Annotated in this window: 110 protein-coding genes and 7 pseudogenes (2 of these 117 cut by a window edge); 56 read left to right on the top strand and 61 right to left on the bottom strand. The window is 64.4% G+C overall.

Annotated elements, in window-relative coordinates:
• The 4 genes from ACZ9C1_RS05650 to ACZ9C1_RS05635 form a co-directional block, all read right to left on the bottom strand.
• Positions 1–48: the beginning of a glycine betaine ABC transporter substrate-binding protein gene (locus ACZ9C1_RS05650; protein ID WP_277504126.1), read on the bottom strand. 756 nt of this gene lie to the left of the window's left edge; the window shows 48 of its 804 coding nt (coding positions 1–48); the start codon lies at positions 46–48; its stop codon lies off the left edge, out of view.
• Between the two features lie 113 nt (positions 49–161).
• Positions 162–488 (bottom strand): putative quinol monooxygenase, encoded by a 327-nt coding sequence (locus ACZ9C1_RS05645; RefSeq protein ID WP_110703443.1) that lies wholly within the window; start codon positions 486–488, stop codon positions 162–164.
• Between the two features lie 209 nt (positions 489–697).
• On the bottom strand, positions 698–1,870 hold the full coding sequence (locus ACZ9C1_RS05640) for an L-dopachrome tautomerase-related protein (RefSeq protein ID WP_277504124.1): 1,173 nt from the start codon (positions 1,868–1,870) through the stop codon (positions 698–700).
• 54 nt (positions 1,871–1,924) lie between these two features.
• Positions 1,925–2,932 carry a zinc-binding alcohol dehydrogenase family protein gene (locus ACZ9C1_RS05635; RefSeq protein ID WP_476253711.1) on the bottom strand — a complete coding sequence of 336 codons (1,008 nt, stop codon included), beginning with the start codon at positions 2,930–2,932 and terminating at the stop codon, positions 1,925–1,927.
• Positions 2,933–3,038: 106 nt separating this feature from the next.
• Here ACZ9C1_RS05635 and ACZ9C1_RS05630 point away from each other — a divergent pair, with 106 nt between their 5' ends.
• Positions 3,039–3,929 (top strand): LysR family transcriptional regulator, encoded by an 891-nt coding sequence (locus tag ACZ9C1_RS05630; protein WP_110703451.1) that lies wholly within the window; start codon positions 3,039–3,041, stop codon positions 3,927–3,929.
• 64 nt (positions 3,930–3,993) lie between these two features.
• Here the strand turns inward: ACZ9C1_RS05630 and ACZ9C1_RS05625 are convergent, their stop codons facing one another.
• The 3 genes from ACZ9C1_RS05625 to ACZ9C1_RS05615 all read right to left on the bottom strand — a co-directional run bounded on the left by ACZ9C1_RS05625 (position 3,994) and on the right by ACZ9C1_RS05615 (position 6,371).
• Positions 3,994–4,470: an Atu1372/SO_1960 family protein gene (locus tag ACZ9C1_RS05625; RefSeq protein WP_258601039.1), complete on the bottom strand. Its 477-nt coding sequence runs from the start codon at positions 4,468–4,470 to the stop codon at positions 3,994–3,996.
• 118 nt (positions 4,471–4,588) lie between these two features.
• Entirely contained in the window at positions 4,589–5,065 is a 477-nt protein-coding gene (locus ACZ9C1_RS05620) for a VOC family protein (RefSeq protein WP_214501679.1), read from the bottom strand.
• Between the two features lie 208 nt (positions 5,066–5,273).
• A complete protein-coding gene (locus ACZ9C1_RS05615; RefSeq protein ID WP_476253710.1) occupies positions 5,274–6,371 on the bottom strand; it encodes an alkene reductase in 1,098 nt (365 codons plus the stop codon).
• 176 nt (positions 6,372–6,547) lie between these two features.
• Here ACZ9C1_RS05615 and ACZ9C1_RS05610 point away from each other — a divergent pair, with 176 nt between their 5' ends.
• Positions 6,548–7,468, top strand: a complete 921-nt coding sequence (locus tag ACZ9C1_RS05610) for a LysR family transcriptional regulator (RefSeq protein WP_277504120.1) — start codon at positions 6,548–6,550, stop codon at positions 7,466–7,468.
• 481 nt (positions 7,469–7,949) lie between these two features.
• Here the strand turns inward: ACZ9C1_RS05610 and ACZ9C1_RS05605 are convergent, their stop codons facing one another.
• The 6 genes from ACZ9C1_RS05605 to ACZ9C1_RS05580 all read right to left on the bottom strand — a co-directional run bounded on the left by ACZ9C1_RS05605 (position 7,950) and on the right by ACZ9C1_RS05580 (position 14,068).
• Positions 7,950–8,501 (bottom strand): YdeI/OmpD-associated family protein, encoded by a 552-nt coding sequence (locus ACZ9C1_RS05605; protein ID WP_476253709.1) that lies wholly within the window; start codon positions 8,499–8,501, stop codon positions 7,950–7,952.
• 22 nt (positions 8,502–8,523) lie between these two features.
• The gene (locus ACZ9C1_RS05600; RefSeq protein ID WP_476253708.1) at positions 8,524–9,657 is read right to left on the bottom strand and encodes a pyridoxal-phosphate-dependent aminotransferase family protein; all 1,134 of its coding nucleotides are present in this window, start codon (positions 9,655–9,657) and stop codon (positions 8,524–8,526) included.
• 148 nt (positions 9,658–9,805) lie between these two features.
• Positions 9,806–11,329, bottom strand: a complete 1,524-nt coding sequence (hutH, locus tag ACZ9C1_RS05595) for a histidine ammonia-lyase (protein ID WP_277504116.1) — start codon at positions 11,327–11,329, stop codon at positions 9,806–9,808.
• A 12-nt stretch (positions 11,330–11,341) separates the two neighbouring features.
• Positions 11,342–12,175: a quaternary amine ABC transporter ATP-binding protein gene (locus ACZ9C1_RS05590; protein WP_102681981.1), complete on the bottom strand. Its 834-nt coding sequence runs from the start codon at positions 12,173–12,175 to the stop codon at positions 11,342–11,344.
• Positions 12,172–13,023, bottom strand: a complete 852-nt coding sequence (locus ACZ9C1_RS05585; protein WP_258701588.1) for an ABC transporter permease — start codon at positions 13,021–13,023, stop codon at positions 12,172–12,174. The genes ACZ9C1_RS05590 and ACZ9C1_RS05585 overlap by 4 nt, the downstream gene beginning before the upstream one ends.
• Positions 13,024–13,099: 76 nt before the next feature.
• Positions 13,100–14,068 carry an ABC transporter substrate-binding protein gene (locus tag ACZ9C1_RS05580; RefSeq protein ID WP_476253707.1) on the bottom strand — a complete coding sequence of 323 codons (969 nt, stop codon included), beginning with the start codon at positions 14,066–14,068 and terminating at the stop codon, positions 13,100–13,102.
• 102 nt (positions 14,069–14,170) lie between these two features.
• Between ACZ9C1_RS05580 and ACZ9C1_RS05575 the strand changes: the two genes are divergently transcribed.
• Positions 14,171–15,106, top strand: coding sequence for a LysR family transcriptional regulator (locus ACZ9C1_RS05575; protein WP_258701590.1), 936 nt, complete (start codon positions 14,171–14,173; stop codon positions 15,104–15,106).
• A gap of 24 nt (positions 15,107–15,130) precedes the next feature.
• On the opposite strand, the gene ACZ9C1_RS05570 is transcribed toward ACZ9C1_RS05575, so the two are convergent.
• From ACZ9C1_RS05570 to ACZ9C1_RS05550, 5 genes are all read right to left on the bottom strand, one after another.
• Positions 15,131–15,451, bottom strand: coding sequence for a hypothetical protein (locus tag ACZ9C1_RS05570; RefSeq protein WP_476253706.1), 321 nt, complete (start codon positions 15,449–15,451; stop codon positions 15,131–15,133).
• A gap of 104 nt (positions 15,452–15,555) precedes the next feature.
• Complete coding sequence (locus tag ACZ9C1_RS05565; protein ID WP_102682061.1) at positions 15,556–15,801, bottom strand: DUF3630 family protein; 246 nt, start codon at positions 15,799–15,801, stop codon at positions 15,556–15,558.
• Between the two features lie 267 nt (positions 15,802–16,068).
• A complete protein-coding gene (locus ACZ9C1_RS05560) occupies positions 16,069–16,818 on the bottom strand; it encodes a hypothetical protein (protein WP_102681977.1) in 750 nt (249 codons plus the stop codon).
• A 112-nt stretch (positions 16,819–16,930) separates the two neighbouring features.
• Entirely contained in the window at positions 16,931–18,073 is a 1,143-nt protein-coding gene (locus ACZ9C1_RS05555; RefSeq protein WP_457377591.1) for an AAA family ATPase, read from the bottom strand.
• A gap of 1 nt (position 18,074) precedes the next feature.
• A complete protein-coding gene (locus ACZ9C1_RS05550; RefSeq protein WP_457377590.1) occupies positions 18,075–18,947 on the bottom strand; it encodes an RNA ligase family protein in 873 nt (290 codons plus the stop codon).
• Between the two features lie 298 nt (positions 18,948–19,245).
• On the opposite strand from ACZ9C1_RS05550, the gene ACZ9C1_RS05545 reads away from it, so the two are divergent.
• Positions 19,246–19,464, top strand: coding sequence for a hypothetical protein (locus ACZ9C1_RS05545; RefSeq protein WP_050705559.1), 219 nt, complete (start codon positions 19,246–19,248; stop codon positions 19,462–19,464).
• 87 nt (positions 19,465–19,551) lie between these two features.
• Here the strand turns inward: ACZ9C1_RS05545 and ACZ9C1_RS05540 are convergent, their stop codons facing one another.
• Positions 19,552–19,932, bottom strand: coding sequence for a termination factor Rho (locus tag ACZ9C1_RS05540; protein WP_110704365.1), 381 nt, complete (start codon positions 19,930–19,932; stop codon positions 19,552–19,554).
• A gap of 94 nt (positions 19,933–20,026) precedes the next feature.
• Positions 20,027–20,278 (bottom strand): hypothetical protein, encoded by a 252-nt coding sequence (locus ACZ9C1_RS05535; protein WP_277504099.1) that lies wholly within the window; start codon positions 20,276–20,278, stop codon positions 20,027–20,029.
• Positions 20,279–20,573: 295 nt separating this feature from the next.
• On the opposite strand from ACZ9C1_RS05535, the pseudogene ACZ9C1_RS05530 reads away from it, so the two are divergent.
• A pseudogene (locus tag ACZ9C1_RS05530) lies at positions 20,574–20,844 on the top strand (short chain dehydrogenase); the annotation flags it as partial.
• Between the two features lie 243 nt (positions 20,845–21,087).
• Here the strand turns inward: ACZ9C1_RS05530 and ACZ9C1_RS05525 are convergent.
• Complete coding sequence (locus tag ACZ9C1_RS05525; RefSeq protein WP_110704363.1) at positions 21,088–21,309, bottom strand: hypothetical protein; 222 nt, start codon at positions 21,307–21,309, stop codon at positions 21,088–21,090.
• A 262-nt stretch (positions 21,310–21,571) separates the two neighbouring features.
• On the opposite strand from ACZ9C1_RS05525, the gene ACZ9C1_RS05520 reads away from it, so the two are divergent.
• Positions 21,572–22,672 (top strand): mechanosensitive ion channel family protein, encoded by a 1,101-nt coding sequence (locus tag ACZ9C1_RS05520; protein WP_277504098.1) that lies wholly within the window; start codon positions 21,572–21,574, stop codon positions 22,670–22,672.
• Positions 22,673–22,689: 17 nt separating this feature from the next.
• Here ACZ9C1_RS05520 and ACZ9C1_RS05515 read toward each other — a convergent pair whose 3' ends face one another.
• A complete protein-coding gene (locus ACZ9C1_RS05515; RefSeq protein ID WP_476254556.1) occupies positions 22,690–23,214 on the bottom strand; it encodes a cupin domain-containing protein in 525 nt (174 codons plus the stop codon).
• Positions 23,215–23,359: 145 nt separating this feature from the next.
• On the opposite strand from ACZ9C1_RS05515, the gene ACZ9C1_RS05510 reads away from it, so the two are divergent.
• Complete coding sequence (locus tag ACZ9C1_RS05510; RefSeq protein ID WP_277504095.1) at positions 23,360–25,147, top strand: thiamine pyrophosphate-requiring protein; 1,788 nt, start codon at positions 23,360–23,362, stop codon at positions 25,145–25,147.
• A gap of 192 nt (positions 25,148–25,339) precedes the next feature.
• Here ACZ9C1_RS05510 and ACZ9C1_RS05505 read toward each other — a convergent pair whose 3' ends face one another.
• Positions 25,340–25,864 (bottom strand): hypothetical protein, encoded by a 525-nt coding sequence (locus tag ACZ9C1_RS05505; RefSeq protein ID WP_023630687.1) that lies wholly within the window; start codon positions 25,862–25,864, stop codon positions 25,340–25,342.
• A 124-nt stretch (positions 25,865–25,988) separates the two neighbouring features.
• The gene (locus ACZ9C1_RS05500) at positions 25,989–26,870 is read right to left on the bottom strand and encodes a MerR family transcriptional regulator (protein WP_102681969.1); all 882 of its coding nucleotides are present in this window, start codon (positions 26,868–26,870) and stop codon (positions 25,989–25,991) included.
• A gap of 147 nt (positions 26,871–27,017) precedes the next feature.
• On the opposite strand from ACZ9C1_RS05500, the gene ACZ9C1_RS05495 reads away from it, so the two are divergent.
• The 7 genes from ACZ9C1_RS05495 (at position 27,018) to ACZ9C1_RS05465 (ending at position 32,525) form a co-directional block, all read left to right on the top strand.
• Positions 27,018–27,464, top strand: coding sequence for a PAS domain-containing protein (locus ACZ9C1_RS05495; RefSeq protein ID WP_214501687.1), 447 nt, complete (start codon positions 27,018–27,020; stop codon positions 27,462–27,464).
• A gap of 104 nt (positions 27,465–27,568) precedes the next feature.
• The gene (locus tag ACZ9C1_RS05490) at positions 27,569–27,991 is read left to right on the top strand and encodes a nuclear transport factor 2 family protein (protein ID WP_102681967.1); all 423 of its coding nucleotides are present in this window, start codon (positions 27,569–27,571) and stop codon (positions 27,989–27,991) included.
• Positions 27,988–28,740 (top strand): SDR family NAD(P)-dependent oxidoreductase, encoded by a 753-nt coding sequence (locus tag ACZ9C1_RS05485; protein WP_258601063.1) that lies wholly within the window; start codon positions 27,988–27,990, stop codon positions 28,738–28,740. Before ACZ9C1_RS05490 ends, ACZ9C1_RS05485 begins: the two co-directional genes overlap by 4 nt.
• 6 nt (positions 28,741–28,746) lie before the next feature.
• Positions 28,747–29,994 carry an NAD(P)/FAD-dependent oxidoreductase gene (locus ACZ9C1_RS05480; RefSeq protein ID WP_214501688.1) on the top strand — a complete coding sequence of 416 codons (1,248 nt, stop codon included), beginning with the start codon at positions 28,747–28,749 and terminating at the stop codon, positions 29,992–29,994.
• Positions 29,991–30,800, top strand: coding sequence for a DUF1365 domain-containing protein (locus ACZ9C1_RS05475; protein ID WP_277504089.1), 810 nt, complete (start codon positions 29,991–29,993; stop codon positions 30,798–30,800). Before ACZ9C1_RS05480 ends, ACZ9C1_RS05475 begins: the two co-directional genes overlap by 4 nt.
• Complete coding sequence (locus ACZ9C1_RS05470; protein WP_476253705.1) at positions 30,775–32,034, top strand: class I SAM-dependent methyltransferase; 1,260 nt, start codon at positions 30,775–30,777, stop codon at positions 32,032–32,034. Before ACZ9C1_RS05475 ends, ACZ9C1_RS05470 begins: the two co-directional genes overlap by 26 nt.
• Positions 32,035–32,036: 2 nt before the next feature.
• Positions 32,037–32,525, top strand: coding sequence for a DUF2878 domain-containing protein (locus ACZ9C1_RS05465; RefSeq protein ID WP_277504086.1), 489 nt, complete (start codon positions 32,037–32,039; stop codon positions 32,523–32,525).
• Positions 32,526–32,537: 12 nt separating this feature from the next.
• Here the strand turns inward: ACZ9C1_RS05465 and ACZ9C1_RS05460 are convergent.
• The 5 genes and pseudogenes from ACZ9C1_RS05460 to ACZ9C1_RS05440 form a co-directional block, all read right to left on the bottom strand.
• Positions 32,538–32,648, bottom strand: a pseudogene (locus ACZ9C1_RS05460) (DUF2256 domain-containing protein); the annotation flags it as partial.
• Positions 32,645–34,171: a cryptochrome/photolyase family protein gene (locus tag ACZ9C1_RS05455; RefSeq protein WP_476254555.1), complete on the bottom strand. Its 1,527-nt coding sequence runs from the start codon at positions 34,169–34,171 to the stop codon at positions 32,645–32,647. The pseudogene ACZ9C1_RS05460 and the gene ACZ9C1_RS05455, both read right to left, overlap by 4 nt.
• Positions 34,172–34,179: 8 nt before the next feature.
• On the bottom strand, positions 34,180–34,485 hold the full coding sequence (locus ACZ9C1_RS05450) for a DUF6482 family protein (RefSeq protein ID WP_430943739.1): 306 nt from the start codon (positions 34,483–34,485) through the stop codon (positions 34,180–34,182).
• Complete coding sequence (locus tag ACZ9C1_RS05445) at positions 34,482–35,018, bottom strand: DUF3833 domain-containing protein (protein WP_457377587.1); 537 nt, start codon at positions 35,016–35,018, stop codon at positions 34,482–34,484. Before ACZ9C1_RS05445 ends, ACZ9C1_RS05450 begins: the two co-directional genes overlap by 4 nt.
• A 2-nt stretch (positions 35,019–35,020) precedes the next feature.
• Positions 35,021–35,560 carry a chalcone isomerase family protein gene (locus tag ACZ9C1_RS05440; RefSeq protein WP_214501691.1) on the bottom strand — a complete coding sequence of 180 codons (540 nt, stop codon included), beginning with the start codon at positions 35,558–35,560 and terminating at the stop codon, positions 35,021–35,023.
• A gap of 112 nt (positions 35,561–35,672) precedes the next feature.
• Here ACZ9C1_RS05440 and ACZ9C1_RS05435 point away from each other — a divergent pair, with 112 nt between their 5' ends.
• On the top strand, positions 35,673–36,443 hold the full coding sequence (locus tag ACZ9C1_RS05435) for an SDR family NAD(P)-dependent oxidoreductase (RefSeq protein ID WP_457377586.1): 771 nt from the start codon (positions 35,673–35,675) through the stop codon (positions 36,441–36,443).
• Between the two features lie 12 nt (positions 36,444–36,455).
• On the opposite strand, the pseudogene ACZ9C1_RS05430 reads toward ACZ9C1_RS05435, so the two are convergent.
• Positions 36,456–36,718: pseudogene (locus tag ACZ9C1_RS05430) on the bottom strand (putative quinol monooxygenase).
• A 137-nt stretch (positions 36,719–36,855) separates the two neighbouring features.
• Between ACZ9C1_RS05430 and ACZ9C1_RS05425 the strand changes: the two are divergent.
• Complete coding sequence (locus ACZ9C1_RS05425; RefSeq protein ID WP_102681956.1) at positions 36,856–37,293, top strand: GNAT family N-acetyltransferase; 438 nt, start codon at positions 36,856–36,858, stop codon at positions 37,291–37,293.
• 34 nt (positions 37,294–37,327) lie between these two features.
• Here the strand turns inward: ACZ9C1_RS05425 and ACZ9C1_RS05420 are convergent, their stop codons facing one another.
• On the bottom strand, positions 37,328–38,182 hold the full coding sequence (locus tag ACZ9C1_RS05420) for a helix-turn-helix domain-containing protein (protein WP_476253704.1): 855 nt from the start codon (positions 38,180–38,182) through the stop codon (positions 37,328–37,330).
• 156 nt (positions 38,183–38,338) lie between these two features.
• Between ACZ9C1_RS05420 and ACZ9C1_RS05415 the strand changes: the two genes are divergently transcribed.
• Complete coding sequence (locus tag ACZ9C1_RS05415; RefSeq protein WP_457377584.1) at positions 38,339–38,905, top strand: GNAT family N-acetyltransferase; 567 nt, start codon at positions 38,339–38,341, stop codon at positions 38,903–38,905.
• On the opposite strand, the gene ACZ9C1_RS05410 is transcribed toward ACZ9C1_RS05415, so the two are convergent.
• From ACZ9C1_RS05410 to ACZ9C1_RS05395, 4 genes are all read right to left on the bottom strand, one after another.
• Positions 38,902–39,513, bottom strand: a complete 612-nt coding sequence (locus ACZ9C1_RS05410) for a dTMP kinase (RefSeq protein WP_457377583.1) — start codon at positions 39,511–39,513, stop codon at positions 38,902–38,904. The genes ACZ9C1_RS05415 and ACZ9C1_RS05410 overlap by 4 nt on opposite strands.
• Positions 39,514–39,565: 52 nt before the next feature.
• Positions 39,566–39,988: a PA0061/PA0062 family lipoprotein gene (locus tag ACZ9C1_RS05405; RefSeq protein ID WP_277504080.1), complete on the bottom strand. Its 423-nt coding sequence runs from the start codon at positions 39,986–39,988 to the stop codon at positions 39,566–39,568.
• A gap of 175 nt (positions 39,989–40,163) precedes the next feature.
• Positions 40,164–41,063, bottom strand: a complete 900-nt coding sequence (locus ACZ9C1_RS05400; RefSeq protein ID WP_277504079.1) for a proline iminopeptidase-family hydrolase — start codon at positions 41,061–41,063, stop codon at positions 40,164–40,166.
• Between the two features lie 99 nt (positions 41,064–41,162).
• Positions 41,163–41,924, bottom strand: coding sequence for a LuxR family transcriptional regulator (locus ACZ9C1_RS05395; protein ID WP_102681950.1), 762 nt, complete (start codon positions 41,922–41,924; stop codon positions 41,163–41,165).
• A gap of 171 nt (positions 41,925–42,095) precedes the next feature.
• On the opposite strand from ACZ9C1_RS05395, the gene ACZ9C1_RS05390 reads away from it, so the two are divergent.
• From ACZ9C1_RS05390 to ACZ9C1_RS05365, 6 genes are read left to right on the top strand one after another with little or no spacing between them, the layout of a single operon-like run.
• Positions 42,096–42,986: a proline iminopeptidase-family hydrolase gene (locus ACZ9C1_RS05390; RefSeq protein WP_476253703.1), complete on the top strand. Its 891-nt coding sequence runs from the start codon at positions 42,096–42,098 to the stop codon at positions 42,984–42,986.
• Between the two features lie 3 nt (positions 42,987–42,989).
• Positions 42,990–43,937 (top strand): ABC transporter permease, encoded by a 948-nt coding sequence (locus ACZ9C1_RS05385; RefSeq protein WP_111532829.1) that lies wholly within the window; start codon positions 42,990–42,992, stop codon positions 43,935–43,937.
• The gene (locus ACZ9C1_RS05380) at positions 43,934–44,788 is read left to right on the top strand and encodes an ABC transporter permease (protein ID WP_476253702.1); all 855 of its coding nucleotides are present in this window, start codon (positions 43,934–43,936) and stop codon (positions 44,786–44,788) included. Before ACZ9C1_RS05385 ends, ACZ9C1_RS05380 begins: the two co-directional genes overlap by 4 nt.
• Positions 44,785–45,771: an ABC transporter ATP-binding protein gene (locus tag ACZ9C1_RS05375; RefSeq protein ID WP_476253701.1), complete on the top strand. Its 987-nt coding sequence runs from the start codon at positions 44,785–44,787 to the stop codon at positions 45,769–45,771. Before ACZ9C1_RS05380 ends, ACZ9C1_RS05375 begins: the two co-directional genes overlap by 4 nt.
• Positions 45,768–46,742, top strand: a complete 975-nt coding sequence (locus ACZ9C1_RS05370) for an ABC transporter ATP-binding protein (RefSeq protein ID WP_277504072.1) — start codon at positions 45,768–45,770, stop codon at positions 46,740–46,742. Before ACZ9C1_RS05375 ends, ACZ9C1_RS05370 begins: the two co-directional genes overlap by 4 nt.
• Before the next feature lie 34 nt (positions 46,743–46,776).
• Positions 46,777–48,318, top strand: a complete 1,542-nt coding sequence (locus ACZ9C1_RS05365; protein ID WP_102681945.1) for an ABC transporter substrate-binding protein — start codon at positions 46,777–46,779, stop codon at positions 48,316–48,318.
• A 37-nt stretch (positions 48,319–48,355) separates the two neighbouring features.
• Here the strand turns inward: ACZ9C1_RS05365 and ACZ9C1_RS05360 are convergent, their stop codons facing one another.
• The 3 genes from ACZ9C1_RS05360 to mnxG form a co-directional block, all read right to left on the bottom strand.
• Positions 48,356–50,503, bottom strand: a complete 2,148-nt coding sequence (locus ACZ9C1_RS05360) for a hypothetical protein (protein ID WP_476253700.1) — start codon at positions 50,501–50,503, stop codon at positions 48,356–48,358.
• Positions 50,490–51,686 (bottom strand): DUF3142 domain-containing protein, encoded by a 1,197-nt coding sequence (locus tag ACZ9C1_RS05355; protein ID WP_277504069.1) that lies wholly within the window; start codon positions 51,684–51,686, stop codon positions 50,490–50,492. Before ACZ9C1_RS05355 ends, ACZ9C1_RS05360 begins: the two co-directional genes overlap by 14 nt.
• 138 nt (positions 51,687–51,824) lie before the next feature.
• Positions 51,825–57,671, bottom strand: a complete 5,847-nt coding sequence (mnxG, locus tag ACZ9C1_RS05350; protein ID WP_476253699.1) for a manganese-oxidizing multicopper oxidase MnxG — start codon at positions 57,669–57,671, stop codon at positions 51,825–51,827.
• 748 nt (positions 57,672–58,419) lie between these two features.
• Here mnxG and ACZ9C1_RS05345 point away from each other — a divergent pair.
• The 10 genes from ACZ9C1_RS05345 (at position 58,420) to ACZ9C1_RS05300 (ending at position 70,197) form a co-directional block, all read left to right on the top strand.
• Entirely contained in the window at positions 58,420–59,481 is a 1,062-nt protein-coding gene (locus ACZ9C1_RS05345) for a 3-deoxy-7-phosphoheptulonate synthase (RefSeq protein ID WP_476253698.1), read from the top strand.
• A 79-nt stretch (positions 59,482–59,560) separates the two neighbouring features.
• Positions 59,561–59,842 carry a peptidylprolyl isomerase gene (locus ACZ9C1_RS05340; RefSeq protein WP_198754122.1) on the top strand — a complete coding sequence of 94 codons (282 nt, stop codon included), beginning with the start codon at positions 59,561–59,563 and terminating at the stop codon, positions 59,840–59,842.
• A 177-nt stretch (positions 59,843–60,019) separates the two neighbouring features.
• Positions 60,020–61,822 carry an extracellular solute-binding protein gene (locus tag ACZ9C1_RS05335; protein ID WP_476253697.1) on the top strand — a complete coding sequence of 601 codons (1,803 nt, stop codon included), beginning with the start codon at positions 60,020–60,022 and terminating at the stop codon, positions 61,820–61,822.
• The gene (locus tag ACZ9C1_RS05330; protein ID WP_102681940.1) at positions 61,819–62,877 is read left to right on the top strand and encodes a microcin C ABC transporter permease YejB; all 1,059 of its coding nucleotides are present in this window, start codon (positions 61,819–61,821) and stop codon (positions 62,875–62,877) included. Before ACZ9C1_RS05335 ends, ACZ9C1_RS05330 begins: the two co-directional genes overlap by 4 nt.
• On the top strand, positions 62,877–63,893 hold the full coding sequence (locus ACZ9C1_RS05325; RefSeq protein ID WP_476253696.1) for an ABC transporter permease: 1,017 nt from the start codon (positions 62,877–62,879) through the stop codon (positions 63,891–63,893). Before ACZ9C1_RS05330 ends, ACZ9C1_RS05325 begins: the two co-directional genes overlap by 1 nt.
• 112 nt (positions 63,894–64,005) lie before the next feature.
• Positions 64,006–65,394, top strand: a complete 1,389-nt coding sequence (locus ACZ9C1_RS05320; RefSeq protein WP_476253695.1) for a sigma-54 interaction domain-containing protein — start codon at positions 64,006–64,008, stop codon at positions 65,392–65,394.
• A 262-nt stretch (positions 65,395–65,656) separates the two neighbouring features.
• Entirely contained in the window at positions 65,657–67,048 is a 1,392-nt protein-coding gene (locus ACZ9C1_RS05315) for a GntP family permease (RefSeq protein WP_277504061.1), read from the top strand.
• A gap of 11 nt (positions 67,049–67,059) precedes the next feature.
• Positions 67,060–67,830 (top strand): 3-hydroxybutyrate dehydrogenase, encoded by a 771-nt coding sequence (hbdH, locus tag ACZ9C1_RS05310; protein WP_476253694.1) that lies wholly within the window; start codon positions 67,060–67,062, stop codon positions 67,828–67,830.
• A gap of 89 nt (positions 67,831–67,919) precedes the next feature.
• The gene (locus tag ACZ9C1_RS05305) at positions 67,920–69,869 is read left to right on the top strand and encodes an acetoacetate--CoA ligase (protein WP_476253693.1); all 1,950 of its coding nucleotides are present in this window, start codon (positions 67,920–67,922) and stop codon (positions 69,867–69,869) included.
• Between the two features lie 52 nt (positions 69,870–69,921).
• A complete protein-coding gene (locus ACZ9C1_RS05300; RefSeq protein WP_013972552.1) occupies positions 69,922–70,197 on the top strand; it encodes a peptidylprolyl isomerase in 276 nt (91 codons plus the stop codon).
• Here ACZ9C1_RS05300 and ACZ9C1_RS05295 read toward each other — a convergent pair.
• The 3 genes and pseudogenes from ACZ9C1_RS05295 to ACZ9C1_RS05285 form a co-directional block, all read right to left on the bottom strand.
• Positions 70,185–70,625 carry a CZB domain-containing protein gene (locus ACZ9C1_RS05295; protein ID WP_258601199.1) on the bottom strand — a complete coding sequence of 147 codons (441 nt, stop codon included), beginning with the start codon at positions 70,623–70,625 and terminating at the stop codon, positions 70,185–70,187. The two genes, ACZ9C1_RS05300 and ACZ9C1_RS05295, sit on opposite strands and share 13 nt — an antisense overlap.
• A 54-nt stretch (positions 70,626–70,679) precedes the next feature.
• Positions 70,680–70,919, bottom strand: a pseudogene (locus tag ACZ9C1_RS05290) (methyl-accepting chemotaxis protein); the annotation flags it as partial.
• 523 nt (positions 70,920–71,442) lie between these two features.
• Positions 71,443–72,066 carry a LysE family translocator gene (locus tag ACZ9C1_RS05285; RefSeq protein WP_198755070.1) on the bottom strand — a complete coding sequence of 208 codons (624 nt, stop codon included), beginning with the start codon at positions 72,064–72,066 and terminating at the stop codon, positions 71,443–71,445.
• A 135-nt stretch (positions 72,067–72,201) separates the two neighbouring features.
• On the opposite strand from ACZ9C1_RS05285, the gene ACZ9C1_RS05280 reads away from it, so the two are divergent.
• Both ACZ9C1_RS05280 and ACZ9C1_RS05275 read left to right on the top strand, forming a co-directional pair.
• Complete coding sequence (locus tag ACZ9C1_RS05280; protein ID WP_457378739.1) at positions 72,202–73,020, top strand: AraC family transcriptional regulator; 819 nt, start codon at positions 72,202–72,204, stop codon at positions 73,018–73,020.
• A gap of 93 nt (positions 73,021–73,113) precedes the next feature.
• On the top strand, positions 73,114–73,734 hold the full coding sequence (locus tag ACZ9C1_RS05275) for a LysE family translocator (protein ID WP_198755068.1): 621 nt from the start codon (positions 73,114–73,116) through the stop codon (positions 73,732–73,734).
• Here ACZ9C1_RS05275 and ACZ9C1_RS05270 read toward each other — a convergent pair.
• Positions 73,712–74,407: a metallophosphoesterase gene (locus ACZ9C1_RS05270; protein ID WP_198755067.1), complete on the bottom strand. Its 696-nt coding sequence runs from the start codon at positions 74,405–74,407 to the stop codon at positions 73,712–73,714. The two genes, ACZ9C1_RS05275 and ACZ9C1_RS05270, sit on opposite strands and share 23 nt — an antisense overlap.
• Positions 74,408–74,481: 74 nt before the next feature.
• On the opposite strand from ACZ9C1_RS05270, the gene ACZ9C1_RS05265 reads away from it, so the two are divergent.
• A complete protein-coding gene (locus ACZ9C1_RS05265) occupies positions 74,482–74,991 on the top strand; it encodes a DUF3016 domain-containing protein (protein WP_277504040.1) in 510 nt (169 codons plus the stop codon).
• A gap of 3 nt (positions 74,992–74,994) precedes the next feature.
• Here ACZ9C1_RS05265 and ACZ9C1_RS05260 read toward each other — a convergent pair whose 3' ends face one another.
• On the bottom strand, positions 74,995–75,519 hold the full coding sequence (locus tag ACZ9C1_RS05260) for a DUF2867 domain-containing protein (RefSeq protein ID WP_476253692.1): 525 nt from the start codon (positions 75,517–75,519) through the stop codon (positions 74,995–74,997).
• Positions 75,520–75,601: 82 nt separating this feature from the next.
• Between ACZ9C1_RS05260 and ACZ9C1_RS05255 the strand changes: the two genes are divergently transcribed.
• Both ACZ9C1_RS05255 and ACZ9C1_RS05250 read left to right on the top strand, forming a co-directional pair.
• Positions 75,602–76,342: a carbon-nitrogen hydrolase family protein gene (locus tag ACZ9C1_RS05255; protein ID WP_476253691.1), complete on the top strand. Its 741-nt coding sequence runs from the start codon at positions 75,602–75,604 to the stop codon at positions 76,340–76,342.
• The gene (locus tag ACZ9C1_RS05250) at positions 76,339–76,581 is read left to right on the top strand and encodes a hypothetical protein (protein WP_102684267.1); all 243 of its coding nucleotides are present in this window, start codon (positions 76,339–76,341) and stop codon (positions 76,579–76,581) included. The genes ACZ9C1_RS05255 and ACZ9C1_RS05250 overlap by 4 nt, the downstream gene beginning before the upstream one ends.
• Positions 76,582–76,584: 3 nt before the next feature.
• Here the strand turns inward: ACZ9C1_RS05250 and ACZ9C1_RS05245 are convergent, their stop codons facing one another.
• Positions 76,585–77,085: a methylated-DNA--[protein]-cysteine S-methyltransferase gene (locus ACZ9C1_RS05245; protein WP_102684266.1), complete on the bottom strand. Its 501-nt coding sequence runs from the start codon at positions 77,083–77,085 to the stop codon at positions 76,585–76,587.
• 150 nt (positions 77,086–77,235) lie between these two features.
• On the opposite strand from ACZ9C1_RS05245, the gene ACZ9C1_RS05240 reads away from it, so the two are divergent.
• Entirely contained in the window at positions 77,236–77,745 is a 510-nt protein-coding gene (locus ACZ9C1_RS05240; RefSeq protein WP_476253690.1) for a GNAT family N-acetyltransferase, read from the top strand.
• A gap of 441 nt (positions 77,746–78,186) precedes the next feature.
• On the opposite strand, the gene ACZ9C1_RS05235 is transcribed toward ACZ9C1_RS05240, so the two are convergent.
• The 3 genes from ACZ9C1_RS05235 to ACZ9C1_RS05225 all read right to left on the bottom strand — a co-directional run bounded on the left by ACZ9C1_RS05235 (position 78,187) and on the right by ACZ9C1_RS05225 (position 79,725).
• The gene (locus ACZ9C1_RS05235; RefSeq protein ID WP_277504032.1) at positions 78,187–78,534 is read right to left on the bottom strand and encodes a hypothetical protein; all 348 of its coding nucleotides are present in this window, start codon (positions 78,532–78,534) and stop codon (positions 78,187–78,189) included.
• Between the two features lie 122 nt (positions 78,535–78,656).
• Entirely contained in the window at positions 78,657–79,205 is a 549-nt protein-coding gene (locus tag ACZ9C1_RS05230) for a GNAT family N-acetyltransferase (protein WP_457378738.1), read from the bottom strand.
• Positions 79,206–79,347: 142 nt separating this feature from the next.
• Positions 79,348–79,725, bottom strand: a complete 378-nt coding sequence (locus ACZ9C1_RS05225) for a hypothetical protein (RefSeq protein ID WP_102684263.1) — start codon at positions 79,723–79,725, stop codon at positions 79,348–79,350.
• A 689-nt stretch (positions 79,726–80,414) separates the two neighbouring features.
• On the opposite strand from ACZ9C1_RS05225, the gene ACZ9C1_RS05220 reads away from it, so the two are divergent.
• Positions 80,415–80,621, top strand: coding sequence for a DUF6434 domain-containing protein (locus tag ACZ9C1_RS05220; protein WP_102684283.1), 207 nt, complete (start codon positions 80,415–80,417; stop codon positions 80,619–80,621).
• 94 nt (positions 80,622–80,715) lie between these two features.
• Here the strand turns inward: ACZ9C1_RS05220 and ACZ9C1_RS05215 are convergent, their stop codons facing one another.
• The gene (locus ACZ9C1_RS05215; protein WP_102684281.1) at positions 80,716–80,922 is read right to left on the bottom strand and encodes a hypothetical protein; all 207 of its coding nucleotides are present in this window, start codon (positions 80,920–80,922) and stop codon (positions 80,716–80,718) included.
• A 410-nt stretch (positions 80,923–81,332) separates the two neighbouring features.
• Here ACZ9C1_RS05215 and ACZ9C1_RS05210 point away from each other — a divergent pair, with 410 nt between their 5' ends.
• On the top strand, positions 81,333–81,608 hold the full coding sequence (locus tag ACZ9C1_RS05210) for a hypothetical protein (RefSeq protein ID WP_102684262.1): 276 nt from the start codon (positions 81,333–81,335) through the stop codon (positions 81,606–81,608).
• Between the two features lie 87 nt (positions 81,609–81,695).
• On the opposite strand, the pseudogene ACZ9C1_RS05205 reads toward ACZ9C1_RS05210, so the two are convergent.
• Positions 81,696–81,796, bottom strand: a pseudogene (locus tag ACZ9C1_RS05205) (VOC family protein); the annotation flags it as partial.
• Between the two features lie 87 nt (positions 81,797–81,883).
• Positions 81,884–82,351 carry an anti-virulence regulator CigR family protein gene (locus ACZ9C1_RS05200; RefSeq protein ID WP_457378737.1) on the bottom strand — a complete coding sequence of 156 codons (468 nt, stop codon included), beginning with the start codon at positions 82,349–82,351 and terminating at the stop codon, positions 81,884–81,886.
• A 343-nt stretch (positions 82,352–82,694) separates the two neighbouring features.
• Here ACZ9C1_RS05200 and ACZ9C1_RS05195 point away from each other — a divergent pair.
• From ACZ9C1_RS05195 to ACZ9C1_RS05185, 3 genes and pseudogenes are all read left to right on the top strand, one after another.
• Positions 82,695–83,159: pseudogene (locus ACZ9C1_RS05195) on the top strand (site-specific integrase); the annotation flags it as partial.
• A 20-nt stretch (positions 83,160–83,179) separates the two neighbouring features.
• On the top strand, positions 83,180–84,766 hold the full coding sequence (locus ACZ9C1_RS05190) for an ABC-F family ATPase (RefSeq protein WP_046855494.1): 1,587 nt from the start codon (positions 83,180–83,182) through the stop codon (positions 84,764–84,766).
• A 171-nt stretch (positions 84,767–84,937) separates the two neighbouring features.
• On the top strand, positions 84,938–86,104 hold the full coding sequence (locus ACZ9C1_RS05185) for an MFS transporter (RefSeq protein ID WP_277503925.1): 1,167 nt from the start codon (positions 84,938–84,940) through the stop codon (positions 86,102–86,104).
• On the opposite strand, the gene ACZ9C1_RS05180 is transcribed toward ACZ9C1_RS05185, so the two are convergent.
• Positions 86,063–87,112: an alpha/beta hydrolase family protein gene (locus tag ACZ9C1_RS05180; protein ID WP_277503924.1), complete on the bottom strand. Its 1,050-nt coding sequence runs from the start codon at positions 87,110–87,112 to the stop codon at positions 86,063–86,065. The two genes, ACZ9C1_RS05185 and ACZ9C1_RS05180, sit on opposite strands and share 42 nt — an antisense overlap.
• A 148-nt stretch (positions 87,113–87,260) precedes the next feature.
• A complete protein-coding gene (locus tag ACZ9C1_RS05175) occupies positions 87,261–87,872 on the bottom strand; it encodes an FMN-dependent NADH-azoreductase (protein ID WP_046855491.1) in 612 nt (203 codons plus the stop codon).
• Between the two features lie 133 nt (positions 87,873–88,005).
• Between ACZ9C1_RS05175 and ACZ9C1_RS05170 the strand changes: the two genes are divergently transcribed.
• Together ACZ9C1_RS05170 and ACZ9C1_RS05165 are read left to right on the top strand one after the other, a co-directional pair.
• Entirely contained in the window at positions 88,006–88,908 is a 903-nt protein-coding gene (locus ACZ9C1_RS05170) for a LysR substrate-binding domain-containing protein (protein ID WP_277503923.1), read from the top strand.
• A complete protein-coding gene (locus ACZ9C1_RS05165; protein WP_102684256.1) occupies positions 88,901–89,275 on the top strand; it encodes an MmcQ/YjbR family DNA-binding protein in 375 nt (124 codons plus the stop codon). The genes ACZ9C1_RS05170 and ACZ9C1_RS05165 overlap by 8 nt, the downstream gene beginning before the upstream one ends.
• On the opposite strand, the gene ACZ9C1_RS05160 is transcribed toward ACZ9C1_RS05165, so the two are convergent.
• Positions 89,272–89,694, bottom strand: coding sequence for a VOC family protein (locus tag ACZ9C1_RS05160; RefSeq protein ID WP_476253689.1), 423 nt, complete (start codon positions 89,692–89,694; stop codon positions 89,272–89,274). The two genes, ACZ9C1_RS05165 and ACZ9C1_RS05160, sit on opposite strands and share 4 nt — an antisense overlap.
• A 223-nt stretch (positions 89,695–89,917) precedes the next feature.
• Here ACZ9C1_RS05160 and ACZ9C1_RS05155 point away from each other — a divergent pair, with 223 nt between their 5' ends.
• Positions 89,918–94,549, top strand: coding sequence for an NEL-type E3 ubiquitin ligase domain-containing protein (locus ACZ9C1_RS05155; RefSeq protein WP_476253688.1), 4,632 nt, complete (start codon positions 89,918–89,920; stop codon positions 94,547–94,549).
• Positions 94,550–94,551: 2 nt separating this feature from the next.
• Here ACZ9C1_RS05155 and ACZ9C1_RS05150 read toward each other — a convergent pair whose 3' ends face one another.
• A complete protein-coding gene (locus tag ACZ9C1_RS05150; protein WP_457378733.1) occupies positions 94,552–97,056 on the bottom strand; it encodes a UvrD-helicase domain-containing protein in 2,505 nt (834 codons plus the stop codon).
• Between the two features lie 187 nt (positions 97,057–97,243).
• On the opposite strand from ACZ9C1_RS05150, the gene ACZ9C1_RS05145 reads away from it, so the two are divergent.
• The 3 genes from ACZ9C1_RS05145 to ACZ9C1_RS05135 all read left to right on the top strand — a co-directional run bounded on the left by ACZ9C1_RS05145 (position 97,244) and on the right by ACZ9C1_RS05135 (position 99,989).
• The gene (locus ACZ9C1_RS05145; RefSeq protein ID WP_102684252.1) at positions 97,244–97,942 is read left to right on the top strand and encodes a pirin family protein; all 699 of its coding nucleotides are present in this window, start codon (positions 97,244–97,246) and stop codon (positions 97,940–97,942) included.
• Positions 97,943–98,101: 159 nt separating this feature from the next.
• Positions 98,102–98,794 (top strand): hypothetical protein, encoded by a 693-nt coding sequence (locus tag ACZ9C1_RS05140; RefSeq protein ID WP_232968082.1) that lies wholly within the window; start codon positions 98,102–98,104, stop codon positions 98,792–98,794.
• Positions 98,795–99,032: 238 nt separating this feature from the next.
• Positions 99,033–99,989, top strand: a complete 957-nt coding sequence (locus tag ACZ9C1_RS05135; RefSeq protein WP_476253687.1) for an AraC family transcriptional regulator — start codon at positions 99,033–99,035, stop codon at positions 99,987–99,989.
• A gap of 39 nt (positions 99,990–100,028) precedes the next feature.
• Here ACZ9C1_RS05135 and ACZ9C1_RS05130 read toward each other — a convergent pair whose 3' ends face one another.
• A complete protein-coding gene (locus ACZ9C1_RS05130; protein ID WP_102684250.1) occupies positions 100,029–100,490 on the bottom strand; it encodes a sterol desaturase family protein in 462 nt (153 codons plus the stop codon).
• A 73-nt stretch (positions 100,491–100,563) separates the two neighbouring features.
• Between ACZ9C1_RS05130 and ACZ9C1_RS05125 the strand changes: the two genes are divergently transcribed.
• Both ACZ9C1_RS05125 and ACZ9C1_RS05120 read left to right on the top strand, forming a co-directional pair.
• A complete protein-coding gene (locus ACZ9C1_RS05125) occupies positions 100,564–101,334 on the top strand; it encodes a class I SAM-dependent methyltransferase (protein WP_476253686.1) in 771 nt (256 codons plus the stop codon).
• 338 nt (positions 101,335–101,672) lie between these two features.
• Entirely contained in the window at positions 101,673–102,392 is a 720-nt protein-coding gene (locus ACZ9C1_RS05120) for an MgtC/SapB family protein (RefSeq protein ID WP_102684248.1), read from the top strand.
• Positions 102,393–102,691: 299 nt separating this feature from the next.
• Here the strand turns inward: ACZ9C1_RS05120 and dksA are convergent, their stop codons facing one another.
• The 3 genes from dksA to ACZ9C1_RS05105 all read right to left on the bottom strand — a co-directional run bounded on the left by dksA (position 102,692) and on the right by ACZ9C1_RS05105 (position 105,089).
• Entirely contained in the window at positions 102,692–103,099 is a 408-nt protein-coding gene (gene dksA / locus ACZ9C1_RS05115) for an RNA polymerase-binding protein DksA (protein ID WP_102684247.1), read from the bottom strand.
• 89 nt (positions 103,100–103,188) lie between these two features.
• Complete coding sequence (locus ACZ9C1_RS05110) at positions 103,189–104,526, bottom strand: dihydroorotase (RefSeq protein WP_277503912.1); 1,338 nt, start codon at positions 104,524–104,526, stop codon at positions 103,189–103,191.
• A 2-nt stretch (positions 104,527–104,528) separates the two neighbouring features.
• Entirely contained in the window at positions 104,529–105,089 is a 561-nt protein-coding gene (locus tag ACZ9C1_RS05105; RefSeq protein ID WP_102684245.1) for a gamma carbonic anhydrase family protein, read from the bottom strand.
• Positions 105,090–105,222: 133 nt separating this feature from the next.
• Between ACZ9C1_RS05105 and ACZ9C1_RS05100 the strand changes: the two are divergent.
• Positions 105,223–105,739, top strand: a pseudogene (locus ACZ9C1_RS05100) (GNAT family N-acetyltransferase).
• 28 nt (positions 105,740–105,767) lie between these two features.
• On the opposite strand, the gene ppk2 reads toward ACZ9C1_RS05100, so the two are convergent.
• On the bottom strand, positions 105,768–106,577 hold the full coding sequence (ppk2, locus tag ACZ9C1_RS05095; protein WP_476253685.1) for a polyphosphate kinase 2: 810 nt from the start codon (positions 106,575–106,577) through the stop codon (positions 105,768–105,770).
• A gap of 241 nt (positions 106,578–106,818) precedes the next feature.
• Between ppk2 and ACZ9C1_RS05090 the strand changes: the two genes are divergently transcribed.
• The 3 genes from ACZ9C1_RS05090 (at position 106,819) to ACZ9C1_RS05080 (ending at position 108,429) form a co-directional block, all read left to right on the top strand.
• Positions 106,819–107,451: a hypothetical protein gene (locus tag ACZ9C1_RS05090; protein ID WP_277503910.1), complete on the top strand. Its 633-nt coding sequence runs from the start codon at positions 106,819–106,821 to the stop codon at positions 107,449–107,451.
• Between the two features lie 97 nt (positions 107,452–107,548).
• Positions 107,549–107,761, top strand: coding sequence for a DUF2790 domain-containing protein (locus ACZ9C1_RS05085; RefSeq protein WP_094010005.1), 213 nt, complete (start codon positions 107,549–107,551; stop codon positions 107,759–107,761).
• A gap of 86 nt (positions 107,762–107,847) precedes the next feature.
• On the top strand, positions 107,848–108,429 hold the full coding sequence (locus ACZ9C1_RS05080) for a LysE family translocator (protein WP_102684239.1): 582 nt from the start codon (positions 107,848–107,850) through the stop codon (positions 108,427–108,429).
• Between the two features lie 50 nt (positions 108,430–108,479).
• On the opposite strand, the gene ACZ9C1_RS05075 is transcribed toward ACZ9C1_RS05080, so the two are convergent.
• Together ACZ9C1_RS05075 and ACZ9C1_RS05070 are read right to left on the bottom strand one after the other, a co-directional pair.
• Positions 108,480–109,256, bottom strand: coding sequence for a helix-turn-helix domain-containing protein (locus tag ACZ9C1_RS05075; RefSeq protein ID WP_476253684.1), 777 nt, complete (start codon positions 109,254–109,256; stop codon positions 108,480–108,482).
• Between the two features lie 10 nt (positions 109,257–109,266).
• On the bottom strand, positions 109,267–109,615 hold the 3' portion of the coding sequence (locus ACZ9C1_RS05070) for a helix-turn-helix domain-containing protein (RefSeq protein WP_476253683.1). The gene runs 194 nt beyond the window's last position; the window shows 349 of its 543 coding nt (coding positions 195–543); the start codon falls outside the window, past its right edge — the gene reads right to left on this strand; its stop codon occupies positions 109,267–109,269.

Genomic DNA, 109,615 nt, shown 5'->3' with positions numbered 1-109,615 from the left:
TGCTGTGGCATGGTGAAAAGACAAGTCGGTGACGCCGAGCCTTACCATGGTTGCCCCTCTATCTTGTGTGTGCCCACGCGCCAATGCCGCTGGCAGCAAAGCCACAGTGGCCAGGGCCTGGATGAATTGTCTGCGCTTGACCGGTCGCATTGCCCGCACCCTCAGGGATGGGGCGCAACGGCAGATGAAACCGGGTCAAGGAAAATCAGTTGCAAGGGCTCCGCCAACAGCTGGTCGGCTTGCTCGGCAAAACGCTGGAAGTGTGCGGTGGCCAGGTGCGTGTCCAGGGCCTGCTGGTGGTCGAACGCCTCGCGCATGTAGAACGTCCCGGGCTCGTCGCTGCGTTCGAACAGCATGTAGTCGCGGTTGCCGGGCTCCGCTCGGGTTGGCTCGATCAAGGCCAGCAAGGCCGCTTTCAGTGCCGGTGCCTGGCCCTGCCTGGCCTTGAGGATGGCAAGGGAAACAAGGGGGTGATCCTGTCGGTTCATATCGTGCTCCTGGTCGGTTGTCCAAGGCAGGCGCGGTAAGGCCTGCCTCGAGGTGTGTGTCAGTGTCTGCGGGCAGCTCGCCCGGAGTAACCTGGACTGCGCGTCAACACTTTCACGGCTGCAGTGAAAATACCGATCACATCTGTGTCGCCCGTGGCTTGCTGGTACAGCGGTAGAGCAAGTTGGGTTCACTGACGATCAACAAGTGCTCAATGGGTCGGTGCCGGCGCCGCATCGATCTTCAGGCGCATCAAGGCATAGGGTTTCTGCCGCAGGTCCCGCCCGCCTTGGAACAACGCCTGGCGGTGCAGTTGGTTGGCGATGAAGTACAGGTAGCCATCCGGCCCGATCGACAGGGTATCGGGCCAAAGCAGTCGCGGATCATGCACCAACGTCTGCCAGCGCCCGTCCGGCCAGCGCTTGCGGATGGCGTTATGCTCGTAATCGCCGGCATAGACAGCGCCCTCGGCGTCGGCCTCCATCCCATCGGAGGCGCCCTTTTCACCGAGGTCCTCCACGGCTGCGGCAAGCCGTTGCTCGCTGATGGCAGGGTCGCGCAACAAGGCGGTGGACACGGCATACAAGTGTCGGCTCGACAGCGGCGTGAAGTAGAGCGTCTGACCATCGGCTGACAAGGCGATACCATCGGACGCCACCGACAATGGTTTCGATGTGCCGTCCGGCTGGCTCGCCATCAGCGGTGTCCCCTCGACTACCGGAACAAAGCCTGGTGCCACGGAGGTCGAGAGGGCACCACTGAGACGGCGCTCGGCGCGACCGCTGGCGATGTCCATCACGATGATCGCCCCTGGACCGCGCAGCGAGGAGTCGGTCACATAGACCGTGCCTTCGGCGCCATGGCGAAAATCAAAGCGCATGTCATTGACGTAGGTGCTGGGCAACATCACGTTTTCCGGGAACACCAGCCGCTTGACGATTCGATTGCTCGCCAGGTCCACTGCGATCAACTTCGCGCCACCAGGGCGCGGCGCCTGAAACCCCGGTGCCGCAGTGTCCAGCAGCCAGACGCGGCCCCGGCCATCGGCAACTACGCTCTGCACGCTAATCAACCCTTTTGCGGGGTCCTTCGGGTCCTCCTGATTCAACGACAGGTCCGGAAAGGGTCGGACCTCGCCGTCACGAAGCTCGCCGACGGTGAAAGGGACCTTGTCGCCCCAGCGCGGATAGTTGACGAAGATGCGCCCGGCCTCGGTGACGGTGACGCCTGTCGGCATGGCGTCATGGAATGCATGGACCTGTTCGAGCTTGCCGAATGCCCGCTCTGCGGGCGCATGCGCAGATAGCGCATTGGCATCGATAACCTGCGCAGAGGACATACCTGCCGTCAGTGCGGCGCAGAGAAACACGGTTTGTTTAAGCATGCTTGCTCCTGGCGGACCGGATCGGCCGGTCCGCGGTTGTCTGTCAAATAGGTTTCAGAAGCCTTCCAGAACGATCTTGCCGCGCGCCTTGCCACTCTCGACCAACGCATGGGCACGGCGCATGTTGGCAGCATTGATGGCTCCGAAATGCTCGCCCAGAGTGGTGCGCAGGATGCCCTGGTCGATCAGCCCGGCCACGCGCTCAAGCAGCGCGTGCTGGCACACCATGTCGTCGGTCTCGTACAGCGAGCGGGTGAACATCAACTCCCAGTGCAATGACAGCGACTTGCGCTTGAGCGGCATGACATCGAGGGTCTGCGGGTCGTCGATCACACCCAGGCGGCCTTGCGGCCGCAGCACTTCAACCAGTTGCGCGAAGTGCTGATCGGTATGGGTGAGGCTGGCGACATGGCTGACCGACTCGATCCCCAGGGCACGCAGTTGCCCTTGCAGCGGCGCACTGTGGTCGATGACGTGATGGGCGCCCAGTTCGCGCACCCAGTCTGCGGTCTCGGCGCGGGAGGCCGTGCCGATAACCGTCAGGCGGGTCAGTTGCCGGGCCAACTGCACCAGCATCGAACCGACGCCGCCGGCGGCGCCGACGATCAGCAGGGCATCGCCCTCTCCGCCGCCCTCCACGATACCCAGGCGATCGAACAACAATTCCCAGGCGGTGATGGCTGTCAGCGGCAGCGCGGCTGCCTGCGCTGCACCCAGACTGCGTGGTTGATGCCCAACGATACGTTCGTCGACCAGGTGATATTCGCTGTAGCTGCCGGGCCTGGCGATGGAACCTGCGTAGTACACCTGGTCACCTGGCTTGAACAGGGTCACCTGCGGCCCGACTTCACGGACGATCCCGGCCGCGTCCCAGCCAAGTATTTTCGGCTCACGGGTGAAAGTGCCAGAGCGCACCTTGGTGTCGACGGGGTTGACCGACACGGCCTTGACCTCGACCAGAAGGTCCCTTGGCCCAGGGTTCGGCCTGGGCATAAAGATGTCTTGAAGAGACGCTGGGTCTTCAATAGGCAAGCCGTTGTGGATGAAACTGATCGCTTTCATAGGCACTCGCTACTGGATATGGTTTGATTCGTGAATCCAGTCTGGCGTGTCCGGTCCTTGGGAAAAACGGGCCCTGCCCGTGAACACTTTCATTGCAGGAGTGATAATGATCCGTCTCGACGACCTGGGCATCTTCGTTCGCAGCGCCGCGCTGGGCAGTTTTACCGCGGCGGCCCACGAGGCCGATTTGTTGCCCGGCCAGGCGGCCGAGGCGGTCAAGCGCCTGGAGCGTGAGCTGGATGTGCGGCTGTTCGCCCGAACTACGCGCAGCCTGCGCCTGACGGCCGAGGGCGAGCAGTACCTGCCTTCTGCCCTGGCTGCCCTGGAAGCCCTCCGACACGGGCGGGACAACCTGAATCGGGAAAGCGCCCAGTTGAGCGGAACATTGCAGGTGGCCGCGCCCTCCGATCTGGGGCGTAACGTGCTGCTGCCCTGGCTCACGGCGTTTCGTCGCGAACACCCGCAGCTGAACCTGCGCTTCTTTCTCTCCGACCAGATCGCCGATCTGTTCCGTGACCCGGTGGATATCGCCATCCGCTACGGCCTTAACGCCGACGCCAACTATATCGCCCTGCCACTGGCGCCTTGGAACCGCAAGGTGCTAGTGGCCTCGCCCGAGTACCTGGCGCGGCAAGGTGCGGTGCAGGCCCCCGAAGACCTGCGCGAACACCAGTGCCTGCTGTACATGCAGCAAGGCCGGATCTACGACAAGTGGCAACTGGGGGCGCAGACCGTCCAGGTGCGTGGCGCCCTGCTCTGCGACGATGCCGATATCGCCCGGCGCTGGGCCGTGGCCGGCGAAGGGATCACCTACAAATCCTGGCTGGATGTGAGCGACGACGTGCTGGCCGGACGACTCGTCGTACTGTTGCAGGATCACCCCGGGCCGATCATGCCGCTGAGCCTGGTGTGCCCGCACCGCAAGCAGTTGTCGCCTGCGGTGAGGCAGTTGCACGCCTGGTTGTCGTGCCGCTTCGCCGGGCTCGAGCGCGACTGATCAACGGGAACAGGCAACTGGCGAAGAACAGTTTGTTGGCCTGGATCATGATCAGGGCTCCCGTTCACTGGGCATCGATTTCAGCGAACAGGTACACCAGGCAGAAGCCGTCCATGGGCATCACGGGGTTGGACCAGATCATGCGTGTGTGACGGGCTCGCTCGTTGAAGACCTCCACCAACAGGTCCGAAGCCCCATCCAGCGCCTTGGCATGATCGTAGAAGTCCTCGGCCACATTGAGCACGCCTTCGAGCCTGTAAATCTGACGGATCCGGCTCAATTCACCCACCGCATCCTTGAGCTGTGCGATCGCGTTCAACGCCGCCAAGCGGCAGGCCGCATAGCCTTGGCCGAGGTCGAGATCGCGCCCCAGGCGGCCTCGGTACTGCAATTGCCCATCGACCCAGGGAAACTGCCCAGACGTCATCAGCGTATTGCCGACGATGCTCCAGGGTACATAGTTGCCCAGTGCCGGTGCCGGGCTGGGCAAAGTCAGACCGGCAGCTTGCAGGCGTGATTCGGGCGTGTCGAGCATGTTCATGGTGAGGTCCTTGTGCTGTTGTTATTGTCAAGCACGCGCAAGGCGCGCCTGGACGCCATGCCGAGGAAAACTCAAGCAGGAGGCAGGTCGCCGCAGATCCTTGTCGAACCAACGGCGGTCAATCTGGGCTGACGGTGTGAGGCGCTTCAATCTCAAGGTGCGGCATGCTCTGGCCAACAATTCGGCTACCCGGTACGTAGTCGAAGATCATCTCGATGGTTATGCCGTTAGGGTCCTCGAGAAACAGTTGGTGTTCGCCGATTTGTGGTATGACGCGTTCACGAAACGCAATACCCAGGGATTGCAATCGTGCCTGGACTTGCACCAGTCCCTCGCAACGCAGCGACACATGATCGAGCGAACCCGATCCATACCCGCCTGGCTTGTCGCCCAGGTACATCTGAAGTTCCTTTGGGTCGCCCTGGACACTGGCGATGTGCAACAGCGGCTGGTCACCGGCATACATCCAGTAACCCGGGAAAAGAAACCCCGGCCGGGGCCCTGGCACCAGGCCGATCACGTGCTCGAAGAACGCTGCGGTTTCTACCCAGAGCGGGGTGCGGATGGTGAAATGGTCGAGTTTAAGGATGCCCATGAAATCCTCCGGATTGGGGGTAATGCCAATAAGCGAGCCGTTGGAACACGCGGCTCATCGCACCGGTACATCGTGTTGGAGACCGGCATTGCGCGTGTCGAGTCTGGCGTGCTCAGTGCCCGGGATTAATCAGCCCTGCCCATGAACACTTTCATTGCACAAGTGACAATCATCCGGCTCGAAGCACCGGTTATCTTCGTTCGCCACGTCACTGATAGGCGGGATAGTCGCTGTAACCCACTTCGTCACCGCCGAACAGGCGGCTGCCCTCGAACTCGGCCAGCGGCCAGTCATGCTGCAGCCGCGCGGGGAAGTCAGGGTTGGCGACGAAGGGACGGCCGAAGGCAACCAGGTCCACCAGGCCGGCATCGAGCAGCGCCTGGCCGCGCGCCAGGGTATAACGCCCGGCCACGATGATCGCACCGCTGAATTCGCGGCGCAGTTGATGCCGGAAGGGTTGCGGAATCTGCGGTGCGTCGTCCCAATCCGCTTCAGCCAGGTGCAAATAGGCGATACCCAAGGTGTCGAGCGTCTGGGCAGCCTGAAGAATGGTCGGGATCACGTCCGGGCAGTTCATGCCACGGGCGGTGATAAAGGGGGCCAGGCGTACACCGGTACATTGCGCGCCGATCTCCCCGGCGACGGCCCGGGTGACGTCGATCAGGAAACGGATACGGTTCTCGCGGCTGCCGCCATACGCGTCATTGCGCAGGTTCGAGGTGGTGCGCAAAAACTGGTCGATCAGATAGCCGTTGCCGGCGTGGATCTCGACCCCATCGAACCCGGCTTCGCGCGCATGCCGGGCGGCGAGGCGATAATCTTCGATCACCGCCTGGATATCCTCCTGGTTCAAGGCGCGTGGCTCGCTGACATCGACCATCCGCCCTACCCCATCGTCACCGGCCACCCATACCTGCGCATCGGCACGCAGCGCGGAGGGTGCCACCGGCTGGCCATCGTCGTGGAAGCTGGCGTGGGACATCCGTCCTACATGCCACAACTGCAGGAACATGCGCCCACCCTTGGCATGCACGGCATCGGTGACTTGTCGCCAGCCTGCCACTTGCTCGGCGCTGTAGATACCAGGGGTGAAGCTGTAGCCCTTGCCCTGGGGGCTGATCTGCGTCGCCTCGCTGATGATCAGCCCGGCGCTGGCGCGTTGGGCGTAATAATCCGCCATCATCGCATTGGCCACGTCTCCAGGCTGGGTGCTGCGTGAGCGGGTCATCGGCGCCATGACGATGCGGTTGGGCAGCGTGAGGGCGCCGAGTTCGTATGGGGTGAAGAGTTGCTGCGGGCTGGACATGGGAGGCTCCTGGTCAGAGGGGGCTTGGCTGGGGTGCTGGTAGTCATATGTGGTCGAACTTGAAAGCGAGAGACATGGGCGACATTGTCGCGCTCTGTCGGTGTCTGCATGATCATTTATTGGAAATGTGCGATAAATATGGCTTTTGGCACATAACTTTTAAGGAATACTTACAAATGCAAGGGCTGGCTGAGTTGAAAGTGCTGGTCAGAACCGCCGAAGCCGGTAGCCTCTCGGCCGCGGCGCGTGAGCTGGACATCAGCCCTGCGGCAGCCAGCCTCACGCTCAAGCGCCTGGAGTCGCGCCTGGGGGTTCGCCTGTTCGCCCGCTCGACGCGCCAGCAGCGCCTGACTGTGGAGGGTGAGCGCTATCTGGAGGCTGCGCGGCTTGCCCTGGCAGCATTGGACGAAGGAGAACGGGCGATTCGCGGGGGGCAGCAGGGTCTGGCCGGAGTATTGCAACTGGCGGCACCTTCAGACTTCGGCCGCAGTGTGCTGCTGGGTTGGTTGGATGAGTTGCGTGTCTCGCACCCACACCTGCAGATGCATCTGTTGCTCAATGACCGCCCCAATAACCTGTTCGGCGAACCGGTGGATGTCGCCCTGCGGTTCGGCGTCCCGGTCGATTCAACCCTGGTGGCCTTGCCGGTGCTGGAGGCGCATCATCGGGTCGCCTGCGCCAGCCCCGCCTACCTTGCCCGCCAGGGGGAGCCTGCATCACCTCAGGCGCTGGCCGCCCACTCGGCGATCATCTACCAGCGTCATGGGCGCCCCTACGATGTCTGGCGTTTCAGCCGTGGTGACGAGGTCTGCGAGGTCAAGGTCCGCGGCGACTATCGCAGCGATGATGGCGAAGTTGCCAGGCGCTGGGCGCTTGCCGGGCACGGGATCGTGTACAAGGCATGGCTCGATGTCGTCACGGATGTGCGTGCCGGGAGGTTGCGCGTCTTGTTCGCCGGCTGGCAGGGAGAGCCTGCGCCGGTCTACCTGATGTGCCCGCACAGAGCTCAGGTCAGTGAACGGGTCAGGGTCCTTCAGGCCTTTCTACGCGAACGCTGCACGTCGTTGGCCGGGACGCAGGACATCCGCGCCATCTGAATGGTAGGCTGCCTGTCGCTCAAGTCCGAACATTCGAGTAAATACCGCGTTACGCCTACATCAACAAAAACGCGACCTTTCGGTCGCGTTTTTCTGTGCTTTTGCCTTCAATGGAAGGCCAGCAAGGGACTGCCTGCTCTTCACCCAGATGTCCGGTTGGTACGGGGGAATGGACAGTTGCGACGATGGATGAAGGGCTACGCATGTAGGCGGCCTTTGTCCCCAAGAACTCGAATGCATGGCTGGCAACGAACAGGACTTCGTCCACCTCCCCCGGTGTCAGGATAGTTGTCGTGACCCAGGACGTGGTGTAACTGAACAAGCCGAAAGCCCCTTGCGGACGAAAGAGGATGGTTGGTGCTGGCAGAGCTGGCCGACAGCACCAGCGCCGGTGTTAAGGCGTTCTCGCAGCAGGCACCGCAGCCAATACAGTGCGCAGCTACTGTCAGCGCTGTGTGCCCTGCGCATTGACAGCCCAAGGTCAATTTTCTCCCTCGGGCGCCCGAAATGCTTTGCTGTAGTAGCCGGACGAGTCGAAACAGCAAACCTGCTTCTTGCCGGTCGCAAGCATCTCGCAGGCATCACCAATGCGCTTTTCACGTGTCTTGAGTTGTTTCGCTGAAGTAATCCAGTGGATCCAGTCCACCCGCGCGAGGGTCGTCGTAGTGTTCCAAACCTTTTGAGCCTCAGGTGCGGTTGTCAGGGCTTTCTCGAAATCGGCTGGGATATCGGGTTCGGGCTCCTTCTTCACAGGGGCTAGTTCGAGGGTGACGATATCTCCAACAGCCACACCCGCCGCATCGAGTAACTCGCTACTGACCTTCAACCAATGGCTCAACTGCCCATCGGGTTCAAGGGTTGCCCGGAAAGAATGCCCATTGATCGTGCCGTCAACGGACGTCCTTCCCCGCCTAGGAAGCCGCTCACTCGCGTCCCTTGGAAGCACTACGAACGCCCACAACCTGCCATCACCGGGCTTTGCCGGACGAAGAAGCTTGGCTTCGAATCGCGACCTCGCATCCTCTGTTGTCATGGCAGGTTCTCCAACCGTGCGCTCAGTTAACCATCACCTCGTCCAGCGCCTGCTCAAGGGTGCTGACCGTGCGCTCGAGATTGTGCAGCTTGTCGAGCCCGAACAGCCCGATGCGGAAGGTCTGGAAGTCGGCCGGCTCGTCGCATTGCAACGGCACGCCGGCGGCTATCTGCAGGCCGTGGCTGGCAAACTTCTTGCCGCTCTTGATATCGGCATCATCGGTATAGCTCACCACCACGCCAGGGGCCTGAAAGCCTGCTGCGGCCACGCTCTTGATGCCTTTGCGGGTCATCATTGCGCGCACCCGATCACCCAGGGCCTGTTGTTCGTCGCAGACCTTGTCGAAACCGTAGGCCTGTGTCTCTTTCATCACTTCGTTGAATCGCGCCAGGGCGTCGCTGGGCATGGTCGCATGGTAGGCGTGGCCGCCCTGCTCATAGGCCTGCATGATCTGCAGCCACTTCTTCAAGTCGCAGGCGAAGCTGGTGCTTTGCGTCGATTCGATGCGCTCGAGGGCCAACGCGCTGAGCATCACCAGGGCGCAGCAAGGTGAGGCGCTCCAGCCTTTCTGCGGTGCGCTGATCAGCAGGTCGACTGCGCATTTGTCCATATCAACCCAAATCGCGCCTGAGGCGATGCAGTCCAGCACGAACAGGCCACCCACCGCATGCACGGCGTCGCCCACGGCCCGCAGGTACTCATCGGGCAGGATGATCCCTGATGAGGTTTCAACGTGGGGGGCGAAGACAATCTGCGGTTTCTGCGACTCAATGGCCGCCAACACTTCTTCCAGCGGGGCCGGGGCGTAGGCCGCCTGGCGCCCCGTTTCAACCGGCCGGGCTTTGAGCACCGTTGTGGCCGCCGGGATATTGCCCATCTCAAGGATCTGGCTCCAGCGATAACTGAACCAGCCGTTGCGTAGCACCAGGCATTGCTGGCCGGTGGCAAACTGCCGGGCTACCGCTTCCATGCCGAACGTGCCACTGCCCGGGACCACCGCAACCGCCTGGGCGTTGTAGACCTGTTTCAGGGTGGTTGAAATGTTCTTCATCACACCCTGAAACGACTGGGACATGTGGTTGAGCGAGCGGTCCGTGTAGACCACCGAATACTCGACCAGCCCCTCGGGATCGATACCGGGATAAATCTTCGACATGGTGTGGCTCCTTTGGCAGAGATGTCCTTGGCATCGACCCTGCCCTAAGCCATTGCAAATGACAAGATGCATTGAGAGCCCGGCGATAAGCCCCTCAATTACACACCAGCCTTATGACCTTGGCCGCCGCTCCTGCTGCCTGCATCGCTCATAGCAGTTCGGGGAAGGCCACGCCAAGCAGGCCGGGATCTTTCAGGATCGATGCACTGCTGGCGATATCCGGTGCCAGCCAACGGTCCTGGGCATAGGCCGGGACCCGTTCGCGCAACAACCGCCAGGCAATGCTGGTACCGGCGCCAAAGCGCTGCTCCTTGAGGAACTCGAAGGCCTGGGCCGCCAACAGGTACTCGATGGCGAGGATCTGCGTGCAGTTCTCCAGGGCGCGGTGCAGCTTCAGCCCGGCATTGGTGCCCATGCTCAGGTGATCCTCCTGCAAGCCGGAGGTGACGTAGTTGTCGATGACGGCCGGTTGAGCCAGCTGACGGTTTTCGGCACACAGTGAAGCGGCCACATACTGGACGATCATCATCCCCGAGTTCACACCCGGTTGGCTGACCAGGAAGGCCGGCAAACCGCTGACCAACGGGTTGATCAGGCGATCGAGACGACGCTCGGCAATCGCGCCGATCTCGGCCACCGCGATGGCCAGCAGGTCGGCCGCCATGGCCACGGACTGGCCGTGCGGGTTGGCTTGGGAAACCACCCGATACGACTCGGGTGTACCCAGCAACATCGGGTTGTCGGTGGTGGAGTTGAGTTCGGTCTCGATCTGCCGCGCCGCGTGTTCCAGTTGATCGCGCGCGGCGCCATGCACCTGGGGGATCGAGCGAATGCTCAAGGCGTCCTGGGTGCGGATGCCATGGCTGCTGGCAATGATTTCGCTGCCCTCGAGCAGGCGCCGCAAGTTCCTGCCCACGCGCTGCATGCCAGGGTGCGGTTTCATCGCGATGATTTCAGGGTCGAAGGCATCGAGTTGGCCGCGCAGGGCCTCGAAGCTCATGGCGCCGATAACATCCGCCCATTGGCTCAGCCGAGTGGCATCGTCCAAAGACAGGCAGCTAAGGCCGGTCATGCAAGGGGTACCGTTGACCAGGCACAGACCATCCTTGGCACCCAGTTTGATCGGCGCCAGGCCGACCTCGGCCAAGGCTTGCTGCGCCGGCACGATCTGGCCGCGATAGCTGACCTGGCCGACACCCAGCAAGCTGATGCTGATATGGGCCATGTGGGTCAGATACCCCACCGACCCCTGTTTCGGCACCTGCGGGGTGATGTGCTGGTTGAGCAAGGTCAGCAGCGCCTCGACCACCTTGCGCTGAAGGCCGGAGCGGCCCTGGCAGAAGTTGATGATCGCCGCGCACATGATCGCCCGGGTCTGCTCGTCCGACAGCGCGGTACCCACGCCGCAGGCATGGCTGAGCAAGGTGTTGTGCGACAGCTGGCTGAGTTGTTCGTCCTGCAACGAGACATTGCACAAGGCGCCAAGCCCGGTGTTGACGCCATAGGCGCGGTCACCGCTGGAAACGATGCGCTGGACGATCGCCTGGGCGTTCTCGATCCGCGCCCAGGCCGCTGGGTCCAGCTCAAGCTTCGCGCCATGCCGGGCCACAGCCACCACGTCCTGCCAGCGAACGGGCGTGTCGGTGATGATGATCTTTTCGGCAAACGACATACACGCGGTTCCTTATAGCGAAGCTACGCGACGCTGCACGAAACGATCGACGTATTCGTCCGCAGGCTGGTAGAGGATTTCTTTCGGCGTGCCTACCTGGATCAGGCGGCCGTCCTTGAGAATGGCAATGCGGTTGCCGATGCGCACCGCTTCGTCCAGGTCGTGGGTGATGAAAACGATGGTCTTGTGCAGGGTCTTTTGCAGTTCCAGCAACTGGTCCTGCATTTCGGCGCGGATCAGCGGGTCGAGCGCACTGAAGGCTTCGTCCATCAGGATGATGTCGGTGTCGGCAGCCAACGCACGCGCCAGGCCCACACGTTGGCGCATGCCGCCCGACAACTGGTGCGGGTACGATTTTTCGTAACCCTTCAGGCCCACGGTGTTGATCCAGTGCAGGGCACGCTCCGCGCACAGGGCTTTGCTCTCGCCGCGTACTTTCAGGCCGTAGGCGACGTTGTCCAGCACGGTGCGGTGCGGTAACAGGCCGAAGCTCTGGAACACCATGCTGATCTTGCGCCGGCGGAATTCGCGCAGGGCCTGCATGTCGTACTGCAGAATGTCCTCGCCATCGACCAGGATCTGGCCGCTGGTGGGGTCGATCAGGCGGTTGAAGTGACGCACCAGGGTCGACTTGCCCGAGCCCGACAACCCCATGATCACGAAGATCTCGCCGCTGCCGATGGACAACGACAGATCGTTTACCCCAACCACACAACCGGTTTCGGCCAGGACCTGCTCTTTGCTTCTGCTCTGGCGGATCAGTTTCAGGGCATCTTCGGCACGCGCACCGAAGATCTTGAAGACGTTTTTGACTTCGATCTTGTTCATCGTCTGCTTGGCGCTCATTTGCCCACCCCATGCCGTGGCCGGCCATAGGCCTGGGTAATGCGGTCGATCACAACCGCCAGAATCACAATGGCCAGGCCTGCTTCGAGGCCGCGACCCACGTTCAGGGTCTGGATGCCGACCAGGACGTCTTCACCCAGGCCACGGGCACCGATCATCGAGGCGATGACCACCATCGACAGGGCCATCATGGTGGTCTGGTTGATACCGGCCATGATGCTCGGCAACGCCAGTGGCAACTGCACGCCGAACAGTTGTTGCAGGCGATTGGCACCGAACGCATTGATCGCCTCCATGACCTCGCCATCCACCTGGCGAATGCCCAGGTCGGTCAGGCGAATCAGCGGCGGCGCGGCATAGATAACGGTGGCAAAGATCGCCGGCACCTTGCCCAGGCCGAACAGCATCAGTACCGGGATCAGGTACACGAAGCTGGGCATGGTCTGCATGATGTCGAGCAGCGGCATCAACACCGCCCGCAGGCGATCGTTGCGCGCCGACAGGATACCCAGCGGAATGCCGACCAGGACCGAGATCAGCGTGGCCACCAGCATCAGCGCCAGGGTCTGCATCAGCTTGTCCCAGAGCCCGACCGCACCGACCAGGAACAGCAAGCCGACGATTACCACGGTGGGTACGATTCTGCGGGTGGCGTGCCAGGCAATACCGCCGACGATGGCCAGCATCAGCCACCAGGGTGTAGCGCGCAGTAAACCTTCGAGATTGACGATGGCCCACAGCAGGGTGTCGGAAATGTGCCGGAACACGTCACCGTAGTTGGTGACCAGCGCATCGACCCAACCATTGACCCAGTCGGCAATGGAAAACGTGAAGTTCTTGGGAAACATGGAGTTATCTCGAGCAAGTGCGTGAAGCGGACTGCTGTGAGGCATGCCCGGCAGGCGCCGGACTGGCCCACACCCTTCAGAGTGCCGCGTCTACCTTTTTGGCTGCGTCTTCGCTGACCCAGCTGTGCCAGATTTCGGGGTGCTCCTTGAGGAACGCCTTCGCCAGTTCCGCCGACTCGATGCGGTCCCTGGTCATACGCGCCAGGTTCTGGTTCAGCAGATCGATCGGCAGGTTGACCTTTTCCAGCACCGCCACCAGTTCCGGTGCCTGCTCGTGGAAGGTCTTCGACACGCCCACCTTGATGGTCACGGATTTATCCACGCCTGGCTTTTCGTCCAGCTTGACCAGGTCGGCCTGGCCCATCAGCGGGGTTGGCGACCAGTAGTAGAAGAGGATCGGCTCGCCACGCTTGTAGCTCGAGAGCACGGCGGCATCCAGTGCCGGGCCGGTGCCCGGGCGGAAGTTGGTGTAGGTGTTTTCCAGGCCATAGCTCTTGAGCATCTGGCTGTTGTCCAGCTCGCAGGTCCAGCCGGCCGGGCAGTTGTAGAAGCGCCCCTTGTCCGGTTCTTCCGGGTCCTTGAATACCTGGGCGTATTGCCCCAGGTCGGCAATGCTCTTGAGGTTCGGTGCCTTGGCTTCGAGTTTGCGCTTGGCATCGCCTTCGATCACATAACGCGGCACATACCAGCCTTCGACCGCGCCAACCACCGGCGAGCCGACACCGACGACCTTGCCGGCGGCCTGCGCCTTGTTCCAGACCTCGCTGCGCCCTACCCACTCCTCGGCGAACACCTGGATATCGTTGCTGCTCAGGGCGTTCTCCATGGAGATGGAGTTACCCGGCAGGCTGTCGGTGTCACAGCCATAGCCATTTTTCAGCACGAACTGCATCACCTCGGTGAGCAGCATCCCGCTTTCCCAGTTCAAACCGGCGAACTTCACCGGCTTGCCAGACTCGCACCAACCGGCGGCCTGGCTGGCGCCAGCGCACGCCAGGAGCCCTAGAGAAAGTGTCGTGGACAGCAGAGCTTTTGTAATTGTCATTGTGACGCTCCCAAACAAGATGATCACTGCGCAGGAGAAATATTTCACAACGATAAAAGAGGATAAAATAATAAGTCCTGATGCATCACCACGGAAAAAGCTATGAAGTTCACACTCAGGCAGCTTCGCTACGCGCTCGCAGCGGCCAAGCACGGAAACCTGACCACTGCCGCCATGGAGCTTCATGTTTCACAGCCTTCCATCTCGGCGGCCATCACCGAACTGGAGGAAGTACTGGGGCAATCCATCTTCATACGCCAGCGTGGCCTCGGCATATCGCTGACCCCCTTCGGTCGTACCGTCATGGTGCAAGCGCGTCGCGTGCTGGCAGAGGCCCAGACCTTTGCCGAGATCAATGCCAATGCAGACGAGTGTGTCGGGGAACTGGTGGTGGGATGTTTCGAAGATCTGGCGCCCTATTGCCTGCCACAGATTGTGCGACGGATGCAGCAGTCCTGCCCAAGGGTCACGGTCGATATGCGCGATGGGAGCTTCGATTATGTGGGCAAGCGGCTCAGTGAGGGCGCGATAGAGCTGGCCATCACCTATGACCTGGGTTTACCGCCGAACACTCAATGCACCCAGCTGTGTCAGCTGACCGCCCAGGTGCTGCTGTCGGCCGATCACCCGTTGGCCAAGGCGCCGCGCGTCAGTCTCAAAGCGCTGGCCGAATACACCCTAGTCGTCACCGATCAGGTCCACAGTTGGCAGCATGTGTTGGATCTGTTCAGCTTTTACGACATTTCACCCGCTGTTGTGCACCGTGTGCGCACCTTTGAGTTGCAGCGCAGCCTCGTCGCCAATGGCTTTGGCGTGGCGCTGATTTATACCCGGCCATTTGGTGACCATAGCTACGATGGCCAAGCGCTGGTGTGTCGGCCGACTCAGGAGAAACTGCCAACCCATAGCATCGTACTGGCGCATGATCAGCGCTACCCGCTGACGCCTTCGGCCGAGGCGTTCAAGGAGCTGGCGGTGGCATGGTTCGCCGAGCGACCGTCGTTTGCATCCGAAGCCGTTAGCAAGCACGGTAATTGACCGAAAGCGGCCATGAGGCCAGCCTCATGACGTTCGACAGGTAAGCCTACGAGCCTTGTGGCGTCGAGACTGCGACAGCGTCCGATCTTCAGCGCTGTGAGTCAAAAACGTGGTCAACTCGGGATCCATAGGAAACCCATCCTCCAACCATTTGAGCGCTAACCCGGCCCAATAGTCGGAATGTGACATCAGCGCTGTAACGACCAGCGGCTGCAATGTTATGTCGGCAGGCAGTATGTATTTTTCTCCGAGGGCTTTTAACGCGCGGGGCAATTGTTGCGCTGCTTGTTCTAATGGTTTTTCCAGCAGAGGCAGTAACCATACGTAGGTGAATGCCTCTTTCATCCTCTCTCCAAGAATACTGATGGCTGTGCTTTGTATGACATAGGTTGCGTTGACCGACTTCTGCCTGCCGTCACCTGCGCTATCCGGTTACGTGGAATTGCGTGCTACTTAACCAACGCACGTACTCGTTGAGCCATCTCATTGGCATGATCAGGTACAGATATTGAAATGCCCAGATAGTGCTCAAGATGCAGGGTAAGCGCCTGCTCGCCTACCATCAGATCCCAGTAGCGCTGATCCAGGCCGTCGAATTTTTCCTTCCAGTAACCGCCCAGCCCTTGCTCAAGCTGCTGAGCCACGTTCTCGAAAAATTCCCAATCTGCGTGCTCTGATATTTCTATGATCGCCATGCGCCACCTCACCAAGCGAATGCAGATTTTCGTGGTTCTTGCGATCGGCAGCAATAGGGCGTAAGCGGACGGTCTCGAAAGGCCGCAATGGATCGAAGTCCGCCAGGTGGTGTACCTCTCCCCCTTTGGGCTGTTTTGCAGCCCTTCGCGGTTGACCCGCTCCCGCAGGTACTGCGCCAACTCCAGAAATTGCGTGGCCCAAGGAGAGCCGGCTTGGCTTGTCGAGGCGCAAGACAGCTTGCGCCCCGAGTAAACCTTCGGTGCTGTTCAAGGAACTGGATAGAAGCCTCTGCATTCACGTCCTAATGGGCCGTCTGCAAAGGTGTTGCCGCTGCAACAGTCCAAGCCGTCGCGCCCCACGTAGGTACCCGCCCTACACGCTGCAGGCAGCAGCTTCCTCCAGGTTTTAGTCCCTGCGTCGTTTCTGCCCGTGCCATTCAGCTCGTAGGTGCAGTCATGCTTGCGCTTCTCTGCATTCGGCACCTGTTGGTTATAGGCTGCTTCCCCGAGCTGGAGACATTTCTTGAACTTCGGGAGATCCAGTTCGCGTGCAGCCTTTGCCTCTGCAATGATTGCGCTGCATTTGGGGTCGCCAGGTGTAGCGAGGCAGTTGATTCGCCCACTCAATGCCTTGGCTCTCTCCCTCAAACTTACGCACTCCTTTGCCAACAGCGGCTGCGCCGGTGTGCTGGCACACGCTTGCTGATAGAACGCCGGGGTGAAGTCGAACGTATCAGGGTGCGGGCCACTCCCCCGGTACATGACGTTCAAGCACTGCTTTTCGCCGGACTCGAAGCAGATGCGACACGCTTCTCCCTTCACACACTTGCTGTACTTCGTCCCTTCCTTGTGAGCGAACGCTGTTCCATTCATGGCGTTGGAGAAGACGACATGTGCGTCGCAGTTGGCGGGACAAGAAACCCCATCGTCGTAGATCGTGATTTTCTTGACCTCTGCCTGGCTGGCCGGTACCGCCGCTGTGAGGAACAGCATTGAGAACAGGAGTCGGATAAGCATGTGACCCTCCGTGGAACGTGCATGAACCGCTGCTCTTTCGACCTTACCCTCCTCGATAGGCAGGAAGGCATTCAAAGAGCCTAGCAGCCATACTGGCACAGTGCCCTGTGCTTCACCCCGTCACCACCTCATACCTCACCCGATGCGCCTCGGTCGGCAACGGCACCTCCCACTTGAACATCATCCGCCGTATATCGTCATTGCGCAGCGATGTATCCCGGCGCTGGTTACGCCGCATGATCTCCTCCTCCGGCCGCTCCAGGTAGACGATCTCCACCTGCGCCCCGTAGCCGTACAGCAAGTCCAGCGTCCGGCTGCGCATCTGCGCCGACAAGTGCGTCGAGTTCCACACGAAGGGCCTGCGCTCGCGCAACAGCGCCTTGGCCCGGTCGATGGCGTAGTGCGCGGCGGCGCCTTCGTTCTGGCCATGGCGCAGGCCCAGGGCCTGGCGCGCGTCGTCGAACGACACCACCGGCAGGTCCGGGTGGTGTCGGGCAGTCCAGGTGTCCTTGCCGCTGGCCGGCAGGCCGGAGAGCATCACCACCGGGGAGCCCTGGGGTTCGTGCAGCGCATAGTCCGGGTGCACGCGGGCGCCACGCAGGTACTGAATACGCGTGTAGTCGTCGGCAAACGGCCTTGGGCCGTACAAACACCCCTCCTCTGCGGCCAGTTCGCGCCACAGCTCGATGGCGGTCAGCACATCGGCCTTGCCGGCATAGTGGCGGCCCTGCATGTCGGCCTCAGCCACTGCGCAGAGCATCCACACCGGCAGTTCCCAGGACAGCTTGTGCAGCAGAAACTCCGCGCTGCGTCCGCTGCGGTCGCCCTGCAAGGCGAAGAACGGCAATTGATGCACAGTGATGATCCGGCAGATCTGTTCGCGCAGCGCGAACGGCACGCCAGCGCGCCACAGCAGCAGGCGTGCATCCACCGCGCCCCGGCGCGAGTGGCCGGGTTGGCCGATACGCCCGGTCTGTGGGTCGATCATCGTGGTGTCGGGCTTGGCGATGTCATGCAGCAAGGCGGCGAAGAACAGCACGAAGCGCTGCTCGGCGCTGGCGTCGCGGTAAGCGCTCTGCGCCAGCAACGCTTCGACCACCAGCCGGGTATGGACCCACACATCGCCCTCGGCATGATAGGTCGGATCCTGCGGGGTGTCGGCCAGGCGTGCCAGGGCCGGGATGGCCGCCAGGCAGGCGGCGCAGTCCATGTCGTGCCCGGGGTCGGGCACCAGTTGTTGCAGTCGAATATCCATTTCAGAAAGCTCCACAGTCGCCGCGGCGTTCGCCGTGCCAGTCCAGGGACAGGCGCGGTGCGTAGAGATCGACGCCTGCGGCCAGTTGATTGGGTATGAACGGTTGGTTGGCATGGTGCTGGTCAGCGTCGAGGATGGCCTGGACAAAGTCCTGGCGCACCCACTTGAGCCGGCCCAGGGTCTGGCGCTCGTCTTCGAGCTTCAGGTACAGCCCCTCCATGCGGCTCGAGCGGTCGCATTGGCGCCAGGCGCGGGCCAGGTCGAGGCCTTCGCGGCGTACCACCTGCTCGAACACTTCGCGCCAACGCGCAGTCTTGGCCAGCGAGTCGCCGAGCAATGCCATCAGCTCGGCGTAGCGGCGCGGTGCCGGGCCTTCGTACAGCACCGGTACCGACAGCACCGGGCCGTCCGCGAGCAGATGTCGGCGCGCCGCGGTGGACAGGAACTGGCCTGTGGCGCGGTCCCACACGTCGAACTCGCAGAAGAAATGCGGCAGGTGGTCGTAGAACACCGAGTGCTTCTTGTGCAGCCACTCGCCATACAGCACGAAGCGGTCTTCAAGACGCTCCAGCAACCAGTGCTCGTGGGCCACGGCCCATTGCTTGAACAGGTTGAACTGGCGCTCGCGACCACCGCCGCTGAGGTAATGGCCACGCGATTGCAGGCGTAGCTCGCCGCCGTTGGTAAAGCTGATGCCGGCGTTGGCGCCGTCGAGTTTCTCTTCCACCACCAGCCATTGGCCAACCAACGAGCCATAGGCCACCTGGCCGGCATCGCTGTCGCCGTCCTGCAGACGCGAGCCTTGCAGATGCGCTGTGCGGGGGTATTTGAGCAGTTCGAGGGAATGTGCGTCGGCACGAAAATCCATGTTCATGGGTTTCTCCTTGGAAATAGGGAAAAACCGACGACAGGATCAGGCAGGTACGAGGATGAAGCGCCGCCGCGCGCAAGCACGGGCAGCCATCAGGCACGATGGACCGTCGTCGGTATCAGGCGTGTTTGATGGCGCAGGGCACTGGCTTCACCACTTTGGGGAAAGGTTGCGGGGATTCGAGGGCGCATATTCAACAGCAGGTATTAGTCGCGGGTCAAGCCCTCAATAGCAGCAATGTGATAGCATCTGCGCGCCCCTGGAGGGGCAATTTTTTGATATCCCGCAAGGAATACGCTTCGTGAAAGACTTCGTCATCAGCGTCAACAACATCGTTCTCTACATCTCCCTGGCCGTTATCTGGCTGTTCGCGCTCATCACCCTGTTCACCGGCGGATTCCTGCCAGCCCTGGGTGTCTTCGTGGCCGGCAGCCTCGGATGGTGCATAGTCTCCGGCTTCTGGTTCGTCCAGTCCGCCACTTACGAAGAGCTGCGCAAGCTCAACGCCAGCAAGGACTGAAGCATCCGGGCGGCTAGGCACCTCGCCTCGCAGCGCATGGCCGCCCTCCTCCAAGCCTGGAACCGTTATCGGCCGATCAGTACCGCCTCAGCCTTTATTGCGCAGTGCCTCGACCAGTTGCGCCTTGGTCATGCTCGAACGCCCCTTGATATCTTTGCTTCGCGCCTCTTTCATGAGGCTTTCCTTGGTTTGCGTACCCAGTGACGCACCTGACTCACGCGCATGGCCCTGACGCGTTTGCGCCGCCCGCTTGGCCGAATCGGCGCGTGCTGTCTTCTTTTCGCTCGGCGATGTCTTGCTGCCCGACCCACCGGCCTTGTCACCGCCGCCGGACTGCTTGTTGACGGTAGCCCAGGCGCGAGCCTCGGCCTCGTCCTTGGACAGGCCCTTGTGCTCGTAGCTTTGCTCGATGTGTTCGGCCTTGCGCTTCTGTTTCTCGGTGTACTTGCCTTTGTCTCCACGGGGCATGTCGTTCACTCCTGAGTGAGTTTGGCTGAACGGTTGAAATGATTGCCACGCCCGAAGTGCGATCGACAGGACGAATGGTCGGCCACCGCAGGTTCTATTCAACGTGATAGTCCGCACCTGCCACCGCCTTCACGAACGCACGATCGGCAAGCCGGCGCAGGTCGCGCCACTCGGTCCAGTCGATCAACCGCTGCCGATCCATCTCATCGGCCTGGCGCAACAGTTCGTCGTGGTAGGTGCTTGGACAATGCCGACGCAGGGCGTGGTTGTCGTAGGTGTCGAACCAGCGGTTGATTGCTGCCAGCCGGCATTGCGCCGGGGTCATGGGGTCGCTGAAGGCATTCATCGCGGGCCGCCCTGCTTTCTTTAACGGAAGATGGCTGCGCGCCGTACGAGGTTCCGTCCAGCCGCCTGGATGGTCACCACAACGCAATGCCACTGGTGATCTGCGCCTGAACTTTACCGCGCTCCCTGGCTTCCCCTGCATAGACCCGTCACCACAGTGCGCAGGAGATCCAACCCATGAGAGCTTTGATCTGTCGCGGTACCCGCGATGTCCGTATCGATAGGCTTCCGGATCCGGTCGACCTGGATAAGGACGGCCGTGTTTTTCGCGCTACAGCCACACGGAGCGTGCTGCCATGATCGATCCCGCCACCGGCATGAAGCCGGGAGGACGCTATGCCGTGGACAACCTCGAGCGGGTGCATCCGTTCACCGGCTTCTTCCTCGACGGCAAGTACTACCTGGGGCCGGAACTGCTGACCGCCGTGGGGTGGCTGGAGGGGCGGCGATTCATCTATGACAACCTCGATGCCACGGGCGAGCCGGTGTTCGCGAACCGCATCGCCGGCGAGATCAAGGACCTGGTATTGACCCTGGCGGACGGCACTCCCCTGGCAGTGTCGCGCCTCAAGCATTGGCCCCCTGACGAGGGGGCCGGTGAAGTCGAACAGCCCGGACAGCGGCCATCGACACCTGAAGCCCCAGCCTTCGCAGCGGTGCAGGGGCGGCGTCTGCTGGCGGGTGTCGAGCGCTTGCAACGCCACCCCGCAGCCATCCTGGCAACCGCCTTGGCCCTGGGATTCGTGGCGGGCTGGGTGCTGGCGGCACTTGAGCGCAAGCGCCAGTAGGCGGACCAGGCACGCGTGCGCCCTACCCTGGTCTGCGTCTGTCACTCACGGCCATGTGAGGCTTGAAGATCAGCGTAAAACTGCCGGTCAGGCGCGCACGCAATTCTTTGGGCATGGTGTATCCGAAGTGGACAAGCCATGCGCCGTCACCCAACAGGAAGGTATCGCCCCGATAGCGCTTGACCTCGGTTTCGCTGATGCCGATTTCCATTGCCACTTCCAGATCGGTCGGGGTGGTCACCATTTTACAAAGGCCTCGGGCAAAATTTTTATTGGAAGGTAAACAGCGCGTGTTCGACTTGAATAAGGGCGCTTTCCCCCCCGGGCGTTCAGGCCAAGTCGCAAGTGTCGGACGAATGGCAGCTGCTGTAACGCGGTGGAGCGCTGGCAGGGTCAAGACGTTCCATAAACCCAGCCGTGAAAATCCGATCGACCTCTTGCCGCACCTCGACGTCCCATGAAAGGACGCTGCACATCCCCGAGGGCAACCAGGAGGCGAGCCACTCATGAATGACCGCATCATTGAACTGTTCACCGATACCACGCTATTCGGTATCTCCATCCTCAACCTGCTGCTGGCGTTGGGTGTCGCCGCCCTGACCTTTGTCGCGGCGCGGGCGGCGATCAGCTTCGTGCAGCGGCGGGTGCGCCGCTGGTCCGAACACGACGGCGCGTTCAGCCAGGTGCTGGCCAAGGTGCTCGGCGGCACCAGCAATGCCCTGCTGCTGCTCGCCTCCCTGCTGGTGGGCCTGGGTATGCTCGACCTGCCTGAGCGCTGGCTGGCCCGGGTGGGCAGCCTGTGGTTCGTGGTGGCGGCGCTGCAGATCGGTCTATGGGCCAACCGCGCCATCGCCCTGGGCCTGCGCCGCTATTTCGCCCGGCACGGCAACGAGGGGCTGAACCAAGGCAGCGCGCTGGCCACCCTTTCGGCCTGGGGCGCCCGGGTACTGCTGTGGTCGGTGGTGGTGCTGGCCATGCTGTCCAACCTGGGGGTGAACATCACTGCCTTCGTCGCCAGCCTTGGCGTGGGTGGCATCGCCGTGGCGCTGGCGGTGCAGAACATCCTCGGCGACCTGTTCGCCTCGCTGTCGATCGCCGTGGACAAGCCCTTCGAGGTGGGCGACTTCATCGTCGTCGGTCCCCTGGCCGGCACGGTAGAGCATGTCGGGCTGAAGACCACGCGGATCCGCAGCCTGGGCGGCGAGCAGATTGTCATGGCCAATGCCAGCATGATCAGCAGCACCATCCAGAACTACAAGCGCTTGCAGGAGCGACGCATCGTCTTCGAGTTCGGCTTGTCCTATGACACCCCCACCGATGCCGTGAAGAAGGCACCCGGCATCATCGAGGAAGCGATCAAGGCACAGGGCCAGGCGCGCTTCGACCGCGCGCATCTGCGGGGCTTCGGCAAGGAGGCGCTGGAATTCGAGTGCGTGTATATCGTCAAGGACCCCGGCTACAACCTGTACATGGATATCCAGCAGGCCATCAATTTCCACCTGCTGGAGCGTTTCTCCAGGATCGGCGCCAAGTTTGCCGTGCCGGTGCGGGCGATCAAGGTCACCGCGTTACCCCAGGAAGACATGCTGCGCTTCAGAGAGGCCTGAATACCGTGGGCTGGAGATCAGCGCCATAGCGTCATCAGGGCGCCTTGTGCGCCGGCCACCGGATCTTGCGCTGGCCTGGACACGGCGGCAATGCGCGCCAGCGCCTGGTCGTATGCGCCGTCCTCGGGCCGTTGGATGGCGTACTTCTCCTGCCCCTGCGGATAAGCCCCCACCACCAGAAAGTCATCGCTGTGCTCGACACAGCAATGGCCGGTGCCGGCCGGCAGCACCAGGACATTGCCCGCTCTCACGGTCAACATCTGGCCGCCCGCGCCGCCCAGTGTTACCCGCGCCTGCCCGCAGGCCACCCCCAGCACCTCATGGGCATTGGGGTGGAAATGCTGGTAGTCGAAGATGCCGTCGCGCCACAGCGGCGTCCATTGGTGGGCGGCGAACAATGCCTCGAAGGCGCCCGCGTTGTCCTCGGCCGGTGCAAGGCGCAGGCGGTAGAGCAACACGGCGAAGCGGCTGTTCGGCGTCGCGCCGTCATCGGCGAAATGCAGCGTCTTCTGCGGCTGGGTGGTGCTGTCGAGGGCAAGCATGAGGGCCTCGCGATGAGGTTGGGCGATACCCTTGAGAATCCGCTGCCAGCGTCGAGGTTCCTGCCGGGCGACCAGGTGCATCCAGTGAAACTTTCCCCTTCGCGGCCCAGTCCAGGCCCTATCCATCACTGACAGGGACACGACGATGACAACGACGGTAGGTGACTTCCTGGTCGAGCGTTTGTACCAGTGGGGCGTGCGGCGTATCTACGGTTATCCGGGCGACGGCATCAACGGTGTGTTCGGCGCGTTGAACCGGGCCAACGGCAAGATCGCGTTCATTCAGGCCCGCCATGAGGAAATGGCCGCGTTCATGGCCAGCGCCCACGCCAAGTTCACCGGTGAGCTGGGCGTATGCATCGCCACCTCGGGCCCCGGCGCCTCGCACCTGCTCACCGGGCTGTACGATGCACGCATGGACCACCAGCCGGTGCTGGCCATTGTCGGCCAGCAGGCACGGGCGGCGCTGGGCGGGCACTATCAGCAGGAGCTGGACTTGCTGTCGATGTTCAAGGATGTGGCCGGTGCGTTCGTGCAGCAGGCGTCCACCCCTGCCCAAGTACGCCACCTGCTCGACCGCGCGGTGCGCACGGCCGTGGGCGAGCGCCGGGTAACCGCGATCATCCTGCCCAATGACCTGCAGGACCTGCCCTATGAAGCGCCCGCCAGGGCCCATGGCACCGTGCACTCCGGCGTCGGCTACAGCAAGCCGAGGGTGCTGCCCTACACGGCTGACCTGCAGCAGGCCGCCGACGTGCTCAATGCCGGGCGCAAGGTGGCCATCCTGGTCGGTGCCGGCGCCCTGCAGGCGAGCGAACAGGTGGAGGCGGTGGCCGAAAAGCTTGGGGCGGGCGTGGCCAAGGCGCTGCTGGGCAAGGCCGTGCTGCCGGACACGCTGCCCTGGGTCACCGGTTCCATCGGCCTGCTTGGCACCGAGCCCAGCTACAAGCTGATGACTGAATGCGACACCTTGCTGATGATCGGATCCGGCTTTCCCTATTCCGAATTCCTGCCCAAGGAAGGCCAGGCCCGCGGCGTGCAGATCGACCTGCAGCCCGACATGCTCGGCCTGCGCTACCCGATGGAGGTCAACCTGGTCGGTGACGCCGGCGAAACCCTGCAGGCGCTGCTGCCATTGCTCGAACACAAGCCCGACAGGCGCTGGCGCAAGAAGCTCGAAGGCTGGCGCGCGCGCTGGGACAAGACCCTGGAAAAACGCGCCCTGGCCAAGGCCGACCCGATCAACCCGCAGCGGGTGGTGCACGAACTTTCCCCGCGCCTGCCGGATGCGGCCATCGTCACCAGCGACTCCGGTTCCTGCGCCAACTGGTTCGCGCGTGACCTGATGATCCGCCAAGGCATGCAGTGTTCGTTGTCCGGCGGCCTGGCATGCATGGGCGCCGCCGTACCCTATGCGATCGCCGCCAAGTTCGCCTACCCGCAACGCCCGGTGATTGCCCTGGTAGGCGACGGTGCCATGCAGATGAACAACCTGGCCGAGCTGATTACCGTGGCCAAGTACTGGCAGCAATGGGAAAACCCCATGTGGATCTGCGCGGTGTTCAACAACGAGGACCTCAACCAGGTCACCTGGGAGCAACGTGTCATGGAAGGCGACCCGAAGTTCGAGGCCTCCCAGTCCATACCCGACGTGCCCTACCACCTGTTTGCCATTTCCATCGGCCTGCAGGGCATCTTCGTCGAGCGCGAGGACGAAGTCGCCAGTGCCTGGGAACGGGCCTTGGCCGCCGACCGCCCGGTGCTGATCGAGTTCAAGACCGATCCCAACGTGCCGCCGCTCCCCCCGCACATCAAGCTGGAGCAGGCAAAGAAATTCGCCAGCACCCTGCTCAAGGGCGACCCTGACGAGGTTGGGGTGATCGTGCAGACGGCCAAGCAGGTGCTGGGCGCGGTGCTGCCTGGCAAGAGGTGATGCCAGCCTTCCGGGAATCCGCTGGAACTTCACGCCAGGCCCGAGGCCTGCCCTTTCAGACCTATCAAAAAAGGAGACACGACGATATCCCCGCCTTCAACGAGCAGTTGATCGCAGCGCTGGGCCGCTGACATTGGCGCATGGCCCCCTCGTCCCACGCCTGCATCGAGCCGGGGCCATGCTTTGGGTTGTTCACGCCAGCTGGATATACACCGAATAACTACCCAGCAGCACCCAGAACACCAGGAAGATCCACGGGGTACGCAGTGAAAAGAGCAATGACTTGCGATGCCCCGCACGTGAGGTTTCGGCCTCGCAGAACAGGGGGGACTCGTCGTAGGCCAGCCCCATCAAGGGCTCGCTGCGCAGCAAGTGGCTCTGCTTGAGTTGCCAGTGATCGATGATGTTGTACGCCGCCCGAATGCCTGGCCAGGCATTGAGCGAACTCAATACCCCGAGCAAGGCAAGGAACGCAGGCACGATCAGGGTGAACATCTCGCCCCACCCCTGATTGAGGTTGCCCATGGATGAGACGAACGCGATGACCAGAAACGACTGGGCTGCCAGATAGGCGTCCGTGCGATTGGCCAGGATGCTGGTTTCGTACTGGATCTCACGCCGGTAGAAGTCCAGGCGCTCCTTGGGCGAGCCGAACATCCTGGCGTTATGTTCGGTGATTTCGTGTTCGGGGGTCGATGGGGTGATGATTCTAGGCACTCGGTTCTCCTGCGGTCAGGCTCCGGGCAAGAAGAATCGAGGAGCTCGCTGTGGTAGAACCGCTCATGCAGGGCAAAATTCAATTCTGTTTGGCGTTGACCAAATCGGCACCGCCGCCCTGCTTTCAGAGATCCAGGGCGCCCCTGAGCAAGGCGTTGAGCATCCCCGCCACATCATCCCCCTGCTCGTCCAGCACACGCAGCGGAATGCCCTGCAACACCGCTTGCGAACCCGCCACCCCGGTCAGGGCCATCGGGCAGGCAATCTCCATCTGCAATGCGCGCAGCCGCCTGGCCAGGCCGGCGTTCACCGGCCCTTGCACCGCGATCACCAGCGCTGCCGGCAGGGTTGCCGCGCACACCAGCGGAAGTTCCTCCAACGGCTGTCCGCAGCCGAGCACGTCGACGCGCTGTTGCTCGGCGCTCAGCAGCAAGCCGGTACACAGCAACGGCAGTTCGGCATGCCCCTCGGTACCGGCCAGCAGCACCCTTGGCGCATCGGCCTGGTTCATCTGCAGGCGCAGCAGCAGGCGGGCGCGCAGGAAGGTGTCGAGGAACAACCATTGGCTGCGTTCCCCGAAGGCCCTGCCTGCCGCCATTTCCTGCCACACCGGCAGCAGCACCTCACGCAGCACGGTAGCCTTGGGCAGGAGCGTGAACAGCTGGCCATGGACACCTTCCAGCGCCCGTGCATCGAATGCCATCGCCGCCCGTTTCACAGTGGCGCGCCAGTCGTGGAAGGCCGAGTCCTGCTGCACGGGCGCCTGGCGCTGGGCGGCGAGCATTTCGCCGACCTTGCTGATCGGCAGGCCGTTGGCAGTCCAGTGCAGGATGTCGCGGATGCGCTGCACGTCGCCGGGCGTGTACAGGCGATGGCCACCGTCGGTGCGCTGCGGGCGGATCAGCCCGTGGCGGCGCTCCCAGGCGCGCAAGGTCACCGGATTGATGCCGGTCAGGCTGACCACGTCGCGCATGGGCAATAAATCGGGTGAGATGGCTTCGGTCATCAGGAGGGATCGTCGGAAAGATGGCACATTCTAAACCCATACGCTCTTTCTGCGGCGAGCTCAGGTAGGCCATTATGTAGCGAATCGCGCCGGCGCTTTGTACCGTTGCGCCCGCCATACCGCTTAGGCTTTCCATGGGTGTCCCCAATGATCAACGCAAAACTCCTGCAACTGATGGTCGAGCACTCCAACGATGGCATCGTCGTCGCCGAGCAGGAGGGCCCAGAAAGCATCCTGATCTACGCCAATCCTGCCTTCGAGCGCCTCACCGGCTACTGCGCGGACGATATTCTCTACCAGGACTGCCGCTTTCTTCAGGGCCAGGATCGGCAACAGTCGGGCATCGCCGCGATCCGCGAGGCGATCCGCAAGGGCCAGCCCTGCCGCCAGGTGCTGCGCAACTATCGCCAGGACGGCAGCCTGTTCTGGAACGAATTGTCCATCACCCCGGTGCGTAACGAGGCGGACCAGCTGACTTACTACATCGGCATTCAACACGATGTCTCGGCGCAGATCGCCGCCGAGGAGCGGGTGCGCGAGCTGGAAGCCGAGGTCGCCGACCTGCGTCGCCAACTGGCGGCGGCCGGTCTCTGAGCAAAATATCTGTACAAGAACGTTGACTTGTACAGATTTAAACGTAGGCTTCGTTTATACCTGTACAAAAATACCGGGTTGTACAGGATTGCCCGGAGCCGAGCATGTCAACGTACCTGCAGAATTTCGCCGAGCGCTTCGCCCAGCTCGATGGAGAGCACCTCGAAGCGCTGGAAAACCTGTACAGCGAGAACGTCACTTTCCGCGACCCGCTGCATCAGATTGATGGGCTAAGCGACCTGCGGGCCTATTTCGCCCAGCTGTACGCCAACGCCCATGACATCCGTTATGTCTTCTCTGGTGTCGACGAGGTGAAGACCGGGCAAGGGTACCTGCGTTGGACCCTGCAGTTTCGTCATCCCCGGCTGGCCGGCGGTCGCCCGGTTTCCCTGCAAGGCTGCAGCTACCTGCAATGGCATGATCGGGTGCATTTCCACCAGGATTTCTTCGACGCAGGCGCCCTGCTCTACGAGCATATTCCGCTGATGGGCGGGGCGATTCGCTGGCTCAAGGGGCGGTTGGCATGAGCCGCTGCTGGTTGACCGGTGCCAGCAGCGGCATCGGTGCGGCGCTCGCGCAGTGCCTGCTGGAGCAAGGCCATCAGGTAGCCCTGGGCGGTCGCCGGATCGAGCAACTGGTGCCTTTTGCCGAGCGCTTTCCCGGGCAGGTGCTGCTGGCCAACGGTGATCTGGACGATCCGGAGCAGGTCACGCAGATAGCAGCCCGCATTCGCCAGGCCTGGGGCGCACTGGACCTGGCAATTTTCAACGCCGGGACCTGCGAATACCTGGAGCCCGGCCGGTTCGATCCGGCGCTGGTCGAGCGCGTGATGCGCACCAACCTGCTGAGCCTCAGCCATTGCCTGGCGGCCGCCCTGCCCCTGCTGCGGGCCGGCGCACGTCCTCACCTGGTGGTGATGGGCAGCTCGGTAACCTGGCTGGCCTTGCCCCGGGCCGGTGCCTATGGCGCGTCCAAGGCCGCCGTGCGCTACCTGGTGGAGTCGCAGCGCATCGATCTGACGCAAGCCGGCATCGACGTCACGCTGGTCAACCCGGGCTTCGTCGACACGCCACTGACCCGGCGCAACGATTTCCCGATGCCGCAGCTGTGGTCGGCCCAGCGCGCCGCCCAGCACATCGCCAGACGGCTGCCGCGTCGCCCCCTGGAAATAAACTTTCCGCGCCTGTTCACCTGGGGATTGCGCCTGCTCGGAGTGCTGCCGGCGCGGGCGCGCCTGGCATTGGGCCGGCGCCTGGCACGTCAAGAAACGGACTGAGCAACCATGCGTATAGCCATCATTGGCAGCGGCATCGCGGGCCTGACCTGCGCCTACCTGCTGTCGCGCAAACACGAAGTAACGGTATTCGAAGCCGCCGGCTGGGTCGGTGGCCACACCCACACTGTCGACGTGCTGTGGCGGGGTGAGCGCCATGCCATCGACACGGGGTTCATCGTCTTCAACGACTGGACCTATCCCCATTTCATCCGTTTGCTTGAACAGCTCGGAGTCGCTTCGCAGCCGACGCAGATGAGTTTCTCCGTGCATGATCCACTCTGCGGTCTGGAATACAACGGGCACGACCTGAACACGTTGTTTGCCCAGCGCCGCAACCTGCTGTCGCCGGGCTTCTGGGGCATGCTGCGCGATATCCTGCGCTTCAACCGGCAGGCTCTCGCCGACCTCGAGCACCAGCGTATCGACGCCACCACCACCTTGGGCGCTTATCTTCATGAACGCGGTTACGGCCCGCGTTTCATTGAGCATTACATCGTGCCCATGGGCTCGGCCATCTGGTCCATGTCCCGTGCCGATATGCTCGGCTTCCCGCTGGCGTTCTTCGTGCGCTTCTGTCGCAACCACGGTTTGCTGTCGGTGAACCAGCGCCCGCAGTGGCGTGTCGTCGCGGGCGGTTCGCGCAGTTATGTCGCCCCGCTGTGCCGACCCTTCGCCGAACGCATCCGCCTTGACTGCAAGGTGCACCGGGTCGGCCGCGACGAAGGCGGTGTCACCCTGGTCAGCGACGCCGGCACCGAGCGCTTCGACAACGTGGTATTCGCCTGCCACAGCGACCAGGCCCTGGCGCTGCTGGAGGCGCCGAGCGTGCACGAGCGTGCCGTGCTGGGTGCCATCGGCTATGCCGACAACGACGTGGTGCTGCACACCGACACCCGCCTGCTGCCGCGCCGCCGCAACGCCTGGGCCAGCTGGAACTACCGCCTGGGCGGCCCCGAGCAGGCGCCGGCCGCGGTGACTTACAACATGAACATCCTGCAGGGCATCCAGGCACCGACGACCTTCTGCGTCAGCCTGAATCAGACCGCGCTGATCGACCCCGCGCAGATCCTCGCCCGCTTCAGCTATGCCCACCCGCAGTACAGCCTGGCGGCATCTGCCGCTCAGGCCCGGCAAACACAACTGCAAGGCCAACAGCACAGCTATTTCTGCGGCGCCTACTGGGGCAACGGCTTCCACGAGGACGGCGTGGTCAGTGCGTTGCAGGTGGCCAGGCACTTCGGAGAGCAGCTGTGAACAGTGGCCTGTACCTGGGCTGGCTCAGTCATCGGCGCCTGAGTCCGCGGCCCCATGCCTTTCGTTACCGGATCGGCCTGTTCTACCTGGACCTGGACGAACAAGCCTGGCTGATGGCCCTGTCGCGCTGGCTGGGGCGTTGGCGCCTGGCCCCGCTGTGCTGGCGGGAAACCGACTACCTGCCGAGCCTCACCCGCCAAGGTCAGCCCCTGGCCCAGGCCGCACGACTGCTGGTGAGCCAAGCCACGGGGCAAATGCCCGACGGGCCAGTGTGCCTGCTGACCCAGCTGCGTTGCTGGGGGCTGTCGTTCAATCCGGTGAGCTTCTATTTCTGCCATGACCGCGACGGGCACCTGGCGGCGATCCTGCTGGAGGTGCGCAACACCCCTTGGCGTCAGCGTTTCCACTATGTGCTGCCGGTGCAAGGCGACCCGGCGAAAACCTTCGCCATGGCCAAGCGCTTTCATGTGTCGCCGTTCATGCCCTTGGACATGGACTATCGGGTGCGCTTTCACCTGGACCAGGCACAGATGCGCATCCACATGGAGAACTGGCAAGGCAGCCAGAAAGTGTTCGAGGCCGACCTGGCCCTGAAGCGCCGCCCGCTGGACCGCAAGGCTGTGCGCGACTACATCCTGGCCTTCCCCTGGATCAGCCTGCGCACCGTCTCGGCCATCTACTGGCAAGCCCTGCGCCTGTTCATCAAGCGCACGCCCATCCACGACCACACCGCCAGCCGGGGCAACCTGGCACTCGGCCACTCCTGCGAGGACCCCGATCATGTCCAATCCGACCCTGAGCGTTAGCAAGTCCGCGGGCCTGGCGCCACTGCTCGGCGGCTTGGCGCGCAAGGCCGTGCTCGCCCAGCTGGGCAAGCTGCGTCATGGCCATCTGCGCCTACTCTGCCATGGTCGCCAGTGGACGTTCGGCGACCCCGGCAGCGCGCTGCAGGCCGAGGTGGAGATACTCGACGACACCGCCTGGAGCCTGATCGCCGGCAATGGCTCGATCGGCGCGGGCGAAGCCTATATCCATGGTTACTGGCGCAGCCCGGACCTGGCGTTGGTCACCCGCCTGTTCGTGGCCAACCTCGATGTGCTCGACGCCCTCGAGGGCGGCCTGGCACGCCTCGGCCGCCCTGCCCTGCGGCTGCTGCACCGGCTCAACCGCAACAACCGCCAAGGCGCCCGTCGCAACATCCTGGCCCATTACGACTTGGGCAATACCCTGTTCGAGCAACTGCTGGACCCGACCATGATGTATTCGGCCGCGCAGTTCGAGCACCCCGAACAATCCCTGGAGCAGGCTCAGCGGCGCAAGCTGGAGCGCATCTGCCAGAAGCTCGAGCTGAGCCCGCAGGATCACCTGCTGGAAATCGGCTGCGGCTGGGGCAGCCTGGCGATCCACGCCGCCACCCGCCACGGCTGCCGGGTGACCACCACGACCCTGTCGCACGCGCAGTACACCTATACCCTGCAACGGGTGAAGGACCTTGGGCTGGAGCAGCGGGTGACCGTGTTGTGCGACGACTACCGCGACTTGACGGGGACTTTCGACAAACTGGTCTCCATCGAGATGATCGAAGCGGTAGGCCACCGCTACTTGCCGGTGTACTTCCGTCAGTGCGCGTCACTGCTCAAGCCCGACGGGCTGATGTTGCTGCAGGCCATCACCATCCGTGACCAGCGCTACGCCCAGGCGCGGCGCTCGGTGGATTTCATCCAGCGCTACATCTTCCCCGGCGGCGCCCTGCCCTCGCTGAGCGTGCTGCTGGACACCGCCAGCCGTCGCACCGCGCTCAACCTCGTGCACCTGGAGGATTTCGGCGTCGACTACGCACTCACCCTGGGGCATTGGCGCGACAACCTGCGCCAGGCGCGCGGCACATTGGCGGCACTGGGCTACGACGAGACCTTTCAGCGCCTGTGGGAGTTCTACCTGTGCTACTGCCAAGGCGGCTTCGAGGAACGGGCCATCGGCGTGGCCCAGCTGCTGTGGGCGGCGCCCCTGGCGCGGCGGGCGCCGTTGCCCGGGCAATGACGATGCCCCGCGCCTGGCTGATCGCCAATGCGCTATGGCTGCAGGTGGGCTGGTGGGCCTGCGTGCTGGGCGCCAAGGTACCCTGGCTATTGCTCCTGGTGCCGCTGGGGCTGGCCGTGCACCTTAAACTGTGCCCGGCCCGCAGCACCGAAGTCGGCGCACTGTTACGCGTGACCTTGGCCGGTTGCATGCTGGACGGTCTGCTGGGGGCAATTGGGATTTTTCGTTTCGAGGCATGGCCACTGCCATTGTGGCTGGCGCTGCTGTGGCTGGTGCTGGCCAGCGGCTTGCGCCACAGCCTGGCCTGGGCGGGTTGGCCGTTTTGGCGCGGTGCGTCAGTCGGCGCGCTGGGTGGCCCGTTGGCGTACCTGAGCGGTGCCGGGCTGGCCGATATCGCCTTGCCCCTGGGGCCCGTGGTCACGGGCTTGCTGCTGGTGCTGGTCTGGGCCCTGGCCCTGCCCTTGCTGGTGCGACTCGCCGCGCGGCGCTGAGCGGCGGCAGCGTTCAGAACAGTAGCGCACCTGCGCCCAGCACCGCGCCCAGCGCTTGCGCCAGGTGAAAGGCCGGCCGCATGCCGCGCATACCTTGCTTGGAAGATGCTGCTTCTTCTTCATAGGTCCTGGCCGGCATCGAGCCGCGCCAGCAACGCCTGGCCGCGTTGCCACACGCCCTCGCGACGAGCAGGCGCCATGCCGTCCAGGCTGCGATACACCAAGGCCAGACGAGGATTGTCTGAAAGCTGGGCGCGGTGGCGAATGAGAAAATGCCAGTACAACGCATTGAATGGGCAAGCGTCTTCACCGACCGCCTTGTCCACCCTGAAGCTGCAGGCCTTGCAGTGATCGGACATCCGCTGAATGTAGCGACCACTGGCGCAATAGGGTTTGGAACCCAGGTAACCGCCATCGGCGTGCATCACCATCCCCAGGGTGTTGGGCAGTTCTACCCAGTCGAACGCGTCGATGTACACGGCCAGGTACCATTGGCAGATCGCGGCGGGCACGATACCGGCCAGCAGGGCGAAGTTGCCGGTGACCATCAGCCGCTGGATGTGATGCGCGTAACCGAGGCGCAAGGTCTGTCCGATGGCCTGCGCCATGCAGCGCATGCGCGTCTGCCCGGTCCAGTAAAAGTCCGGCAGGTCGCGAGTGTTGCCCAGGCGGTTGAGCCTGGCGTACTCGGGCATGCGCAGCCAGTAGATACCGCGCACATACTCGCGCCAGCCAATCAACTGGCGGATGAAGCCCTCTGCGGCGTTGAGCGGCACCCGGCCCTGGCGCCAGGCGTCTTCCACGTCCTCGCACAGGCAGCGCACGTCCAGCAGCCCGATGTTCAGCGCCGCGCTGATGCGCGCATGGAACAGGTAGGGCTCGCCCTCAGCCATGGCGTCCTGATAGTCGCCAAACGCCGCCAGGCCGAAATCGAGAAAATGACGCCATAGCTGTTGAGCCTCGGCATGAGTCACGGGATAGTCGAAACCATCCAGTTCGCCGTAATGGTCGCTGAAACGCTGGCGAACCAAGGCCACCACGCCACGGGTGATGGCATCCTGTTCGAAATGCGCCGGAAACGGGCCGCGCAGACCGCGCGCCAACGGCTTGCGATTGTCGTCATCGAAATTCCATGCGCCCCCCGCCGGGCTGCCGTCGGGCTCCAGGAGCAGGCCGCAACGCTTGCGCATGCCGCGGTAGAAATGCTCCATGCGCAGCTGGGTGCGGCCCTGGGCCCAGCGTGCGAAAGCCTCTCGCGAGCACAGGAAACGGGTGTCGCGGTGCCACACCAACGGTAGCCCTGCCTCCCGTAACGTCTGTTCCAGGCGCCACTCACCGCACTCGGTCAGGTGGATCTCGCTGGCGCCCAGGGCCTGCTGCCAGCGACGCAGTTCGCCGGCAATGCTGGCACTGTTGCCGTCGGCGTCCAGTTCGACGTAGTGCACATGCCAGCCACGCGCCCTCAGCGCCTGGGCGAAATGACGCATGGCGCTGAAGATAAGCACGATCTTCTGCGGATGATGCGGCACGTAGCGTGCCTCGCCCTCCACTTCGGCCATCAGGATCGCATCGCGGGCAGGGTCCAGCGCGGCGAGACTCGCCAATTCGAACGACAGCTGGTCGCCCAGCACCAGGCCCAGGCGCATCGCCGGGGCTACCACTGCTCGTCCAGCGTCACCGGCACCCGCAGCGGCGCGACGGGGCCGTCGCCTTGCCCGCACATTTCATCGTGTACCACGTGCTGGACCAGCATGCACGGCACCGGCGGCAGCCCGGCCAGCACCTGGCGCAACTGCGTGATGGAGCGAAAGCGCAGGGCCTGCCCGTGATCGTCGCTCAGCGTGACCGGCCCTGCGTCGGCCATGGCCCGCAGCAGGTAGAAACCGCCTTCCAGCGACAGCAGCTCCAGCGCCCGGACCTTGCCGGCGCCGACCTGATCGAAAAGTGTATTGAGATTCATCGCGTGCCCTCCGGCAGGCGGCGGAAGAACAGGGTGACCTGGCCGATCTCCACGCCCAGCTTGCTCATGCGCGAGCGGTTGATCAGGGTGTCGTCGTCCATCAGGTACATCCAGTCGTCCAGGTCCACCTGCCAGTGCCGCCCGTCAACCGGCAGGTCCAGCTGGTAACGCCAGCGCAGCGCATTGCCAGCCACCTCGCCGCGGGCCTCGCCGATCACGTCGCCAGCGGTGCCACGCCAGCGACCGGGGCCATCGGGCACCAGCGTCCAGGTGCGCCGCTGTCGGATACCGTCGCTGTAGAGAAACTGCTCGTCGAGGATCAACCGGTCGCCATCGCGGCGGCTGTCGATACGCACGTGAAAACGCTTCACCACCTCGCCGGAACGCTTCTGGAACATGCCCCAGGCCTGCACCGGACGCGAAAAGAAGGCCGCCAGGTCCAGCTTGGGTTGCTCGTCGGCATAGTGCTCGACGCCGACATTGCCACAGCTGCCCAGCAGCAGGCACCCTACCAACAACAATGCTTTGTACATGTTCAGGGTCCTCGATCGTTGCCGGCCAGGCCGAGCAGGCGCTGGCGCAGTTGTGGATCCCGGGCGCGCGGATCCAGCCAGATGGCGAAGAAGGCCTTGGCAAAGGCCGCATCGGCCACTTCACGGCGCAGTCGGCCATCGACGTAGAAGCGGCAACCTGCTTGCGGGAGGTACACCCCCGTGATGCGCATACCGGGACGCACATCCACGAACGCCGCTTGCATTTCCCCGGTCCAGGCGTCGAGTTGCTGTGCCGTGACGCTGCCGGCGCCAAGGCGACGCATCTCCTCAATGCTGGCCTTGACCAGGGTGTCCCGGGACAACGACCGGTGGTAAGCAAGCTCCAGGGCGAACGGTCGACCCCAGTCCAGCAGCGGGCCCTCTGCCCACAAGCGGGCGCTGTACAGGCGCAGGCCGAACCAGGTGAACTCGCCTTCACCCAGTCGTTGAGCCGCCGGCAGCGTGGCTCGCCAATCCGCGCCGATCGAGGCGAGCGAGGTCAACAGCAGACAGAAGCAGGCTAATCGTAGAGCAAAGGCCATGATAAACCTGTACAGAAAACAAATTCTGTACAAGATTAGATTTTTGTACAGATAAATTCCAATGCTGTATAGAAATTAGGGCAGCTAGATCCATGCCAGGGGAGCACCTCGAATGAGCCTCATCACCAACCTCCACAGCCCCGCAAACGTGCTGGTCTGCGGCGCCAGCCAAGGCATCGGCCTTGCCCTGTGCGAACAACTGCTGGCACGCGAAGACGTGGGCCTGCTGATCGCCGTGTCGCGCCAGGCAAATTGCAGCACGCCGCTCGATGCTCTGGCCCTGACCCATGGCCGCAGGTTGATGCGCATCGACTGCGATGCTCGGGATGAACAGGCGTTGCAAGCACTGGCGGTGCAGGTCCAGGCCAGCTGTGCGCAGTTGAACCTGGTCATCAGTACCCTCGGCGTGCTCCACCAGCCTCCGGCACGCGCCGAAAAGTCGCTGGCGCAACTGGACATGGCAGGGTTGCAGGCCAGCTTCGTCAGCAACTGCTTTGCCCCGATCCTGCTGCTCAAGCACCTGCTGCCATGGCTGCGCCAGCAACCGGTCACCTTCGCCGCGCTGTCCGCCCGGGTCGGCTCGATCAGCGACAACCACCTTGGCGGCTGGTACAGCTATCGGGCCAGCAAGGCCGCGCTCAACCAGCTGTTGCGCACGGCCAGCATCGAACTCAAGCGGCTCAATCCCGCTTCAACAGTCCTTGCCCTGCACCCCGGGACCACCGACACCCAGCTCTCGCGACCCTTCCAGGGCAATGTGCCAATCGACAAACTGTTCTCGCCAGCGTTTGCCGCCCGTTGCATCCTCGAACTCGTCGGCCGGCATGGACCGTTACAGACCGGTACCTTCTGGGCCTGGGATGGCAGGCCAATTCCCTGGTGACTCGCAGGCTTGTCAGCGGTGGATCGGGTCAAGGAAGATCAGTTGCAACGGATCCGCCAACAACGCGTCAGCCTGCTCGGCAAAACGAAGAAAGTGTTCGGTGGCCAGGTGGGTGTCCAGAGCCTGTCGAGGGTCGAACGCTTCACGCATGTAAAACGTCCTGGGCTAATCGTTGCGCTCGAACAACATGTAGTTTCGGTTGCCGCCCTCGGCCCGGGTCGGTTCGCCAGGCCTCTTTAAAGTGCCGGCGGCTGGCCTGGCTTGGCCTTGCGTATGGCTGCGGTAGATCCGGACCGGACAATCTTTTACAAACAAGTTCTTGAGGGTAGCGGCCAGTTAACCTCCAATACTCTAATCGGGAAGTTAGCAGTATTTCAGTACCTTCAAAACCATTGAGATCCAGAGAGCCTTTGTGAAAATATCACTCGCCACAATAACAAAGCACAACTATGAAGCCGCTTGCGAATTGGAAGTCACAGACGAGCAAGAAGACTATGTAGCCAGCAATACCTGGTCACTGGTGGAGGCTGCGTACAACCCTGAATACTCCGTACGGGCCATTTACGCCAACGATGAGCCTGTTGGCTTTTTCATGTGGGTTCAGGCGTCACCCCATAAAATATCCATCTGGCGGTTTATGGTTGACAAGAAGCACCAACAAAAATCCATCGGCAGGATAGCACTAGGCCTGGCACTTCAAGAAATCAAGCGAGCCCCTGGCCTGGAAGAAATTGAAATCTGCTACAACCCTGGTAATCCCGTGGCGAAAAGATTTTATTCCAGCTTTGGCTTCGAAGAGGTCGGCATGGCCCCAGACGGCGAAGACATGCTGGCGCTCATCAGGCTTTAATCTACCGAGACGCCTTTGTTTATCGAAAAGCGGTTCACGCCTGCCCCGCTTCCTGCTGCCCTTGGAGGCGATAGCGAGAAAGCGAAACACCGGTTTGCCGCTTGAAGTAGCGGCACAGGTAGGAGGCATCGACAAAGTTCAGCTCGTCGGCGATCTGGCCGATCGCCAGATTGCTGTAGGAAAGCAGCGCCTTGATTTCCTGGGTCACCTGGCGATCTAACAGGCCTTTGGCGGTGTCGTTGAAAAACGCTTTGGTCAGCTGTGACAGGTAGAACGGCGTGATGCTCAGCGCGTCGGCATAGAACTTCACATCCCGGTGCCTGGTGCAGTGCTTGCCGATCAAGTCCCAAAATTGCCAACTGAGCATTTCCTTGCGGCTGAACGCCCTGCTGCCTTTGTATGTAGCTGGAAGCTGCTCGGCAATTTTCAGGAAAAGGTTCTGCAGTTGGTTGCGCAGCATGACGTGCCGGTAAGTCGGGCAGCACTTCACGATATCCCGCATCTGCGCCAGCCATCCTTCTATCAACGGCCTGTCGTCACTGTCCGGGACGCAATGTGGATGTTCATGCAAGAAGATGAACAGGGGGTTGGGCAGTTGGTAGGCGACCTCCGCAGCGAAACCCTTTGGCATCAGGCAAAAAAATACCTTGAATCCGCGTGAGCGACGTTTGAGCAAGGCAATGGTGTCTTCGGCCAGCAGCAGCACATCACCGCGCCGGACCACATGTTCCTTGAAGTTGAGCGTGAAGCGGGCGCTCCCGGACAGGCAGACCAGCAGCGTCAGATAGGTGTGGCCGAAGGAGAGTGGCACTCCCAGCCCTTCGGTCAGGGAGGTATCACCCATGCGCGGTGGGTCGTCAGCAGTAAAAAGTTGCGGAATATGCTGCATAGCCTCTAGATGCCAGGACCTGAAACGCGATGAATCTTATCACCCATTGGCCATCTAGTTTCGAAAAGTACCGAAATCACCGAGGTACTGATGTATACCGAACCTGTCTTCCTCCCTACCCTGTTCCCCACCTGATCAGCCAACTGAGGACATGAGATGAGCCTGGAAACAACCCGACTGCTGCTGCGCCCTTGGCGAGACACCGACGCTGCGGATCTGTACGAATTCGCCAAGGACCAGCGAGTCGGTCCCATCGCCGGTTGGCCCCGGCACACCAGTGTGGAAAACAGTGCCGAGATCATTCGCACGGTCTTCAATCACCCTGAGGTCTATGCTGTCGAGTTGAGGGAAAATCGCCGTGCGGTAGGGTGCGTCGGTATCCTTATCGGTGGCGATAGCAACTTCGAAATCAGTGCGCAGGAAGGCGAAATCGCCTACTGGATCGGAGTACCGTACTGGGGCCAGGGCCTGATTCCCGAAGCTGTGCGGGAAGTGATGCGACACGCCTTCGAAACCCTGAAGCTCAAAGCGCTGTGGTGTGGTTACTATGCCAACAACAGTCAGTCCTTTGTCGCGCAGTCGAAGTGTGGTTTCCGCCATCACCATACTGAAGAGAACAAGTACAACCCGTTCCTTGAGGACTACCGGACAGAACACATCAGCCGCATTACCTATGAGCAGTGGCTCGAGCATACGAAAGAAGGCACTTTTCGAGCAGGTTAATCAAACAGGCTACGGATCTCTGATACCAACGCCTGCGTTGCCTCTTCAAGGGTTCCTTCGTTGCGACATAAAACCCACCCTTGATCGGCAACCACTCGCTCGAACGCTTGGGTGCACGCGACATGCTCTTCCAGTGCGTGCATCACGGTACTGCTCAGGCCGCGTGACCGCGCCGCTGCTCTCCTCCACGAGACTTCAGGGTCGGTGAGAACGCCCACATGCAGGTCCGGCACCCGCACGTTGCGTTCGATGTTCAACCGCAGGATCTCGGCAAACGGCACCAGCCGGCGAAACGCCGCATCGGACGGGTACCAGCGATCGATCAGGATGATGCTGTCCGTCGGCTGCTTGGCCAGCACGTGCCGGGAAATCCAGGCACGGCTGTCCGCCAGGCGCTCACAAACCTTCATCTCCAGGTCCCGGCAGGGGTTCCTGACGAACTGGTTGACCAGAACCATGGTTTCGCCCCGGTAGGGATCGCTTTTCTTCTCGCTGATGCGGATCACCTTCCTGTTTTCCGCCCTCAGCGCTTGCGTGACGGCTTCCAGGAGCGTGGTCTTGCCGGTGCCCTTGGGGCCATCCAGGGAAATGAACAGCGAACGACTCATGCTTCACACAACGGTTGAATTCCTTCACGAACAGTCAATGAACCGGGCTCGGTCACATCAGGCAGTAGAACTCACTGACCTCTGCGACGATTTCCCGGGCGGCATTGTACAGCCTCGCCTCGGGTGTCAGGGCCATGGAGCGGGCTTCCAGGACATAGCGCTGACCAGCCTGGAAATGGGCGTATTCGAGGGTGAGGTAGCATTGGCGGACGGTGGTGCCACCCAGCATGCTCATGCCTCCTCCACCGTTCGTTTCATAGTCGAAGCGCACGATCAGTTCGTGGCTGCCGGGGCTGACCTGGAAGAAACGGCCTTCATCCAGGCGTTGCTTGTCCAGGCGTTCGGCCAGCAGGACGCGGTCATTGGGGAATGGCAGCGACAGGTCGACCCAGGCCATCTGCGGGTTGGCGGCTGGCAGCGGGGTTTGGCAGCCTGGGATGACGGTGATCAGTAACAGCAGTAGCAGCCGGCGCATGGTGAGGTTCCTTGGGGAACTGGGTTAAGGATAGCGCTGGGGCGTTGGGTTGTTAATCACCGCGTGGGAACGTGCTGGTGCTCGTCACCTGGGAGGAGATAAAACTCAGGCCCGCCAGGTTGAACCCGGACAGGCCTGAGGAAGGGAAACTGTCGGCCGGCGGCGGCCGTTGAAGCTATAGACTCTCGTCGAGGAACTTGACCACCGTGCCCATGCACGCCACCCGTTCTTCCACATGCGGCATGTGGCTGGAGTTCTCGAACAACGCCCAGCGGATACCGGGGATCAGGTCCAGGTACGGCTTGACCACCAGCGGCGTCGCCTCGTCGTAGCGCCCGGAGATCAGCAGGCTCGGCACGTTGATCCGCGGCAGGCGGTCGACGATGGTCCAGTCCTTGGTGCTGCCGATGATGTGAAATTCGTTGGGCCCGGTCATCGCGTGGTACACGGTCGGATCGGCCTCCACTTGGGCGAAGGTGCGTGCCACCTCTTCCGGCCAGGGCTTGAGCCGGCACACGTGGCGGTCGTAGAACACCTGGGTGGCGGCGATGTAGTCGGCCGCGGTGTAGTCGCCCACAGCTTCGTGGCGCAGCAGGGTTTCCTGGACGTCCTCGGGCAGTTCCTCGCGCAGGCGGTTGGCCTCGCGCACCCAGGTGCGCATGTCGGCCGGCGAGTTGGCGATCACCAGGCAGCGCAGGCCCCTGGGCTGACGCACCGCGTGTTCGCTGGCGAGCATGCCGCCCCAGGACTGGCCCAGCAGCGCGTAGCGCTCGCTGATGCCCAGGTGCTTGAGCAGGTTGTCGAGCTCATCCAGGAACAGCTTCACCGTCCAGAACGACGGCGGCATCTGCGGCAGGTGGGTCGAACGGCCGTTGCCCAGTTGGTCGTAGTGGATGACCGGGTAGCCACCAGCGGCGACATCTTTATAGGCATCGACATAGTCGTAGGTGCAGCCCGGGCCGCCGTGCAGGATGACCAGCGGGGTGCGGCCACAAGCCAGGTCGCCGGTGACGCGGTACCAGGTCTGGTAGTCGCCAAAGGGGGCAAAACCTTCACGCGATGGGGTGAGTTCCATTTCATCCGGCTCCATGTGAATCATGGAACACACGATAACCCTATGCGCAACGCGGCATAACTAGAGAGTTCGCTAGGTTTTCGGTTTTTTTTGCCCCTTTCACGGGTCGAGCAGGCGGTAATGCACCGCCCGGGCGACCGCCTGGACGCGGTTCTTGGCCCCGAGCTTGTGCATGGCCGAGGTCAGGTGCAGGGAAATTGTCGCCAGCGAGCGGTTGAGCTTGTCGGCGATCTCCCCCGCCGTCAGGCCCTCGGCGGCCCAGCGCAGGCACTCGGCCTCGCGACGGGTCAGGCGGATGGCGCGGGTGGCGGATTCCTTGGCCAACAAGGGATAGGCGGCTTCCTGCAGGGCATGGGCGATCAGGCTGAAATCGGCAAGGTGTTCCCGGGCGTCGTCCAGGTCGCGCTGGCTGGCCTGGGGGCGCAGGCCGGTCAGGGTCGCCAGGCCGCCGCGCGGCAGGTGGATGGGTACGGTTACCCCGCAGGTCAGTTGCGCATCGTGCAAGTAGCCGACCACCGGGGCATGGCGCCTGTCGATCAAGCGCTGCAGGACGGTCTCGCCCTTGGGCAGGTACGACCAGACGAAGGGGGCGATGGAGGACACGGCCACCTGCTGCACCGGGTCGATCTGGTAGAAGCCTTCGGAGCACCACAGGTCCTGCCAGTCCTTCGGGGTCTGGCGCAGCCTGACCACGGACGGGGTGATCAGCTCGCCGGTGTGGTCCAACGGTACTGGGCTGTAGTCATACACCAGGGCGTCGAAGCCCAGTTGCGCCGCCAGGTCGGCGACGCTGTCCATCTGTTCGTCCAGGCTGCTGCCTGACGCCAGACGCGAATTAAGTTCAGCCACCTTGGCCTGCATACCTGACACTCCCTGTGTTCCTTGTGGATTTCCAACTTGAAGTCCGGCACGTAGAATGCCACGGCTTGGCGCGGGACTGCCATACAAAACCTATAGGAAACACTAGCTTGTAGGCGACGAATTCTCCTGCGCTAGTTATAGCCCCAAGCCATGGCCAACAGGAGAGTAGCGATGTGGCGTGAGATGCAACCTGACCAGCGGTTCGATGTAGAGGTCGATGGCCACAACGTCGTGGTGTACAGCTTTGGCGAAGGGGACGAGGTGCTGCTGTGCCTCAATGGCGGGCCGGGGCTGCCTTGCGACTACCTGCGCGACGCCCATGCCTGGCTCAAGGACAAGGGTATCCGCGTGGTCGCCTTCGACCAGCTGGGCACCGGCGCCTCCGACCGCCCGGATGACGACAGCCTGTGGAACATCACCCGCTACGTGGCCGAAGTCGAACGCGTGCGCCAGGCCCTGGACCTGGGGCGCGTGCACATGCTTGGGCATTCCTGGGGCGGCTGGCTGGCAATCGAGTACGCCATTTATCACCCGCAGTCGCTGAAAAGTCTGATTCTCGAAAACACCGTCGGCGATATCCCGCACCTGATCACCGAGCTTGAACGCCTGCGCGGCGCGCTGGGCAGCGAGACCGTGGCGATGATGCAGCGCCACGAGGCCCTGGGCACCCTCGACCATCCCCAGTACCAGGCGGCCATCACCCTGCTCAACTACCGCCATGTCTGCCGCCTCGAGCAGTGGCCGGCGCCGATCCAGCGCTCGCTGGGCGACTGGAACATGGGCCCGTACAGCACCATGCAGGGCCCCAACGAGTTCCTTTATATCGGCAACCTCAAGGACTGGAACCGCCTCGAGCAGATGGGCGAGTTCCGCATGCCGGTGCTGATCACCACCGGCCAGCACGACGAATTGACCCCCGCCTGCGCCATGCGCATGAACCTGGCCCTGCACGGCCGCGCCGAGCTGCACGTGTTCCCTAATAGCAGCCACATGCCGTTCTACGAAGAACCCCAGGCCTATTTCCCGGTGTTGCTGGACTTCCTGCAGCGCAACCGGGGTTGATCGATGAACCTGGCACGTTACCGGTTCGTCCTTGTTCGCCCGTTGCAGTTGCTGCCGGTGCTGCTGGGCATCAGCATCATCACCTTCGTGCTGGTGCGCTCGATCCCCGGCGACCCGGCGCGGGTGCTGCTCGGCGCGCGCAGCACGCCGGACGCGATCGCGAAGATTCGCGCCCAGTTCGGCCTCGATGAGCCGATCTGGGTGCAGTACCTGTACTTCCTGAAGAACCTGCTCAACGGCGACCTGGGCAAGTCATTGCTGTACAAGGTCGATGCCCTGCCCCTGATCGCCGGGCGCATCGAGCCCACCTTGTTGCTGGTGCTGGGCAGCGTGCTGCTGGCGTTGCTGATCGCCGTGCCGCTGGCCACCCTCGCCGCCCGCCACAAGGGCGGCTGGACCGATAACCTGATCCGTCTGTTCACCACCGCCGGGCTCGGCCTGCCGGCCTTCTGGCTGGGGCTGATGCTGATCCTGCTGTTCAGCGTGCACTGGGGACTGTTCCCGGTGTCCGGCTATGGCCGCACCTGGCCAGACAAACTGCACCACCTGGTGCTGCCGTGCCTGACCATCGCCCTGGCGCTCTCGGCGGTGCTGGTGCGCAACCTGCGCGCGAGCATCCTCCTTGAGCTGCAGGCCGACCACGTCACTGCCGCACGCGCCCGCGGCCTGGGCGAAGGCGCGATTCTGCGCCGACACGTTCTGCCCAACGCCATGCTGCCCACCATCAACCTGCTGGCGGTCAACATCGGCTGGCTGATCAGCGGCACCGTGGTGATCGAGAGCCTGTTCTCGCTGCCCGGCGTCGGCCAGCTGCTGGTGCGCGGCATCTTCACCCGCGACTATATGGTGGTCCAGGGCGTGGCCATGGTACTGGCCTGCGCCACGGTGGCGGTGAACTTCATCGCCGACGTGGTGACCACCGCCCTCGACCCACGGGTGAACATCCAATGAGCCAGAGCCCCGCACTGGCGCTGCGCTGGCGCCTGGCCTGGCACTTGGGCAATGGCCGCCTGACGCTGTACTGCGGCCTGGCGATCGTCCTCGGCTGGTGCCTGCTGGCCCTGTGCGCACCGTGGATAGCACCCTTCGACCCGCTGGCACAGGATGCCGACCTGCGGCTGGCCGCGCCCAGCCTGGCCCACCCCTTCGGCACCGACAACTTTGGTCGCGACATCCTTTCGCGAGTGATCTGGGGCGCGCGCATCGACCTGCAGATGGCGCTGATCGGGGTGATCTTCCCGTTCCTGCTCGGCACCTGCATCGGCGCGGTTTCCGGCTATGTCGGCGGTTTGCTGGACAACATCTGCATGCGCCTGGTCGATATCGTCCTGGCCTTCCCGTTCCTGGTGCTGATGCTGGCGATCATGGCCATCCTCGGCCCGGGCCTGGGCAGCTTCTACATCGCCATGGCCCTGGTCGGCTGGGTGTCCTATGCGCGGTTGATCCGCTCGCAGATCCTGGTGCTCAAGCAAGGCGATTTCGCCCTGGCGGCCAGGAGCCTGGGGTTCAGCCACCGACGTGTGCTGTTCGGCCACCTGCTGCCCAACGCCCTGTTCGGTTCGGTGGTGTTCTGCATGTCGGACGCGGTGCTGGTGCTGCTCAATGGCGCGGCCGTCAGCTACCTGGGCCTTGGCGTGCAGCCGCCCACCCCGGAGTGGGGCACCATGGTGGCCGAGGGGCAGAGTTTCATCACCAGCGCCTGGTGGATCTGCACCTTCCCGGGCCTGGCGGTGGTGACCCTGGCCATGGGCTTCAGCCTGCTGGCCGACGGCGTCGCCGAGCTTCTGGGAGACCGCACATGAGCCCTGCCCTGCTTCAGGTTCGCGAACTGAGCGTCATCGCCCGCGCCGGCCAACGCGATATCACCCTGGTCGATCGCCTGTCCTTCGACCTCGGCGAGGGCGAGATCCTCGGCCTGGTGGGCGAAAGCGGTTCGGGCAAGACCCTGGCCTGTCGCGGCCTGATGCGCCTGCTGCCGTCGCCCAACCTGCGCCTCGAAGGCCAGGCCGTGCGCCTGGCCGGCAACGACCTGCTGCGCCTGGACGAGGCCGGCATGCGCCGTATGCGCGGTCGCGAGCTGGGCATGATCTTCCAGAACCCCAGCAGCCACCTCGACCCGCTGATGCGCATCGGCGCGCAGATCGCCGAGGGCATCCGCCTGCACCAGGGCGCCTCGCGGCGCGAAGCGCGGGCCGAGGCCATCGAGGTGCTGCGCCAGGTCGGCATCCCCGACCCGAAAACCCGCGTCGACAGCTATCCCCACGAGTTCTCCGGCGGCATGCGGCAACGGGCGATGATCGCCGTGGCCCTGGGCTGCAACCCCAAGGTGCTGATCGCCGACGAGCCGACCACGGCGCTGGACGTCACCGTGCAGGCGCAGATCCTGCGCCTGCTGCTGGAGCTGCGCGACCGCCGCGGCCTGTCGATGATCCTGATCAGCCACGACCTGGGTGTGGTGGCGCAGACCTGCGACAGCATCGCCGTGATGTATGCCGGGCGTCTGTGTGAACATGGCGCCAAGCAGGCCCTGCTCAGCCAGCCGCGCCATCCCTACAGCGCCGGGCTGCTGGCCTGCCACCCGGCGGCGCGGCGGCACGCGGGGCTGATGAACACCATTGCCGGGCAACCGCCACTGCTCGACGCCCTGCCCGCAGGGTGCCGTTTCGAACCACGCTGCCCCCAGGCCACGCCTGACTGCCGGGCACAATTGCCGGAACTGCGCGTGATCGGCCCCGGGCATCGTCTGGCCTGCCATACCCCGCTGCTGGCCGGAGGCCTGTCATGACCACGCTGTTGCAGGTCAACAACCTGCATGTGCAGTTCCCCGCCCCGGGCGGCGGCCTGTTGAACCTGCGTCCACGCAAGGTCAACGCCGTCAACGGCGCTTCACTGAGCCTCGCCGCCGGCCAGGCCCTGGGCCTGGTGGGCGAGTCGGGCTGCGGCAAGAGCACCCTGGCCCGGGCCATCCTGCAGCTGACCCCGGCCAGCAGCGGCCAGGTGCTGTTCGACGGCAGCGACATGCGCCAGGGCAACCGCCTGGATATCGAGCGCCTGCGCCGCGAGACCGCGATGATCTTCCAGGACCCGTACAGCGCGCTCAATCCACGCCAGCGCATCGGCCAGATCCTCGCCGAGGTGCTGCAGGTACAGCGCAAGGTGCCCGCCGCGCAGATCCCCGCCCGGGTCGCCGAACTGCTCGGCCTGGTGGGCCTGCGCGCGGAGCTCGCCGAGCGCAAGCCCGGTTCGCTCAGTGGCGGCCAGTGCCAGCGGGTCGGCATCGCCCGGGCGCTGGCCGTCGAGCCCCGGCTAATCGTCGCCGACGAGTGCGTTGCCGCCCTCGATGTGTCGATCCAGGGGCAGATCATCAACCTGCTGCTGGAACTGCGCCAGCGCATGGGCCTGGCCCTGCTGTTCATCACCCACGACCTGGGTGTGGTACGCCACCTGTGCGACCGGGTGGCGGTGATGTACCTGGGGCGGATCGTCGAGGAAGGCCCGGTGGCCGAGGTCTTCGACGACCCGCGCCATCCCTACACCGCCGCGCTGGTGCAGTCCATCGCCGACATCGACCCGGCCCGGCGCCTGCCGCAACAGCCGCTGGCAGGCGAACCGCCGAGCCCGCTGCAGCCACCGTCCGGCTGCGCCTTTCACCCTCGTTGCCGCCACGCGTTGCCCGAGTGCGGCGCAGACATTCCCCCCAGCCACGCAGACGGTGGCCGCTACCATGCCTGCGTCCACCCGCGACTGCCGTGCTGACCCACCCCACATGACCATCAAACGGAGCTTGAGCATGAAACCCACCGCATTGAAGTTACTCACCGCCGCCGTGCTGGCCGCCAGCACCCTGGCCGGCGGCATGGCCCAGGCCGCCGGCGTGCTGACCATCGGCTGCCGCGAGGAGAGCACCACGTTCGACCCGATCAAGAGCGCGCAGAACCGCGACAGCTGGGTCTTCGCCAACGTCTACGACGTGCTGGTGCGCGTCGACAACAGCGGCACCAAGCTCCTGCCGGGCCTGGCCGAAAGCTGGAAGGTCTCCGACGACGGCCTGACCTACACCTTCAAGGTCCGCGACGCCAAGTTCTCCGACGGCTCGCCGCTGACTGCCAGCGATGCGGCGTTCTCCCTGCTGCGCATCCGCGACAACCCCGGCTCGCTGTGGGCCGACTCCTACAAGATCATCGACAAGGCCGAAGCGCCCGATGACCGGACCCTGGTGGTGACCCTGAAGAACAAGTCGGTGCCGTTCCTCGCGCAACTGGCCACCGCCAACGTGTCGATCCTATCGAAAAAGGCCATGGACGCCATCGGCGAAGAAGCCTATGCCCAGGAACCGGTGACCTCCGGCGCGTTCAAGGTCAAGGAATGGCTGCGCGGCGACCGTGTGATCCTGGAAAAGAACCCCTACTTCTGGGAAGCCGACAAGGTCAGCCTGGACGGCGTGGAATGGATCTCCATCCCCGATGACAACACGCGCATGCTCAAGGTCCAGGCCGGCGAGCTGGACTCGGCGATCTTCGTGCCATTCTCCCGCGTCGACGCGCTGCAGAAAGACAAGAGCCTGACCATCCACATCGACCCGTCGACCCGCGAGGACCACCTGCTCATCAACCATGAGAAAGGCCTGCTGGGCAAGGTCGAGGTCCGCGAGGCCATCGACCTGGCGATCGACAAGAAGGCGCTGGTGGAAACCGTGACCTTCGGCCATGGCGAGGCGGCCTACTCGTACATCCCCAAGGGTGCGCTGTACCACAATGCCAACAACCCGCAACGCCCGTTCGACCCGGCCAAGGCCCGTGAACTGCTGAAGAAGGCTGGTGCCGAGGGGCTCAAGGTCAACTACGTGGTCAACGCCGGCAACGAGGCCGACGAGCAGATCGCCGTGCTGGTGCAAAAGCAGCTGGCCGATGTCGGCATTACCGCCAACCTGCAGAAAGTAGACCCGACCCAGAGCTGGCAGATGCTGGTCGACGGCGACTACGACCTGTCGGTGATGTACTGGACCAACGACGTGCTCGACCCGGATCAGAAGACCACCTTCGTGCTTGGCCACGACACCAACCAGAACTACATGACCCGCTACCACAACGACAAGGTCAAGGAGCTGGTGGCCGCGGCCCGGGTGGAAACCGACCCGGTCAAGCGCAAGCAGATGTACCAGGACCTGCAGAAGCTGGCCAAGCAGGACGTGCACTGGATCGACCTGTACTACAGCCCTTACATCAATATTTCGCGCAGCAATATCCAGAATTTCCTGCAGAACCCGTTGGGCCGTTTCACGCTTGAGGAAACGGTGAAGCAGGATGCAGGGGTGAAGACTGCACAGAAGTGAAGGTCAGGGGGCGGCTGATGGCCGCCCCCTTTTCGTTTCAAACCTTGGCCTTGCGCCGCCGCAACCACAGCCAGGCAACCCCCGCCAACACCACCAACCCCACCGGTAGCACCTGCGCCTTGTACGGCCGCAATGCCGCCCGCGCGGCATCCAGCTTCTCTGTCACGTAGCGTTTGTTGGCCTGGTCGAACCGGGGCGCTTCGCACTGGTTGCCGAAATCCTCTGCCCACTGCACAAACGGCCCCTGCTGGACGTAACGCTTGTACAGCGCGCTTTCCTGTTCGGTGCCCGGCACCCAGCCCGCCGCCGTGCACAGCACCGCGGCGAAGGCCTGGCTGCTGCGCGGCAACTGGTCCGCAGCCTGGTTGGCCAGGTCGGCGGCGACATAACGATAGTGGTAGCGTTGGTCTGGTTTGGCCTCGGTCGCCAACTGGCGCTGCACCTCGCCGGCACCGATGAACGGCCCGGGCTGCAGGGTGGCACTGCCCAGGCTGAAGCTGCCGCCCAGCCAGGCATAGTCCGGCGCCATTTCGTAGCCGAGGATCTCCATGCCGGCGCCGCGTGCCAAGGTGGCCGCGGCAAACAGCGCCTCGGCGCGGCCCGTGGGCGTCCAGCGCGAGACGGCCTCCTGGCGGTGCTGGCCGTAGGCCTTGGCGTCGGCCTGCAACTGCGCCGTGGCGAAGTAACCGGGCGCCTCATCGTAACGGCCTTCGCGCAGCAGGCGGCGGCCCAGCAACTCACGCAGCTGCGTCGCCACCGGCCGCGGTGCATAGCCGCCCTCTTCCACCTTGGGCGCTGGTGGCGCCGGCACATGGGCGTCGACATAGCCCTTGAGCTCGTCCAGGGTCAGCACGCGGTCGGCCACGTTGGCCGTATCCTGCCAATAGATGTCCTGGCTGCGGTACAGCAAGTCGAAGGCCTGCAGGTAGTCGCCGCGCTCCAGTGCCAGTATCGCGCCCTCGCCTTCGACCCGGCAGCCGGGCTTCACGCTTTCGTAGTCCCAATCGGGCGTCTGTCTCGAGCCCCACGACTCTTCGCGGGGGAACGCGGCGGCGGCCTTGGCATAGGCAGCGGCGGCCTGGGCCTTGTCACCGTCGCGCAAGGCCAGCTTGGCGCGCAGCCACCAGGCAAGGCCGGTATCGCCAGCCTGCTGCAGATAGCTCCTGGTCGCGGCATAGTTGCCTTGCTGATAGGTCAACGCAGCCAAGCGGTCGGCGTCTTCCAGCTGGTCGCCGACACTGGCCTGCAGCAACGCGGGCAGGCGCCGGGCCTGGGTTGTCGGCTGGCCGTCGTAGTCCCAACCGACATGGCTGAGCAGATAGGCGGTGAGCAGCTTGCGTGGCATCGGTTGTGCCAACTGCGTCTTCAGCTGTTCATCCGGCAGGCTCACCAGTTCGTTGGCAAGCTGCCTGAGCGAGCTGTAGCCGCTGCCCGAGCCCAGACGGCTCTGGCTGGCATACAAGCGGATGGCGCTGTTCCAGTCGCCAGCGAGCTTGGCCAGGCGGGCCTCCTCGCCAAGGCTGGCAACCCCCAGTTCCAATGGGTCGCTGAAGCCTTCGGCGCTGAGCGCGCGGGCCTGGTGGAAAGCCTCGCGCGCCTGGGCTTGCAGGGCCTGCGGGGTCTGTTGCGGATCATCACTGGCCTCGAAGCTCCGGGCCATCAAGGCCCGCCCCAGCGAGTAGGCCGCCCAGGTGCTGCGCAGCTTGCGTTGTTCAGCTGGCAGGGCCAGCACCTTGGCGAAATAATCCGCCGCCAGGGCGTGGTCGCCTGTGTCGAAAGCCACTGCGCCGGCAATGTACAGACGCAGTTCATCCGGCAGTTCGGCGCCCTGCTCCAGCACTTGTTGCGGATCTGGCAGGGCACGCAGTTGCGCGACCTTCTCGCGCAGCGATTGCGGTAGCTCGCTTGCCTCGATACGGCTGCGCTGCTCACGGTAAGGTCGGTCGTTGTCGTCACTGTCCCAGTAAGGCGTCAGGGTCGCATCGGTGGCGGGCTTGAGGCCTGCGATCTGCTCGCCGAGGCGATTCACCTCGAAGCCGAAATTGCCCTCCGGCAACTCGGCCAGGGTGTGCGCTCGGTCGCCGAGCAACTGCATCGGGAAGTCCGGGCCACAGGCCAGCGCCGGAACGGTCGGCACGCTCAGGGACAGGTACAGCAGGTGCCGGGGCCAGTTACGGGTAGACATTCCATGCTCCTTGATCGATTCCATGGCAGCGCGCCCAGCCGAGGATGCGCCGGCCGCCAGCGGCGAGACGCGCGCTGGACTGGCGGTTGAAAGTGAGGTGTCGCGGGGATTGCTGCAAGCGGTAGCCGTTGAGCCCGTCGGCGACGTCACAGGAGGCGACGTCCAGCTCTACCCGCGCAGGCATCGGCAGGTCGAGATTGCCGACGTTGACCAGCGTGATGTCGCGCAGCCCCGCCTGCCCGGACAGCTCGACCCGCCATTGGCTGGCGAGCGCATCGCCCCGCGCCACCGCGCTCAAGGTGGTCAGGCTCCAGGCGCGGCGGTCGCCGGGCAACGGCAGGCGGAACCAGATCAGCCCGGCCAGGTGCGCAGGTGGCTGGTTGCGCAATTGTCTGCCCAGGTCCGCCAATTGCTGTGGATCGGCCAGCAGTTCGCGGCGTTCGCCACCACGATTCAACGGTGTTTCGCTTTCCACAACGGGCGCGCCACCGGCATCAGACAGCAACGCGACGCCATAGGCGGGCAAGGCCAGGTAGAACGGTTTTTCGCTGACGCGACTCCAGCGTTCGGCCCATTGCCTGGCCTGTGCCGGATCGAACAGGCCGCGACGCGGGTCGCTCACTGCGTGCACCTGCAACACACTGCTATCCACCGCCTGCAACAGCGCCGGCAGCTGCGGGCTGTCGAGCCAGGCGGGCAATGCGGTAATGCTCAGCTTCAGGCCCGGAGGCAGTTGTTCGCGCAGCTGCAGGAGAAATTCGCCATAGTCTGCAAGGCGAGCGCTGCCACTGTCATGGTCGATCTCCAACCCATCCAGGGGCACACCCACGGCCTGCCAGTCCGCCAGCAGGCGCGCCACCTGTGGGCCTGCCTCCTGCAGGTCGAGCGCCGGCAGCTGGCCGTCCAGGCGTACCACCGCGATCACCGGCCGCCCATCGGCCTTGAGCCGTGGCAGGTCGACCAGCGCCCTGCTCCACCCGGCCTTGGGCTGCGCCTGCAAGGCCAGCACGCGCAAGGTCGAAAAGTCGGCGCGGCTGTCCGCCAGGGCCTGCTCGTGGGCGGGTTGCCATTGGCGTTGCCAGATATAGAGCTGCTGGTCGAGGGGCGGTGCGGGCTCAGGCCGACAGCCGGCGAGCGCAGCGAGCACGACACAGAAAAACAGCAGGGACAGGTTGGCGGGCATGCAATCCTTTGTCTGGCGCGTTGGGCTGCCGTTGGCGAGGGGGCGATATTACCTCAATCCGGCACGCTATCACGCTCCAATCCTGTCGGCAGACACCTGGCGGCCTCTCCACTTCGCGGTCAGGCCGCCAGGCCCCTTTCACTGCGCAGGCGCCACCGTCGGCGGTGGTTCGTTGGTCACCCGCAGGATCCCCCACAGCCCCGAGGCATTGCCATACGCCGCATAGTCGCGGAACAGGTAATCCCCCGGCACGGCGTTGGCGCCCCCGGCACTGGGCAGCATGAAGCTGAAGTGCGCCGCCGGCAGCACGCTTTCCTGCGCGCCCACGTACATCGCCATCGGGTTGTAGCCGTAGCGCACCGAGCCGATCCCCGGCAGGCCCATCGGGTAGCCGCTCACGTCGCTCTTCTCGGCCTGGTAGTTGTGCAGTGGCCACAGGTGCCCGTCGAGCTGGTAGGTGATGCCACGGCTACCACCGCTGGGCATCAATACGTGGCTGCGCGCCGGCTGACCGGGCTTGGCCCAGAGCACCGGGGTCTGCGGATCGCCGCCGATCAGGGCATTGCTGTAGGCCATGTGGGCATTGGGCACATCGGCGAAGCCGAAGCCATCGGCATGGCCGAACGGCGCGTCCGGCGCCAGGCCGAAGCGCAGCCACAGCGGCTCGGTCTTGTAGTTCATCGCCATGTTGCCGTTGTCCTTCGGATCGCCCGGCACGCCGTTACCCTCGGTGGCGATGCCCTCCACCGGCCGGCCATCGGCCCAGCGCATGTTCAGCGAGCGCTGCCACACGGTGACGAAGTCGCGGTAGTCGGGCTGGCCGCTGACCTTCACCGTGGCCTGGGCGCGGCTGGCGGTGTCCTCGGTCCAGGTCGCGCTTTGCGGCAGCACGCTCATGGCGCCCACCAGGCCTTTCTGCGGCTGCTTGATGACATCCGCCGGGGTCAGGTTGAGGCCGCCGAACTCGATGGCCGTGGTGTTGATGTTGTCCACGGTGCGGCCCAGTTGCAGCACCGGTTTGCCTTCACGCTCCAGGTGCCCGGCGTAGTACTGGTACACCCGGCTCGGGTAGGCGCCGCTGCTGCCAGTGCGCGGTGGCACGGTCTGCACCGGGTTGAGGCCGACGTTGACGCCATCCGACTTGGTGATGTCGTAGGCCAGCAGTTGCGCATGCAGGCCGACGTGGCTGGACGGCCGCATCAGGTTGTTGTTGAACGCCGTCGAGCCCTCGCCGCCGGCGCGGTCGCGCTTGACCACGTTCTGCATCACCGCACTGCTGGGCAGGTCCGGCATCATCAACGGCAGGCGGTTCTCCAGGGTGATGCTGATGCAGTCGCCGGCGTTGGCGCGCAGCACCAGTGGCTCAACCGGCACGCCGGCCTTGAGCTTGCCGGTGCTCGCGTCGAGGTCGGCCTTGCGCACGTAGAGCACTGCGGTCGGGTCATGCAAAGGCGAACTGTGCCCGCCGACGGTGAAGGTCGCGCCATCCTCCTCGTCGGTGACCGTGGCCATGGGGATATCGACCTTGCGGCTGTTGAACACCAGGGTGCCGCCATTGGCCTTGAGCGCGCCACCGACGTGCTGGCCGATGCCGGCCGGGTCATTGATGCTGACCCCGTGGCGGTTCTCGAGAATATCGTTGGCCAAGGCCGCGACGATCTCGTAGCTGCGCTTGACCGTCGGCCGCGTGCCGATGCCATTGGCGTTGGCCGTGGTCTTCGGGCAGATGCCGTCGAAATTGACGGTATTGCGCATGGCCACCGGCTGCGGATTGTTCGGCAGGGCGAACAGGTCGGCGCGTTGCGCGGTGTAGTTGCGCATGATGCCCCAGATGCCGTTCCAGTAGCCTTCGAGCGCTGCGTCCAGCGAGTACAGGTAGTCGCCGTTGGTGGCGGCGGAGCTGGAGATCATCGACACCGGCGCCATGAACCCGAGCTGCTCGGAGATGCCCACCATCTGCGACGACTTCCACCCCGAGTTGGAGCTGTTGCCGAAGCCTGAGCCGTTCTGCAGCCATTTCACGCCGTGCAGGGTGACGTTGTGTTCCTCCTCATGGCCACCGGCATGCATGCGCAGGCGCACGTTGTCACCGGAATAGGTGCGCAGCAGCGGTGTGAACGGGTCACCCGGCTCGCTGCCCTTGTTGACGTGCGGCGGGAACAGCGTGGTGCCGCCAGTGGGGCCGGTAGCCTGGGTGATCGCCGAGGGCGCCAGGTTCATCGCCGGGATGGCGCGGTCGGTGCGGCTCTGCATGGCGTAGGCCAGGTCGCCGCCGAGGCCGTCGGCCTGCATGCCACGCTTGCCGTCCGGGCCGACCTTGTTCGGGTCGAACACGCGCAGGGCCAGCGGTTCGTTGCGATAGTTGACGACGAACATGCCAGGGTCGTCCACCGAGATCGCCTGCGGGCACGGCCGGGTCGGGCAGCCTGGGCTCAGCCCGCCACGGGATTCGACCACCGACTCGAGCAGCGTCGAGGCCTTTTGCCGCACGGGCGGGTTGATGGCGTAGCGGAAGCTGTCGGCGGTGGCCGGATAGGCCTGCCCATCCGGTACGCCATTGGGCCCGGCGCCCACATACACGCCGGCTTCATAGGCGTGCTGGAAGTCGCTGTACTCAAGGAAGAACTCCCGGTAGCTGTCGTTCTTGCCATCGCCGTCGTGGTCGCCGGTCTGGATCACCGCCTGCCACGAGGTCGGGCCGCCATCCTGGCGGGTCGCCGGGTTGTACAGCTGTTCGCCGGTTTCGGCGTGGTACCAGGTAGAGCCTGCGGGCTCGGCCAGCACGGTCGCATACAGCCCGAGCTGTTGGTGGGTCGATGGGCCGAGATGGTCATGGGTGAAGATGGTGCCCAGGCCACGGTCGACGTTGTGCACGTTCACCAGGGGGTCGGCGAACCAGCGTTGCATCGCACTGCGCGCGCCGAGCCAGTCGGCCCGGCCAAAGCGCCCAAAGTACGGATGCTGCTTGGCTTTCGGGCAGGCGGCGGTGCCGTCGCGGGTATCGCCTTCGGTACAGTTGTTGAAGCTGCGAATGGCGTGCACGCGCTCGACCACGCTGCCGGGCGAAAGGATGCCGTCCTCGTAGTTCCAGCCGTTGGCCGAACCGTCCGCGGCGGTCAGGTCCCACTTGGGCAGGTGGATATGCTGGCCGATCACGTCGGTCGGGGTACGTACCTGGTAGTCGTCCATCTCGTAGAACGACGGGATCAGGTTGGTATGCACGTACTGGGTACAGTCGAAGGTGTTCATGCGCATCACCAAAGGCTCTGGCGGGCGCTGCTTGGTGATCACCGGCCAGGCATCCTCCCACAGGGCGAGGATGCGCGCCTGCGGGAAGTGGTAGCCGACCTTGTTGTACACCGCGTCGAACTGGATGTTGGCCGCCCTGTAGATGCGCGGGCGGTCGGCGGTGAAGGTGGACGAACCGCGGAAACTCATGCCGGTGAGGTTTTCGCCGCTGAAGAACTCGCCGACGCCCGAAGATTGGGTCAGGCGCTTGCCGCGGTCGTCCATGCACGGCTCATAGTACGGCGCGCCCGCCGTCGGCAAGGCGCCGTTGGTGCGGAAGGCCTTGGCCACCGGCGCGCTGCCGGGGATCAGGGCGAAGCTGGGATGCTCGGCCTTGGCATGGAACTGCATGGCCGCCTGTTCGACCTCGGTGCCCTCTTCGGGCAGGTAGATCGGCTTGGCCTTGTGCACCACCTTGGAGAAATCCAGCTTGGTGGTGGTGGTCACGGCGTCGCCACCGGCTGACACACCGTCGAGGGTGTGCCGGCCAAGGCCGCCATCCCAGCCATCGACCTGGTTGGGGTCGAGGTTGGCCCACAGCGCCTTGCCGCTGTCCTTGAGCTGCCGGGCCAGCGTCGGGTCAAGCATGTCCAGTGGCGGGGTTGGCGGACGCTGGCCGACGCTGCTTTCCATACCGCCGATCCAGAACGGATAGCCGGGGTTTTTCAGGCTGCCGTCGGCGTTGCGATTGGTCTCGCTGCGGTCGACCAACGCGAGGGAGCCAACCGCACGCGGCGTGGCGGGGTCGCCGGAGTGATCGCCGCCCTCCTCTTCTCCGTCATCGTCATGTTCGGCGACCAGGGTCTCGGCCAGCTTGGGCACCACCGTGACCTTGCCCGGCATCGGCGCCATGGCCTTGCCGGGTAGCGGCACGATGGCCGGGATCGGCGTGCCGGCGATGATCTCGCCGTCGGGCAGCGCCCGGGCACCCGGGGCGGGCTTGCCATTGCGCAGGGCGAACGGCGTGGTGTGGAAGCCGTTCTCGCCCTCGCCGCTGACCGCAAGGCGCGTGCCTGGCTCGAACACATCATGTACCCGCCACATGGCCCACATGCCCTGGGCGAAGTGCGGATAGAAATGGCAATGGTAGATGGCGTCGCCCGCTACCCGGTTGCGGTTGCCGGAGCCGCCGTTGGCGATTTCGTAGGTGTAGCCCACGCCCGGGCCGATGCCTTGGGCGTCGATATAGTCGGAGTTGTCATCGTTGGGGTTGAACAGCCACTGGTGCCCGTGCAAGTGGAAGATGTGCTGCTCGTGGCCATTGTGGGTGTTGCGGAACTTGGTGAAGTCACCGATGTAGCTGTGGTGCACGTTGGCCGGTTCCGCCGGGTACAGGGCCATGGTCGCCTTGACCCCGGTGGCGCTGGCCGGCGGCGTTTCGCCCGGACGGATGTTCTCCAGCCCGACATTGGCCGGGATATCCACCAGTGTGCCGATATCACCGACAGTGTGGGCACTGAGGAAGAATTCCTCGTAGGCGCACGACAGGCAGTCGTGCATCGGCCCCACGCCAAGACGGTTGGCCACCACCTCGGCGCCCATGCCGCCGGAGCCGTAGTTGATCATGAACGAGTCGCGGGTTGGCTCCAGCACGTGGCCCATGACCGGGTCGGCCCAGTAGCCGGGGAAGGCCTGGGTGGCGGCGACCTCGTCGGCGAACTGCGAGGCGAAGTCGCGGAAGGCTTCCAGGCGATTGGGCAGCGCTGGGTTGCGCTTGCCGACGCTTTCCAGCGGATAGGTGTTGGCAGGGAAGCTGCCGTCGGGGTTGGGGCCCATGACGATGGCGTCGGTCTCGCTGCTCTGGATCTCGTTGCCGTCGACCATGGCAATGATCGGCTTGCCGGCCTTGCCCTCGGCGATCCACGGCTCGACGTTGGGGTAGCGCGCCTGATAGTCGATCACCGGCTGACCGGTGGCCGTGCGACCGGTGGTGGCCAGGCGCATCTCTTCCTCGGTCAGGGTGTTGCGGTAGGTGCGCCCAGCCTTGGGTACCACCACCACCTGGCCGAACAGGCCGTTGGCGACATTACCACCGCCGCCCTGCCCGCCAAAGGTCGCCCCCTGGCTGGTGACGGCGAAAGCGCCTTCGCGCTCTGCGTACAGGGTATAGCTGCGGGTACCGCCCGGGGCGACCAGGAAGTTGCCGTTGCGCCCGGTGTTGGCGGCGATGTCGCCGATGCTGTTGACCGCCTGCAGGCCGTTGACCTGGAAGCCCACATGGCGGTCGGTGACCTGCTCGTCAGCGACGAAGTGCTCGTTGCCCTCGTTCTCGCCCTCGGCGCCCTCTTCTTCCTCGCCTTCAACTTCGTTCTCGTCGTGATCGATGCCGTGCTTGTTGGGGTTGGCCTGGTAGGCCAGCAGGTTGCTCAGGTTGACCGTCAGGCAATCACCCGCCGCCACTCGCAGCACGATCGGCCGCGGGCGCTTGTCCGGGCGCAGGGTGACCTTGCCCGGCACCGCGGCGCCGCCCTTGCTCAGGGGCACGTGGTGCTCGTCCACCACGTCCTGGCGCAGGGCGAACATCATGCCGTTGGCGTTCTGCGCGCCGAGGCGGTTGAACATCAGGGGCTGATCCAGCGCCACCACGTTGGCCACCAGCGTGCGCTGGCACTGCACGGCGGCCTCGCTGGATACCTGCCAGCCCAGCAGGGCCAGCAGAAAGGTGGACAGGACCGGGCCTTTGCGAGGGGTCGACATGGGGCACCTCCGGGGACACAGGGATACTGCGTGGAGGTGAGCAAGTGGCGTGCCATATGATTAACTGATTAATTTCAATTAGTTAAGCCATAAAAAATGGGGCCACTGGGGAAAATCCCCGATGGGTATGCCCCGAATCCGGGGCGGCTACGCAGCCCTCAAGCCAAGCGCCGACCCTGTGGGACCTGGCTTGCCAGCGATGGGGCCAGTAGAGGTACACAATTACTGCAATAGCATTTAGTGATTGAACGCCAACGCGAAGGTGCAGTAAGCTCGGTCCCAATCACTGGAGAGCAACATGTCGAAACAAACCCGCAACCACGCCAACCACACCGGTCGCTCCGCGCACCGCGTGCTGGCCGTTGCCGGTCGTAACGCCGTTGCCAGCTTTTATTTTGGGTATTGGTTTAGCCACTAGGCGCCGATTACCCATCCGGCGCCCACCTTCGAGGGGCCGCCGAACATGAGAATACTCAAACCCCCGGTCGGCTTCCCGACCGGGGGTTTTGCTTTTCCGGGCCCACGAAACCTACCGATTACCTTGAGGACAGCGTCATGAACCACACCACCTACTACCGCACCTATGCATGGCGATTTAGCCAGTTCCGTTCGGGCCAGCCTGCCGCCTCCGTTCGGTCGATTTCCGGTGGCAATGCCGCACAGACACCCCATTTGACGATCAGTCGAACACCTCGATAGGGCCGACCGCGCGGGCCAGAACCCGCCGTCCGCCCAAGGAACAAACGCCATGCAAGCCTCGAACCTCGCCCTGCCCCTGACCCAGCCACACGCTGCCAACACCACCGTCAGCCAGCGCCTGCCCAGCCCGCACCTGCTCAAACAGCAGATGCCGCTGTCCAGCGAACTCACCCAGCAAGTCCATGCCCAGCGCCAGGCGATCCGCGCCATTCTCGAAGGCCGCGACGAACGCCTGCTGGTGGTGGTCGGCCCCTGTTCGATCCATGACCCGCGCTCTGCCCTCGAGTACGCTGACCGCCTGGCCGCGCTCAGCCGCGAGGTCGACGACAAGCTGCTGCTGGTGATGCGCGCCTACGTGGAAAAACCGCGCACCACCGTGGGCTGGAAAGGCCTGGCCTACGATCCGCACCTCGACGGCAGCGATGACATGCACGCCGGTATCGCCCTGTCCCGTGGCCTGATGCTGGGCATGCTCGAACGCGGCCTGCCGATCGCCACCGAGCTGCTGCAGCCGATGGCTGCCGGCTACTTCGACGACCTGCTGGGCTGGGCCGCCATCGGCGCGCGCACCACCGAGTCGCAGATCCACCGCGAGATGGTCAGTGGCCTGGCGCTGCCGGTCGGCTTCAAGAACGGTACCGACGGCGGTATCGGCATCGCCTGCGACGCCATGCGCAGCGCCGCCCACCCGCACCGTCACTTCGGCATGGACACGCAGGGGCATCCGGCGATCATCGAGACCCTGGGCAACCCCGACACCCACCTGGTGCTGCGCGGCGGGCACAAGGGCCCGAACTACGACGCCCAGAGCGTCGCCCTGGCGCGCCAGGGCCTGGCCAAGGCCGGCCTGGCGCCACGCATCATGGTCGACTGCAGCCACGCCAACAGCGGCAAGGATCCGGCGCGCCAGCCGGCAGTGTTCGAGGACGTGCTGGCCCAGCGCCTGGGCGGTGACCGCTCGCTGGTCGGGGTGATGCTCGAGGGCCACCTGTTCGACGGCTGCCAGGCCCTGGGCAAGGGCGCGCTGAAGTACGGCGTGTCGATCACCGATGGGTGCCTGGGGTGGGACTCGACCGAGGTACTGCTGCGCGATGCCGCCGCACGCCTGTGAGTCTCTGCGGCAAGCCTGGCGAGACAGGGCACGAGCAAGTGCGCTAGGCTTGCCTTTTCGAACCCAAGGAGCAGTACCCATGGCCCGAGCCACCGCCCGCCACATCCTGGTTGCCAGCGAAGACAAGTGCAACGAACTGAAGAAGCAGATCGAAGGCGGCGCCGACTTCGCCGAAGTCGCCAAGGCCAACTCCACCTGCCCGTCCAGCCGCCAGGGCGGTGACCTGGGCTCGTTCGGCCCGGGCCAGATGGTCAAGGAATTCGATACCGTGGTCTTCAGCGCGCCGCTAAACGTCGTCCAGGGCCCGGTGAAGACCCAGTTCGGCTACCACCTGCTGGAAGTGACCAGCCGCCAGGACTGATCCGGCATTGCCGTGGTCTTCCCCGTAGGAGAAGGTCTGCAGGAAGCAAGCTGCGTGGGAGCGGGCTTGCCACGCGATGGTGTCCGCCCAGGCAGCGCTATCGCGGGGCAAGCCCGCTCCCACGATACCCGCTCCCATGTCAGACTTGGCGGTGTGCTGACAAGTTGCTTGTACCTGATGTTGTCCTTGTCAGCTCACGCCGCGCCCACCCACGCCCTCACCGTCTACGGTGAAGGCCCACGCTACCCCGCGAACTTCCATCACTTCGACTACGTCAACCCTGACGCCCCCAAGGGCGGCAGCCTGCGCCGCTCGGCCATCGAGATCGGCCAGTTCGACCATATCCTGCCCTATATCGACAAAGGCATCGGCGTCAGCCAGGTAGACGGCTGGCTGTACGCGCCGCTGGCCATGCGTTCGCTCGACGAGCCCTACACCGTCTACGGCCTGATCGCCCAACGCCTGGAGCGCGGCCCCGACGACGCCTGGTTGCGCTTCTACCTCGACCCACGCGCCACCTTCGCCGACGGCAAGCCGGTGCGCGCCGAGGACGTACGCTTCAGCTACGACCTGCTCATGAGCCACGGCAGCCTCAAGTTCCGCACCCAGTTCACTGATGTCGCCGGGGTCACCGTCGAAGGCCCACGCCAGGTGCGCTTCGACTTCAAGCAGCCCCATGGCCGCACCCTGCCGCTGGAGCTGGCCGGCCTGCCGGTGCTGCCCGAGCATGACTGGCGCCAGCGCGACTTCGCCAACGGCGCCGGCTTCGACAAGCCCGTGGGCAGCGGCCCCTATCGCATCGGCAGGATCGACAACGGCCGCAGCATCACCTTCGAGCGCGATGCGAACTGGTGGGCGCGGGACCTGCCGGTCGCCCGCGGGCTGTACAACTTCGCCCGCATCAGCGTCGAATTCTTCGGCGATACCGAAGTGGCGCGCCAGGTACTCAAGGGTGGTGGCTACGACTACAACCGCGAGTACTCCGCCACCGCCTACACCCTCGGCTATAACGGCGCGGCGCTGGATGACGGGCGCCTGCGCCGTGCCCACCTGGGCCCGGCCAAGCCGCAGATCGCCCAAGGCTTCGTGTTCAACCTGGACCAGCCGCAGTTCAAGGACCGCCGCGTGCGCCAGGCCCTGGCCATGCTCTGGGATTTCGAGTGGAGCAACCGGCAGATGATGCGCAACATGTACATCCGCCAGCAGAGCCTGTACGCCAACACGCCGCTGGCCGCCCGCGCCCTGCCCGACGCCGGGGAGCTCAAGCTGCTCGAGCCGCTGCGCGGCCAGGTGCCGGATGAAGTGTTCAGCCAGGTGTTCAGTGCGCCGGTCACCGATGGCTCCGGCATCATCCGCCAGCAGCAGTTGCAGGCGCTGGCCTTGCTGCAGGACGCCGGTTGGCATCCCCAGGGCGATCGCCTGGTCAATGCCCAGGGCCAGCCGCTGAGCTTCACCTTCCTCAATGGCCAGTCGGGCCTGGAGCGCCTGCTGCTGCCGTGGAAGCGCAACCTGGCGCAGATCGGCGTCGAGCTGAACATCCGCAACGTCGACGCCGCCCAGTACGTCAACCGCGTGATGGCCCGCGACTACGACATGATCGTCACCGGTTACCCGGTGACCCTGTCGCCGGGCAGCGAGCAGTACAACTATTTCGGCTCCGCAGCGGCCAACGACCCCGGCTCGAACAACCTGATGGTGCTCAAGGACCCGGCGGTGGACCGCCTGCTCGACGGCCTGGTGCGCGCCAACAGCCAGGCCGACATGCTGCGCCACGCCCGCGCCCTGGACCGGGTGCTGCAATGGAACTACTACTGGATCCCCAACTACTACCCGCCTGGCAGCTCGACGGTGTGGTGGAACCGCTTCGGCCTGCCCAAGGTGCAGGCGGCCTATGACGAAGGCCTGGACACCTGGTGGGAAGTCAGCCCACGGGCACTGACCACACAGCAGATGGCCGAGCGCCTGGGGAACGCGCCATGACCACCTACATCCTGCGCCGCCTGCTGCTGATCATCCCCACACTGCTGGCGATCCTGCTGGTGAACTTCGCCATCGTCCAGGCCGCGCCCGGCGGGCCGGTGGAACAGGCCGTGGCGCGCCTGCAGGGTATCGGCGGCGGCGCGCCTGGTGCACGGGTCGAGGCGGTGCAGGGCGAATCCCGCGCCACCCGTGGCCTGGACCCCAAGCTGATCGAGGAAATCAAGCGCCAGTACGGCTTCGACAAGTCCGCCCCGGAACGGCTATGGCTGATGCTTGGCCAATATGCGCGGCTGGACTTCGGCCAGAGCTTCTTCCGCGGTGCCAAGGTCACCGAGCTGATCGTTGAGAAACTGCCGGTGACCCTGTCGCTGGGTTTTTGGGCCACGCTGATCACCTACCTGGTGTCGATCCCGCTGGGCATCCGCAAGGCGGTGCGTCATGGCAGCCGCTTCGATGCCTGGAGCAGCGCGCTGATCGTGATCGGCTACGCCCTGCCCTCGTTCCTGTTCGCCCTGCTGCTGATCGTGCTGTTCGCCGGCGGCACCTCGCTCAACTGGTTCCCGGTGCGCGGCCTGGTCTCCGACGATTTCGACCAGCTCAGCTTGCTGGGCAAGGTCGCCGACTACTTCTGGCACCTGGTGCTGCCGGTCGGCGCCCTGGTGATCGGTGGCTTCGCCACCCTGACCCTGCTGACCAAGAACGCCTTCCTCGACGAGATCGCCCGCCAGTACGTGGTCACCGCCCGGGCCAAGGGCCTGAGCGAACGGCGCGTGTTGTATGGCCATGTGCTGCGCAACGCCATGTTGCTGGTGGTAGCCGGCCTGCCCCAGGCGCTGATCACGGTGTTCTTCGCAGGTTCCCTGCTGATCGAGGTGATCTTCTCCCTCGATGGCCTGGGGCGCATGAGCTACGAGGCGGCGGTGTCGCGGGACTACCCGGTGGTGTTCGGCACTCTGTTCATCTTTACCCTGGCCGGGCTGCTGATCCGCCTGCTGGGCGACCTGTGCTACACGGTGCTCGACCCGCGCATCGACTTCGACGCGAGGGGCCACTGATGTTCTCGCCCATCGCCCGGCGCCGGCTGCGACGCTTCCGTGACAACCGCCGCGGCTGGATTTCGCTGTGGCTGTTCGCCGGGCTGTTGCTGCTGAGCCTGGGCGCGGAGCTGGTGGCCAATGACAAGCCCTTGCTGCTCGGCTACCAGGGCGAGCTGTACACCCCGGCGCTCAAGCGCTACACCGAGCAGCAGTTCGGCGGGCAACTGCCGTTCCAACCCGACTACCGCAGCCAGTACGTGCGCCAGCTGATCGAGGGCCAGGGCGGCTGGATGCTCTTCGCGCCGATCCCGTTCAGCGCCGACACGCCCAACTACGACCTGCAGGTGCCCACCCCCAGCCCGCCCAGCACGAGCAACTGGCTGGGTACCGACGACCAGGGCCGCGACGTGCTGGCGCGGGTGCTGTACGGCACGCGGGTCTCGCTGTTGTTCGCCTTCGCCCTGACCTTGCTCAGCGTGCTGATCGGCGTCACGGCCGGCGCCTTGCAGGGTTACCACGGCGGCTGGGTCGACCTGCTCGGCCAGCGCCTGCTGGAGGTATGGTCAGGGCTGCCGGTACTGTACCTGCTGATCATCCTGTCGGGGTTCGTCGAGCCGGATTTTTGGTGGTTGCTGGGGATCATGGCGCTGTTCTCCTGGCTGACCCTGGTGGATGTGGTGCGCGCCGAGTTCCTTCGTGGGCGCAACCTGGAATACGTCAAGGCCGCCCGGGCACTGGGGCTTTCCGACACCCAGGTGATGCTGCGGCATATCCTGCCCAACGCCCTCAACGCGACCCTGACCTACGTACCGTACATGCTTACCGGGGCGATCACCACCCTGACCGCGCTGGACTTCCTCGGCTTCGGCATGCCCGCCGGCAGCGCCTCGCTGGGCGAGCTGGTGACCCAGGGCAAGCAGCACCTCGAGGCGCCATGGTTGGGCTTCACCGCGTTCTTTGCCCTGGCGCTGATCCTGTCGTTGCTGGTATTCATCGGCGATGCGCTGCGCGAGGCGTTCGACCCGCGCCGGTGATCGCTTGTACCGGCCTCATCGCCGGCAAGCCGGCTCCCACAGGGTTCGCGCTAGCTCTGTGGGAGCCGGCTTGCCGGCGATGAGGCCTTCACGTCCAACCCAAGGCCAATGCATGCACGACAACCTCAAGGACTACCCCCAGGTCCGCCAACTGGCCATCCGCTCGCTGTTCGAGATCATCGAGCAATCCAGCGAAGGCACGGTGATCGTCGACCGCCAGGCGCGCATCGTCTGGATGAACGAGCGCTATGCCCGCCGCTTCGGCCTGGAGGACGCCGCCAGCGCCATCGGCAAACCGTGCGAGGCGGTGATCCCCGGCAGCCTCATGCGTGAGGTGGTGAGCAACGGCAAGCCGATCCTGCTGGATATGCTCGACACACCGAACGAACCGCTGGTGGTGATGCGCCTGCCGATCCACGACAACCAGGGCGCGCTGATCGGCGCCATTGGCTTCGCCCTGTTCGACGAGCTGCGCAGCCTGTCGCCGCTGCTCAAGCGCTTCGCCAGCATGCAGCAGGAACTGGCCTCGACCCGCTCGCAACTGCGCGCGCGCCAGGCCCGCTACAGCTTTGCCCAGTTCGTCGGCAGCAGCCCCGCCTGCCTCGAGGCCAAGCGCCGCGCCCGGCGTGGGGCCGGCAGCGACTCGCCGGTGCTATTGCTGGGCGAGACCGGCACCGGCAAGGAACTGCTGGCCCACGCCATTCATGCCGCCTCGGCCCGCGCGCACAAAGCCTTCGTCAGCATCAACAGCGCGGCGATCCCCGAGGCACTGCTCGAGGCCGAGTTCTTCGGCACCGCCCCAGGCGCCTTCACCGGCGCCGACCGCAAGGGCCGCAACGGCAAGCTGCAACTGGCCGAGGGCGGCACGCTGTTTCTCGACGAGATCGGCGACATGCCGCTGACCCTGCAAAGCAAACTGCTGCGCGTATTGCAGGAGAAGGAATACGAGCCGGTGGGCAGCAACCAGATGCTGCGCAGCGACGTGCGGATCATCGCCGCCACCTCCATCGACCTGCAGGCGGCCATGGCCCGGGGTGCGTTCCGCGCCGACCTGTACTACCGGCTGAACGTGCTGCCGGTGCAGGTGCCACCGCTGCGCGAACGCCTGGAGGACCTGCCGGCGCTGTGCGAGGCGATCCTCGTCGAACTGGGCAGCCAGTACGAGCTGGAGGCCGAGGCCCAGGCGTTGTTGGGGCGCCATGCCTGGCCGGGGAATATCCGTGAGCTGCGCAACGTACTGGAGCGGGCGACCCTGCTGGCGGACCAGCCACGACTGGGCGTGCATGACCTGGCGAACGCGCTGGGGCCGTTGAGCCCGGTGGCATTGGCCGCACCAGCGCTGGATTACCGCCAGGCGTGCGCCCAGTTCGAGCGCGGATTGATTGTCGATGCCTTGGTCCGCAGCGCCGGAAATGTGCCGGAGGCGGCGCAGGCATTGGGCCTGGGACGGTCGACGCTGTACAAGAAGATGGCGGCGCTGGAAATCGAGTCTCAACACTGAGACGCGCATCTCTTTTCTGAGATGACCACCAGGGCTTTGCCCTCGATCGCCGGCAAGCCGGCTCCCACAGGGGCGTACCGCGATCAACTGTGGGAGCCGGCTTGCCGGCGATGGGCCGCGGCGCGCCCCCACTTTCTCAAATCAGAGACACTGAGCTTCAGCGAAATAAGAAAAACCCATAAATTCAATGACTTAAGAACTTGGCACGATTTCCGCTATCTGCATTCCAACCATAAAAACAACAGTTGGAGATCCCCTTAGGATGACCGTGCTCATCGCCCTGGCCGCCCTGGCCCTGCTGATGCTCGCTGCCTACCGCGGCTACAGCGTGATCCTCTTCGCCCCCATCGCCGCCCTCGGCGCGGTGCTGCTCACCGACCCCGCCGCCCTGGCCCCGGCCTTCACCGGGGTGTTCATGGAGAAAATGGTCGGCTTCATCAAGCTCTACTTCCCGGTGTTCCTGCTCGGCGCGGTGTTCGGCAAGCTGATCGAGCTGTCGGGCTTCTCGCGCTCGATCGTCGCCGCCGCCATCCGCCTGCTCGGCACTCGCCAGGCGATGCTGGTGATCGTGCTGGTCTGCGCCCTGCTCACCTACGGCGGCGTGTCGCTGTTCGTGGTGGTGTTCGCGGTGTACCCGTTCGCCGCCGAGATGTTCCGCCAGAGCGACATCCCCAAGCGGCTGATCCCGGCGACCATCGCCCTGGGCGCGTTCTCCTTCACCATGGACGCCCTGCCCGGCACCCCGCAGATCCAGAACATCATCCCCAGCACTTTCTTCAACACCACCGCGTGGGCCGCGCCCTGGCTGGGCCTGATCGGCACATTGTTCGTGTTCAGCGCCGGCATGCTCTACCTGCAACGCCAGCGCAACAAGGCCCAGCGCAAGGGCGAAGGCTATGGCAGCAACCTGCGCAACGAACCGGAGACCGCCGACGACATCGCCCTGCCCAATCCCTGGCTCGCCCTGGCGCCGCTGCTTCTGGTAGGCGTGATGAACCTGCTGTTCACCCACTGGATCCCGCAGTGGTACGGCACCAGCCATACCCTGCAACTGCCGGGCATGGCCGCGCCGGTGCAGAGCGACGTGGCTAAGCTGACGGCAATCTGGGCAGTGCAGGCGGCGTTGCTGGTGGGCATCTTGATGGTGCTGGCCTGCGCCTTCGGCACTATTCGCCAACGCCTGGCCGAAGGCACCAAAAGCGCGGTGAGCGGCGCCCTGCTGGCGGCGATGAACACGGCCTCTGAATACGGCTTCGGCGCCGTGATCGCCTCGCTGCCTGGCTTCCTGGTACTGGCCGACGCCCTGCGCGGCATCCCCAACCCGCTGGTCAACGAGGCCATCACCGTCACCCTGCTGGCCGGCATCACCGGCTCCGCCTCCGGCGGCATGAGCATCGCCCTGGCAGCCATGAGCGACAGTTTCATCGCCGCCGCCAACGCCGCCAACATCCCGCTGGAGGTGCTGCACCGGGTCGCCGCCATGGCCAGCGGCGGCATGGACACCCTGCCGCACAATGGCGCGGTGATCACCTTGCTGGCGGTCACCGGGCTGACCCACCGCGAAGCCTACAAGGACATTTTCGGTATTACCCTGATCAAGACCCTGGCCGTGTTCGTGGTCATCGCCACGTTCTACGCCACCGGCATCGTATGAAGGAGAATTCCATGACGCTCAAAGGCAAGACCGCACTGGTCACCGGTTCCACCAGCGGCATCGGCTTGGGAATAGCCCAGGTGCTGGCCGAGGCCGGCGCCGACATCCTGCTCAACGGTTTCGGCGACCCGGCCGCGGCCATCACCGAGATCAGGCGGTTCGGGGTCAAGGTCGCCCATCATCCCGCCGACCTGTCCGACGTCGCACAGATCGAGCAGATGTTCGCCCTGGCCGAGCGCGAGTTCGGCGCGATCGACATCCTCGTCAACAATGCCGGCATCCAGCATGTGGCGCCGGTCGAGCAGTTTCCGGTGGAGGCCTGGGACAAGATCATCGCCCTGAACCTCTCGGCGGTATTCCATGGCAGCCGCCTGGTGTTGCCGGGCATGCGCGCGCGCGGCTGGGGGCGGATCGTCAATATCGCCTCGGTGCACGGCCTGGTGGGCTCCACCGGCAAGGCCGCCTACGTCGCCGCCAAGCATGGCGTGGTCGGCCTGACCAAGGTGATCGGCCTGGAAACCGCCACCAGCAACGTCACCTGCAACGCCATCTGCCCGGGGTGGGTACTGACGCCGCTGGTGCAGAAGCAGATCGATGACCGCGCCGCCAGCGGTGGCGATGCACAGCAGGCGCAACACGACCTGCTGGCCGAGAAGCAGCCCTCCCTGGCCTTCGTCACCCCCCGGCACCTGGGCGAACTGGTACTGTTCCTGTGCAGCGAGGCCGGTAGCCAGGTCCGTGGCGCCGCCTGGAACGTCGATGGCGGCTGGCTCGCCCAGTAAAGACTAGAGTGGAACAAGACAAACCCGCTCCTGTACAGGAGCGGGCTCGCACCGCGATAAGACGCTCATCCCTGACCGAGACTCCCGGCATGAACGACGTACTCTGGCGCCCCACCACCACCCAGATCGAAGCCAGCCGGATGGATGCCTTCCGTCGTCGCGTCAACCGGCGCTTCAACCTTCAGCTCGACGACTACGTCGCCCTGCATCGATGGAGCATCGAGCATCGCCCGCAGTTCTGGCAGACCCTCGCCGAGTACTTCCATGTGCAGTGGCACACGCCGCCTTCAAGCATCCTCGAGGAAGGCGAACACATGGCCGACGCACGCTGGTTCCGCGGCGCCACCCTGAACTTCGCCGAACACCTGCTGCAGCGCCGCGACGACCGCCCGGCCATGGTGGCCGTGCGCGAGGACGGCAGCCGCCACAGCCTCACCCACAATCAACTGGCTGCGCAGGTCGCCGGCTTGCAACAGGCTTTTCGCCAGGCCGGGATCGCGCCGGGCGATCGTATCGCCGCAGTCATGCCCAACTCCTGGGAAACCCTGGTAGCCATGCTCGCCGCCACCAGCCTCGGCGCGGTCTGGTCCAGCTGCTCGCCGGAGTTCGGCAGCCACGGCATCATCGATCGCTTCGGCCAGATCGCCCCCCGGCTGCTGCTGGTTTGCGCCGGTTATCAATATGCCGGCAAGGTCATCGACCAGGTCGAGAAGATCAACCAGGTCGTGGCCCAGCTACCGAGCGTCGAGCAGTTGCTGGTGGTGCCGCATACCCGGCCGCAGACCCGCGCCGATGAGTTCACCGGCAAGCCGACGACCCTGTGGGCCGACTACTTCACGCCCGGCGGTACGCCGACCTTCGCCGCGCTGCCCTTCGACCATCCGCTCTATATCCTGTATTCCAGCGGCACCACCGGCGTGCCCAAGTGCATCGTCCACCGCGCTGGCGGCGTACTGTTGCAGCACCTCAAGGAGCACGGCCTGCACAACGACCTCAAGGCCGACGATGTGCTGTTCTACTACACCACCTGTGGCTGGATGATGTGGAACTGGCTGGCCAGCGGGCTGGCGGTCGGCGCCACCCTGGTGCTGTATGACGGCTCGCCGTTTCACCCCGGGCCCGAGCGTTTGCTCGACCTGATCGACGCAGAAGGCATCCGCGCCTTCGGCACCAGCCCCAAGTACCTCGCCGCCCTGGAGCAGGCCGCTGTGGAGCCTGCGAAATCCCATGGCCTGGGCAGCCTGCGCCTGATCCTTTCCACCGGCTCGCCGCTGTCGCCCCACAGCTACGACTATGTCTACGCCAAGGTAAAGGCCGACGTGTGCCTGGCCTCGATGTCCGGTGGCACCGATATCGTCGCCTGCTTCGTGGCCGGCAACCCGCTGCTGCCGGTGCGCCGTGGCGAGATTGCCGGCAAGGGCCTGGGCATGGCGGTGGAAGTCTGGGACGAAAGGCGCCAGCCGATCAGCGGCGCGAAAGGCGAGTTGGTCTGCGTGCATCCCTTCCCCTCCATGCCGCTCGGTTTCTGGGGCGACGCTGACGGTCAACGCTACCACGACGCTTACTTCAGCCAGTTCGAAGGTGTCTGGTGCCAGGGCGACTACGCCGAGCAGGTGCCTGGCGGCGGGCTGATCATTCATGGCCGCTCCGACGCCGTGCTCAATCCCGGCGGCGTGCGTATCGGCACCGCCGAGATCTACCGCCAGGTGGAAAAGGTCGGGGAGGTGCTGGAGAGCGTGGCCATCGGGCAGGACTGGCACGGCGATGTGCGCGTGGTGCTGTTCGTGCGCCTGCGCGACGGTCTGCAGCTCGACGAAGCGCTCAGCCTGCGTATCCGCCAGGTGATTCGCCAGTACACCACGCCGCGCCATGTGCCGGCGGTGATCGTCCAGGTCAGCGACATCCCGCGCACCCTCAGCGGCAAGCTGGTGGAGTTGGCGATCCGCGACGTGGTACATGGCCGGCCGGTGAAGAACACCGACGCCCTGGCCAACCCCGAGGCGCTGGAGCAGTTCCGCGACCGCCCGGAGTTACGCTGAGGGCGACATCAGGCATAATGTCGCCCTTTTGCCCCGAAGCACAGGTAACCCCATGAAAGCCCAAGCCCGCCACATCCTGGTCAAGACCGCTGACGAAGCCGAAAAGCTCAAGCAGCGCATCGCCAACGGCGAGGCTTTCGACGTGCTGGCGAAGAAGTTCTCCACCTGCCCGTCCGGCAAGCGCGGCGGCGACCTGGGTGAAATACGTCCGGGCCAGATGGTCGGCGCCATCGACCAGGTGATCTTCAAGAAGCCCCTGCGCGTGGTCCACGGACCGATCAAGAGCAAGTTCGGCTATCACCTTGTGCAGACTTTCTATCGCGACTGAGCCTCGCTCTCGCGCCGTCTCTGCAACAACGAAGGCGATTGCTCGCCACTGGCGACCACGCGCTCCAAACCCTCCTGCACGGCAAGGCTGGCACTCTCCATCTCGGCCACCGCCTTGAGCATCGCTGCGGTATCGCCGCTGGCATGGGCATCGATGGCGTCGAATGCACAGCGGTGCACGGCGGCATGGGGCGCGTCGATATCCTTGTACCCTGCAAGATGCGCATAGTGCAGGGCCCCGTCCCCCTCGCGATACCACTTGCCCAGGCGGCAGTGGGTATGGTCGGTAAAGTCCGAGCCGCGCTCCTGCGAGACCCCGAACAACACCTTGTAGACACGGAACTTGTAGATCAGGTGATCGAGCTTGGCCAGCTCGCAGAAGCTGCGCAGCGCCGACACCGATGCCGATCCTTCGGCCACCGTTGACATGTCGAGCAACTGGCGCATGGTACTGGCCGCGGACTGGCCAACACCGCTGTATGACGACGAATGCTCGGCCAGGCTGGCGATATGCCCACGGCTTTGCGCACTGTCGGCACGAATCGCCGAGACCAGCGTGCCGATCTCGGCGGTGGCGTCTGCGGTGCGCCTGGCCAGGGTCCTGACCTCGTCGGCCACCACGGCAAAGCCGCGCCCGGCATCTCCCGCCCGCGCCGCCTCGATGGCCGCGTTCAACGCGAGCAAATTGGTCTGGTCCGCTACCTCGCGGATGATCTCCAGCACACCGCCGACCTGCTGGGCCTGATGATCGAGCCTGCCGACCTTCTCCGACGCTTCGCCGGAGGCATCGGCCAGTTGCTCGAGATTGGTCGCGATCGCGTCGATACTGGCCTGGTTGCTGCTGGCGATACCCTGGATGCGGATGGCGTACTGCCGTTCCTGCTCCATGCTGTGGGCGAGGCTGGCGAACGAGGTCTGGGTCATTTCCAGGGAATGCGAGAACGCCGAGAGGTTAGCGGCCAGATGGGCGAGCACCTGGTTCTCCCGTGCCAGTTCCGCCGCCCTCGATTCCGCCTCACGGACGCGCTGCTCAGATGCCGCCAACTGTGAACGGGAATGCTCCAGGGCGACGTTCAGCTCCTTGATCTGCGGGTCTTGCCGACCTGCCTTGCTCCACCACTTCACACCACGCTCCCGGGGTAGACCCACCGCTTGTCACCCGGCGAAAAAGCTCCGGGCAGAAACATGGAAAGGTCTCAGCAAGCGCAAAGCGCGGCAATACTCAGCTGCGAGGGAAAACAGCGGATCAGCGACGGGCCGCCAGCAGGCCAAGCCCCGCGCACCCCAGCAGCGAGGCGCTGACCCGGTTGAACATGCGCCGTGGCCCGGGCCGTTCGAACCAGCGCTGCAAATACGCGCCTAGCCCCGCATAAATGGCGATGGCCGCCCACTCCAGCAACAGGAACAACACGCCCAGGCGCAGGAATTGTTCGCTGACCGGGGTAACGCTGCCCACGGTGACGAACTGCGGCAGGAACGCGGTGAAGATGAGTATTGCCTTCGGATTGCCCGCCGCCACCCAGAACTCCTGGCGCGCCAGCTTCCAGGTGCCGCGAGGCTGCTCGCCGGCCACCGCCGCCTCGCCGACCGGTGCCCGCCACAGCTGCCAGGCGATATAGAACAGGTAACCCGCGCCCAGCACCTTGATCGCCAGGAACAGGTACTCGCTGGTGTGCAGCACCACGGCCAGGCCCATCGCGGCCAGGGCGATCATGCCGCTGAAGGCGAGCAGGCGCCCGGCACCGGCCACACAGGCGGTGCGCAGGCCATAGCGGCTGGCATTGTGCAGGGACAGCAGGTTGTTGGGGCCCGGCGCCATGTTCAGGGCGAAACAGGCGGGGATGAACAGCAGCAGGCTCGACAGGTCCATTCTTGTTCTCCGGCAGGGACCGGCGCAGCGTCGCGCCTGGCGGGCAGGCCCGTCAAGCACAGTGGCGCGGCAAATGGCCGGAACAGCTGCCAGGCGCTAGACTGGCGCCCTCCGTACGTCTCAAGGCACCTCGCCATGACCCGCCCGAGCAGCGAAATCTGGTACGAACCGGCCATGCCGTACGTCGAGAGCCGGCGCGCCTGCCATAGCCGCGCCTGCTACAAGGCCCATAGCCACCCCAGCTTTTCCATCGGCGCAGTGGATGCCGGCAGCAGCCGCTTCACCGGCGCCGCCCGCGGTGAGGAGCGCTTGACGCCGGGTACCCTGGTGTTCGTGCCGGCGCAGCGGGTGCATGCCTGCAACCCGCAACCGGGACAGGCCTGGAGCTACCAGATGCTGCACCTGGATGCCGAGTGGCTGCGTAAGCTACGCCTCGAATCCGGCGTTGCCGCAGGCGAGCCCAGTGCCGTGGCCCGGGTCATTCGCTCGCAAGCGCTGTACCGGCAGTTCTGCGCGCTGAACAGGTTGCTGTTTTCACCGGCGGCAACCTTCGAGAAAGAGGCGGCGTTGGTGGCCTTCATCGGCGAACATGATTTCTCCATGCACCCAGCCTTGCTGCCGGCGCCACCATTGCCGCCGTCGACACTGCGCGAACTGTTGGAGCACGCCCAGGAGCAGGACCTGGCCGAACTGAGCCTGGAGCGCCTGGCGCGCCAGGCCGGCATGGGGCGCTACCAGTTAATACGGGCGTTCAGCGTCGCTACCGGCATGACCCCTCACGCCTGCCTGCTCAACGCGCGGGTGAACAAGGCCCGGAGTCTGTTGCGCCAGGGGCAGGCGCTGGCGGAGGTGGCCTATAACCTGGGCTTTGCCGATCAGAGCCACTTCCAGCGGGTGTTCAAGGCGCATGTCGGGGTGACACCCGGGGCCTACCGGGCGGCACTGAAGCACTGACATCACCGCACAGCGGCCCCCTGCAATAATCTTCAATACTCCACCCATCACCAGCAACAGACTGCGGCTACCTCCACCAGGAAGCCCGCCCCCATGCAACTGTTCATGCTCGTCGCCACCGCCCACTTCCTCGCCCTGCTCTCCCCCGGCCCGGACTTTTTCCTGGTCGCCCGCACCTCGGCCAGCGCCGGCTGGCGGCTCGCCAGTGGCGCCTGTGCCGGGATCGCCCTGGCCAACGGCGTGTTCATCAGTGCGGCGTTTACCGGGGTATCCTTTTTGCGCGATGGCAGCCCCCTGTTCGTCACCCTCCAGCTGGCGGGCTGTGGCTACCTGCTCTACCTCGGCCAACTGTTCCTGCGCCATGCCGGGCAAGCCACCCTGACGCACGGCGAACCTGGCGCGGCATCGTCTGCCCGTGGCTGGCTGAACAGTTTGGGCATGGGCTTCGCCTCGGGCATCCTCAACCCGAAGAACGCACTGTTCTATGCAAGCCTGGCGAGCATGATCGCCAGCAGCGGCACCTGGGCCAAGCTGGGCTATGGCATCTGGATGTTCGGCATCGTCCTGGCCTGGGATCTGGGGATTGCCGTGGCCATAGGCAACCCGCGGGTGCTGCGCCGCTTCGCTCGCGCCCTGCCCTGGCTCGAGCGTGCCTCGGGCTTGATGTTGATCCTGCTGGCCGGCGCTGTTCTCACGCACCTGGCCTGGCACTGAGCGGCTCAAGGCCGTCCAGTTCTAGCAGGCTGAAGTGACCGCGGCTCCAGCCGCCGGTGTCCAGGTGCCAGACGTTGCCCAGCACCTTGATCTCCAGCACCGGTGTATGGCCTACCAGCAAGGCGCGCAGGCCCTTGACCGGGCGGCTGTCGCCCTCCTTGAGGCGCCGGCGCGACCACTGGCACACCTCGCGCACCTGCAGGTCATCCCCGGCCAGCAGGCTCGCACACAGCTGGGGCCAGTCGTCGAATGGGCTGTCGGCATGCAGCAAGCCGACCGGTCCGCCCGCCGTGTCGACCTGCAAGGCGATCGGCAGGTGTTCGAACACCTCGACGAAACGCACCTGCTCGGCCTTTGGCAAATCGAGGAACCATCCGCCGCCGGCCGCCCGGTACATGTCCAGGTCGACCCGGCCACCGCGCAGGTGATTGACCGCCAGCGACTCGTGATTGCCCTGCACCGCATGGAACCAGGGCTCGGCCAGCCATTGCAGCGCCTGTGCGCTGCCCGGCCCGCGGTCGACCAGGTCACCGACGCTGAACAGCCGATCGACCACCGGATCGAAACCAACGGCCTCCAGACAGTCACGCAGGCGCTCGAAATGCCCATGGATATCGCCCACGGCCAGGTCACGGCCACGGCTGTTGGCGGCGATCCGCTTGAACGCACTCATTGCATCATTCCTCTGCTTCTGCCCGGCACCGGCGTAAAATAGGCGGGTAAACCGCCCGAATCCGGAGGTGCATCATGCGAACCACCCTGGCCAGTTGCCTGCTGATGGTGCTGGCACTAGACAGCATGGCACAGGGCGCCTCGACCGCGCAGGTCGAGGTGCGTTTCGACCACCCCGAGAAATTCCGCGATGCCAGCCTCGACAACCGGGCCTACACTCGCGGCGCCGACCCGCAGGTGATGAAAGCCCTCACCCAGCACCTGCAGAAACTCGGCCAGCGCTACCTGCAGCCTGGCCAGCAACTGGTCATCGACATCCGCGACATCGACCTGGCCGGCCAGTTCGAGCCCTGGCACAACCAGGCTTACGATGTGCGCTTCATGCGCGAAGTCACCTGGCCCAGCATTGACCTCGACTACATCCTGCAACAGCCCGGCCAGCCCGCGCTAAAGGCCCAGGAGCACCTGAGCGACAAGATGTACCTCAGCCGCCCCGGCCGGCTGGGCAACAACGACCGGCTGTATGCGGAGAAGGCCATGCTCGGCGACTGGTTCCGCCTGCGCTTCGCCCAGCCGCCCTCTTGAGCATTACCCTGCCAGCCGGCGCAGGGCGATGGGCGCGATCAGCCGATGGAACGGCGCTACCGGCAGCATGTACAGGCGGCCCAGCCGATTGTGCGTGCGCACCACGGTGCTCACCAGCACCTCGCAACGGCCCTCGGTAGTCGGCCGTCGCAGCAGGGCGATGTGCACGTCCAGGTGCTGGTCGCGGTCGACCAGCAGCACCTCATCCTCGGTGTTGGCCACCAGGGTGAAAATCCCCACCCGCTCTCCGGGCTGGTAGCTGCCGGGGGCGCGGGCCGGGTCGATGGCGGTCAGGCGCCCCAGGTCCTTGAGGCCGAGCAGCACGACCAGGCGGTTGCGCAGCACCATCAATGTGTCGATCCAGCCGGGCATGCTCGTCATCAGGCGCAGGAAGTGCGCCATGGCGGGCCGCCCGTCGTCCGCAAGCTCAATTGCCCGACAATGGCGAAAACCCGCCTTTGCGGCATGCGCGGCGATCAGCGAGTCGGCGGGTATGGTGGCGGCATGGGTCATTGTGCTTTCGTCCATGAAATCGACACATCGGTACTGGGAGGGAGCGGCAGTCGATTGTATCCTCGACAGCCGACGACATGCCAAGGACGGATACTCCATGAAGATCTGCGCAGTACAGCTGGCCCTGATCAAAGGCGATGTGGCCGCCAACATCGCGCACCATCTGCACGCCATCGAACAGGCCGCGGCCCTGGGCGCCGAACTGCTGGTGTTCCCCGAACTGTCCTTGACCGGCTACGAACCAACGCTGGCCCGGCAACTGGCCATGCCCGCCGACTCGCCGCAACTGGCACCGCTGCAAGCCGCGTGCGACCGCTTCGGCGTGACGGCGGCGGTCGGCCTGCCCATGCCGACCATGGCCGGCGTGCGCATCGGCATGCTGGTACTGCGCCCGAAGCTGGCGCCACTGGTGTATGCCAAGCAGCGCCTGCATGACGACGAACTGGACTACTTCGTGCCCGGCAGCACCTCGCTGGTGTTCGCCGCCGGCAGCCACCAGGTGGCGCCAGCCATCTGCTATGAATCGATGTTCCTCGAGCACGCCGCGCACGCCCAGGCCCAGTGCGCCGACCTTTACCTGGTCAGCGTGGTCAAGACCGAGGAAGGTATCCGCGCAGGGGCGGCGCACTACCCGCAGGTTGCCCGGCGGCTGCGCATGCCGGTGATCATGAGCAACTGCGTCGGCCCCGCCGACAAGTACGTGGGGGCCGGGCAGTCGGCGGCCTGGGATGCCGAAGGTAACCTGCTGGCCTGCCTCGGTGATGCAGCACCAGGCCTTCTACTGCTCGATACGGCGACAGGCACTGCCCAGGCATGGCCGCTGGAGCTGTGCGCATGAAGTATGCGCTAGTGATCCTGGCCAGCTATGCCAGTGTCTGGTACCTGGTGGGCACCCTGATTCGCGGGCGCCTGGCCGATATCGTCGAAGGCCTGCGCCATCGCCCGGACGCCCCGCCTGCGGGGCAGTATCTGCGCGAAGTTGAGGCCCACGCCCGCCGCGCCCACCGCCACTACAGCCTGTTTGCCGGCACAGTGCTGGCCCTGGTGTTGACGGTGTTTTGTGCCTGGCTCGGCTGACGCCTAGAAATCCAGCGCCAGGCTCTGGCGCCCCTCCAGCGCCAGCAGATACTGCTTGGCCGGCAAGCCACCGGCGAAACCGGTGAGGCTGCCCGAGGCCCCGATCACCCGGTGGCAGGGCGCGATGATCGAGATCGGGTTGCGGCCGTTGGCCGCGCCCACCGCCCGAACCGCATCGGGCTTGCCGATTTGCCGGGCGATCTCGCCATAGCTGCGGGTCTCACCAAAGGGAATGGTCAACAGCGCCGCCCACACCTCACGCTGGAACGCGGTCCCGGCAAAGTCCAGGTCCAGCTCAAAGCGCAGGCGTTGCCCGGCGAAGTACTCGCCCAGCTGGCGGGCGGTCTCGCGCAGCACGCCGTGCTGGTCGTCGCGATGCAGCTCGCCCAGGCGCACCCGGTTCTCCCGCTCGTGCTCCCACAGCACGGCAGCCAGCCGCTCGCCCCGCGCCACCAGGGTCAGGGTGCCGACAGGCGATTGCATGAGGGTGAAGGCACAAGACATGGCAGGCTCCGGCAGGATGACAATCGCTGCACTGTAATCATCGCGGCGCGGCCACGCATCCGCTTTCTTGCCCAGCCATCGCCACTGGCCAGCCCGAAGCGCTACCTCGTACACTGAGGCGCCACTCGTTTTTCAAAGGACGGAAACACAGTGAACGACGCCTCGCCCGACATCGTCATCGAACGCTTTGCCGAGCAGCACCTGCACGGTATCACCGCGCTCTACAACGAACCTGCGGTGTGCCGCCAGGTGCTGCAGATGCCCTACCAGGGCGTCGAAGTGTGGCGTGAGCGCCTGGCCGCCTATCATGACCGGCAGATCCGCCTGGTGGCGGTGCACCAAGGCCAGGTGATCGGCAATATCGGCCTCGACCAGAGCACGCGCATCCGCCAGGCGCACCTGGGCGAACTGCTCATGGGCGTTGCCCAGGCCTGGCAAGGCAAGGGAATCGGCTCGCGCCTGATGACGGCCATCCTCGACATTGCCGACAACTGGATGAACCTGCGCCGCGTCCAGCTCACCGTCTACGCCGACAACGAACCGGCACTGGCGCTGTATCGCAAGTTCGGTTTCGAGGTCGAAGGCCGGTTGCGCGACTACGGCGTGCGCGATGGGGTGTTTGTCGACGCGCTGTGCATGGCGCGGCTGCGTCAGTCGTAGAACACCATGCCTTTCCGGGTGTTCGACGTGAGAGTTGCAGCGTTCTTGAGACCGAGCGCCGCCCGCGCGGCGCATCGCGGATGAATCCGCTCCTACATTTGTTGCAACGTACCGAACCTGGAAGGCCATGGTTGCCAGCCTTGGCGCAGGTCTTGAGATGAGTGGGGCGGCAGCAATGCCCACAGAAAAACCGCGTCGAGCACACAAGGCTCACAACCATGGCCTATCAGGCATGGTCACGTTGCAACAAATGTAGGAGCGGATTCATCCGCGATGCGCCGCGCGGGCGGCGCTCGATCTGATAGGCGCTGCAAGATTTGCGGCGGACACCTGAAGCCCCTCCTCCGGTCTATTTGAAAGGGATGCGCATAAGGCCGGGATCAAGTAGGACAAGATCGTTTCGCGGGACGACGCAAACGGCAGCGCCCCGCGAAGCTGCGATCATACCCTCGAACACATCAGCGCGGCATCGAGCAGGCGCCCCTTGTCATACCAGGCATCGCGTTGATAGGCGGAGTATTGTTGCCGCCCTGGGGAGCCCTGGACCTTCACCAGGCCGTCGGCCTTGTACGGATCGGTGCTGGCGACAAACAGCTCGAGGGCGTCCTGGTTCTGCACGATAAATGTCGTCGCGTTTGCAGGAAGCTCGGCCCTGACGCAGTTCAGGTAATCCGGCGGAGCTTTCGCGGTCACGCCGAAGGTGTTGTCGCGCCCGGCCCGGATATCGGGATCATGTGCGCAACCGGCCAGCAGCAGGCTGGCGGCCAATGCCATCATCAAGCGGTTCATACAGACTCCAACCACCCCAGCAGGATGTCCTGGACAGAGCCACACAGCTACTACCCTTTTTAATAGTCTGCTTACGATCTACAAGCCTAGCCCCAGAGTGACGGGCCCGGTATGCCGGTTCGCTATATCGCCTGGATGGGCCGGTCGATCCGGTAGAGCACGTGCGGCCGCAACGGATTGCCTTCAGGCACCGTCACGTCGAGGAAGTCTTCCTTCGGCTCCGAACGCATCCCCAGCCTCTGCATCAATGCCCTGGAGGGTGTGTTGATGCTGGAGGTGTAGCCGATGACCTGGCGCAACCCAAGGGTCGACCACGCGTAGGCCAGGCAGGCACTGGCCGCTTCGAATGCATACCCTTGCCGCCAGTGGCTGCGCCCGAGGATCCAGCCGATTTCGACATGCGGGCCGCCTGGTATCTCGTCCCCGGTCGAGGACAGGCCAAGCCCACCGACCAGCGCGCCATCTGCCTTGCGCTCGAGCGCGACAAAGCCGAAACCGTGTGTTTGCAGGTGCCGATCGCACTCGGCAAGCATCGAGCGGGTTTCAGCGGGCGTCAGTACTGCGGGGTAGTAGTAGCGCCTGACTTCGGGGTCGGCGTTGACGAGGGCAAAGGCTTCGATGTCCCGCTCGGCCCAGGGGCGCAGGACAAGACGTGGGGTCTCGATGAACATGGGTTAGGCGCAACTCCCTTCTACCAGGCAGGACCGACATCGCCTTGCGATGCCTGCGAGGCATGGGAATCTAGCACATGCGCATGACCGCGGAACTCCGGCCCTCAATAGACCGGAGCCCGGACAGGTCAATCAATCGCGATCAAGCTTTGCCGAACACATAGAAGCTCAGGTTGGCCGAACTCTTGCCCGCGGCGAACAAACCGCGCAGGTTGTTCATCGAAACGCTGCGAATGTTGAAGGTCTCCTGGGTGGAGTAGCTGTCATTGATGCTGACGTACTGCAGGTTCTTGTCGCTGCCACCGGAATAGTCCAGGCGAACCATGAAGGTGCCCGCGCCGGCGGTGGTCCTGAGGATGAAGGATTTGTACTGCTGGATTTGCGCTTCGACGAAGTTCGCGCCGGCCCGCTCACCTTCCTTGCCCTTCACATCGCAACGACCGCTGCTCAGGTAGGTATAGCCTGGGGGTACCTGAACATCGGCGGCCAGTTCTTCTTTGAAAGCCTGTTGCTGTGTCATGACTCATGCTCCTTATGAGTTGGATTTGCGTACAGCACTGGTGAGTCTACAAGCGCCAGGCAAGTCGGCACTGCTGGCGGACAAGCGGAGCACGCGAACGAGTATGCAAACAACAAACAAACCCTCGATCGAACGCAATTCTCACAGGTGTCCGATCTCTCGCGCAGACGGATTCCCGATCACTCTGTGCCCGGCCCCGATTCAGGGGACGTATCCCCAGGCGTGGGGATCAGGCGCTGGCCTGCAGGAACATAAAGACCGCCACCACATCCACGGCCAGCACGGCGGCCACGACGAAACTCATGAAATAGAAGTCATCCTGGAACATGTCTGCACTCCCGCCTGGTGGGTTTGCTTGACTCAAGCAACTCCCGTTCCAGCCTGCCCGCTTCAAGATCATGTCCATTGGTCAGACGTGGTGAGGCTATCGCGCAAACAGGCGCTTACTGATCACTCACTCCGGCTCTACGCAGGGATGCCAATCGAGGTGTGCCCCGATGAGACGCATCCAGAAAATCATCCAGCAGCGCCGTCGGCAGCTGCATGTGCACCTGCCGCCCAGCGAACTGAAGGCGTTGAGCCGTGACGATGGGCCCGGCACGGCGAAAACCGCATGGCTGCCGGAGAGGCGCCAGACCACAACAAGTGATGCTAGGCTCCAGCGAACCTGGCCATCCAAGGTAGTGGAAATGAACTTCGACTGGCACGCAGGACCTATCACGCGCACGACCCTGCTCGACAAGAACTACCGCAATACGCAGAAAGTCCGACAATTTTTGCTCGGTGAATGCGGCGCGGCGTTCAAGTTCGATCGGCCCTTCATGGCCTGGGTCAAGAGCGGAGCGCCCTCCACCATGGGTGATGTCGCGGATGAATGGATGCGTAGGCGCAGGTGACCGCCCGGCAGCTGTGCTGCCGGCCGATCACCCTGGGATGTCTTTCAGACGAAAAAGCCCGCCAGATGGCGGGCTCTCTGCCTGAGGCGCGGGATCAGTTTGTCTGAATGCCTTTGATCAACTGAAGACGCATTGGGTAGCCCTGGCCAGGCTGGACCACAGTCTCGGTTTCAACGGTCTGCACGACCTTTCCCTGGGCATCTTTGGTGACGGAAATGGTCTTGCTGTACGAGCTCTGGACAACGCAGCCGCTCAGAGTGGCGCTAGCAGCGATAAGTGCCAGAAAAATAACGTGTTTCATATCGAGCATCAATCCTTGGAAATGGGCGGCGCGCAATGTAGCAACATGCCACCATCAAAGGAAGCCTGCGGTTTCAGTTCGGCTTTGGAAGTCCTTGTCACCCCCAACGTGCCGCCCCTTGGCTCGTGCCCCTGCACTTCCCTGTAAAGCAAGCCTTGTTCACGCTTGAGCATCAGCCCGTGCGAGTAAATAGGTCAAATTTCGGAACTGGAAAAAGCCATCGAACTACTTGCTTTAATTATTTCATGGTCTTAACTGCGTAGCACAACAACCCATACTGGAAAAAGGCATGACTTTTCTTACAGCCCCATGAGCTAACCTAACTACTAATCACAAGTAGCAGTGGCAAGTCTGCAAATTCCAAATAGGGAGCCGACTCATGGAATCTACAACCCAAAGGGACTTAAAATATGAAGCTCACGATCACCAATGGCGCAAGCACATCGATTGACATTGCAGTGAGTGCATGGCGTAACGACGGCAATGACAGTTACTACTCGATAGCTCAAGGGGAATCTGATACCTGGGACCGCAGCGACGCAAGAGGGTACTTGATGGCGGTAAAAATGAAATCCCAGGTAAAAACCTACTACATATCCCAAACCAGCAAGATAGTTGTTGAAGACAACATTGTTAAAGACCACGGCCAAACCCTTAACCCGCTATACGCAGTAAACAACATGTAATACCAGCAGTAGTTGTCAATTGCAGAATGACTGGCATGCTGCACAGTGCCAGTCATTCTGCATGCCACTTTGCCCTGCGCATCCACGGTCGTCCGAATACAAGATGACCAGCGGGCCACCGGGCCTGAAAGGCTTACCGTGGTGAAGCCGCCAGTAAGCCGACCATCACTGAGCTCGATGTATGTCGGGGGCGTGTAAGAGGTCAAACTCTACTACAGCCAGGTGATAGCCAAGCCTTGCATCATTTCCGTGATCTTTGTCGCGATACCTCGCACCTAGTCCAACGCCCCATTGAGCACCTCGTAGATTATGCCGGTGGTAATCGCAACGAGAATTAAGTCCGTTCCGACCTGTTGCCACTCATAACCATCGTAGCGCGGCAGATGACCCAGAAGTCTGCCATCGAGCTTTTTCGCGATGCCAGGAGGGAGCGGTTTTCCTCGTGCTAAATTCTTCTGGATGCCGGGCGGCAAGGCTGGCCCTGGACTCCAGTAGTTGTGGTAACTGCTCAGTACGTTTAGGACGCTGTCACGATCAATTCTTGGGCCGTCATCCCAGCCATTATGCCCTGAACTCTTTCCCTTCGCCCCGCCGCCCTCTGCCCCATGGCCTTGAATATTCTGCGAGTTACCCTTTCCGTGCCCCTGCCCTTTTCCATTGCCGGGATCAGCAGCGGCACTTATTGAGCCCGTAACAAGGGCAGCACTCGCGAGCAATGAGATCAAGGTTTTTGATTTAAGCATGACCGTTCTCTCATAAAAAGGGAAACCCCCTCCAATGTAGACGACGTTGCCCTAAAAAGTTCATTCACCACCACGCCGCCACCAGCACGGAGGGCAAAGCCGCCTGACCCTCCGGCGCTGCGCGCCAGCACCTTCCCCTATTCAACGATAACGCCGACCCGGCGAGGATCCACCATGTTTCTGCACCGCCTGTGCAGCAAGACTATCCTAAGCCGTTCAGGCGGCCGCGCCGCCCGTGATGCAAGCGACACTCCGTCGCTACGAGGCCCTGCACCGTACCAAGGGCACCGCTGAGGGCCTGGCCAAGGCAGAGGTAAACGCCGAGCTGGCATCTCGCTTCGAGCGGACCATCGCCAAGGCCTTGTGCGAGGTTGAGGAAAGGACGCAGACAGGCAGGGATAGGTTCGTTTTGCTGAACCAGAGGGCTTGGCGCGCTGCAGTACGACAGGGAGTACGCCGAGCTGCGAAAGCCAGGGAAGAGATTAGCGGCCAAAACGCCCTACGTGTTTCCCCGTCAAATGGAAGCGAGTACGTGAAACAGACGTCGGACGTGCACAAACAGTGGGTTCCGGTGCTGAATGAGCCGGGGATCAGAAGGAGGCCCCCATACAACTGTCGTCACACCTATGCGACAATATGCTTAATGTCTGGTCTCAACCCCGCATTTATCGCCCAACAGCTCGGGCACAGCGTGCAGATGCTCTTATCGACGTATGCACGCTGGATCAACTCGTCCAGCGACTGGCAGGAGCTCGAAAAGCTCCAAATTGGTCCGAAATTGGTCCGCAGCTGCGAAGACCCCACGTAAGTTATTGATAGGTAAGGCACTTGATCTCCACCGCTAACATCACCATGCAGTTCGGCTCCAAGCCCCTGTTCGAAAACGTCTCGGTCAAATTCAACAACGGCAACCGCTACGGCCTGATCGGCGCCAACGGTTGCGGCAAGTCGACCTTCATGAAGATCCTCGGTGGCGACCTGGAGCCGTCCGGCGGCCAGGTGATGCTCGAGCCCAACACCCGCCTGGGCAAGCTGCGCCAGGATCAGTTCGCCTACGAAGAGTTCGCCGTGATCGACACCGTGATCATGGGCCATGAGCAGTTGTGGAAGGTCAAGGCCGAGCGTGATCGCATCTACTCGCTGCCGGAAATGACCGAGGAAGACGGCATGGCCGTCGCCGAGCTGGAAACCGAGTTCGCCGAGATGGACGGCTACACCGCCGAATCCCGCGCCGGCGAGCTGCTGCTGGGCCTGGGCATTCCCCTGGAACAGCACTTCGGCCCGATGAGCGAAGTGGCGCCAGGCTGGAAACTGCGCGTGCTGCTGGCCCAGGCGCTGTTCTCCGACCCGGACGTGCTGCTGCTCGACGAACCGACCAACCACCTGGACATCAACACCATCCGCTGGCTGGAAACGATCCTCACGGCGCGCAACAGCACCATGATCATCATTTCCCACGACCGTCACTTCCTCAACAGCGTCTGCACCCACATGGCCGACCTGGACTACGGTGAGCTGCGCCTGTTCCCGGGCAACTACGACGAGTACATGACCGCGGCCACCCAGTCGCGCGAGCAACTGCTGTCGGACAACGCCAAGAAGAAAGCCCAGATCGCCGAGCTGCAGACCTTCGTCAGCCGCTTCTCGGCCAACGCCTCCAAGGCCAAGCAGGCCACCTCGCGCGCCAAGCAGATCGACAAGATCCAGCTGGCCGAGGTCAAGCCGTCGAGCCGCGTCAGCCCGTTCATCCGCTTCGAGCAGACGAAAAAGCTGCACCGCCAGGCGGTGATTGTCGAGAAAATGGCCAAGGCCTTCGACGACAAGGTGCTGTTCAAGGACTTCAGTTTCACCATCGAAGCCGGCGAGCGCGTGGCGATCATTGGCCCCAACGGTATCGGCAAGACCACCCTGCTGCGCACCCTGGTCGGCGAAATGAAGCCGGACGCCGGCGCGGTGAAGTGGACCGACAGCGCCGAAGTGGGCTACTACGCCCAGGACCACGCCCACGATTTCGAGGACGACGTGACGCTGTTCGACTGGATGGGCCAGTGGACCAGCGGCGAGCAGGTTATCCGCGGCACCCTGGGGCGCATGCTGTTCTCCAACGACGAAATCCTCAAGTCGGTGAAGGTGATCTCCGGTGGTGAACAGGGCCGCATGCTGTTCGGCAAGCTGATCCTGCAAAAGCCCAACGTACTGGTGATGGACGAACCGACCAACCACCTGGACATGGAATCGATCGAGGCGCTGAACCTGGCGCTGGAAAACTACCCGGGCACGCTGCTGTTCGTCAGCCACGACCGTGAATTCGTGTCGTCGCTGGCCACCCGCATCATCGAGCTGACGCCCGAAGGCGTGGTGGACTTCAGCGGCACCTATGACGACTACCTGCGCAGCCAGGGTGTAGTGGTCTGATCCAACGCTGAGTCATCCTCATCGCGGGGCAAACCCGCTCCTGCAATGCCTTCGCGGCATTCGCAGGAGCTGGCTTGCCCCGCGCTGCGTTTAATTAGTTAGCCTGCTTCCTTTTCCCTCGCGCCGCAGCCATGATGGGCACAGCCCCACCGCCCGCCCGCGAACGAGCCCATGACAGCCCCTCACGCTTCCAGTGTCACCCTGCAGATCCTCTCGATCGTCTTCTACACCTTCATCGCCTTCCTCTGCATCGGCCTGCCGATCGCGGTGCTGCCTGGCCATGTGCACGATCAGCTGGGTTTCGGCGCGGTGATCGCTGGCCTGACCATCGGCCTGCAGTACCTGGCCACCCTGCTCAGCCGGCCTTTTGCCGGGCGGGTGGCAGACACACTGGGCGGCAAGCGCGCCATCCGCTATGGCCTGCACGGCATCGCCGGCTGCGGCGTACTGACCCTACTGTCGGCCTGGGCCCTCGCCCTGCCCTGGCTGAGCCTGGCGCTGCTGTTGGGCGGCAGGCTGCTGCTAGGCATCGCCCAGGGGCTGATAGGCGTTGCGACCCTGAGCTGGGGGATCGGCCAGGTGGGGCCGGAGCATACCGCCCGGGTCATTTCCTGGAACGGCATCGCGTCCTATGGCGCCATCGCCATCGGCGCGCCGGCCGGCGTGCTGCTGGTGGACGGCCTGAGCTTCGCCGTGCTCGGGCCAGCGCTGCTGGGACTGGCGCTGCTGGCCCTGCTGGTGCTGCGCACGCGACCTGACGTGGTGGTGGTGCGGGGTGAGCGGTTGCCGTTCTGGTCGGCGTTCGGGCGGGTGGCGCCCTGCGGCCTGGGGCTGACCCTGGCGTCGATCGGCTACGGCACCCTGACTACCTTCGTCACCTTGTACTACCTGGAACGCGGCTGGGTCGGCGCAGCCTGGTGCCTGAGCGCCTTCGGCCTGTGTTTCATCCTGTCGCGGCTGCTGTTCGTCAACGCGGTCAACCGCTTCGGCGGCTACAACGTGGCCATTGTCTGCATGACCACCGAGGTCCTGGGCTTGACTATGCTATGGCTGGCGCCCTCGCCGCTGTGGGCGATGCTCGGTGCCGGGCTGACCGGCTTCGGCCTGTCGCTGGTATACCCGGCCCTGGGGGTCGAGGCGATCCGCCAGGTACCCAGCAGCAGCCGTGGCGCCGGGCTGGGCGCCTACGCGGTGTTCTTCGACCTTGCACTGGCCATCGCCGGCCCGGTGATGGGCGCGGTGGCAATACACCTGGGGTATGCCTCGATTTTCGCTGTCGCCGCCCTGCTCGCCCTGTCAGGGGTGGGCCTGACCCTGTTGCTGGCCCGCCGCGGCTGAGCGTTCGGCGGGCTCCGGTGCACCCAGTGCCTGGCTGAAGAAGGCCGTGGTCTCGCTGCGCAGCGAGCGATGGATATGTCGACGGTCGACACCCTCGGCGTCCTTGCACAGCACCGGCATGCGCTGGTGTTGCTCTTCGTCGCAGGGGGCCATGAACACGAAATGCCCGGCACCGGTCAGCAGGCGGTAGTCAGGTGTTACCGGCAGCTTGCGCGCCAGGGCATCGGCGTTGTGCTCCAGGGCCAGTAATTGGTCATTGTCGCCGCTGTAGATCAGCGCCGGCACCCGCACGCCGGCCAGGGCGTGGCGACCGAACATCAGGCTCAGCGGCGCCATCAGCATGACCGCGCCCACCCTGGCGTCGGCGCGGGGCGCCAGTTCACTGTGGTCGGCTATCAGCACGCCATGGGTCTTGCAGGCGTCGGCGTCACCGGGGCGTTGCTCGCAGTAGCGGCGCAGGCGTTCGAGGTCGGGTCGCGCGCCAGAAAGGATCAGCGCGGTTTCGCCGCCAGCGGAATAGCCAATCACCCCGACCTTGCCATCATTCAGGTACGGCGCGAGCAGCCTGTCGTTTCGCGCCGCAGTGATCGCGGCGCTGATCTGCAGCGGCCGGCCATAAAGGTTGCTGAGGGTGCCCAGGCGGCTATGGTCGCGGTTGTTGTCCCCGGGATGGACCACCGCCACCACCACGAAGCCCTGCCGGGCCAGGCCGTTGGCCAGGTCATGCAGGGCCATCGGGCTGCCAGTGTTTCCATGGGAGATCACCAGCAGCGGGAACTGGCCCATGGCTACCGGCGCCTCTTCGGCGACACGGGTCTGGTAGCCCTCGATGCGTACCGGGCGCGCCTCGCCGCTGGAGGGGTAGAACGCCAGGGCCTGCATGGGTTTGGCGTCCACCGGGTCGACCAGGGTCAGCCGGTGCAATCCGGCCACCCACGGCGCTGCATCGGCGCGGGCCAACAGGCCGCCCAGCAGTAATAGCGCCATCAACAGGCGGGTTCGCTTCATCGCAGGGCGCTCCCAGGTTCAAGGCACTGCGCAGTACACGGGTATGGATGCCAGCATAGAGCCCGGTGCGCTGGCGACACATGAAAACTGGATGAAAAAAGCCGGCTGGCGCACGAGGCGACAGCCGGCTTTCAGTCGATGGCATCGATCAGGCGGCAGCGAACAGCTCACCTGCAATCTGCGCCTGGGCGGCATCGATGGCCTTGGCGCGGTGCTCCGGGCCGTAGGCCAGGCCATGGGCGCGGACGATTTCCAGGTCGGTGATGCCGATGAAGCCAAGGAACACCTTGAGGAAGTCCTCATGGCCAACGCCGGTCGGCTGGCCCTGGTGCAGGCCACCGGCGGTGGACACCAGGATCACTTTCTTGTCACCGCACAGGCCTTGCGGGCCGGCTTCGGTGTAGCGGAAAGTCTGGCCGGCTACCGCCACGCGGTCGATCCAGGCCTTGAGCTGGGTCGGCACGGTGAAGTTGTACATCGGCGCACCAATCACCACCGCGTCGGCGGCGAGGAATTCTGCCAATGTTTCGGCGCTGAGGCTGGCTTCATGAGCCTGGGCGGCATCGCGCATTTCCTCGGGGGTACCGGCAGCCACCAGGGTAGCGGCGGAGAAGTGGCTGATGGCGTCGCTGGCCAGGTCGCGGTAAACCACTTCGATGCTCGGGTCGGCGGCCTTCCAGGCCTCGACCACTTCGCGGCTCAGCTGGCGGGAGGCGGAATTGTCGCCCAGGATGCTCGAATCGATATGCAACAGTTTCATGGGTCTCTCCTGTGAATGAAGACCGCGGCGGTGGGCGATCACGATGGAGAGAATCCTACCGGCACAGCGAATAGCTGATAAGTCGGCAAAAATGCGTTAGTTTGTTCCACTGATGGAACAATGGGACTGTCAAATGCAAGACCTTAACGACCTCTTCTACTTCGCACGGGTGGTCGAAGCCGGTGGCTTCGCTGCCGCCGGGCGCCAGCTGGGCATTCCCAAGTCGCGCCTGTCGCGGCGCATCGCCGAGCTGGAGGAGCGCCTGGGCACGCGCCTGCTGCAGCGCACCACCCGGCAACTCAAACTGACCGCCGTGGGCGAGCGCTACCTGAGCCACTGCCAGGCGATGCTGCTGGAGGCGGAGATGGCCGATGAAGTGGTGGCCAGCATGTCCAGCGAGCCCAGGGGGCGGTTGCGGGTATCGTGCCCCGTTGCCCTGGCCCATGCATTCCTGCCGGATATCATCAGCCGCTTCCTTGCCCAGTACCCCTTGGTGCAATTGGACATGGTGCTGCTCAACCGCCGGGTCGACCTGATCTCCGAAGGCATCGACGTGGCCCTGCGCGTGCGCGACCTGGGTGATGAGGACCCGGCCCTGGTCACCAGGCGCCTGCGCCAGGCGCAGATGCAACTGGTGGCCGCGCCAGGTTTTGCCGACCATATCCGCGAGCCCGCACAGCTGGCGACCCTTCCGGTGCTGGGCGCCGCCGAGGCCGACCGACTGGTGCATTTTCGCCTGCATGGCCCCAACGGCCGGCAGGAGGAAGTCGCCCTGGAGCCGCGCCTGGCCATCGACGACTTCGTCGTGCGCAATGCGGCGGTACGCGCCGGCCTGGGTTTCACCGCCCTGCCGTCAATGTTCTGCGAGGAGGAACTGGCCCGTGGCGAACTGGTGCGCCTGCTGCCAGACTGGTCGCTGCCTGGCGGCTACCTGCAGGCGGTCTACCCGCACCGGCGCGGCCTGCTGCCGGCGGTACGCGCATGGATCGATCACTTGGCGACCTCGTTCGAGGCCTGTGGAGAGCGTTATGTCTGAGAAAAGGATGACCGAGGAGCAAGTGGCCGCGCTGTGCCTGGCCCTGCCGGGCGCACAGGAAGACTACAAATGGGGAGGCATCCGCGTGTTCTCGGTGGCAGGCAACAAGATGTTCGCCGTGCAGGACCTGGGCGGCGCGGGCCTGTCGTTCAAGGTGGCCGATGAGTTGTTCCTGGGCTATTGCGACCGTCCTGGGGTGCGCCCGGCCCCCTATCTGGCACGGGCGAAGTGGATCAGCATGCTGCCACCCTACCCCATGGGCCGCGACGAGCTGAGCGACCTGCTGCGCCGCTCGCACCAGCTGGTGGTGCGACGCTTGCCAAGGCGCCAGCAAGTTGGGTTGCTGCTGGGGACGGGCGAGGCCTAGGTTTCAACCGGCATTGGCGGCCCCTTGAGCTCGACCCGGTTGCCGTCCGGGTCGAAGCAGTACAGCGACATGCCCTCACCCTCGGCCCCGTAGCGCTTCTCGGCAGCCTCCACCCTGACCCCGGCCTCGCCCAGCATTAGGCTCAGCGCCTGCTCGTCGAACGGCTCGATGCGCAGGCACACATGATCGACATTATGCCCACACTGGCCGGGCGCCGCGCCGCCCTGGCGCCCCAGCGGGCCGTCGACTGCCACCAGGTCGATCAGACCATCACCGGCGCCGAGGTGGATCATCCCCAGCGTGTCCCGGCGCTTGCGCACCGGGCAGCCGAGCAGCTCGTGATAGAAAGCCAGGCTGCGAGTCAGGTCGCTGACGCGCAGAACGACATGGTCGATGCGTAGTACGGCGAAAGCTGGCATGGCGAAGCTCCACGATCAGGCTTTGCCTAGACCATAGCAGCCGACCTGTGAAGACACCCTAGGTCGTTGGCGTCAATGACCGACGGCGGATACGCAGCAGCCACTGTGGGGCAAACGGCCGTGTACGTGTCAGCCATTGCCCTGGTGGCGGCGACAATCATGTACCGCCCCAGGCGCCACCCCCTGCCCTTGAATGGCCGCTCCCATCTTTTGGAATGTGACCATGCACCACAGCGAACCGCCCTACCACCAGCAACAGATCCTGCGCAGCCTGCCGGGCTGGACCAGACACTTGCACCCCCACCACGCCAGTCGACTGCTGCGGCGCGCCCACCGCGAGCATGTCGAGCAGGACGGGCAAATCGCCCCCTGGTTCGCCCAGGCCTCGGCCGCCCGGCAGGCCGAGCTGCGCCAGGCCATCAAGCAGCGCACGACGAGCCATCAGGCGCTGGCCAAGGCACTACAAGGTTTGCGCGGCATCACCGAGTTCTGCGAGCCGCTGCTGCAGGCACGGCTGGGCATTCAGGTGGCGCTGACGCAGGCCCAGTTCAGGCATCAGCCATTCACGTCGAGCCTGGGCGGTGAATTCCCAGACCCGGACGCTTCCCATCATGTCCCCCGCACACCGGCCTCGATCGAGGAACCTGTCGGCACAGCCAGCCTCACCAGCCTGCTCGAGGCGGCCCTGCACAATTTTGAAGGCATGACCGAGGTCGGCCCTTTCAGCACCCTGCAAGTCAGTGTCGACGACAGCAGCGCACTACCCGGCCTGAGCACCACTGCGTTTGTCACCCACTGCCGTGCACTCGACCTGGGTCGGCGCTATCAGGAGCACCTGCAGGATATCTACGGCGGCCAGCGTGAAGCGCTGCTGCGCGTCCTGTGGGGCCAGGCTCGGCGCGATGAGCTCACAGTTCAGGCGCTGATCGCGCGAATGCGCGGACTCCTGACAGACGACGGCCTCCAGTCCCTGCAACAGCTGTGTAGCACGGGCTCGATACCATGCTACCGAGGAGCACCGGCCAAAGTAGCGGTCTTGCGCATGCTGGACATCCAGCTGCACGATCTGTTGCTGTTGACATCCACCAGGCAGTCCACGCCATCGTGCATCGCCTACCTGCCTTTCGACGACGCGCAACCGGTGCAGGAGTTCAACAACCTGCTGGCCTTCGGCAGGTACCTGCGCCGCCGCTTGCTGGAACCCGCCTACCGCGAACGCTTCCTGGAGCATGTCGCCCTGAAGGACCGCCCGCAAATGGCGAGCAAGCTCAAGGCCAGACTGTTCGAAGCCACCGCGGGTGGCTTGAGCCCGCTGGAAACACCGTCCCCCGCCTTCGCCGAAACCGAGCCCGGCACACATCCCTGGCAAGGGTTGCAGGCCACCCTTTCGCGACAGGAGCAGGATACGCCCCGTCCCACCCGCTTCCCGGCACTGGCGATCCATGCGGTCGCGGTCGCCTTTCCGGTATGGCCCAAGCTGTTCAATGACCATGTCCAACGCCTGCAGGAGGACGCGCGCCGCGTCGCGGTGCCAACGGCGGACATCGATGCCAAGGCCAGGCGTGAGCGCCTGGCGTTGTGGGGCGAGCGTGGCCTCACCCTGCTCGGGGTGGCGGCCATGTTCGTCCCCGGCCTGGACGTTGCCATGCTAGCCGTGGGTGCGGGCCAGGTCATGGCGAGCATTTTCCACGGTTTCGAATCCTGGTCTGAAGGTGACAACGCCGAAGCGGTGAACCAGGTCGAGTCGCTGCTGGTCAACCTGGGCAGCGTGGCCGCCATTGCCGGTGTTACCAAGCTGGCCAAGGCCTCCGGCTTTGTCGACTGGATGCAAAGTGTCTGGCTGGATGGCGAGAAGCTGCTATGGCACCCCCAGCTCGAGCAGTACCGCAGCCCAGTCAAGTTGCCGGCGGACCTGCAGCCGGACGAGCAAGGCATCTTCCGCCATGACGACCGGCATTTCGTCGACCTGGACAATACGCTTCACGAGATTCGCCAAGACCCTGAGGGGGACTGGCATGTTGTGCACCCGGCCGACCCACGGGCCTATCAGCCACAGCTGCACGGCAATGGCAGAGGGGCCTGGCGCATGGCGCACGAGCGGCCACAGGCCTGGGGGCGGGTCAAACTGATGCGCCGGCTAGGCCCGCTTGCCAACGGCTTGACCGATGAGGAGCTGATTGCAGTACTCGACAGTACCGACCTGGAACGCGGTGTGCTCGAGCAGGTCCACGTCGATGGCCGGCGCCCTCCCGCGCTGCTTGAGGACGCCATTCGGCGCATCAAGGCCGACCGCATCCATCTCGATCCAGCCACGCCAGCTTCCGCTCCGGCGCTGATGATCGGGCGCGCGTTCCCCGGCCTGCCCAGTCAAGCACTCGAAGAGCTGGTGGGCGCGGCCAACAGCACCGAACGGCAAGCCCTGAACAGCGGACGGGTTCCTCTGCGACTGGCCGAAGAGGCGCGATTGATGCAAGCCCGGCTCCGACTGGACCGTGCGATTCTGGGCTTGTATCGCCCCGGCCTGGCCAATGACGACAGCCGGCTCATCAGCGATAGCCTATTGGCCGCACACCCACAATGGACGCCCGAACAGCGCTATCACGCCGCACTGGCCAACCGCACGGCGACCGCACGCCTGCTCGGCCAGCAACCTGTACGGCCGGGCTGGCGCTCACCCTTGCGCCTGAGCGAAGGGCGATACGGATATCCCCTTAGCCCCGGTTTATTCGCCTCACGGGCAGAGCGCGAGCTGCATGCCCTGTATCCCGGCATGAACGGTCGCGAGGTCCGCCAGTTGCTGGCCACTCTGCGTGTCCGGGGAAGTGTGACCGAACAGATACAGGCACTGCGCACCCAACTGTCCTCGCTGCGCGACCAGCTTCACGCCTGGGCTACCAGAGGCGCCCACGACTGGGGTGAGGAAGTCGGTGCTGATTACACCAGGACCGCCGACCAACTCGTTCGGGCCTGGCAACGCCTGGACGGCGACATGCTGAACCTTTCGAATGTCGCCCTCGACGCCCTGCCGACACTCACGGCACGCTTCGACCACATCACCACGCTGTCGCTGGAGAATCTCAATGTGATCGAGATGCCCGCCGACTTCCTCCAGGCCTTCCCGGCGCTCAGGCGCCTCGATGTACGAACCAGCCCCCAATTAAGCGTCAGCTCGGTCCTGCAAGCACTGCGCAACGCCCCACGGTTACAGGAGCTTCGCCTGAGCGGCACGCACCTGGGCGAGCTGCCCGCCGTGGCCCATGAAGTGCTCCCCACGCTGCGAGACCTGCGTAGCCTGGAAATGCCACATCATCGGATGACGCTCACCTTGCATGACCTGCGAATGCTCACCGGCCTGCCGTTGGAAACCCTGGACCTGCGCGCCAATCGCATTGCGCTGGACGCCGACACGGCGAATACGTTCAGTTCGATGCGAACACTGCGCAACCTGCTCCTGAGCAACAATCCCCTCGCCGTCAGCCCCAACCTGGCTGACCTGGACAACCTCGCCACCTTGCGCCTGGACAACAGCCAACTGCGCCAGTGGCCCACTGGTTTGAGCGGCCTGATGCAACGCAATCCCTGCATGTTGCGGGTGGTGGACCTGAGCATGAACAACATCGACCAGGTACCGGGGTTGCCCGCGCTCTTGTCATCCCCCTACCTGGGCGAACTGTTGGCCAGGCGTGCGCAGTACCGCTGGCGGTTCAACTACAACCCGTTGGACGAGGCCACCCGCGAAAGCCTGCAGATTGTCGGCGCGTCGGTCGAACAACGTGTCGAGGGCATCGACGCCAGCGCGCCACCAGCGCGAATCGACTGGTTGCAAAACGCCAGCCGGCAACAGCGGGCAACCTGGGAAGCGCTGTTCGACGCAGACGGCAATGCCAGCCTGCGCCAGGTCGTCGAACAGGCGGGTATGTCGGCCAGTGCCCGTCGCCAGCCCCGAGCATTTGCTCGTCAAGTATGGACGCTGCTCGAGCGTGCGAGCACCAGCACCCGCCTGCGCGCGCGTCTGGACGAAGTGGCCGGCGAGTTCCCGGTGAGCTGTGGCGATGCCGGGGCCGATGGTTTCGGCACCTTGCAAATCGAAGTGATGGCCTATGATGAAGCCGCAGGCGCAGAGGTAGCCACGCCACCGCTGTTCCAGTTCTTCCGCCGCCTGTTCCGCCGCGACCAGGTGAACAGGCTGGCCCAGGAGGTGTTCAACGCCCGCGTGGCCCGGCGCAATGCCCTGCACGCACTGGATGCCTGGACCACCCGGCCGCTGGCCGAGCGCGGCGCCAGACCCGTGCTGCCGCCCCTGCATCACGTCGACACATTGTCCGACGACGTGCTGCACAATGGTCTTGGTGAAGGGCTGGACCTGATCGAGATCCGCCTGGCCCTGCGCAGCGGCCTGGCCAGCCGGCTGGACTTCCCCGAACCCCAGCAGGCCATGCTGTACCGGCACACGGCTGAAATTTCCGCGAGGACCGAGGAAGCGGTGCACGATGAGGTCGATGCCCGGGACCAGGACGCCGAGGCGCGCCGCCAGTGGATCGCCCGGCAACCGGGCTGGCGGCGCCTGCTGCGCCGGGAACACAGTGCCCATTTCGAGGTGCTCAGAAAGCGCTGGGACGCAGGCCTGGACTACCTCGACGGCAACGACCTCGACGGCCCGCTCGAGCCGCCGGTGATCGAAGCGCTGACCCAGGCCCTGGGTCGCAGCCCGCTGGCCGAGGATGGCCAGCCCCTGCGCGAGCCCATTTCCAGCGACCGCTACGTCGCGGGCATGAACCGCATGGCGCTGGGCCTGGAACAGGACGAAGACGCCCTCTATCTGCGCCTGACCCGCCGCCGCGACCCCAACAACTGAGCCTACTGGCCGCGCAGGTCTTCGAAGAAGGCCTGCCGCCCCTGTACCTGGCTTGACGCACGCGGCTGCGCGGCAGCCTCGCCGCTGGCTCGTTCCACGTGCCAGTAACAGTGCCGAACCGCACGCGTCACCGCCACGTAGGCAAGGCGCTGCACCTCTTCCTTCTGCGCCGTATCGAACGCCTGGGCGTCCCCTGGCTTGCCCAAGCCGGCCAAGCGATACGCCTGGTTCTTGTAGGGCGAGCTGGTCAGGTAGTGGCAATCGCCGAGCATGAACACCGCATCTGCTTGCAGTCCCTTGGCGCTGTGATAGGTCAGCTGACGCAGGCGGCGCTGGCCGGGCGGCAAACTAGAATCAACTTTAACTATTGGTAATAAATACTTTTCAATCAATAACTTATCACTGGTTTTTCGAAACAGCATCATGACCGTTTCACCCCGCTGATAATGCTCGATCACGGTTTCGGCCAATGCCGCCTCGTCCCGGTCGAAAACCTTCACTGGCGACAACGGCAGCTCGGCTGCCAGCCCGCTGGCCCTGGCCTTCTTGCCGGTGATGGCCGGCGCGCCTTTGACCAGATGCTCGGCGGCCTCGATGATGTACTGCTGGCTGCGGTAGTTCTCCACCAGCATCACCCGCGTGTTGGCCGGTGACGGGAAGGCCTTGGTGAACTCCATGAAGTACTTCGGCGAGCTGCCGCGCCAACCATAGATCGACTGCCAGTCATCGCCCACGCACATCAGCGATGAATGTTGCGCCACCCGCCCGCTGTGCATGGCCGGCCCACGGCGGCGGATTTCGGCGAGGCAGGCACGCAGCCAGCTGACGATCTGCGGCGAGACGTCCTGGAACTCGTCGATCATCAGGTGCGCCATTGGGCGCAGCAAGGGGGCGGGCAGCAACCCGAGGTTCTCCGGGTTGTTCTCGCCGAACAGGGCGAACATGCGGTTGTAGGTCATCACCGGCGGCGACTGCGCCAACAGGTGTGCTTCCAGTGCCTTCCAGAACAGCGCGAGGGCCTCGAAGAATGCCGCGTCGCTATCGCCAGAAGGGAAGCTCATGGCGGCCACGGCGTTGTTGACGTCCAGGCCGAGGTTCTCGATGAAGCTCGCAGCGGTGACGAAGGCGTCGAGCAACGGCGCCGGGGCCAGCTCGCCCTTGACCTTGTACTCGAAGCCCGGGCCGGCCACGGCATCCCCCGCCAAGGACGTTGCAAGCCGTTTTGCCGAAGAGTAATTATCAAGCCATATCAATGGCTTATCACAGAAAGCTTGAAACAGGGTGCGCTTTACCGCCCATTCCGCGCGCACCGCCAGCTTGGCGCCCGGGCGCTGGTACTGGGCACTTTCGGACGGGTCGAAGCCCAGTACCACCCAGGCGTCCAGCCCTTCCAGGCGGCCATGGACATGAAAACGGCTACCGCGGATCTGCACCGTATCGCGGCAGGGTTCGATACCCTTGATCGGCCAGGCACCGGCGGCGAACCACAGGTCCTCGATCACATCGCACAGTTCCTCGTCGCGCTGGGCGGCCAGCTGGGTGACCTGCACACGCTTGTGCACATCCGGATGATCCGGGTCCATCGGCTTGAGCAGCAGTGCTTCCTGGCGCAACGCGCCGACCAGCTGGGCAAACCGCGGGCTCTGGCCCAGCAGCTCGCTGTAGCACTGGTTGAGCTGCTGACGCTGGGCATCGTTCAGGCGCAGGTCGAACGGGTTGCTGTCAGCGTTTGCCTCGCCGCCTGCGGGCATCTCGTTGCCCAGGGTCTCGAACGCCCGCACCTGGGCGAAGCCTGGCAAGCTGCGCACCAACGGCAGGATGCGTGAATGGAAAGTGCGCACCAGCTCCCGCCCCTGGGCAGGCGACAGCTCGAGCTGCCACAGGGCAAACACCTGCAGCAGGCGCTGGATGAAGTCACGGCGCGACTCGCGGGTGAAGGTCACCACGGTCAGGGCATCGAGCTCGAAGCCCAGGTAGTGACGCAGCAGCAGGATGCGCAGCACCAGCGAGGTCGACTTGCCGGCCCCGGCGCCGGCCACGACGCAGGTCGAGGGTGTGTCGCTGAAGATCAGCTTCCATTGCGCCGCGCTCGGTTGCGCCTCGGCAGGCAGACGCCTGGCGACATCAGCCTTGAAGCGCTTTTTCAGCTCGGCGGTCAGCGGCAGGCGCCAGTCGTCGAACAGGTTGTCGTCCTGCCCGGGTACACCGGCATTCTCCGGGCGGGCATCGCGGATCACCAGAACCTGGCGCCCAGCCTCGAATCCAGCGACCCGACCCTGCTCGTAGCCCTCACGCAAGCCATCGGCATGGCCGTTGCGCTGCCCCGTGGCGTGGCCGAGGAACCAGGAATCGCGGTGCTGCGCCTGCAGGCGTGACAGGCCCCGCCCCAACAGGCGGGCGGCCAGGCGGCGCAGCCAGGGCAACTGGGCGGGAGGGGTCAGGTCGGCCGGGGCCCGGGGATGCTCGTGCGGCACGGTCACTCCATTGAAAATCAGAACAGCCGGCATGTTCGCCTCATCCGCGTAAAAGTTCCAGCGAATGCTTATGGATCATGGGATTAGGCGATGAACCGCATGCGGAGTCGCATAATTAAATATCGTATTTATAGATACTTAAGAGCCGATATTTACGCTTTTTATCGATATTTAAGTCGCGCATCATGGCCTCATTCCACCGAATCAGAGGAACACCACCATGCTGCAACTACGGCCCTTCGAAAGCCTTGGCCACGCCAACCACGGCTGGCTCGACGCCCATCATCATTTCTCCTTCGCCGAGTACCATGACCCGGCACGCATGCACTGGGGCAACCTGCGCGTGTGGAACGACGACCTGATCGCCGCCGGCGCAGGCTTCCCACCGCACCCGCACCGTGACATGGAGATCATCACCTACGTTCGCGAAGGCGCCATCACCCATCAGGACAGTTTGGGCAACAAGGGCCGAACCGAGGCCGGCGATGTGCAAGTCATGAGCGCTGGCAGCGGCATTGTCCACAGCGAGTACAACCTGGAGAAGGTCGACACGCGGATCTTCCAGATCTGGATCATCCCGGAAAAGGTCGGTGACGCGCCCTCCTGGGGTACCCGCCCGTTCCCCAAGGGTGAACGTGGCGAGGGCTTCGTGACCCTGGCCAGTGGCCGCGAAGGCGATGACGACAGCCTGCGCATCCGCACCGACGCCCGCCTGGTGGCCGCGACTCTGCGCGCCGGTGAAAGCGCCGAGTACCGCCTCGATGAGGGCCGTCGCGGCTACCTGGTGCCGGCCAAGGGACGGATCGAGGTGAACGGCTTGCAAGCCAAGGCCCGTGATGGCGTGGCGATCGAGCAGGAGACGCGGCTCAAGGTGACAGCATTGGAAGACAGCGAAATCGTGCTGGTCGATGTAGCCTGATCGACCTTGGCCGGTTTGCCGGCGCAGGCCACTATCGCACTTTTTCGCGTTTGTGCGCTCTATGCATGGCCAGGCCCCACCGATCCCCGGTGGGACCGACTTTTCCAACCGGTGCCGATGGCCGTACGAAGACGCCTTCCATTTCCTCGCCGACTGCTGATGGCCGGCAGCCTGGCCTGTCTGGTCGCCTGCACCCAGCAGCAGGGCCGCGACATGCTCACCCAGTTCAGCAACGGCAAACCCGACGAGCTGTTCCAGACCAGTGTCGACCGCATGGCCACCCTGGCCATGCGCGACAACCTGCAAAGCCTGTACCTGCTGATGAACAAGCTGTACCTGCGCAACCCCAACCAGTGGCGACAATCGGGTTACCTCGACGCCACCACCGCGGCGCGGCAGATCCGCATCGCCATCGAGCAGCGCCAGCCCCTGGCGCAGTTGGGCGAGCGCCGCGACCTGGCGGCCTTGAGCTACGCCCTGAGCCCGGAGTTTCGCGGAGACCGGGTGGGTGCGTTCATTTACGCCATTGGCAGCATGCTGGTCACCGCCCACGGTGGGCGCACCGAGTTCTACATGACCGACACCCTCGACCCGTTGTTCATCCACAATGCCGCGCGCAACATCGAGAAGGCCACCTGGATGCTCGGCCAGCGCCAGGATGCCAATGGGGTGCTCCTGCTGTTTTCCAACGAAATTTCCGAACAAGGCAGCAACCTCAGCTTCGCCGTGGAGTTCGGCAAGGTCGTCGCCCGTCTCGACCTGCTGTCGCAGATGCTTGACGAGCGTTATCGGCGGATCGGCCTGAATTACGCGCAAAGCCTGCTGTTGATGAATTTCCTGCCGGTGCAATGAGCCGCGTCCGCTAATCGAACAAGCCAGCCCGAGGCGGCATCCGCTGTTCGCCCGGCGTTTGTCGGGCCGCATTGCCCCGGTCCCGGCTTATTGCATACTGTGGAAGCTGCCAGCCAACCTTCGCCTGCCTCTACGTGCGCCCGGTGGCTGGCCAGAATGACCGTGAACGACCGCTTGCGCAGCCTCCGGGCCGCAGCGAACGGCGCCCAGAACAATAACGATGGCGAGTGCCTTGCCCATGGAAAGCCGCCTGCTGAGCGAGCAAAGCTGCGTGTTCCACCACGCCGACCCCTATGCCGTGTCCGCCTATGTGAACCACCATGTGGGGCAGCACCATATCGGCCTGTCCCGCACCACCCATCCCCAGGCAAGCCTCAGCCACCGCAAGTTCGCCGAGCTGGACCTGTGCCGCCTCAGCTACGGCGGCAGCGTGCGGGTCACCTCACCCGCGCTGGAGACCCTCTACCACCTGCAGGTGCTGCTCAGCGGCAATTGCCTGTGGCGCGGTCCCCAACGCGAGCATCACCTGCTGCCGGGCGAGCTGTTGCTGATCAACCCGGACGACCCCGTGGACCTGACCTACTCCGAGGATTGCGAGAAGTTTATCCTCAAGGTCCCGGCCAGCCTGCTCGACAGCGTCTGCGACGAGCAGCGCTGGCAGCGGCCCAGCGGCGGCGTGCGCTTTTTGCGCAACCACTATCGGCTGGACGAGCTGGGCGGGTTCCTCAACCTGCTGGGCATGGTCTGCAACGAGGCCGAGGCAAGCGGCTCGCTGCCTCGGGTACAGAGGCACTACAGCCAGATCGTGGCCAGCAAGCTGCTGACCCTGATGACCACCAACGTGGGCATGGAAACACTGAGTGGCCCAGGCGCGGGGCTGGAGCGGATCCTGGACTATGTGGAGCGCAACCTGATGCTGGACATGACCGCCGAGACCCTGGCCGAACAGGCGAACATGAGCGTTCGCTCGCTGTATGCATTGTTCGATCGTCACCTGAACACCACCCCCCGGCAGCACATCCGGCAACGCAAGCTGGAGCGCGTGCACGCCTGCCTGAGCGACCCGAGCTGCACGGTGCACAGCGTGACCGAACTGGCCCTGGACCATGGCTTCATGCACCTGGGGCGGTTTTCCGAACGCTATCGCCAACAGTTCGGAGAGTTGCCGTCGCAGACCCTCAAGCGGCGCGGTTGAGCCGTATTCGGCCTAACTGGCGAATGAGGCGCAGAGCCATCAGCCCCGTCGCCGTTTCAGTTGCTGCTTCAACACCCGCAACGGTGGCGCATAGAAGAACCCGAACGACACGCTGCCCTGGCGGCCCTTCACCGCATGGTGCAGGCGATGGGCCCGGTACAGGCGCTTGAGGTAGCGGTTGACCGGTTTCGGCGCCCGCGGCCAGTGCCGGTGAAACACCCCATCATGGGCCAGCACGTAGGCCAGCCCATAGCCCGCCACGCCGCCACCGACCCATTGCAGCGGCGCGTGCCCGGCCTTGCCCAGCGTCATCAGGGCAGCGGCGATCAGCCCGAGCGCCAGCAGGTAGAGGTCGTTGGTTTCCAGCATGCCCAGTTGCGGCTCGTGGTGCGAGCGGTGCAGCCACCAGCCCCAGCCGTGCATGACGTACTTGTGGGCCAGCGTGCCGACGCCCTCCATGGCCACCAGGGTGCCGAACAGCACGGCGAGATTGAACAACATGTATCGGTCCGGGGGGTTGGCAACGAAATGCGCAAGCGTACCATTGCCGCCAGGTCATTCAGAGGGATTTTCCATGAAGGATGTACACGCCTCGGCCAGCACCGGCTACACCCGCCAGTCGGACAACTATGAGCAAGGTCGGCCGGACTACCCCGTCGCCTTGCAGGACTGGTTACGCGACACCCTGGGCATCGGCGCCGGGACCCCGGTGCTCGACCTGGGCGCCGGCACCGGCAAGTTCACCCGTCTGCTCAGCGCACTGGCACCACACCTGACCGCTGTGGAACCAGTGCCCGCCATGCGCGCACGCTTCCACGAACGGCTGCCCGACATCCCCGTGCTCGAGGGCACCGCACAGCACATCCCGCTGGCCGAGGCCAGCCAGCAGGTGCTGGTCTGCGCCCAGGCCTTCCACTGGTTCGCCGATGCCGCCGCCCTGAAGGAGATGCACCGGGTGTTGGCCCCCGGCGGCCGTCTGGGTCTGATCTGGAACGTGCGCGACGAAACAGTGGACTGGGTGGCGCGGATCACCGAAATCATCACCCCCTACGAGGGCGACACGCCACGTTTTCACACCGGGCGCTGGCGCGAAGCCCTCGCAGGCAGCCGCTTCAGCACTCCGCAACTGACCACCCTGCCCCATGTCCATGAGGGTGACCCACAGACCGTGATCCTCGAACGCCTGCGCTCGGTGAGCTTCATCGCCGCCCTGCCCCAGGCCGAACAAGACGAGGTCATGGGCCAGTTGCAAAGCCTGATCGACAACCATCCGGACCTCAGGGGCCGTGAGCGCATCACCTTCCCTTACCGCACCCAGGCCTACGTCTGCCAGCGCCTGCCGTAACAGGATTGTCATGATTCATGCCTTGACCCCGCGCGGGTCGAGGCGTATGGTCCGCCGCGCATTCAAGCATCCCTCACCCAGGAGACCCCTGCATTGGACAGTAGCCCCAGTCGATTGCGACAGGCCCACACGGCGAGCTAGTCCGGCAGCGTTCCTGCCACTGTCTCGCCGTACTCGGTAGACGGTGGTTTCCTTCGGCCCTCCCTGGCTGAACATTCCTCCTTGCTTCCCAGCCCTGCCACCCGGCATGGCGCGTGGTCCTGCGCATTCCTCGTTTGCAATCGCGCCGTCTCAAGTCGGCGCCCATGCGGGCCAGCGCCCGCAGAACGGAGTTCGCTATGGATTGGAAAATCTTCCTGCTGCGCGTCAGCGTGGCCCTGCTGCTCGGTGCCCTGATCGGCGCCGAGCGTCAACTGCGCCAGCGCCTGACGGGCCTGCGCACCAACGCCTTGGTCAGCACCGGCGCCTGCCTGTTCGTGTTGATGACCCAGGCAGTACCGGGCATGGCGCCAACCGATGCCTCGCGCATCGCCGCCTATGTGGTGTCGGGCATCGGCTTTCTCGGCGGCGGCGTGATCATGCGCGACGGCTTCAACGTGCGTGGCCTGAACACCGCCGCCACCCTCTGGTGCACCGCCGCAGTCGGCGTGCTGTGCAGCCTCGGGTTGTTGCTTGAGGCGTCGCTGGGCAGCCTGGTGGTGCTGTGCGCCAACATCCTGCTGCGCGACCTCGCCCAGCGCCTCGACCGCCAGGACGTGCTGCCGGCCAGCGAGGTCGAGCAGCGCTACGAGGTGCGCATCGTCTGCCGCGCCGAGGACGAAATCCAGGTACGCAGCCTGATGCTGCACAGCCTCAGCGACCCGGGCCTGCGCCTGCAGTCGCTGCACAGCGAGGACCTGGCCGACCCGGCACGCCTGGAAGTACGTGCCGAACTGCTCGGCACGCCCCAGGCGCCGACCCAGCTGGAGCGCCTGGTCGGCCGGGTGAGCCTGGAGAAAGGCGTCAGCTCGGTGCGCTGGCAGTTGCAGCTGCAGGCTCAGGGCCTGAACATCGATTAGGGTCTGTACGAAATGTGTCTGCGCGAAGGCCAGACAAGGCGAAACGGGGGGAGGAAGCGCAGTGTACTGGAGTACATGAGCATTCCGAGCCCCGTTTCAACGCAGTATGGGCGAGTGCAGATACATGTCGTACAGGGCCTAGTGTGGTGTTTCACAAATAACGACCATAACTCGCGGCGCTTTTTGCGCTCATGCGGCGTTGTCGCTCCTCGCCGTAGCTGGGCTACGACTCGTCGCGACGCCTTGCCTGAGCGCAAAAATCGCTCGCGATTTATTGGTCGTATTTGCAAAACACCACACTAGACGCTGTCGCGCACATGCCGCTCGCGCAGCTCCTGGCGCTCCTTGGCCTCGACGCACAAGGTCGCGGTGGGCCGCAGCAGCAGGCGGCGCAGGCCAATCGGCTCGCCGGTTTCCTCGCACCAGCCGTAGTCGCCCCGGGCCAGGCGCTCCAGCGCCTGGTCGATCTTGTCGAGCAGCTTCTTTTCCCGCTCCAGCGAGCGCAGTTGCCAGTGGCGCTCTTCTTCGGCGCTGCCGATGTCGGCGGGGTCGCTGTGCACTTCCTGCTCGCGCAGGGCGCGGAACTCCTGTTCGATGCGGCCCTGCAGCTCGCCGCGTTGGGCCAGCAGCAGGTTACGGAAGAATTGCCGCTGCGGTTCGTTCATGTAGGCGGCGGCAGGTTGTTGCAACAATTGCTCTTCAGTCATGGCAAGGTTCCGAAATGCTGGGCGCGCGTCGCGCCCCTTTCGCTGGCAAGCCAGCTCCCACAGGGGCTGCGCAGCGGCCCCTGGCTCAATCAACGGTCGAACATCAAGGGCAGTCCCTGGCACGGGTCGCGCACCTGGCCCTGGTGCCAGGCCAGTTGCCCCGACACCACCGTGGTACGTACCACATGGTGAAAAGCGCGCTGCTGGAACGGCGTCCAGCCGCAGCGCGCCAGGATCGGGTCGTCCGCCACGGCCCGTGGCCTGGCCAGGTGCTCGACGATGGCGAAGTCTGCCCAGTACCCCTCGCGCAGAAAACCGCGTTCGCGAATGGCGAACAGCTCGGCCACCGCGTGGCTGGTCTTGGTCACCACCTGGGCCATGCTCAGCACCCCTTCGCTGACCAGTTCCAGCGCCGCCGGGAGGGCATGCTGCACCAGCGGCAGGCCTGACGGTGCGCGTGCATACACCCGCCGTTTCTCCTCCAGCGTATGCGGCGCGTGGTCGGTACCGATCACATCGATACGGTCACGGGCCAGGGCCTTGCGCAAGGCGTCACGGTCGGTGCCAGTCTTGATCGCCGGGTTGCACTTGATCAGATGGCCGAGGCTGGCGTAGTCGCTGTCGTCGAACAGCAAGTGGTGCAAGCACACCTCAGCAGTGATGCGCTTGCCGCTCACCGGGCCGGGCGTGAACAACGCCAGCTCGCGTACCGTGGTCAGATGCAGCACATGCAGGCGCGTGCCAAAGCGCCGGGCTAGTTGCACGGCCAGGCTCGAGGAACGGTAGCAGGCATCGGCATCGCGGATCAGCGGGTGCGCGGCCGGGGGGATGAACTCGCCGTGGCGCGCCCGCCACCAAGCCTCGTTCTGCAGAATGCTCGGCGTGTGTTCGCAATGGGCCAGGACGATGGTCGGCGCATAGACGAAGAGTTTTTCCAGCACCCGCGGATCGTCCACCAGCATGTCGCCAGTGGACGCGCCCATGAACACCTTGATCCCGGCAACATCGCGCGGGTCGAGGGCGGCAATGGTGTCGAGGTTGTCGCGGCTAACGCCGAAATGAAAGCCATAGTTGGCCCGTGAGCCCGCCGCCGCCCGGCGCTTCTTGTCGGCCAGCGCCTCCAGGGTCAACGTGGGCGGGTTGGTGTTGGGCATGTCCATGAAACTGGTGATACCCCCGGCCACCGCTGCCCGCGACTCGCTGGCGATGCTGCCCTTGTGGGGCGCCCCCGGCTCGCGAAAGTGCACCTGGTCGTCGATCATCCCCGGCAGCAGCCAAGCTCCCTTGGCATCAATCTCCAGTGCCGCCCGGGCGTTGTCGAGGCTGCCGGCGATCCGTTCTATGCGCCCATGACGCACCAGCAGATCGGCTTCGAATTCACGCCCCTCGTTGACCAGCCGCGCATTGCGCACCAATAGCGTGTCCATGCTCAGAACTCGTTCTGCAAGGCCTTGTAGCCCTGGACCAGGTCGATATTGGTGCGCGCCACGTCCTCGGAAAACTCCGAGGCCGATACGCTGACCGGCGGGTAGCGCTCCAGGTCGGTATGCGGACCTATGTGCTCGGTGGGCGGCACGTAAAAGCGTGGCGGCAAGTCGCGGCCGTCGACCACCGAGTTGTGCCGCACCACGCTACCATCACCGACCTTGCAGTTGAACAGCACGCTGTTGAAGCCGATGAACACCCGGTCGCCGACTTCGCACGGGCCGTGGACGATGGAGCGATGGGCGATCGAGCTGTACTGGCCGATGCGCACCGCCGCGCCGGACTTGGAATGAATCACCACGCCATCCTGGATATTGGAATTGGCGCCGATGACGATCGGCTGCATGTCGCCGTCGGCGTCCACCTCGTCGGCGCGGATCACCGCGTAGGGGCCGACGAACACGTTGTCGTGGATGATCACCTTGCCGCAGATGATGGCGGTGTGGTCGATATAGGCCGATTCGGCGATTTGCGGGAGATGGCCGGAGGGGTTTCTGCGGATCACGATGAGGTCCTGCCTGTGAGGAAGACCGCAAATGTTACGTTATAACAATTACATTGCAACACCTTCCCGCGTCGATCTGGCAAACTGCGTCTTCTTGCGCAGCGACGCCACGCCCACAGGTCTTGTCTCCACCATGCTTGTCCGCCTCACCCGCATCGAGGATGTTCCCTTGCTCCCGGCCCTGGAACGCTCCGCCGCCCCAGGCATTCCGGCAATTGCCGCACCTCGCCTGGCTGGCCGACAGTGACGTGATGGATGAAACCCAGCACCTGGCATTCGTGAGCGAAGGTTGCAGCTGGGTCGCCGTGGATGATCAGGACCAGGCACTGGGTTTTCTCTGCGCCAGCGTTGCCAACGACGCCTTGCACATCCATGAGCTGTCCGTGCGGCAAGAGGCCCAGGGCCAAGGCCTGGGCCGGCGCTTGCTGGACCAGGCACGGGATGCCGCCCGCCACAAAGGCCTGGCCTGGCTGACCCTGACCACCTTCGACGATGTCCCCTGGAATGCCCCGTTCTATCAGCGCTACGGCTTCGAACGTCTGGCGGTGCGACAGCTGGATCATCGCCTGCAGACGATCATCTCCAGCGAGCTGGCCCACGGTCTGACCGATCGCTGTGCCATGCGCTTGGCCATTACCTGCGGCCCCTAGACGCTGCCGATTTGACTTCGCATTGGCATCAGAACCGCTGCGCGACCATCTTGAACGGATACGGCTGCGCCTTGTACTTGCCGATCTTGCCGCGCTTGGGCAGCGTCACCTTGTGCTCCCGGCTGAGGTCCTTGTAAGGGATCTGCTGCAACAGGTGGCTGATGATGTTCAGCCGCGCCTTGCGCTTGTCCTCGGAGCGCGCCATGTACCAGGGCGCCCAGGACGAATCGGAGGCGGCGAACATGTCGTCGCGGGCGCGGGTGTAGGCGTCCCAGCGGTTGTAGGACTTGACGTCCATCGGCGACAGCTTCCACAGCTTGCGCCCGTCGCTGATGCGGTCCTGTAGCCGACGGGCCTGCTCTTCGGCACTGACCTCGAGCCAGTACTTGATGAGGATGATCCCCGACTCGACCATCATCCGCTCGAACATCGGCACCACGGTGAGGAACTTGTGGGCCTGCTCTTCGGTGCAGAAGCCCATCACCCGCTCCACGCCGGCGCGGTTGTACCAACTGCGGTCGAAGATCACCACCTCGCCGGCCGCCGGCAGGTGGGTCAGGTAGCGCTGGGCGTACATCTGGGTCTTCTCGCGCTCGGTCGGCGCCGGCAGCGCCACCACGCGGAACACCCGCGGGCTGACGCGCTCGGTGATGGCCTTGATGGTGCCACCCTTGCCCGCGCCGTCGCGGCCTTCGAAGACGATGCACACCTTCAGGCCCTTCTCCACCACCCACTGCTGGAGTTTGACCAGCTCCACATGCAGGCGCTTGAGTTCCGCCTCGTAGGTCTTGCGTCCAAGCTTCTCGTCGACCTCACCCTTTCGCTTGCCCTTGGCCATTGCCTGCTCCTCTCTGCCCGCTTCAGGTCGCCCCGACGGCGCCGGGGCGGAACCAGCAGAGTATGGCTGAACACCCACCGTTTGCCGGTTGGCCGCCAGTCGGTGCCAGAGGCAGGCTTTGCCAAACAGCGCACAGCACGGGCGATATGTCGTCGTGCCACGATTGCGGCCGCTCTGGCGCGCGGGTTCTAATCCTGCCCTGCGCTCCACCCAGCAATTGGCAATACAAGGAAGCCTTACAATGGACAGGAAGATCATACCGCTGGCGCTGCTGGCGACCCTGGTCGGCTGCTCGGACAACCAGCAGCCCCGTGAAGCCGACCTGCGCCAGGCTGCCCAAGCCTACCTCGACAGCCAGTACCCGCACTGTTTCGTGATCAGTGCCTTCCCCACCCGCACCCGTGACTTCGACGTCGAAGGGACCAACCAGGCGTTGCATGCCCTGGCCCGGGTCGGCGTGGTCAGCGAACGGGAGGTTGCCCGTACCGAAGTCCCTGAGCGGCTGTGGCAGCCGGCACGCACCGACATCTACTACGCCTACGACCTCACCGACGAAGGCCGTCGCTACTACAAGTCCGATGCAAGGCGCAAAGCGAACGGCGCCAGCACCGGCGGGCTGTGCTTCGGCAAGGCCGAGGTCACCGCCATCAACAGCGTCGGCAAGCCTACCGAACATGATGGGCGCAAGCAGTCGCAGGTGAGCTACAGCTACCAGGTGAACGAACTGCCGAGCTGGGCCAGCGACGCGGCGGTCCAGGCCGGCATCGCAGGCCTCGGCCAGGCAGCCGCCAGTGCCGCCAAGCCGCTGGAGGAAACCCGCGCCATGGTGCTCACGGAACAAGGTTGGGTCCACGAGCAACTGCTGGCCAACTGATCGCGGTGTTAATCCTGGGGAAATCCGCGCACGCCATCCTTGCCTCAACCCGGCCGCCTGGCGGCCGTTTTTAGGTCAATCGATGGAGACCCCAGTGATGAAAACCCTAACCTGTGCACTCGCCCTGCTGGCAACGATCTCGGCCACCTCGGCCTTTGCCGAAGGCGGCGCCGACCGCCTCAAGGAACGCAGCGACCAATGGGCGCTGCAACGCCAGCAGGCCGAGCAGATCGCCAAGGGTGACGCCCAGTCACCCGCCCAGCAGCAAGCCCGGCAGACCCAGGACAACGCCAATACACCCTCCAGCTGATAGGCCCCTTGGGCATTTTTGTTCAATACCCGCGCCGCGGCCTCGGGCAGGATAGCCGCACTATCCTCGCCACAAGGAAACGCCCGATGAGCCTGACACTGTCCATGGCGGCCTTCGCCCTCGCCGCCTCCATCTCCCCCGGCCCGGTCAACATCGTCGCCCTCGGCAGCGGCGCGCGCCATGGCCTGCGGGCCAGCATCGGGCATGCGGCCGGTGCCACCCTGGGTTTCTGCCTGCTGCTGGTGCTGGTCGGGCTGGGCGTGCATGAGCTGCTGCTGCACTGGCCGTTGCTGGGGCAGCTGTTGCATTGGGGCGGGGTGTTGTTCCTGCTGTACATGGCATGGAAGCTGGCCAGCGACGACGGCGCGCTGGGCGCCGAGGATGGCCAGCGGGCGCCAAGCGCCTGGCACGGCGCGGCCATGCAGTGGCTGAGCCCCAAGGCCTGGCTGGCGGCCGTGGCTGGCATCGGCGCCTATACCGGCGGCGAGCAACAGCTGTTGTGGCTGTTCACCTGGATCTACGGGCCGATCTGTTTCGTCTCCGTGGCCAGTTGGGCCTGGGCCGGCAGCGTGATCCGCCAGTACCTGGCCGAGCCGTGGCGGATGCGTCTGCTCAATCGGGTGCTGGCGGGGTTGCTGGTAGCGAGCGCATTTTACCTGATGGTATGAGGTTGACGGTTCGTGCCCTATCGCGGGGCAAGCCCGCTCCCACGTGCTATTCAGCCATTACGATAGTGCCCCGGCGTGGTCGCCAGGTGCCGCTTGAAAGCCCGCTGCAGATGCGCCTGGTCGGCAAAGCCGGCTTCCAGCGCCACCTCGGCGATGGCCCTGCCTGCGCGCAACTGCGCCCGGGCATGCTGCACCCGCTGGTCGAGCAGGTAGGCGTGCGGCGATAGCCCGAAGCGCTTGCCGAATGCGCGGGTCAGGTAGGCCCGTGACAAACCTGCCGCAGCACAGATGTCCTCCAGGGTCAGTGGATCCAGACGGTGGGTGCGAATGAACGCGGCAGCCATTTCCAGGCGTGGATGCGCCTGTGGGTGACGCGCCGCGCCGCCCTCGAGATAACCTGGCAGCTCTGCGAAGAACGTCGCCAGCCGCTCGGCCTTGTCCAGCGCCTCGCTGTCGAGCAGCCCGGCGAACAGGTCGAGCAACCGCCCGTACAGCGCAGTCGACGTGCTCAATGTCGCTGCCGGCAGTTCGAACCCTCGGGCCTGCAACCACGGCAAATCAACGAACAGCATCAGGTAGGACCAAGGTTCGCCCAGGATGGGGTTGCAGGTGTGCACCACTCCTGGGTTCATGAGCACCGTGGTCCCCACGGCCACCTCATGCCGTGCATCACCGGTCAGGTAAGTGCTGCGCCCGCCGGTGATCACGCCGATGGAAAAGCTCGCGTGGGAATGCGCGGTGTAGCACACCTGGCGGCCATCCCCGACCAGACGGGCCTCGACGAAGGGCAATGCCGGATCACGCCAGAACCGCGAGACCTCGATCATCGCCCCGCCCTCACCCTTCGCCGCCCTGCACCACCACCAGCAACTGCGCCTGGCGCTCGCCGACCGAACGCAGGCGGTGCGGGGTCTGGGCATTGAAATGCAAGGCGTCGCCGGCCTCCAGCAGCACCCGCTCGCTCATGAAGTCGACCTCCACCTGCCCCTCGTGGACGAACAGGAACTCCTCGCCCTCATGTTCCTTGAAGGTCGGGTCGCTGAACTCGGTCGGCGGCTGGATCAGAAACGGCAACAGGCTGCGCTGGCCGACCTGTGAGGTCAGCACCGCATAGCCCGGCCCTTCGCCACCGCCCACCAGCGCCTGGCGCTCGCCGCGGCGCACCAGGCTGTAGCGCGCCTGGCCG

It is taken from the genome of Pseudomonas sp. TE21435, assembly GCF_056279265.1.
The sequence above is the reverse complement of the archived record's forward strand: the minus strand, read 5'-3'. Positions and strand labels throughout refer to the sequence as shown.

Coding starts and splice junctions, on each gene's coding strand:
- ACZ9C1_RS05645 (WP_110703443.1), bottom strand. CDS start 488: ATGAACCGACAGGATCACCCCCTTGTTTCCCTTGCCATCCTCAAGGCC.
- ACZ9C1_RS05640 (WP_277504124.1), bottom strand. CDS start 1,870: ATGCTTAAACAAACCGTGTTTCTCTGCGCCGCACTGACGGCAGGTATG.
- ACZ9C1_RS05635 (WP_476253711.1), bottom strand. CDS start 2,932: ATGAAAGCGATCAGTTTCATCCACAACGGCTTGCCTATTGAAGACCCA.
- ACZ9C1_RS05630 (WP_110703451.1), top strand. CDS start 3,039: ATGATCCGTCTCGACGACCTGGGCATCTTCGTTCGCAGCGCCGCGCTG.
- ACZ9C1_RS05625 (WP_258601039.1), bottom strand. CDS start 4,470: ATGAACATGCTCGACACGCCCGAATCACGCCTGCAAGCTGCCGGTCTG.
- ACZ9C1_RS05620 (WP_214501679.1), bottom strand. CDS start 5,065: ATGGGCATCCTTAAACTCGACCATTTCACCATCCGCACCCCGCTCTGG.
- ACZ9C1_RS05615 (WP_476253710.1), bottom strand. CDS start 6,371: ATGTCCAGCCCGCAGCAACTCTTCACCCCATACGAACTCGGCGCCCTC.
- ACZ9C1_RS05610 (WP_277504120.1), top strand. CDS start 6,548: ATGCAAGGGCTGGCTGAGTTGAAAGTGCTGGTCAGAACCGCCGAAGCC.
- ACZ9C1_RS05605 (WP_476253709.1), bottom strand. CDS start 8,501: ATGACAACAGAGGATGCGAGGTCGCGATTCGAAGCCAAGCTTCTTCGT.
- ACZ9C1_RS05600 (WP_476253708.1), bottom strand. CDS start 9,657: ATGTCGAAGATTTATCCCGGTATCGATCCCGAGGGGCTGGTCGAGTAT.
- hutH (WP_277504116.1), bottom strand. CDS start 11,329: ATGTCGTTTGCCGAAAAGATCATCATCACCGACACGCCCGTTCGCTGG.
- ACZ9C1_RS05590 (WP_102681981.1), bottom strand. CDS start 12,175: ATGAGCGCCAAGCAGACGATGAACAAGATCGAAGTCAAAAACGTCTTC.
- ACZ9C1_RS05585 (WP_258701588.1), bottom strand. CDS start 13,023: ATGTTTCCCAAGAACTTCACGTTTTCCATTGCCGACTGGGTCAATGGT.
- ACZ9C1_RS05580 (WP_476253707.1), bottom strand. CDS start 14,068: ATGACAATTACAAAAGCTCTGCTGTCCACGACACTTTCTCTAGGGCTC.
- ACZ9C1_RS05575 (WP_258701590.1), top strand. CDS start 14,171: ATGAAGTTCACACTCAGGCAGCTTCGCTACGCGCTCGCAGCGGCCAAG.
- ACZ9C1_RS05570 (WP_476253706.1), bottom strand. CDS start 15,451: ATGAAAGAGGCATTCACCTACGTATGGTTACTGCCTCTGCTGGAAAAA.
- ACZ9C1_RS05565 (WP_102682061.1), bottom strand. CDS start 15,801: ATGGCGATCATAGAAATATCAGAGCACGCAGATTGGGAATTTTTCGAG.
- ACZ9C1_RS05560 (WP_102681977.1), bottom strand. CDS start 16,818: ATGCTTATCCGACTCCTGTTCTCAATGCTGTTCCTCACAGCGGCGGTA.
- ACZ9C1_RS05555 (WP_457377591.1), bottom strand. CDS start 18,073: ATGGATATTCGACTGCAACAACTGGTGCCCGACCCCGGGCACGACATG.
- ACZ9C1_RS05550 (WP_457377590.1), bottom strand. CDS start 18,947: ATGAACATGGATTTTCGTGCCGACGCACATTCCCTCGAACTGCTCAAA.
- ACZ9C1_RS05540 (WP_110704365.1), bottom strand. CDS start 19,932: ATGCCCCGTGGAGACAAAGGCAAGTACACCGAGAAACAGAAGCGCAAG.
- ACZ9C1_RS05535 (WP_277504099.1), bottom strand. CDS start 20,278: ATGAATGCCTTCAGCGACCCCATGACCCCGGCGCAATGCCGGCTGGCA.
- ACZ9C1_RS05525 (WP_110704363.1), bottom strand. CDS start 21,309: ATGGTGACCACCCCGACCGATCTGGAAGTGGCAATGGAAATCGGCATC.
- ACZ9C1_RS05520 (WP_277504098.1), top strand. CDS start 21,572: ATGAATGACCGCATCATTGAACTGTTCACCGATACCACGCTATTCGGT.
- ACZ9C1_RS05515 (WP_476254556.1), bottom strand. CDS start 23,214: ATGCTTGCCCTCGACAGCACCACCCAGCCGCAGAAGACGCTGCATTTC.
- ACZ9C1_RS05510 (WP_277504095.1), top strand. CDS start 23,360: ATGACAACGACGGTAGGTGACTTCCTGGTCGAGCGTTTGTACCAGTGG.
- ACZ9C1_RS05500 (WP_102681969.1), bottom strand. CDS start 26,870: ATGACCGAAGCCATCTCACCCGATTTATTGCCCATGCGCGACGTGGTC.
- ACZ9C1_RS05495 (WP_214501687.1), top strand. CDS start 27,018: ATGATCAACGCAAAACTCCTGCAACTGATGGTCGAGCACTCCAACGAT.
- ACZ9C1_RS05490 (WP_102681967.1), top strand. CDS start 27,569: ATGTCAACGTACCTGCAGAATTTCGCCGAGCGCTTCGCCCAGCTCGAT.
- ACZ9C1_RS05485 (WP_258601063.1), top strand. CDS start 27,988: ATGAGCCGCTGCTGGTTGACCGGTGCCAGCAGCGGCATCGGTGCGGCG.
- ACZ9C1_RS05480 (WP_214501688.1), top strand. CDS start 28,747: ATGCGTATAGCCATCATTGGCAGCGGCATCGCGGGCCTGACCTGCGCC.
- ACZ9C1_RS05470 (WP_476253705.1), top strand. CDS start 30,775: ATGTCCAATCCGACCCTGAGCGTTAGCAAGTCCGCGGGCCTGGCGCCA.
- ACZ9C1_RS05465 (WP_277504086.1), top strand. CDS start 32,037: ATGCCCCGCGCCTGGCTGATCGCCAATGCGCTATGGCTGCAGGTGGGC.
- ACZ9C1_RS05455 (WP_476254555.1), bottom strand. CDS start 34,171: ATGCGCCTGGGCCTGGTGCTGGGCGACCAGCTGTCGTTCGAATTGGCG.
- ACZ9C1_RS05450 (WP_430943739.1), bottom strand. CDS start 34,485: ATGAATCTCAATACACTTTTCGATCAGGTCGGCGCCGGCAAGGTCCGG.
- ACZ9C1_RS05445 (WP_457377587.1), bottom strand. CDS start 35,018: ATGTACAAAGCATTGTTGTTGGTAGGGTGCCTGCTGCTGGGCAGCTGT.
- ACZ9C1_RS05440 (WP_214501691.1), bottom strand. CDS start 35,560: ATGGCCTTTGCTCTACGATTAGCCTGCTTCTGTCTGCTGTTGACCTCG.
- ACZ9C1_RS05435 (WP_457377586.1), top strand. CDS start 35,673: ATGAGCCTCATCACCAACCTCCACAGCCCCGCAAACGTGCTGGTCTGC.
- ACZ9C1_RS05420 (WP_476253704.1), bottom strand. CDS start 38,182: ATGCAGCATATTCCGCAACTTTTTACTGCTGACGACCCACCGCGCATG.
- ACZ9C1_RS05415 (WP_457377584.1), top strand. CDS start 38,339: ATGAGCCTGGAAACAACCCGACTGCTGCTGCGCCCTTGGCGAGACACC.
- ACZ9C1_RS05410 (WP_457377583.1), bottom strand. CDS start 39,513: ATGAGTCGTTCGCTGTTCATTTCCCTGGATGGCCCCAAGGGCACCGGC.
- ACZ9C1_RS05405 (WP_277504080.1), bottom strand. CDS start 39,988: ATGCGCCGGCTGCTACTGCTGTTACTGATCACCGTCATCCCAGGCTGC.
- ACZ9C1_RS05400 (WP_277504079.1), bottom strand. CDS start 41,063: ATGGAACTCACCCCATCGCGTGAAGGTTTTGCCCCCTTTGGCGACTAC.
- ACZ9C1_RS05395 (WP_102681950.1), bottom strand. CDS start 41,924: ATGCAGGCCAAGGTGGCTGAACTTAATTCGCGTCTGGCGTCAGGCAGC.
- ACZ9C1_RS05390 (WP_476253703.1), top strand. CDS start 42,096: ATGTGGCGTGAGATGCAACCTGACCAGCGGTTCGATGTAGAGGTCGAT.
- ACZ9C1_RS05385 (WP_111532829.1), top strand. CDS start 42,990: ATGAACCTGGCACGTTACCGGTTCGTCCTTGTTCGCCCGTTGCAGTTG.
- ACZ9C1_RS05380 (WP_476253702.1), top strand. CDS start 43,934: ATGAGCCAGAGCCCCGCACTGGCGCTGCGCTGGCGCCTGGCCTGGCAC.
- ACZ9C1_RS05375 (WP_476253701.1), top strand. CDS start 44,785: ATGAGCCCTGCCCTGCTTCAGGTTCGCGAACTGAGCGTCATCGCCCGC.
- ACZ9C1_RS05370 (WP_277504072.1), top strand. CDS start 45,768: ATGACCACGCTGTTGCAGGTCAACAACCTGCATGTGCAGTTCCCCGCC.
- ACZ9C1_RS05365 (WP_102681945.1), top strand. CDS start 46,777: ATGAAACCCACCGCATTGAAGTTACTCACCGCCGCCGTGCTGGCCGCC.
- ACZ9C1_RS05360 (WP_476253700.1), bottom strand. CDS start 50,503: ATGTCTACCCGTAACTGGCCCCGGCACCTGCTGTACCTGTCCCTGAGC.
- ACZ9C1_RS05355 (WP_277504069.1), bottom strand. CDS start 51,686: ATGCCCGCCAACCTGTCCCTGCTGTTTTTCTGTGTCGTGCTCGCTGCG.
- mnxG (WP_476253699.1), bottom strand. CDS start 57,671: ATGTCGACCCCTCGCAAAGGCCCGGTCCTGTCCACCTTTCTGCTGGCC.
- ACZ9C1_RS05345 (WP_476253698.1), top strand. CDS start 58,420: ATGCAAGCCTCGAACCTCGCCCTGCCCCTGACCCAGCCACACGCTGCC.
- ACZ9C1_RS05340 (WP_198754122.1), top strand. CDS start 59,561: ATGGCCCGAGCCACCGCCCGCCACATCCTGGTTGCCAGCGAAGACAAG.
- ACZ9C1_RS05335 (WP_476253697.1), top strand. CDS start 60,020: ATGTTGTCCTTGTCAGCTCACGCCGCGCCCACCCACGCCCTCACCGTC.
- ACZ9C1_RS05330 (WP_102681940.1), top strand. CDS start 61,819: ATGACCACCTACATCCTGCGCCGCCTGCTGCTGATCATCCCCACACTG.
- ACZ9C1_RS05325 (WP_476253696.1), top strand. CDS start 62,877: ATGTTCTCGCCCATCGCCCGGCGCCGGCTGCGACGCTTCCGTGACAAC.
- ACZ9C1_RS05320 (WP_476253695.1), top strand. CDS start 64,006: ATGCACGACAACCTCAAGGACTACCCCCAGGTCCGCCAACTGGCCATC.
- ACZ9C1_RS05315 (WP_277504061.1), top strand. CDS start 65,657: ATGACCGTGCTCATCGCCCTGGCCGCCCTGGCCCTGCTGATGCTCGCT.
- hbdH (WP_476253694.1), top strand. CDS start 67,060: ATGACGCTCAAAGGCAAGACCGCACTGGTCACCGGTTCCACCAGCGGC.
- ACZ9C1_RS05305 (WP_476253693.1), top strand. CDS start 67,920: ATGAACGACGTACTCTGGCGCCCCACCACCACCCAGATCGAAGCCAGC.
- ACZ9C1_RS05300 (WP_013972552.1), top strand. CDS start 69,922: ATGAAAGCCCAAGCCCGCCACATCCTGGTCAAGACCGCTGACGAAGCC.
- ACZ9C1_RS05295 (WP_258601199.1), bottom strand. CDS start 70,625: ATGTCAACGGTGGCCGAAGGATCGGCATCGGTGTCGGCGCTGCGCAGC.
- ACZ9C1_RS05285 (WP_198755070.1), bottom strand. CDS start 72,066: ATGGACCTGTCGAGCCTGCTGCTGTTCATCCCCGCCTGTTTCGCCCTG.
- ACZ9C1_RS05280 (WP_457378739.1), top strand. CDS start 72,202: ATGACCCGCCCGAGCAGCGAAATCTGGTACGAACCGGCCATGCCGTAC.
- ACZ9C1_RS05275 (WP_198755068.1), top strand. CDS start 73,114: ATGCAACTGTTCATGCTCGTCGCCACCGCCCACTTCCTCGCCCTGCTC.
- ACZ9C1_RS05270 (WP_198755067.1), bottom strand. CDS start 74,407: ATGAGTGCGTTCAAGCGGATCGCCGCCAACAGCCGTGGCCGTGACCTG.
- ACZ9C1_RS05265 (WP_277504040.1), top strand. CDS start 74,482: ATGCGAACCACCCTGGCCAGTTGCCTGCTGATGGTGCTGGCACTAGAC.
- ACZ9C1_RS05260 (WP_476253692.1), bottom strand. CDS start 75,519: ATGGACGAAAGCACAATGACCCATGCCGCCACCATACCCGCCGACTCG.
- ACZ9C1_RS05255 (WP_476253691.1), top strand. CDS start 75,602: ATGAAGATCTGCGCAGTACAGCTGGCCCTGATCAAAGGCGATGTGGCC.
- ACZ9C1_RS05250 (WP_102684267.1), top strand. CDS start 76,339: ATGAAGTATGCGCTAGTGATCCTGGCCAGCTATGCCAGTGTCTGGTAC.
- ACZ9C1_RS05245 (WP_102684266.1), bottom strand. CDS start 77,085: ATGTCTTGTGCCTTCACCCTCATGCAATCGCCTGTCGGCACCCTGACC.
- ACZ9C1_RS05235 (WP_277504032.1), bottom strand. CDS start 78,534: ATGAACCGCTTGATGATGGCATTGGCCGCCAGCCTGCTGCTGGCCGGT.
- ACZ9C1_RS05230 (WP_457378738.1), bottom strand. CDS start 79,205: ATGTTCATCGAGACCCCACGTCTTGTCCTGCGCCCCTGGGCCGAGCGG.
- ACZ9C1_RS05225 (WP_102684263.1), bottom strand. CDS start 79,725: ATGACACAGCAACAGGCTTTCAAAGAAGAACTGGCCGCCGATGTTCAG.
- ACZ9C1_RS05220 (WP_102684283.1), top strand. CDS start 80,415: ATGAACTTCGACTGGCACGCAGGACCTATCACGCGCACGACCCTGCTC.
- ACZ9C1_RS05215 (WP_102684281.1), bottom strand. CDS start 80,922: ATGAAACACGTTATTTTTCTGGCACTTATCGCTGCTAGCGCCACTCTG.
- ACZ9C1_RS05210 (WP_102684262.1), top strand. CDS start 81,333: ATGAAGCTCACGATCACCAATGGCGCAAGCACATCGATTGACATTGCA.
- ACZ9C1_RS05200 (WP_457378737.1), bottom strand. CDS start 82,351: ATGCTTAAATCAAAAACCTTGATCTCATTGCTCGCGAGTGCTGCCCTT.
- ACZ9C1_RS05185 (WP_277503925.1), top strand. CDS start 84,938: ATGACAGCCCCTCACGCTTCCAGTGTCACCCTGCAGATCCTCTCGATC.
- ACZ9C1_RS05180 (WP_277503924.1), bottom strand. CDS start 87,112: ATGAAGCGAACCCGCCTGTTGATGGCGCTATTACTGCTGGGCGGCCTG.
- ACZ9C1_RS05175 (WP_046855491.1), bottom strand. CDS start 87,872: ATGAAACTGTTGCATATCGATTCGAGCATCCTGGGCGACAATTCCGCC.
- ACZ9C1_RS05170 (WP_277503923.1), top strand. CDS start 88,006: ATGCAAGACCTTAACGACCTCTTCTACTTCGCACGGGTGGTCGAAGCC.
- ACZ9C1_RS05165 (WP_102684256.1), top strand. CDS start 88,901: ATGTCTGAGAAAAGGATGACCGAGGAGCAAGTGGCCGCGCTGTGCCTG.
- ACZ9C1_RS05160 (WP_476253689.1), bottom strand. CDS start 89,694: ATGCCAGCTTTCGCCGTACTACGCATCGACCATGTCGTTCTGCGCGTC.
- ACZ9C1_RS05155 (WP_476253688.1), top strand. CDS start 89,918: ATGCACCACAGCGAACCGCCCTACCACCAGCAACAGATCCTGCGCAGC.
- ACZ9C1_RS05150 (WP_457378733.1), bottom strand. CDS start 97,056: ATGCCGGCTGTTCTGATTTTCAATGGAGTGACCGTGCCGCACGAGCAT.
- ACZ9C1_RS05145 (WP_102684252.1), top strand. CDS start 97,244: ATGCTGCAACTACGGCCCTTCGAAAGCCTTGGCCACGCCAACCACGGC.
- ACZ9C1_RS05140 (WP_232968082.1), top strand. CDS start 98,102: ATGGCCGGCAGCCTGGCCTGTCTGGTCGCCTGCACCCAGCAGCAGGGC.
- ACZ9C1_RS05135 (WP_476253687.1), top strand. CDS start 99,033: ATGGAAAGCCGCCTGCTGAGCGAGCAAAGCTGCGTGTTCCACCACGCC.
- ACZ9C1_RS05130 (WP_102684250.1), bottom strand. CDS start 100,490: ATGTTGTTCAATCTCGCCGTGCTGTTCGGCACCCTGGTGGCCATGGAG.
- ACZ9C1_RS05125 (WP_476253686.1), top strand. CDS start 100,564: ATGAAGGATGTACACGCCTCGGCCAGCACCGGCTACACCCGCCAGTCG.
- ACZ9C1_RS05120 (WP_102684248.1), top strand. CDS start 101,673: ATGGATTGGAAAATCTTCCTGCTGCGCGTCAGCGTGGCCCTGCTGCTC.
- dksA (WP_102684247.1), bottom strand. CDS start 103,099: ATGACTGAAGAGCAATTGTTGCAACAACCTGCCGCCGCCTACATGAAC.
- ACZ9C1_RS05110 (WP_277503912.1), bottom strand. CDS start 104,526: ATGGACACGCTATTGGTGCGCAATGCGCGGCTGGTCAACGAGGGGCGT.
- ppk2 (WP_476253685.1), bottom strand. CDS start 106,577: ATGGCCAAGGGCAAGCGAAAGGGTGAGGTCGACGAGAAGCTTGGACGC.
- ACZ9C1_RS05090 (WP_277503910.1), top strand. CDS start 106,819: ATGGACAGGAAGATCATACCGCTGGCGCTGCTGGCGACCCTGGTCGGC.
- ACZ9C1_RS05085 (WP_094010005.1), top strand. CDS start 107,549: ATGAAAACCCTAACCTGTGCACTCGCCCTGCTGGCAACGATCTCGGCC.
- ACZ9C1_RS05080 (WP_102684239.1), top strand. CDS start 107,848: ATGAGCCTGACACTGTCCATGGCGGCCTTCGCCCTCGCCGCCTCCATC.
- ACZ9C1_RS05075 (WP_476253684.1), bottom strand. CDS start 109,256: ATGATCGAGGTCTCGCGGTTCTGGCGTGATCCGGCATTGCCCTTCGTC.